At 68.8% G+C, this 114,594-nt stretch carries 110 protein-coding genes, 1 tRNA gene and 7 pseudogenes (1 of these 118 running past the window's edge); 39 read left to right on the top strand and 79 right to left on the bottom strand.

Annotated elements, in window-relative coordinates:
• The 9 genes from QP939_RS20795 to QP939_RS51830 all read right to left on the bottom strand — a co-directional run.
• Positions 1-15: the start of an N-acyl homoserine lactonase family protein gene (locus tag QP939_RS20795; RefSeq protein WP_285458461.1), read on the bottom strand. 768 nt of this gene lie to the left of the window's left edge; only the first 15 of its 783 coding nucleotides appear in the window; its start codon is at positions 13-15; its stop codon lies beyond the left edge, outside the window.
• A gap of 39 nt (positions 16-54) precedes the next feature.
• Complete coding sequence (locus tag QP939_RS20790) at positions 55-1,689, bottom strand: long-chain fatty acid--CoA ligase (protein WP_285458460.1); 1,635 nt, start codon at positions 1,687-1,689, stop codon at positions 55-57.
• 52 nt (positions 1,690-1,741) lie between these two features.
• Positions 1,742-2,260: a flavin reductase family protein gene (locus QP939_RS20785; RefSeq protein ID WP_285458459.1), complete on the bottom strand. Its 519-nt coding sequence runs from the start codon at positions 2,258-2,260 to the stop codon at positions 1,742-1,744.
• Positions 2,257-3,525, bottom strand: coding sequence for a bifunctional 3,4-dihydroxy-2-butanone-4-phosphate synthase/GTP cyclohydrolase II (locus QP939_RS20780; protein WP_434219679.1), 1,269 nt, complete (start codon positions 3,523-3,525; stop codon positions 2,257-2,259). Before QP939_RS20780 ends, QP939_RS20785 begins: the two co-directional genes overlap by 4 nt.
• Before the next feature lie 59 nt (positions 3,526-3,584).
• The gene (locus QP939_RS20775; protein ID WP_285458457.1) at positions 3,585-4,385 is read right to left on the bottom strand and encodes an enoyl-CoA hydratase/isomerase family protein; all 801 of its coding nucleotides are present in this window, start codon (positions 4,383-4,385) and stop codon (positions 3,585-3,587) included.
• On the bottom strand, positions 4,378-5,439 hold the full coding sequence (locus tag QP939_RS20770) for an acyl-CoA dehydrogenase family protein (RefSeq protein ID WP_285458456.1): 1,062 nt from the start codon (positions 5,437-5,439) through the stop codon (positions 4,378-4,380). The genes QP939_RS20775 and QP939_RS20770 overlap by 8 nt, the downstream gene beginning before the upstream one ends.
• Complete coding sequence (locus QP939_RS20765; protein WP_285458455.1) at positions 5,436-6,602, bottom strand: acyl-CoA dehydrogenase family protein; 1,167 nt, start codon at positions 6,600-6,602, stop codon at positions 5,436-5,438. Before QP939_RS20765 ends, QP939_RS20770 begins: the two co-directional genes overlap by 4 nt.
• 82 nt (positions 6,603-6,684) lie before the next feature.
• Positions 6,685-7,869, bottom strand: coding sequence for an LLM class flavin-dependent oxidoreductase (locus QP939_RS20760; protein WP_285458454.1), 1,185 nt, complete (start codon positions 7,867-7,869; stop codon positions 6,685-6,687).
• Between the two features lie 28 nt (positions 7,870-7,897).
• The gene (locus QP939_RS51830) at positions 7,898-8,254 is read right to left on the bottom strand and encodes a VOC family protein (RefSeq protein ID WP_352251970.1); all 357 of its coding nucleotides are present in this window, start codon (positions 8,252-8,254) and stop codon (positions 7,898-7,900) included.
• A 320-nt stretch (positions 8,255-8,574) separates the two neighbouring features.
• Between QP939_RS51830 and QP939_RS20755 the strand changes: the two genes are divergently transcribed.
• The 7 genes and pseudogenes from QP939_RS20755 to QP939_RS20725 all read left to right on the top strand — a co-directional run.
• Positions 8,575-10,422, top strand: a complete 1,848-nt coding sequence (locus tag QP939_RS20755) for a sigma-54-dependent Fis family transcriptional regulator (RefSeq protein WP_285458452.1) — start codon at positions 8,575-8,577, stop codon at positions 10,420-10,422.
• A 122-nt stretch (positions 10,423-10,544) separates the two neighbouring features.
• A pseudogene (locus QP939_RS20750) lies at positions 10,545-11,420 on the top strand (ISL3 family transposase); the annotation flags it as partial.
• Between the two features lie 49 nt (positions 11,421-11,469).
• Positions 11,470-11,787: a transposase gene (locus QP939_RS20745; protein WP_285458451.1), complete on the top strand. Its 318-nt coding sequence runs from the start codon at positions 11,470-11,472 to the stop codon at positions 11,785-11,787.
• Entirely contained in the window at positions 11,784-12,608 is an 825-nt protein-coding gene (locus tag QP939_RS20740) for an IS3 family transposase (protein WP_285458449.1), read from the top strand. Before QP939_RS20745 ends, QP939_RS20740 begins: the two co-directional genes overlap by 4 nt.
• A complete protein-coding gene (locus tag QP939_RS20735; RefSeq protein WP_434219661.1) occupies positions 12,521-13,882 on the top strand; it encodes an IS30 family transposase in 1,362 nt (453 codons plus the stop codon). The genes QP939_RS20740 and QP939_RS20735 overlap by 88 nt, the downstream gene beginning before the upstream one ends.
• A gap of 7 nt (positions 13,883-13,889) precedes the next feature.
• Positions 13,890-14,195, top strand: a pseudogene (locus QP939_RS20730) (integrase core domain-containing protein); the annotation flags it as partial.
• Between the two features lie 31 nt (positions 14,196-14,226).
• A pseudogene (locus QP939_RS20725) lies at positions 14,227-14,889 on the top strand (ISL3 family transposase); the annotation flags it as partial.
• A 259-nt stretch (positions 14,890-15,148) separates the two neighbouring features.
• Here the strand turns inward: QP939_RS20725 and QP939_RS20720 are convergent.
• Positions 15,149-16,396, bottom strand: a complete 1,248-nt coding sequence (locus QP939_RS20720) for an IS110 family RNA-guided transposase (protein ID WP_285458448.1) — start codon at positions 16,394-16,396, stop codon at positions 15,149-15,151.
• Positions 16,397-16,622: 226 nt separating this feature from the next.
• Here QP939_RS20720 and QP939_RS20715 point away from each other — a divergent pair, with 226 nt between their 5' ends.
• Entirely contained in the window at positions 16,623-17,918 is a 1,296-nt protein-coding gene (locus tag QP939_RS20715) for an IS256 family transposase (protein WP_434219660.1), read from the top strand.
• Positions 17,919-17,939: 21 nt separating this feature from the next.
• Here QP939_RS20715 and QP939_RS20710 read toward each other — a convergent pair whose 3' ends face one another.
• The gene (locus QP939_RS20710; RefSeq protein ID WP_285458446.1) at positions 17,940-18,203 is read right to left on the bottom strand and encodes a hypothetical protein; all 264 of its coding nucleotides are present in this window, start codon (positions 18,201-18,203) and stop codon (positions 17,940-17,942) included.
• Between the two features lie 50 nt (positions 18,204-18,253).
• On the opposite strand from QP939_RS20710, the gene QP939_RS20705 reads away from it, so the two are divergent.
• The gene (locus QP939_RS20705) at positions 18,254-18,841 is read left to right on the top strand and encodes an NUDIX domain-containing protein (protein WP_285458445.1); all 588 of its coding nucleotides are present in this window, start codon (positions 18,254-18,256) and stop codon (positions 18,839-18,841) included.
• Positions 18,842-18,848: 7 nt separating this feature from the next.
• Here QP939_RS20705 and QP939_RS20700 read toward each other — a convergent pair whose 3' ends face one another.
• The 9 genes from QP939_RS20700 to QP939_RS20660 all read right to left on the bottom strand — a co-directional run bounded on the left by QP939_RS20700 (position 18,849) and on the right by QP939_RS20660 (position 26,918).
• Positions 18,849-19,616: a TylF/MycF/NovP-related O-methyltransferase gene (locus QP939_RS20700; protein WP_285458444.1), complete on the bottom strand. Its 768-nt coding sequence runs from the start codon at positions 19,614-19,616 to the stop codon at positions 18,849-18,851.
• Complete coding sequence (locus tag QP939_RS20695) at positions 19,613-20,209, bottom strand: histidine phosphatase family protein (RefSeq protein WP_285458443.1); 597 nt, start codon at positions 20,207-20,209, stop codon at positions 19,613-19,615. Before QP939_RS20695 ends, QP939_RS20700 begins: the two co-directional genes overlap by 4 nt.
• Positions 20,206-20,952, bottom strand: a complete 747-nt coding sequence (locus QP939_RS20690; protein ID WP_285458442.1) for an SDR family NAD(P)-dependent oxidoreductase — start codon at positions 20,950-20,952, stop codon at positions 20,206-20,208. Before QP939_RS20690 ends, QP939_RS20695 begins: the two co-directional genes overlap by 4 nt.
• Before the next feature lie 2 nt (positions 20,953-20,954).
• Positions 20,955-22,091 carry a hypothetical protein gene (locus QP939_RS20685; RefSeq protein ID WP_285458441.1) on the bottom strand — a complete coding sequence of 379 codons (1,137 nt, stop codon included), beginning with the start codon at positions 22,089-22,091 and terminating at the stop codon, positions 20,955-20,957.
• 6 nt (positions 22,092-22,097) lie between these two features.
• The gene (locus tag QP939_RS20680; protein WP_285458440.1) at positions 22,098-23,024 is read right to left on the bottom strand and encodes a glycosyltransferase family 9 protein; all 927 of its coding nucleotides are present in this window, start codon (positions 23,022-23,024) and stop codon (positions 22,098-22,100) included.
• Positions 23,025-23,161: 137 nt separating this feature from the next.
• The gene (locus QP939_RS20675) at positions 23,162-23,752 is read right to left on the bottom strand and encodes a phosphoribosyltransferase (protein WP_285458439.1); all 591 of its coding nucleotides are present in this window, start codon (positions 23,750-23,752) and stop codon (positions 23,162-23,164) included.
• Positions 23,749-25,635 carry a hypothetical protein gene (locus QP939_RS20670; protein ID WP_285458438.1) on the bottom strand — a complete coding sequence of 629 codons (1,887 nt, stop codon included), beginning with the start codon at positions 25,633-25,635 and terminating at the stop codon, positions 23,749-23,751. Before QP939_RS20670 ends, QP939_RS20675 begins: the two co-directional genes overlap by 4 nt.
• Entirely contained in the window at positions 25,632-26,183 is a 552-nt protein-coding gene (locus QP939_RS20665; protein ID WP_285458437.1) for a DUF4254 domain-containing protein, read from the bottom strand. The genes QP939_RS20670 and QP939_RS20665 overlap by 4 nt, the downstream gene beginning before the upstream one ends.
• A gap of 87 nt (positions 26,184-26,270) precedes the next feature.
• Positions 26,271-26,918 carry a bifunctional DNA primase/polymerase gene (locus QP939_RS20660; protein ID WP_285458436.1) on the bottom strand — a complete coding sequence of 216 codons (648 nt, stop codon included), beginning with the start codon at positions 26,916-26,918 and terminating at the stop codon, positions 26,271-26,273.
• 159 nt (positions 26,919-27,077) lie between these two features.
• Here QP939_RS20660 and QP939_RS20655 point away from each other — a divergent pair, with 159 nt between their 5' ends.
• The gene (locus QP939_RS20655; RefSeq protein WP_285458435.1) at positions 27,078-28,550 is read left to right on the top strand and encodes a helix-turn-helix transcriptional regulator; all 1,473 of its coding nucleotides are present in this window, start codon (positions 27,078-27,080) and stop codon (positions 28,548-28,550) included.
• Between the two features lie 277 nt (positions 28,551-28,827).
• Here QP939_RS20655 and QP939_RS20650 read toward each other — a convergent pair whose 3' ends face one another.
• From QP939_RS20650 to QP939_RS20505, 31 genes and pseudogenes are all read right to left on the bottom strand, one after another.
• The gene (locus QP939_RS20650; RefSeq protein WP_183128054.1) at positions 28,828-29,196 is read right to left on the bottom strand and encodes a hypothetical protein; all 369 of its coding nucleotides are present in this window, start codon (positions 29,194-29,196) and stop codon (positions 28,828-28,830) included.
• Entirely contained in the window at positions 29,186-30,001 is an 816-nt protein-coding gene (gene istB / locus QP939_RS20645) for an IS21-like element helper ATPase IstB (protein WP_285458434.1), read from the bottom strand. The genes QP939_RS20650 and istB (QP939_RS20645) overlap by 11 nt, the downstream gene beginning before the upstream one ends.
• Before the next feature lie 5 nt (positions 30,002-30,006).
• Entirely contained in the window at positions 30,007-31,362 is a 1,356-nt protein-coding gene (gene istA, locus QP939_RS20640; protein WP_183127992.1) for an IS21 family transposase, read from the bottom strand.
• 139 nt (positions 31,363-31,501) lie between these two features.
• Positions 31,502-31,840, bottom strand: a complete 339-nt coding sequence (locus QP939_RS20635; RefSeq protein WP_434219659.1) for an NUDIX domain-containing protein — start codon at positions 31,838-31,840, stop codon at positions 31,502-31,504.
• Positions 31,806-32,126: pseudogene (locus tag QP939_RS20630) on the bottom strand (integrase core domain-containing protein); the annotation flags it as partial. The pseudogene QP939_RS20630 and the gene QP939_RS20635, both read right to left, overlap by 35 nt.
• Before the next feature lie 138 nt (positions 32,127-32,264).
• Positions 32,265-33,392, bottom strand: coding sequence for an IS110 family RNA-guided transposase (locus QP939_RS20625; protein WP_434219678.1), 1,128 nt, complete (start codon positions 33,390-33,392; stop codon positions 32,265-32,267).
• 197 nt (positions 33,393-33,589) lie between these two features.
• Positions 33,590-34,225 carry an IS3 family transposase gene (locus QP939_RS20620; protein ID WP_285458432.1) on the bottom strand — a complete coding sequence of 212 codons (636 nt, stop codon included), beginning with the start codon at positions 34,223-34,225 and terminating at the stop codon, positions 33,590-33,592.
• Between the two features lie 47 nt (positions 34,226-34,272).
• A complete protein-coding gene (locus QP939_RS20615) occupies positions 34,273-34,563 on the bottom strand; it encodes a transposase (RefSeq protein WP_285458431.1) in 291 nt (96 codons plus the stop codon).
• Positions 34,564-34,764: 201 nt separating this feature from the next.
• Positions 34,765-35,340, bottom strand: coding sequence for a suppressor of fused domain protein (locus tag QP939_RS20610; protein ID WP_183127936.1), 576 nt, complete (start codon positions 35,338-35,340; stop codon positions 34,765-34,767).
• 3 nt (positions 35,341-35,343) lie between these two features.
• On the bottom strand, positions 35,344-35,535 hold the full coding sequence (locus tag QP939_RS51825; RefSeq protein ID WP_352252678.1) for a GH-E family nuclease: 192 nt from the start codon (positions 35,533-35,535) through the stop codon (positions 35,344-35,346).
• A 116-nt stretch (positions 35,536-35,651) separates the two neighbouring features.
• Complete coding sequence (locus tag QP939_RS20605) at positions 35,652-36,182, bottom strand: DDE-type integrase/transposase/recombinase (protein WP_183127934.1); 531 nt, start codon at positions 36,180-36,182, stop codon at positions 35,652-35,654.
• A gap of 115 nt (positions 36,183-36,297) precedes the next feature.
• A complete protein-coding gene (locus QP939_RS52225) occupies positions 36,298-36,708 on the bottom strand; it encodes a transposase (protein ID WP_183127933.1) in 411 nt (136 codons plus the stop codon).
• Positions 36,709-36,782: 74 nt separating this feature from the next.
• A complete protein-coding gene (gene mftD, locus QP939_RS20595) occupies positions 36,783-38,027 on the bottom strand; it encodes a pre-mycofactocin synthase MftD (RefSeq protein WP_183127932.1) in 1,245 nt (414 codons plus the stop codon).
• Positions 38,024-39,445 carry a mycofactocin biosynthesis glycosyltransferase MftF gene (gene mftF / locus QP939_RS20590; RefSeq protein WP_183127931.1) on the bottom strand — a complete coding sequence of 474 codons (1,422 nt, stop codon included), beginning with the start codon at positions 39,443-39,445 and terminating at the stop codon, positions 38,024-38,026. The genes mftD and mftF overlap by 4 nt, the downstream gene beginning before the upstream one ends.
• Positions 39,442-40,227, bottom strand: a complete 786-nt coding sequence (locus tag QP939_RS20585; protein ID WP_285458430.1) for a mycofactocin-coupled SDR family oxidoreductase — start codon at positions 40,225-40,227, stop codon at positions 39,442-39,444. Before QP939_RS20585 ends, mftF begins: the two co-directional genes overlap by 4 nt.
• Positions 40,224-40,946 (bottom strand): mycofactocin biosynthesis peptidyl-dipeptidase MftE, encoded by a 723-nt coding sequence (gene mftE, locus QP939_RS20580; RefSeq protein ID WP_285458429.1) that lies wholly within the window; start codon positions 40,944-40,946, stop codon positions 40,224-40,226. Before mftE ends, QP939_RS20585 begins: the two co-directional genes overlap by 4 nt.
• Before the next feature lie 2 nt (positions 40,947-40,948).
• Positions 40,949-42,121 (bottom strand): mycofactocin radical SAM maturase, encoded by a 1,173-nt coding sequence (gene mftC / locus QP939_RS20575; protein WP_183127957.1) that lies wholly within the window; start codon positions 42,119-42,121, stop codon positions 40,949-40,951.
• Positions 42,121-42,408: a mycofactocin biosynthesis chaperone MftB gene (gene mftB, locus QP939_RS20570; RefSeq protein WP_183127959.1), complete on the bottom strand. Its 288-nt coding sequence runs from the start codon at positions 42,406-42,408 to the stop codon at positions 42,121-42,123. Before mftB ends, mftC begins: the two co-directional genes overlap by 1 nt.
• The gene (gene mftA / locus QP939_RS20565; protein ID WP_183127956.1) at positions 42,398-42,505 is read right to left on the bottom strand and encodes a mycofactocin precursor MftA; all 108 of its coding nucleotides are present in this window, start codon (positions 42,503-42,505) and stop codon (positions 42,398-42,400) included. The genes mftB and mftA overlap by 11 nt, the downstream gene beginning before the upstream one ends.
• 48 nt (positions 42,506-42,553) lie before the next feature.
• Positions 42,554-42,790 (bottom strand): hypothetical protein, encoded by a 237-nt coding sequence (locus QP939_RS20560; protein ID WP_183127955.1) that lies wholly within the window; start codon positions 42,788-42,790, stop codon positions 42,554-42,556.
• Positions 42,791-42,831: 41 nt separating this feature from the next.
• Positions 42,832-43,143, bottom strand: a complete 312-nt coding sequence (locus QP939_RS20555; protein WP_183127954.1) for a hypothetical protein — start codon at positions 43,141-43,143, stop codon at positions 42,832-42,834.
• Positions 43,144-43,145: 2 nt separating this feature from the next.
• Complete coding sequence (locus tag QP939_RS20550; protein ID WP_285458426.1) at positions 43,146-44,087, bottom strand: ATP-binding cassette domain-containing protein; 942 nt, start codon at positions 44,085-44,087, stop codon at positions 43,146-43,148.
• Positions 44,088-44,138: 51 nt separating this feature from the next.
• A complete protein-coding gene (locus QP939_RS20545) occupies positions 44,139-45,770 on the bottom strand; it encodes a long-chain fatty acid--CoA ligase (RefSeq protein WP_285458425.1) in 1,632 nt (543 codons plus the stop codon).
• 52 nt (positions 45,771-45,822) lie between these two features.
• Positions 45,823-46,230, bottom strand: coding sequence for an SCP2 sterol-binding domain-containing protein (locus tag QP939_RS20540; protein WP_183127630.1), 408 nt, complete (start codon positions 46,228-46,230; stop codon positions 45,823-45,825).
• A gap of 59 nt (positions 46,231-46,289) precedes the next feature.
• Positions 46,290-47,789: an aldehyde dehydrogenase family protein gene (locus QP939_RS20535; protein ID WP_285458424.1), complete on the bottom strand. Its 1,500-nt coding sequence runs from the start codon at positions 47,787-47,789 to the stop codon at positions 46,290-46,292.
• A gap of 59 nt (positions 47,790-47,848) precedes the next feature.
• Positions 47,849-48,379, bottom strand: coding sequence for an RNA polymerase sigma factor (locus QP939_RS20530; RefSeq protein WP_285458423.1), 531 nt, complete (start codon positions 48,377-48,379; stop codon positions 47,849-47,851).
• A 156-nt stretch (positions 48,380-48,535) separates the two neighbouring features.
• On the bottom strand, positions 48,536-48,850 hold the full coding sequence (fdxA, locus tag QP939_RS20525; RefSeq protein WP_101440880.1) for a ferredoxin: 315 nt from the start codon (positions 48,848-48,850) through the stop codon (positions 48,536-48,538).
• A gap of 43 nt (positions 48,851-48,893) precedes the next feature.
• The gene (locus tag QP939_RS20520; protein ID WP_101436362.1) at positions 48,894-49,916 is read right to left on the bottom strand and encodes an NAD(P)/FAD-dependent oxidoreductase; all 1,023 of its coding nucleotides are present in this window, start codon (positions 49,914-49,916) and stop codon (positions 48,894-48,896) included.
• A gap of 61 nt (positions 49,917-49,977) precedes the next feature.
• Positions 49,978-50,961, bottom strand: coding sequence for a R2-like ligand-binding oxidase (locus tag QP939_RS20515; protein ID WP_101436363.1), 984 nt, complete (start codon positions 50,959-50,961; stop codon positions 49,978-49,980).
• Between the two features lie 51 nt (positions 50,962-51,012).
• Positions 51,013-52,119: an NDMA-dependent alcohol dehydrogenase gene (locus tag QP939_RS20510; RefSeq protein ID WP_183127636.1), complete on the bottom strand. Its 1,107-nt coding sequence runs from the start codon at positions 52,117-52,119 to the stop codon at positions 51,013-51,015.
• 191 nt (positions 52,120-52,310) lie between these two features.
• Positions 52,311-53,645: a sensor histidine kinase gene (locus tag QP939_RS20505; RefSeq protein WP_285458419.1), complete on the bottom strand. Its 1,335-nt coding sequence runs from the start codon at positions 53,643-53,645 to the stop codon at positions 52,311-52,313.
• A gap of 81 nt (positions 53,646-53,726) precedes the next feature.
• On the opposite strand from QP939_RS20505, the gene QP939_RS20500 reads away from it, so the two are divergent.
• Positions 53,727-54,395 carry a response regulator transcription factor gene (locus QP939_RS20500; protein WP_183127640.1) on the top strand — a complete coding sequence of 223 codons (669 nt, stop codon included), beginning with the start codon at positions 53,727-53,729 and terminating at the stop codon, positions 54,393-54,395.
• Positions 54,396-54,618: 223 nt separating this feature from the next.
• Here the strand turns inward: QP939_RS20500 and QP939_RS20495 are convergent, their stop codons facing one another.
• The 12 genes from QP939_RS20495 to QP939_RS20440 all read right to left on the bottom strand — a co-directional run bounded on the left by QP939_RS20495 (position 54,619) and on the right by QP939_RS20440 (position 69,364).
• Positions 54,619-55,971: a peptidylprolyl isomerase gene (locus QP939_RS20495; RefSeq protein ID WP_183127642.1), complete on the bottom strand. Its 1,353-nt coding sequence runs from the start codon at positions 55,969-55,971 to the stop codon at positions 54,619-54,621.
• Positions 55,968-58,256, bottom strand: coding sequence for an MMPL family transporter (locus QP939_RS20490; RefSeq protein ID WP_285458418.1), 2,289 nt, complete (start codon positions 58,254-58,256; stop codon positions 55,968-55,970). The genes QP939_RS20495 and QP939_RS20490 overlap by 4 nt, the downstream gene beginning before the upstream one ends.
• 65 nt (positions 58,257-58,321) lie before the next feature.
• Complete coding sequence (locus tag QP939_RS20485; RefSeq protein WP_285460057.1) at positions 58,322-59,326, bottom strand: Mce/MlaD family protein; 1,005 nt, start codon at positions 59,324-59,326, stop codon at positions 58,322-58,324.
• Between the two features lie 304 nt (positions 59,327-59,630).
• Positions 59,631-60,896, bottom strand: coding sequence for an MlaD family protein (locus QP939_RS20480; protein WP_285458417.1), 1,266 nt, complete (start codon positions 60,894-60,896; stop codon positions 59,631-59,633).
• Positions 60,893-62,152, bottom strand: coding sequence for an MlaD family protein (locus tag QP939_RS20475; protein WP_285458415.1), 1,260 nt, complete (start codon positions 62,150-62,152; stop codon positions 60,893-60,895). The genes QP939_RS20480 and QP939_RS20475 overlap by 4 nt, the downstream gene beginning before the upstream one ends.
• Positions 62,046-63,509: an MlaD family protein gene (locus QP939_RS20470; RefSeq protein WP_285458414.1), complete on the bottom strand. Its 1,464-nt coding sequence runs from the start codon at positions 63,507-63,509 to the stop codon at positions 62,046-62,048. Before QP939_RS20470 ends, QP939_RS20475 begins: the two co-directional genes overlap by 107 nt.
• Positions 63,509-64,954 (bottom strand): MlaD family protein, encoded by a 1,446-nt coding sequence (locus QP939_RS20465; RefSeq protein WP_285458413.1) that lies wholly within the window; start codon positions 64,952-64,954, stop codon positions 63,509-63,511. Before QP939_RS20465 ends, QP939_RS20470 begins: the two co-directional genes overlap by 1 nt.
• Positions 64,951-66,186 carry an MlaD family protein gene (locus QP939_RS20460; protein ID WP_285458412.1) on the bottom strand — a complete coding sequence of 412 codons (1,236 nt, stop codon included), beginning with the start codon at positions 66,184-66,186 and terminating at the stop codon, positions 64,951-64,953. The genes QP939_RS20465 and QP939_RS20460 overlap by 4 nt, the downstream gene beginning before the upstream one ends.
• Before the next feature lie 3 nt (positions 66,187-66,189).
• Complete coding sequence (locus tag QP939_RS20455) at positions 66,190-67,023, bottom strand: ABC transporter ATP-binding protein (RefSeq protein ID WP_183127995.1); 834 nt, start codon at positions 67,021-67,023, stop codon at positions 66,190-66,192.
• Positions 67,024-67,060: 37 nt separating this feature from the next.
• On the bottom strand, positions 67,061-67,933 hold the full coding sequence (locus tag QP939_RS20450; RefSeq protein ID WP_285458410.1) for an ABC transporter permease: 873 nt from the start codon (positions 67,931-67,933) through the stop codon (positions 67,061-67,063).
• A 20-nt stretch (positions 67,934-67,953) separates the two neighbouring features.
• Positions 67,954-68,811: an MlaE family ABC transporter permease gene (locus QP939_RS20445; protein ID WP_285458409.1), complete on the bottom strand. Its 858-nt coding sequence runs from the start codon at positions 68,809-68,811 to the stop codon at positions 67,954-67,956.
• A 124-nt stretch (positions 68,812-68,935) separates the two neighbouring features.
• Positions 68,936-69,364: a hypothetical protein gene (locus QP939_RS20440; protein WP_183126911.1), complete on the bottom strand. Its 429-nt coding sequence runs from the start codon at positions 69,362-69,364 to the stop codon at positions 68,936-68,938.
• Between the two features lie 919 nt (positions 69,365-70,283).
• Between QP939_RS20440 and QP939_RS20435 the strand changes: the two genes are divergently transcribed.
• From QP939_RS20435 to QP939_RS20400, 8 genes are all read left to right on the top strand, one after another.
• A complete protein-coding gene (locus QP939_RS20435; RefSeq protein ID WP_285458407.1) occupies positions 70,284-70,496 on the top strand; it encodes a hypothetical protein in 213 nt (70 codons plus the stop codon).
• Positions 70,493-71,065, top strand: coding sequence for a TetR/AcrR family transcriptional regulator (locus QP939_RS20430; RefSeq protein WP_183126908.1), 573 nt, complete (start codon positions 70,493-70,495; stop codon positions 71,063-71,065). The genes QP939_RS20435 and QP939_RS20430 overlap by 4 nt, the downstream gene beginning before the upstream one ends.
• A 117-nt stretch (positions 71,066-71,182) precedes the next feature.
• A complete protein-coding gene (locus tag QP939_RS20425; protein ID WP_158242445.1) occupies positions 71,183-71,779 on the top strand; it encodes an MEDS domain-containing protein in 597 nt (198 codons plus the stop codon).
• A complete protein-coding gene (locus tag QP939_RS20420; protein ID WP_101434350.1) occupies positions 71,763-73,514 on the top strand; it encodes a helix-turn-helix domain-containing protein in 1,752 nt (583 codons plus the stop codon). The genes QP939_RS20425 and QP939_RS20420 overlap by 17 nt, the downstream gene beginning before the upstream one ends.
• Before the next feature lie 170 nt (positions 73,515-73,684).
• Positions 73,685-75,346 carry an FAD-dependent oxidoreductase gene (locus QP939_RS20415; protein ID WP_183126906.1) on the top strand — a complete coding sequence of 554 codons (1,662 nt, stop codon included), beginning with the start codon at positions 73,685-73,687 and terminating at the stop codon, positions 75,344-75,346.
• A gap of 34 nt (positions 75,347-75,380) precedes the next feature.
• Positions 75,381-76,109: an SDR family NAD(P)-dependent oxidoreductase gene (locus QP939_RS20410; RefSeq protein WP_101434349.1), complete on the top strand. Its 729-nt coding sequence runs from the start codon at positions 75,381-75,383 to the stop codon at positions 76,107-76,109.
• 31 nt (positions 76,110-76,140) lie between these two features.
• The gene (locus tag QP939_RS20405; RefSeq protein WP_101434348.1) at positions 76,141-76,914 is read left to right on the top strand and encodes an SDR family NAD(P)-dependent oxidoreductase; all 774 of its coding nucleotides are present in this window, start codon (positions 76,141-76,143) and stop codon (positions 76,912-76,914) included.
• 26 nt (positions 76,915-76,940) lie between these two features.
• Positions 76,941-77,858: a TIGR03564 family F420-dependent LLM class oxidoreductase gene (locus tag QP939_RS20400; protein WP_101434347.1), complete on the top strand. Its 918-nt coding sequence runs from the start codon at positions 76,941-76,943 to the stop codon at positions 77,856-77,858.
• Between the two features lie 748 nt (positions 77,859-78,606).
• On the opposite strand, the gene QP939_RS20395 is transcribed toward QP939_RS20400, so the two are convergent.
• Positions 78,607-80,019 (bottom strand): aldehyde dehydrogenase family protein, encoded by a 1,413-nt coding sequence (locus QP939_RS20395; RefSeq protein ID WP_101434346.1) that lies wholly within the window; start codon positions 80,017-80,019, stop codon positions 78,607-78,609.
• Positions 80,020-80,172: 153 nt separating this feature from the next.
• Between QP939_RS20395 and QP939_RS20390 the strand changes: the two genes are divergently transcribed.
• The 10 genes from QP939_RS20390 (at position 80,173) to QP939_RS20345 (ending at position 92,164) form a co-directional block, all read left to right on the top strand.
• Complete coding sequence (locus QP939_RS20390) at positions 80,173-81,504, top strand: FAD-dependent oxidoreductase (RefSeq protein WP_101434345.1); 1,332 nt, start codon at positions 80,173-80,175, stop codon at positions 81,502-81,504.
• A complete protein-coding gene (locus tag QP939_RS20385) occupies positions 81,501-82,409 on the top strand; it encodes a CoA transferase subunit A (RefSeq protein WP_101434344.1) in 909 nt (302 codons plus the stop codon). The genes QP939_RS20390 and QP939_RS20385 overlap by 4 nt, the downstream gene beginning before the upstream one ends.
• Positions 82,406-83,242, top strand: a complete 837-nt coding sequence (locus QP939_RS20380; RefSeq protein ID WP_101434343.1) for a CoA-transferase subunit beta — start codon at positions 82,406-82,408, stop codon at positions 83,240-83,242. The genes QP939_RS20385 and QP939_RS20380 overlap by 4 nt, the downstream gene beginning before the upstream one ends.
• Complete coding sequence (locus QP939_RS20375; RefSeq protein ID WP_208637256.1) at positions 83,236-85,326, top strand: acetate--CoA ligase family protein; 2,091 nt, start codon at positions 83,236-83,238, stop codon at positions 85,324-85,326. The genes QP939_RS20380 and QP939_RS20375 overlap by 7 nt, the downstream gene beginning before the upstream one ends.
• A gap of 57 nt (positions 85,327-85,383) precedes the next feature.
• Positions 85,384-86,487, top strand: a complete 1,104-nt coding sequence (locus tag QP939_RS20370; RefSeq protein WP_101434341.1) for a cobalamin-independent methionine synthase II family protein — start codon at positions 85,384-85,386, stop codon at positions 86,485-86,487.
• Between the two features lie 131 nt (positions 86,488-86,618).
• The gene (locus QP939_RS20365) at positions 86,619-87,449 is read left to right on the top strand and encodes a phosphosulfolactate synthase (RefSeq protein ID WP_352251927.1); all 831 of its coding nucleotides are present in this window, start codon (positions 86,619-86,621) and stop codon (positions 87,447-87,449) included.
• Entirely contained in the window at positions 87,446-88,336 is an 891-nt protein-coding gene (locus QP939_RS20360) for an XcbA family protein (protein ID WP_101434339.1), read from the top strand. Before QP939_RS20365 ends, QP939_RS20360 begins: the two co-directional genes overlap by 4 nt.
• A complete protein-coding gene (gene xcbD / locus QP939_RS20355) occupies positions 88,333-89,670 on the top strand; it encodes a 3-sulfopropionylcysteine synthase XcbD (protein ID WP_101434338.1) in 1,338 nt (445 codons plus the stop codon). The genes QP939_RS20360 and xcbD overlap by 4 nt, the downstream gene beginning before the upstream one ends.
• The gene (locus tag QP939_RS20350) at positions 89,667-90,665 is read left to right on the top strand and encodes a 1-aminocyclopropane-1-carboxylate deaminase/D-cysteine desulfhydrase (RefSeq protein ID WP_285458403.1); all 999 of its coding nucleotides are present in this window, start codon (positions 89,667-89,669) and stop codon (positions 90,663-90,665) included. The genes xcbD and QP939_RS20350 overlap by 4 nt, the downstream gene beginning before the upstream one ends.
• Entirely contained in the window at positions 90,662-92,164 is a 1,503-nt protein-coding gene (locus tag QP939_RS20345; RefSeq protein ID WP_244194492.1) for a lyase family protein, read from the top strand. The genes QP939_RS20350 and QP939_RS20345 overlap by 4 nt, the downstream gene beginning before the upstream one ends.
• A 246-nt stretch (positions 92,165-92,410) precedes the next feature.
• On the opposite strand, the pseudogene QP939_RS52220 reads toward QP939_RS20345, so the two are convergent.
• The 7 genes and pseudogenes from QP939_RS52220 to QP939_RS20315 form a co-directional block, all read right to left on the bottom strand.
• A pseudogene (locus tag QP939_RS52220) lies at positions 92,411-92,566 on the bottom strand (IS701 family transposase); the annotation flags it as partial.
• A gap of 557 nt (positions 92,567-93,123) precedes the next feature.
• Entirely contained in the window at positions 93,124-93,276 is a 153-nt protein-coding gene (locus QP939_RS20340; RefSeq protein ID WP_285458401.1) for an ATP-binding protein, read from the bottom strand.
• A 47-nt stretch (positions 93,277-93,323) separates the two neighbouring features.
• A complete protein-coding gene (locus tag QP939_RS20335; RefSeq protein WP_101434335.1) occupies positions 93,324-93,719 on the bottom strand; it encodes a DUF6262 family protein in 396 nt (131 codons plus the stop codon).
• Positions 93,709-95,964, bottom strand: a complete 2,256-nt coding sequence (locus QP939_RS20330) for a tyrosine-type recombinase/integrase (protein WP_220818373.1) — start codon at positions 95,962-95,964, stop codon at positions 93,709-93,711. The genes QP939_RS20335 and QP939_RS20330 overlap by 11 nt, the downstream gene beginning before the upstream one ends.
• Positions 95,961-97,058, bottom strand: a complete 1,098-nt coding sequence (locus QP939_RS20325) for a site-specific integrase (RefSeq protein WP_285458399.1) — start codon at positions 97,056-97,058, stop codon at positions 95,961-95,963. The genes QP939_RS20330 and QP939_RS20325 overlap by 4 nt, the downstream gene beginning before the upstream one ends.
• A gap of 108 nt (positions 97,059-97,166) precedes the next feature.
• The gene (istB, locus tag QP939_RS20320) at positions 97,167-97,838 is read right to left on the bottom strand and encodes an IS21-like element helper ATPase IstB (RefSeq protein WP_285458398.1); all 672 of its coding nucleotides are present in this window, start codon (positions 97,836-97,838) and stop codon (positions 97,167-97,169) included.
• A 40-nt stretch (positions 97,839-97,878) separates the two neighbouring features.
• Positions 97,879-99,249: a Mu transposase domain-containing protein gene (locus tag QP939_RS20315; protein WP_285458397.1), complete on the bottom strand. Its 1,371-nt coding sequence runs from the start codon at positions 99,247-99,249 to the stop codon at positions 97,879-97,881.
• 916 nt (positions 99,250-100,165) lie between these two features.
• Between QP939_RS20315 and QP939_RS20310 the strand changes: the two genes are divergently transcribed.
• Together QP939_RS20310 and QP939_RS20305 are read left to right on the top strand one after the other, a co-directional pair.
• The gene (locus tag QP939_RS20310; RefSeq protein ID WP_285458395.1) at positions 100,166-101,026 is read left to right on the top strand and encodes a helix-turn-helix domain-containing protein; all 861 of its coding nucleotides are present in this window, start codon (positions 100,166-100,168) and stop codon (positions 101,024-101,026) included.
• 23 nt (positions 101,027-101,049) lie between these two features.
• Positions 101,050-101,286: a DUF397 domain-containing protein gene (locus tag QP939_RS20305; RefSeq protein ID WP_285458394.1), complete on the top strand. Its 237-nt coding sequence runs from the start codon at positions 101,050-101,052 to the stop codon at positions 101,284-101,286.
• 218 nt (positions 101,287-101,504) lie between these two features.
• Here QP939_RS20305 and QP939_RS20300 read toward each other — a convergent pair whose 3' ends face one another.
• Positions 101,505-102,266 carry a DUF2637 domain-containing protein gene (locus QP939_RS20300; RefSeq protein WP_285458393.1) on the bottom strand — a complete coding sequence of 254 codons (762 nt, stop codon included), beginning with the start codon at positions 102,264-102,266 and terminating at the stop codon, positions 101,505-101,507.
• Entirely contained in the window at positions 102,263-102,469 is a 207-nt protein-coding gene (locus tag QP939_RS20295; RefSeq protein ID WP_285458392.1) for a hypothetical protein, read from the bottom strand. The genes QP939_RS20300 and QP939_RS20295 overlap by 4 nt, the downstream gene beginning before the upstream one ends.
• Positions 102,470-102,587: 118 nt before the next feature.
• On the opposite strand from QP939_RS20295, the gene QP939_RS20290 reads away from it, so the two are divergent.
• The 5 genes and pseudogenes from QP939_RS20290 to QP939_RS20270 all read left to right on the top strand — a co-directional run.
• Positions 102,588-103,268 (top strand): HAD family hydrolase, encoded by a 681-nt coding sequence (locus QP939_RS20290; protein ID WP_285458391.1) that lies wholly within the window; start codon positions 102,588-102,590, stop codon positions 103,266-103,268.
• Positions 103,265-104,248 carry a zinc-dependent alcohol dehydrogenase gene (locus QP939_RS20285; RefSeq protein WP_285458390.1) on the top strand — a complete coding sequence of 328 codons (984 nt, stop codon included), beginning with the start codon at positions 103,265-103,267 and terminating at the stop codon, positions 104,246-104,248. Before QP939_RS20290 ends, QP939_RS20285 begins: the two co-directional genes overlap by 4 nt.
• 865 nt (positions 104,249-105,113) lie before the next feature.
• A complete protein-coding gene (locus QP939_RS20280) occupies positions 105,114-106,199 on the top strand; it encodes a replication-relaxation family protein (RefSeq protein ID WP_285458389.1) in 1,086 nt (361 codons plus the stop codon).
• 636 nt (positions 106,200-106,835) lie between these two features.
• The gene (locus QP939_RS20275; RefSeq protein WP_285458388.1) at positions 106,836-107,084 is read left to right on the top strand and encodes a hypothetical protein; all 249 of its coding nucleotides are present in this window, start codon (positions 106,836-106,838) and stop codon (positions 107,082-107,084) included.
• Positions 107,085-107,268: 184 nt separating this feature from the next.
• Positions 107,269-108,276, top strand: a pseudogene (locus tag QP939_RS20270) (recombinase family protein); the annotation flags it as partial.
• A 270-nt stretch (positions 108,277-108,546) separates the two neighbouring features.
• On the opposite strand, the gene QP939_RS20265 reads toward QP939_RS20270, so the two are convergent.
• The 6 genes and pseudogenes from QP939_RS20265 to QP939_RS20240 form a co-directional block, all read right to left on the bottom strand.
• A complete protein-coding gene (locus QP939_RS20265; RefSeq protein ID WP_285458387.1) occupies positions 108,547-108,777 on the bottom strand; it encodes a hypothetical protein in 231 nt (76 codons plus the stop codon).
• Between the two features lie 82 nt (positions 108,778-108,859).
• Positions 108,860-108,932: transfer RNA gene (locus QP939_RS20260), tRNA-Ala, on the bottom strand.
• A 55-nt stretch (positions 108,933-108,987) separates the two neighbouring features.
• Entirely contained in the window at positions 108,988-109,809 is an 822-nt protein-coding gene (gene sepX, locus QP939_RS20255) for a divisome protein SepX/GlpR (protein WP_285458386.1), read from the bottom strand.
• Between the two features lie 162 nt (positions 109,810-109,971).
• The gene (locus QP939_RS20250) at positions 109,972-110,640 is read right to left on the bottom strand and encodes a GNAT family N-acetyltransferase (RefSeq protein WP_285458385.1); all 669 of its coding nucleotides are present in this window, start codon (positions 110,638-110,640) and stop codon (positions 109,972-109,974) included.
• Complete coding sequence (gene glp, locus QP939_RS20245) at positions 110,640-111,917, bottom strand: molybdotransferase-like divisome protein Glp (protein WP_285458384.1); 1,278 nt, start codon at positions 111,915-111,917, stop codon at positions 110,640-110,642. Before glp ends, QP939_RS20250 begins: the two co-directional genes overlap by 1 nt.
• Positions 111,914-112,820 (bottom strand): annotated as a pseudogene (locus QP939_RS20240) (UTP--glucose-1-phosphate uridylyltransferase). Before QP939_RS20240 ends, glp begins: the two are co-directional and overlap by 4 nt.
• Before the next feature lie 24 nt (positions 112,821-112,844).
• On the opposite strand from QP939_RS20240, the gene QP939_RS20235 reads away from it, so the two are divergent.
• From QP939_RS20235 to QP939_RS20225, 3 genes are all read left to right on the top strand, one after another.
• Complete coding sequence (locus QP939_RS20235) at positions 112,845-113,435, top strand: 5-formyltetrahydrofolate cyclo-ligase (protein ID WP_285458383.1); 591 nt, start codon at positions 112,845-112,847, stop codon at positions 113,433-113,435.
• 86 nt (positions 113,436-113,521) lie between these two features.
• Positions 113,522-113,821 carry an FmdB family zinc ribbon protein gene (locus QP939_RS20230; RefSeq protein WP_285458382.1) on the top strand — a complete coding sequence of 100 codons (300 nt, stop codon included), beginning with the start codon at positions 113,522-113,524 and terminating at the stop codon, positions 113,819-113,821.
• A gap of 131 nt (positions 113,822-113,952) precedes the next feature.
• Entirely contained in the window at positions 113,953-114,582 is a 630-nt protein-coding gene (locus QP939_RS20225) for an SAF domain-containing protein (RefSeq protein WP_285458381.1), read from the top strand.
• Positions 114,583-114,594 lie beyond the last annotated feature (12 nt).

Below are 114,594 nucleotides of genomic sequence, written 5' to 3'. Positions count from 1 at the left end.
TGTTCCCGTGTTCATGTCGTTTCTCCTTGGTGTCGTCTTTGACATGGTTCCGCGTCAGGCGGTCTTGTCCGTGCTTTGGCTGGCTCCGGCGGCAAGTCGTTGACGGAGCAGCTTCTTGTCGAATTTTCCAACTCCGGTCTTGGGTACCTCGTCGACGAACACGAAGCGGTCCGGCAACCAGAACTTGGGGAACTTCTCACGGAGGAATTCGGTGAGATCGTCGGACGCCACCGGCGAGTTGGTGGCGACGATGGCGATCGGTCGCTCCAGCCAGACCGGATCCGGTGCGGCTACCACCGCGGCCTCCCGGACTTCCGGATGCCCCATGAGTGCGTTCTCCAAATCGACTGACGAGATCCATTCGCCACCGCTTTTGATCAGGTCTTTGACGCGATCGACCAGCGACAGGTAGCCGTTCTGGTCGATGACACCGACGTCGCCGGTGTGGAACCAGCCACCAGCGAAACTGTCCGGCGAACGTGTGTCGTGGTAGTAGGCGCGGGCCACCCAGGGGGAACGCGCGAGGATCTCCCCGGCGTGTTTGCCGTCCCAGGGCAGTTCTTCGCCGTGGTCGTCGACCAGCTTGATCTCCACGAGCGGCATCGGCTGGCCTTGGGTGCCGAGCAGGTGGAACTTTCCCTCGTCGTCGAGGTCGGTGAACTGGCTGGTGAGGGTGGTGAAGGTGAGCAGCGGCGACGCCTCGGTCATGCCCCAGCCCTGGCACACGTGCACGCCGTGTGCTTGCCGCCACCACCGCATCTCGCCGATCGGGGGCGCCTGGCCACCCAGCCACAAGGTGTGCAGCGAGTCGAGAACGTAGGATTGCCGTCCGGATTCGAGTTCCTGGCGCATGAGCATGCCGACCGTCACCGCGGCGACGCAGACACTGACTCGGGCGTGCTCGATGATCTCCAGGTAATGGTGCGGTCGTGGCTGCGCTCCCGGCAACGCCAGCGATGCTCCTTGCAGGGCGCAGGCGTACGGCATGCCCCACGAGTTGACGTGGGACATCGGCGTCACCAGGAGATAGGTCTCCCGCTCGGCGACGCCGATTGCCCCCTGCAGGCACAGGATCAGGGCGTGCAGCACGGTGCTGCGGTGGCTGTACACCACCCCCTTGGGTTCCCCGGTGGTGCCCGACGTGTAGCACATTCCGGCCGGGCTGTCCTCGTCGACATCGGGGAACTCGATCTCCTCGTCGGCGTCGGCGAGCAACTCCTCGTACCCGTAGACCGGTCCCAGCGCGGTTGTCGGCGGCGGGCCATCCCCGAACACGACCACCGCTTTCACATTGGTGAGCCGGTCGCAGATCTGTTCCAGCATCGGCAGCTGTTCAGGACTGACCAGGAGCACGCTGTCCCCAGCGTGTTCGATGACGTACCCGATCTGGTCCGGCGATAGCCGGATGTTGATGGTGTGCAGCACCGCACCCATGCAGGGCACCGCGAAGTAGGCTTCGTAGTGCTGGTCGGTGTTCCAGCCCAACGTGCCCACCCGGTCACCGGTGCGTACGCCGAGCCTGCTCAGCGCGTCAGCCAGCCGACGAACTCGTTTCCCGAATTCGGCGTAGGTATAGCGGCGGTAGCCGTCGTCACGCCGCGTGATGATCTGTTTGTGCCCGAAGAGCCGTTCCGCGCGCCACAACAGCGTTTTCAGTTGCAGCGGCCGGTCCATCATGAGACTGTCCACGCAGCTCTCCCTTCGAATTCGGTGCCGGGTGTACCGGACTTCCGCCTCGCTGTCAGGCGGAAAGCCGGGCGAAGTCCCGGGCGTAGTAGACAAGGGGGGTGTGGTCGCGCAGCCGCACGTTGACCGCTTCGCCGATGAGGATCAGGTGATCGCCGGCGGGGTGGCGGGCCTCCGCCCGGCACACCAGGGAGGCCACCGCCTGTGGCAACACCGGCAGACCGTCGGCATCCGTGTCGAACTCGTCACCGGCGAACTTGTCCGCCCCCTTGGTGGCAAACCGTTTCGCCAGGGGAGCATGCTGTTCGCCGAGGATGTTGACGACCCACTTGCTTGAGGTGCGGAAGGCCCGGTAGCTGTCGGCGGAGACGGCCAGGCAGGCCAGCACGAGCGGCGGTTCCGCGGATACGGAGCAGAAGGCGCTCGCGGTGAATCCCCACCTTGCTCCGTGGTCGTCGGTTGTGGTCACGATGGTGACTCCGCTGGGGAACCGGGACATCGCTTCGCGAAACTGCGCTGCGAACGTCTCATGCGCCGGAGGGCCCTGTTGGCCGCGTGCGGTGGTCTCGGTCATGGCTGCGATTGCTCCCGGGCGGTTGTCCGCGTGCCGCAGGCCGGATCCAGCTGGTGTCCCAGCCGGTCTCGTTTGGTCATCAGGTAGTCGGCGTTGTGCTCGCCGGCCGTGACGATGAGCGGTACGCGCGACGCGATCGTGATGTCGTAGCCCGAAAGGCCCGAGTATTTGGCCGGATTGTTGGTCATCAGGCGAATCGAGTGGACGCCGAGGTCGGCCAGGATCTGAGCCCCCACACCGTACTCGCGGCTGTCCACTGGCAGGCCAAGGGCCAGGTTCGCGTCGACGGTGTCCAATCCCTGGTCCTGCAGGGTGTAGGCACGGAGCTTGTGCCCGAGCCCGATGCCGCGGCCTTCCTGACCTCGCAGGTACACCAGGACGCCGCTGCCTGCCTCGGCGATTTCGCGCAACGCCTGGCGTAGTTGTTCTCCGCAGTCGCAACGCGCCGAACCCAGGAGGTCGCCAGTGAGGCACTCGGAGTGCACGCGGACGAGGACCTCGTCGCGGTGCGCGACGTCCCCCGCCACGAGGGCGAGGTGCTCGGTGCCGTCGAGCAGGGAGGTGTAGCAGAACGCGTCGAAGGTGCCGTAGGGCGTGGGCAACGGTGCCTGCGATGTGCGTTCGACGAGGCGCTCGGTGCGCTGGCGGTAGCGGATCAGATCCGCGATGGTGAGCACGATGAGCCCGTGACGTCGGGCGAAGGCGGCCAGCTGTGGTCTGCGGGCCACCGTGCCGTCGTCGTTGACGATCTCAGCGAGCACGCCGGCGGGTCGCTTCCCGGCCAGCCGCGCCAGGTCTACTGCGGCCTCGGTGTGCCCAGCCCGTTTGAGCACGCCGCCGGGCCGGGCGCGAAGCGGGAAAACATGACCGGGCCGGGTGAAGTCGTCCGGACCGGCCGCCGGGTCGCTCAGTGCCCGAATGGTCGACGCTCGGTCTGACGCGGAGATGCCGGTGGTGGTGCCCTCGCGCAGATCCACCGAGACGGTGAACGCGGTGCCACGGGGGTCGTCGCCCATGGCCACCATCGGCTCCAGGCGGAGTTGGTCCAGCCGCTGCCCGTCCATGGCCACACAAGCGAGGCCGCTCGTGTGGCGCACCAGGAAGGCCATCTGTGCACTGGTGACGGTCTCCGCCGCGACGATCAGATCACCCTCGTTCTCGCGATCCTCATCGTCGATCACGACGACGAACTCGCCCCGGGCGAAGGCGGCCACCGCCGCGCGCACCGCCGTGTCACCCTCTTCGGTGTTCTGGGAGCCGGACATCTGGATCGGCCGCGCGGGCCGCTCGTGACATTGCATCTGTCGCATTTGTCGACACCGTTTCACTCTGGGAGCTTGGGCTCGGATCGTTTGACACCTGTTTTCCGCTTGGCGCGCAGCGCCGCCAACGTCGCGGCCGAGTCCTCCGTGGACTGCACGACGGCCATGTGTGAGGCGATCATGTTCAAGTGCGTTCGCACGTCCAGGTGCAACGACTCGTATGTCGCACGCTTGATGAAGCCGACCGCCACCGGGGGCAGCGCTGCGAGGCGGGCAGCCAGTTCGTAGGTGCGGGTGAGCAATTCGCCGTCGGGGTAGCAGTGGTTGGCGAGTCCGATTCGCTCCGCCCTCGGGCCGTCTACCACGTCGCCGGTGAGCAGGAGTTCGAGTGCGCGGCCGACGCCGACCAGCCGGGGAAGCCACAGGCAGCCACCATCGCCTGGGATGAGGCCCGCGTGAATGTAGCCTTCGCTCAACCGGGCTGATTCGCTGACCAGACGGATGTCGCACATCAGCGCCATGTCCAGACCGGCGCCCACCGCCGTTCCCTGTACCGCCGCGATCACCGGCTTGTCCAGGTCCTCCAGGGCACGTGCCACCCGGTGTACCTCGTCGGTGAGCATCCGCCGGCGCGACAGCGGCGCCGGATCCACGGAGGTCAACTCATCGAGGTCGATACCGGAGCAGAACGCGCCGCCCGCACCACGCACCACCACCACCCGCACCTGATCGTCCTTGGCCGCCTCGTGCAGCGCGTCCGCCCAGTGACGCACCATCTGAAGGGTGAAGGCGTTCTTCCGCTCGGGGCGGTTGAGCAGAATGGTGGCGACCGCGTCAGCCCGGGAGTACTCCAGGTCAGCCATTTGCGCGCACCTCCGTCGGGTCGGTCACAAGCGTCCACAGATCTGGTGCGGCGCAGGCAGCCGCGCCGAGTTCCCGCTCCCAGAACCGCTCGTTGCCGAACTCGTCGCGCCATGACCACAAGCGGGTGGTGATCAGCCGCAACGGGTGCTCGTCGGTGAAGCCAAGCGCGCCGTGTACCTGATGGGCCAGTCGCGCCATCACGCCCGCGGCACGACTGCCCTGCGCCTTGGCCGCTGCCGTGAGGATCCAGTCCGGTTGCTGACCAGCTGTGGCGGCCGACATCGCGACCGTGGTGCTGGCCGCCGCCTCCCCGGCCATCGCCGCGAGGTGATGGCCGACGGCCTGGAACCGGGAAATCGGGCGGCCGAACTGCTCCCGCTGCCCGGCGTAGGTGATCGTCGAATCGAGTGCGGCTTCCATGGCCCCGCTGAGCAGCAGTGCCCGGCCAAGCGCACCGCGAACCCGAAATGCCCTGCCGGAAATCGTGGCGTCCACTTCGGTGACGTCCTCGCCCGGCACGAAAGTGTCCTGCAGCAGCAAAGTATCCCGGGGCTCTCCGGCCAGGTTACGGCCACGTTCCCACGCTTCCCTCGGCGAGTTCAGGATCGCCACCAGCGGCTCGGCACGGTCAAGCAGCACCGCGACCCGCTCGGCCAGGTGGCCGTAGGGAACCCTGGACAGTTTCCCCGTCAACCGGTACCCCCCGGGGCATCGGTCGACTGCCATGTCCGTGGGCGCCGACGCGGTCAGCGGACCGGTCGGAACCGTCCGGCTGGCCGCAGCCAGTAGCCACCCTGCCAGTAGCGCCGTCTCCGCCAATGGCACCGGCACCGCGGCGCGTCCGATCTCGTGCAGCACGACCGCGGCCTCGGCCAGCCCCGCCCCGGCCCCGCCAGAGGACTCGGGCACCGGCAGCATGGTGAACTCCGCCTTTGTCAAGGAGTCCCATACCTCGTCTGCCCACCCGCCTGAGTACTGGGCTGCGGCCTCCGGCGTCCACTCCGAGCAGATCTGAGCCGCGGTCGCCGCGATCGCTTGCAACTCCTCGTTCATGCGCGCTCCAACGCCTTGGCGACGACCCCGCGCAGGACCTCGTTGGTGCCACCGCGCAGGGTGTATCCGGGGGAATGAAGCAGACCGCGAACCAGGTGGCCGGTGAACGTGCCCGGCGCCGCGTCCGGATCCGGCATCTCGTCGGCGAGCATCCGCGCCCGCTCGGCCACCTCCTGTTCGAACCGGGTGCCCAGATCCTTGACCAGCGCGGCGGCCACGTCGGCGGGTTTGCCCGCCGCGAGCATTCCGGCGACAGACAACGACAACTGCCGCAGGGTGAGCAGGCGGGACGTGAGCGCGCCGATCTCGGCGACCGCCGCCGGGTCTCGGTCCGCGCGTCGGCGTACCTCGGAGACGAGCGCGGCCAGCAGGGGGAAGGTGGTGAGCAGGCGTTCCGGTCCGCTGCGTTCATAACCCAGCTCAGAGGTGACCTGGCCCCAACCGCTGCCGATCTCACCCAGCACGTACCGATCCGGGACGAACACTCCGTCCAGCCGTACCTCGTTGAACTCGTGCTCACCGGTGAGCAGCCGGATCGGCCGTACGGTGACACCCTCGGCACGCAGGTTCACGATGAACTGGCTCAGCCCGGCGTGCCGATCTCCGGTATCCGGTGCGCTTCTGGCGAGCACGAAGAACCACTGCGCCCGATGTGCTCCGCTGGTCCACACCTTCGTCCCGGTCAGCCGCCAACCGCCAGCCACTCGGACCGCTCGTGTCCGCACGGAAGCCAGGTCGGAGCCGCTGTCAGGTTCGCTCATGCCGATGGCGAAGTAACAGCGTCCCGCCGCGATCTCAGGCAGGAACTCCGCCCGCTGCTGTTCGCTGCCGTAGCGCAGCAGCGAGGGCGCCGTCTGGCGGTCAGCAATCCAGTGCGCCGCCACCGGGGCCCCCACGGCGAGGAGCTCTTCAAGTACCACCTGCCGATCCAGCACCGTCCGTCCCTGCCCGCCGTACCGGCGCGGAATGGTCATGCCAATCCACCCGTGCTCGGCCAGCCGCCGGGAGAACGGCTCGTCCCAGCCGGTCAACCAGGAGTCACATTGTGGGGTGAACGCACCTCGCCGGATCTCGGAATCGAGAAACGTACGTATTTCGGCCCGGAGCGGTTCCAGACCGGGCGGAACCCGCACCACATCTATCGGTAGAACGCGGCTGCTCATCAGTGTCTCCTGTTGTGACAGAGGGATCCGCCGCCGCGGCCGGTCGGCGAGGGGAATGGTCCGGCCGCGGCGGTCACGTGCCTCACAGCCAGTTCGGAGCGATCTCGGAGGCCCACAGCTCGATGCTGCGCATCTGCACGTCGTGCGGCACCGGGCCGGGGTACTGCCACTGCAGCAGATACTCGGGGTCGTGCTGCGACACCAACTTCTCGATCTGGCGGTTGATGTCGTCAGGCGTACCGACGAACTCGAAACCACGCTCACACAGGGTGTCGTAGTCGGACCCGATCTGGCCGGTCTCGCCGGGATTCCGCATCACCTCGGCAAAGCCCATCGGCCCGAACCAGTTCGGGAAGATGAAACCATTACCGCGTCGGGCCCAGTAATGGGCCTCATCGGCGTCTCGTGACACCAGCACGTCGCGGAAGATGCCCACCCCCTCCCCGCGCTTGAGCGCTCCGCGACCCGCCGCCTCGGCCTCCTCCTGATACACGTCCAGCAGTCGAGAAATGACCTCGTTATTGGTGTTCATCACGATCGGGACGATGCCCTCGCGGGCGCAGAACCGGAAGGACTCTTCGCTGAAGCTGAACGGCTGGAACACCTGCGGCCACGGCTTCTGGTACGGCTTCGGGGCGATGCCGACCTCGGTGATCACGCCCTGATCGTCCTGGCCACCGCCAAAAGTATTCACCGCTTCGTGATTGAAATCGATTCCCGGCGGCGGAACCTGCCAGTTCTCAGTCTTCAGAGACGTTGTGCGCTCGCTCCACAGCGCCTTCATGATCTCCCAGTGCTCGTTGAACCGCTGGCGGTTGGCCACATCGCGTTCCGATTTGTCGGAGAACGTGGCGCCGACGTGGTAGGTCTGCCCGAGCACGTCCGCCCACCGCTTCTGATAGCCCCGGGCGATCCCGATGAAGGAGCGTCCGCCCGTCATCTGGTCGAGCATCGCGAGGTCCTCGGCCAGCCGAATCGGATTTTGGAACGGCAGCACGTTCGCCATCTGCCCGACCTTGATCCGCTTCGTCTGCATCGCGATGTACAGATCGAGCAGGATCGGGTTGTTCGACTCCTCGAAGCCTTCGATGTGGAAATGGTGCTCCGTAAACGCGACACCCCAGTACCCGAGATCGTCAGCCAGCTGCGCCTGCTTGGTGATCTGGAAGAGCATGTTCTGGTAGTTCTTGTCGTTGACCCCTGCGAAGCCCTTCTTCAGCTGGTCATAACTACCCACGGCCGGCAGGTAGAACAAAATCTCCTTCATAAACTACTCCTCACATCGGTTAAACTGGTCAAGCCCGGCTTCGGTAGACCACGAAGGGGTTCCCGCTGGGATCCCGCAATACCGCCCGAATCTCGTGCGCCCCCTCCACCGGCCCGGACAACACGGTCGCACCGGTCGCCAGCAGCCGGGATACCGCAACCGAGACGTCCTCGCTCCGGAACACAGGCAGCGCCGTCTCCGGCACGGGATGGTTTGCCGGGGTCGCCAAGGCGAGCTTTATCGACCCAGCGGAGAGTTCGGCATAGACGTCCCGATCCCGCATCCGGACAGCGAGCCCCAATCCATCTTGGTAAAAGGCCAACGACCTTTCCAGATTGGATGCGGGGAGCAGGATAGACCGCAATTCACACTTCGAATCAGACACAACACTCCATTCGTCCGAACTCCATTCGTCCGATCACGCGAGGTGGGTTGAGGTTTCACCTGTGGAAACAGATTGTTACCCGCCATGTGGACGAGGACGGCGTATCAATGTGAGACAACGGCCATGCTTCGTGTCTGGTCGAGCGGGGCGACCGCGTGTTTTCGCAGCGTGTCGGGCACATGATGGCCGAAGGCAGGTCAACGACCTCTGGACCCGGCACGCTCAAGGCGAGTCAAGCTAAGGTGACCTGTGTCTCAAAATGAGACACTCGGGCCAACGGGGTTCCGGCCTACTCTGGTTGGACGAACACGTCACACCCCGTGGACGATGGAGTGCAGGCAATGGAGCCCACCTCAGTCGCACCCGGTGGCCGTGCCTCAGGCGGCACGGCCACACCTGAGGCACGCCACGAGCCTCCGCAACTCTCCGTACGTGCCGAGATCGCGCTGTCATGGCGCCGGTCCGCAGCCTGCGGGATCGCCCCTGACAAGAAGGCTGAACTGCCCTACGACCCGGACTTCGACAGTGACAGCCGACTGCTGAGGGCGGCCACGCCGGTGGTGGATCGTCTCGCCAGTTCCCTGGCCGACACCCCCACCAGCATCCTGCTCGCCGACCGGCAGGCGCGGATTGTGCGGCGCTGGGTTGGCGAGAAGCCGCTGTACAGCGCACTGGACAACGCGGACGCAGCCCCTGGGTTCGCGTTCGCGGAGGAGTACGCCGGCACCAACGGGTTGGGCACAGTCCTGGAGGAAGCTCGAACGGTCGCGGTTCGCGGCGAAGAACACTACGCGGACTTCCTTCGCCACCTGTCGTGCGTTGGGGTCCCCATCCACAACCCCGTCACCCGAGCGGTCGAGGGAGTTCTCGACATCACCTGCCTCGCGGACGACTACAATCCGCTCATCCCCGCTCTACTCTCCGAATCGGTACAGCACATCGAAACCCGGTTGAGCCACCTGTCGTCCCCCGCCGACGTCGCCCTCGTCGAGGCGTTCACCCTGGCCCGCCGTCGGCATCGAGGCGCCATACTCGGCCTCAACACGAACATGATCCTCACCAACCCCATCGCCAGCGGCAATCTCACTCCTCACGACCAGGCGGTACTCTGGGACGCGTCCACGCGGTTGGCCCGTAACCAGCGCTCCGAAGTAAGTGTCGACCTCACGCACGGGCGGTACCGTGTCCGGTGCCAACCCGTCACGACCGCAGCCCACCACCCGGCCGGGGTCGTGTTGTACCTCGATCCGATCCGGTCTCGCCACGTCAGCGCGGGCTACCCCCCATCCGTGACGGCCACCAGCACCGGCAGCACACCTCCACCGGGACGCAGCCCACAGTGGCGCCGCGTCATCAAGCGTATCCAGGAAGTGGCTCAGCTTTCCGATCCGGTAGCGATCACCGGCGAGCCGGGCACCGGCAAGCTCTACCTGGCCGAGTATCTGCATGAACTGTCCAGCCCGGCGCGGGGACTGCGCGTCTTCAACGCCGCCGACCCCTCTGAGGCCGCGACCAAGGACCTGATCATCCGGGTCAACGAAACCCTCGAGCAGGGTGACAACGTCATCGTACGGCGAATCGAATACCTGCCGACGCAGGCGCAGGCGCAGTTGCGGGCCCTTGCGGCGACCAGCCCCCCGTCCGCGCCGACAACCGGACGACTCATCGTCACCGCCCAAACGACTTCTCACACCCATGAGCGGCTCGAACAAGCCCTCGCGTCCTACCCGCACCACCTGTGGGTACCGCCGCTGGCCCAGCACACCGAGGACATCGCCGACCTGACGCCGGTCCTGCTCACGCAACTCGCCGGTCAATCCACCGCACACTGCAGCCTGCCAACGCTCCAAGCGCTGATGCGTAGCCCATGGCCGGGCAACATCGCCGAGTTACGAGACGCCCTTGCCGCCGCACTCAACGCCAGCGATGGCCAGGAGATCCAACCGCACCACCTACCGACCTGGGTGCTCAAGCGTGCACACCAACGACGACTATCCGTAATGGAGCAGTCGGAACGCGAACTGATCATCGAAACACTTGCCAGCGTCGGCAACAACCGGACCCAAGCGGCGAGAATCTTGGGCATCGGCCGCGCCACCCTGTACCGCAAGATCCGTACCCTCGGCATCTCCACCGCCCAGGAACTCCACATAGGAACGCCAGTGTGAGCGTGAGGGGCCCCGGATCTTCCGGATAGGGGACTGTTCCAAGATCGGCTCTGTCGTACTTCCGGTGGTTGGTCGGGCGTGTCGTCGGCCTGTAGAGGATCTTGGCTTGATCAAGATCAACCATGATTGATGCTGAATACCTGATCGGGACGGTGTTTTCTGGGTTGGCGGCGTTGTCGATCGACGAGATCGAGGACGCCGATGAGATGATCGTGGTTCGCGCTTGCACTCGTGGTGGCGCGGTGCAATGCCCGACATGCGGGACTCCCACGCGGCAGGTGCATGCCTTCCACGAGCGGGTGCCAGCGGATGTCCCCATTGATGGGCGGCGTGTGCTGATCCGTGTCCGCGTGCGACGGATGCGCTGTCGCATGCAGAGCTGCGCTCGGCAGACGTTCCGCGAGCAAGTCCCTGGTGTGCTGGAACGTTATCAACGGCGCACGGTACGGCTCAGGGACCAGCTGCGTAGCGTCGTAAGGGAGCTCGCCGGTCGCGCTTCGGCTCGGTTGTTACCCGCGCTGGGAATTGCCGCGGGCAAGGATGCGGCCCTGCGTGCGTTGTTGGGCATCGCGCTGCCTGACCGTTCGGTGCCGCGGGTGTTGGGAATCGACGACTTCGCGTTACGGCGGAGCCGTCAGTACGCCACGGTGGTGATCGACGCTGAAACTGGTGCCCGGATCGATGTGTTGCCCGGGCGCGGCGCTGGTGTTCTCGCCGACTGGCTACGTGACCATCCCGGAGTCGACATCGTGTGCCGCGACGGGTCGAACACCTACGCACAAGCAGTATGTGAGGCCGGTCCCGCCATGGTGCAAGTCTGCGACCGGTGGCATCTGTGGCACGGCCTGGCCGAAGCAGCGGCTAAAGAGGTGGCTTCTCACTCAGCCTGCTGGGCTGGAGCGACCGGTGTCCAGGACGGGCCGCTCGCGCGCACTACGATCGAACGCTGGCATCAGGTGCATGGGCTGCTCAAGCAAGGCCTCGGACTGCTTGAGTGTCCCGCCCCGGGTTTGATGGAGACATCGAACACCCGGAGGATCGACTGTTATGGCGGCACCACGGAAGTATCCGGATGAGTTGCGGGAGCGGGCGACGCGTTTGGCGGTTGAGGCCAGGCGGGACCCTGGGTCGGCTGGTGGGGCGATCAAGCGGATCGCTGACCAACTTGGTGTGCATCCGGAGGCGTTGCGGACGTGGGTGAAACAGGCCGAGACCGACGACGGGGTGCGGCCGGGCACGACCACGACCGAGGCGGCCAGGGTCACCGAGCTGGAACGCGAGGTGCGTGAGCTGCGGCGGGCGAACCAGATTCTGAAGTCAGCGGCGTCTTTCTTCGCAGCGGAGTTGGACCGTCCGTCGCGATGAAGGTCGAGTTCGTCGACTCCCAGCGGGAGACCCACGGTGTCCAGCCGGTCCTGCGGGCGCTGGAGGACACGCCCGCCGAGATCGCACCGTCGACCTACTACGCCGCCAAGACCCGTCCCGAGTCCGTCCGCGCGGCGCGGGACCGGGAGCTGACCGAGAAGATCGAGCAGGTGCACGAGGACAACTACAGCGTCTACGGGGCCCGCAAGGTCTGGGCCGAGCTGAACCGCCATGGCGTCGAGGTGGCCCGGTGCACCGTCGAGCGACTCATGCGCGAGACCGGGCTTCGCGGGCTGCTGCGAGACAAGTCCCCGCGCACCACCAGACCGGCCGCCGAGACCAGGCGGCCGGGTGACCTGGTCAAACGCGACTTCACCGCCACCGGACCGAACCAGTTGTGGGTCGCGGACCTGACCTACGTCCGCACCTCCGACGGCTGGGTCTACGCCGCGTTCATCCTGGACGTGTTCTCCCGCCTGATCGTCGGCTGGCAGGTCGCCACCAGCCTCTACACCGACCTCGCCCTGGACGCGCTGCAGATGGCGATCTGGCGCCGTCAGACCAACGGCACCGACCTGGCGGGACTGGTCCACCACAGCGACCGCGGAGTGCAGGGCGGATTCAACCGGTCGTCGCAACACCGCGATCGCGGGAGTGTGCGATGGGACGGGGAAGAAAGCAGACACCTGAGGCTTCGGCACGGGCGCGACGGCAGTGGGCGGCGGATCGGGCGATGCGGCCGCCGATGCGTTCACCGGGGCGACCGGAGCCGTCTCGGGCGGTGCAGCGCGATTTCTGGCGGCGGATCGCTTCCGGCGTGACGACAGCCGAGGCTGCGGAGGCGGTTGGCGTGTCATGGCCGGTCGGGTCCCGCTGGTTCCGCCACGCTGGCGGCATGCCGCCGATCAGTTTGGACGAACCAACGGGTCGCTACCTGTCGTTCGCCGAGCGTGAGGAGATCGCGTTGTTGCGCGCCCAGGACGTCGGCGTGCGCGGGATCGCTCGCAGGATCGGACGCGACCCGGGAACGATTTCACGCGAACTGCGCCGCAACGCGGCGACCAGGAGCGGGAAGCAGGTTTATCGGGCTGTGGTGGCGCAATGGAAGGCACAGCAAGCTGCGAAGCGCCCGAAAATTGCGAAGCTGGCAGGCAACGACAGATTGCGTGAGTACGTCCAGAACCGCCTCGCCGGCGCCGTCCGTCGACCCGACGGGACGATCGTAACCGGCCCTGAGCCGCCGGCGTGGAAAGGATTGAACAAGCCGCATCGGCAAGACAGGCGATGGGCAACAGCGTGGAGCCCGGAACAGATTTCGCACCGGCTCCGAGCTGACTTCCCCGATGATGAGTCCATGCGCATCAGCCACGAGGCGATCTACCAGTCGCTCTTTATCGAGGGACGTGGTGCGCTCAAACGGGAACTGGTCGCTTGCCTGCGCACGGGCCGGGCATTGCGGACGCCCCGAGCGCGGTCGCAGAACAAGCCGCAAGGGCACGTCACCGCAGATGTCGTCCTGAGTGAGCGTCCCGCAGAGGCTGCCGATCGCGCGGTCCCGGGTCACTGGGAGGGTGATCTGATCATCGGGACCGGTCGGTCCGCGATCGGCACACTCGTCGAGCGCAGCAGCCGATCCACGCTCCTGGTGCATCTGCCACGGCTGGAGGGCTGGGGCGAGAAACCACCTGTGAAAAACGGGCCACCGCTCGGCGGCTACGGCGCCATCGCGATGGACGCCGCGCTGACGACATCGATCACGAAGCTACCCGAGCAGCTCCGCAAGACCCTCACTTGGGACCGCGGGAAAGAACTCTCCGGTCATGCCCAGTTCGCGCTCGATACCGGTACGAAAGTCTTCTTCGCCGACCCACACTCGCCCTGGCAGCGTCCGAGCAACGAAAACACCAACGGTCTGCTGCGCCAGTACTTCCCCAAGGGCACCGATCTGTCCCGCTGGTCCGCCGAGGACCTTGAAGCCGTCGCCCTGGCTATCAACAACAGGCCCCGCAAAATCCTCGGCTGGAAGACCCCAACCGAAGTCTTCGCCGAGCAGCTACGCTCGTTACAACAATCAGGCGTTGCAACGACTGATTGAACTCGCCCAGTACCGGGCGATCCGCTACACCCAGCGGCTCGCCGACACCGGCGCGGTCGCATCCGTTGGCAACAAAGGAGATTCTTACGACAACGCGATGGCAGAGGCGTTCAACTCGCTCTACAAAGCGGAACTCGTCCGCAACCGAGGCCCCTGGCGCGGCCTTGACGACCTGGAAATCGCAACCGTTGAGTACATCGACTGGTACAACAACCGACGCCTCCACGGCGAACTCGGACACCTCCCACCCACCGAATACGAGGCACTACACGCGATGACCCACCCGGTCACCGCAACCCTGGAAACCAGATAATCCAGTCTCCATCAAACCCGGGGCTTGACATGAGTGCTCCCGACGACTGAATTTGTCGTTGAACACCGTCAAACGCTACGCCCGCGCCAGCGAACCGACTCGCCTACAGCGCGTACCGAAATACCGCCCCACACTCGTGGACCCCTACCGTGATCACCTTCGATCGCGACGCGCGCAACAGCCCGATGTGTCTGTGACGCAACTGCTGCGCGAGATCCGCGAACTCGGCTACCCAGGCAGCGCGAACCTCCTGACCCGCTACCTCAACCAGGGCCGAGCTGAGGACAAACAGCAGCACCTCTCGCCTCGACGCGCTGCTCGACTGCTCCTGACCAAACCAGACAACCTCACCGACCACCAGCGCGAACGCCTCAACCAGATCACCAGTGCCTGTCCCGAGACCACCGCTCTACGCAGCCTTGTCGGCGCGTTCGCGGCCCTGCTCAAGCCTGACCACACCAACCCAGGCAAGCTGCAGCAGTGGATGCACTCGGCACGCAACGTCGACCTGCCGCACGTGCATTCCTTCGTTCGCGGACTCAATCAGGACTTTGATGCTGTCAGCGCCGCGTTGACTCTGCCGCACCACAACGGCAGAACCGAAGGCGTCAACACACGCACGAAAATGATCAAACGACAAATGTGCGGCCGCGCCAGCTTCTCCTTGCTACGCCACCGAATCCTGCTGGGCTGAGCAGAACCACCACCGAAAGTGCGACAGAGCCCCAAGATCGGTGTTTCTGGCCCGACACCAGCGTAAGACGAATTTGTCAAGTGGGGATCGGGGGCTCACCGGCTCCTCGGCTCTACGTAGCTGGCAATGGGGTTGCTGACCCGACAGCGTGCAATCGAGTTTGGGGAGGAGACGGCGGGCCTGCTCAGGGTGTCGGTCGAGGTCGGTCCTCAACGCCGGGTGGAGCTTGGCCCGTCCCTGGAATCCGCCGCGGCCTGGCTCAGGCGGCGGCGGAAAGATCGATGCGTCCGCTGGCGATCTGTTCGTTCCAGGGGACGCGTTGGGTGATGATGACATGCAGCCAGCGCAGCAGTGCGGCGGCGAGCGCGGCGTGGGCTTGCCCGGTGGTGAGCGGGTTTTCCGGCCGGGTGGTCAGATGATAAAAGCGAGCGGTAAGCACCGGGTTGTTCGCTTGGGCGCCCCAGACTGCGCGCCATGCGGCCAAGCGCAGCCTGGGACGGCCGCGACGAGCTATGCGGGTCCGGCCGTCCTTGGTGCCGCTGCTGTTCTCGCGGGGACATAGCCCGGCGTGTTTGACCACCGCGCGCGGGCTGTCAAACCGGGTCAGATCCCCGGTTTCGGCCAGGATCGCGGCCGCGCCCACGGTCGACAGTCCCGGGATGGAGCTGACCAGGTCGGTCAGTTCAAGCTGGTCGAGGACCTCGACCATACGAGCCTCCACTTCCGACAGTCGACGCTTCGTCGCATGCCAGTCGGCGAGCACGAAACAGGCCCGTTCCAACGCGCCGGCTCGTTGCGCGCTTACGCCCGCCTGGTCGGTCAGCGCCGTGAAGACGGCGCTGACGATGCGCCGCCAGATCTGGCGCCCGCCCCAGTGCGCGACTTCACGGTTGACTGCCTGCAGAAACCGTGCAAGCCCCATTCTGGCCAGCCGTTCCGGCCGGCCGTTGCCGCGGTGGAGCACTACCGTCAGCGCGGCGCACCAACTGTTCGACTCGAACGGTTTGGCCGCGCAGCCCAGCACCGCTGGCCAGGCGCATTCCAGCAGGTCGCGCAGCTGTTGCACGTTCGCGGTGGCCGCGGCGACCAGCCGTTCCCGCCGAGCGCCCAGGTGCCGCAGCCGCGCCCAGGTTTCCTCTGCCCGTTCCGGCACGTAGCAGCGCAGGTCACCGACCAGCCGCGCGATCAGCACGGCGTCCTTGTCGTCGGTCTTGTCCCGGGTGTAGTCCTCGCTTTCCCGGGCCCGCCCGACCAGCAGCGGCTGCACACACACCAGCGGCATGCCCAACCCCGCCGCGAGCTGATCAAGAACGCGCCACCGGTGCCCGGTCGGCTCACAGCCCACCGTGACATCGGCGAATCCGTGCCGGCGCGCCACCTCACGGGCCCATTCCAGCACCGAACCCAGCCGCCACGCCTTGGCCCGGACCCGTTTGCGCGCCAGCACCCGCGAATCGTGATCGGTCACCACGATCGCCTGCTTCTCATCGGCCAGATCGATCCCCACGATCGCGTTCTGGGGTGGTACCAGCGCCCGCAACCGAGCCAACCGCTCGTTTCGGCGCTTGTCACCACGCGACAGGCCACTACCGTGGGGCATGACGTCCTCCTCGATGTCCTGGGACTGCAAGCTCGCACACGACATCAGGAGGACGTCCCCGTGATCAACTCGCATCGGCATAGTTCCCTTACTACGCCGGGCCGAAGGTCCGGCGGGATGGGCACTGTGAGTGATGACATCTGGGGCTGTGACTCCACGTAAGAGTGATGCCGAGCCGGCGCGGCAGTTGTCGCCGGAGCAGGCCGCCGCGGCGGCGATGGTGGCCGAGGCCCGGCAGCGGGGGCTGGAGCTGACCGGCCCGAACGGGCTGTTGAAGCTGTTCACCAAGAACGTGTTGGAAACCGCGCTGAACGAGGAGATGACCGAGCACCTCGGCCACGAAAAACACCGCGCTGAGCGCGGTCGTGATTCTACGAATGTGCGTAACGGTGCACGGAAGAAGACGGTGCTCTCGGACGCGGCCGGCGAGGTGGAGATCGAGGTTCCGCGGGATCGGGAATCGACGTTCGAGCCGCAGATTGTGAAGAAGCGGCAACGCCGGCTCACCGATGTGGACGAGATCGTGCTGTCCCTGTATGCGAAGGGGATGACCACCGGGGAAATCTCGGCGCATTTCGCCGAGATCTACGGCGCCTCGGTGAGCAAGGAAACGATCTCCCGGATCACCGACAAAGTCGTGGCGGAGATGCAGGACTGGGCCAGCCGCCCGCTTGACGCCGTCTACGCCGCGGTGTTCATCGATGCGATCGTGGTCAAGGTCCGCGACGGCCAGGTGGCCAACCGGCCCTTCTACGCCGCCATCGGCGTCACCGTGGACGGCCGCAAGGACGTGCTCGGCCTGTGGGCCGGCAGCGGCGGCGAGGGCGCCAAATTCTGGATGAGCGTCCTGGTCGATCTGAAAAACCGCGGCGTGAAGGACGTGTTCTTCCTCGTCTGCGACGGGTTGAAAGGCCTTCCCGAGGTCGTGGAACAAGTGTGGCCCCAGGCGATCGTGCAAACCTGCATCATCCACCTCATCCGCAATTCGTTCCGACTCACCTCCCGGAAATACACCGACGCCCTCAAACGGGACCTCAAAGCCATGTACGAGGCCCCCAACGCGACCGCGGCGGAAGCCGCTTTACAGGAGCTGGACGATAAATGGTCGACCCAGTATCCGGCGCTGGTCCGGCTGTGGCGCAACGCCTGGACCGAGTTCGTGCCGTTCCTCGATTACGACGTCGAGATCAGGAAAATGATCTGCTCGACCAACGCGATCGATTCACTCAACGCCCGCTACCGGCGCGCGGTGCGGGCCCGCGGCCACTTCCCGACCGAGCAGGCCGCCCTGAAATGTCTGTATCTTGTGACCCGCAGCCTGGACCCCACCGGCACAGGCCGCGCCCGATGGACGATGCGCTGGAAACCCGTACTCAACGCCTTCGCCATCACCTTCGGTGACCGCTGGCCGGCCGCCGAAACCTACTAACCAAAACGCCAGAAACACCGATCACGGGATAGACCCGGTGTGGCCTGTCAGGTGTCGGCGCAGCTCACGGATGGCGCGGTGCTGGGCGTGAGCGTCGCCGTCGTTGCGTTCGATCTCGCCGAGCAGGCCGAGCAAGTCGTCCAGATCGGCGCGCTCGGCGATCGAGCTGTCGAACTCGACGCGCAGCGCGATGGTCATGTCGGGGTCTTGGTTGGGGGCGACCGCGATGACCGGTGTGTCGGCACCCGCGCCTGCGTGACGGGCCTGCTCGACGAACCGTTCCAAGTCGCTCAACGGCAGCGAGCTTCCCGCCGGGGGTAGATCGAGTTCGACACGTGAAGTCACCGGGCCAGCGTAGAGTGCCGGTCCTTGCCGTTGCGACGGACGGGTCTTCGATCACGTGGCTGCCGCAATCGGGCGACGCGGCGAGCCGTAAGCTGGGTCGCGTGACGGAGCAGTTGACGGTGACAGTGGGACGACGCGCAGCACGGGCAATCCTGATCGACGATCTCGGTAGGCTGGTGTTGATCAAGCGCACGAAGCCGGGGCAGGCGCCGTATTGGACCGCGCCCGGTGGGGGCGTCGAGGACACCGACCCCTCGGTGGAGGCGGCTCTGTACCGGGAGCTGGCGGAGGAACTGGGCGCGAAGGCCACGGACGCCTCGCAGGTGTTCCTGTTCAGCTCGCCGTCGGACGGTGGAGTCGCTGTGCAGCACTTCTTTGTGGCGCGGCTGGCCAGCCTGGACGAGTCGGCCCGGAGCGGCCCGGAGTTCAGCGACCCGTCGCGCGGCGGGTATGACCTGGACCGGGTTGACCTTCGGGGCGACGATCTCGCGTCGATCGACTTGAAGCCGACCGCGTTGAAGGAGTTCATCCTGGCCAACCGGGAGGCTCTGCTGGTCGAGGCGGGCGCGGTCGCCTGAACTGCGACTACGCGCCCCAGCGGATGTAGGCGGGGGTGGCGCGGCCCGGAAGCGTTCGCAGGGTGCCGTGGTCGGTGCCGAGGGTGTCGCGCAGGGCTGCGGTTTCGCCTGGCCACTTGGCGTGGGCGAGTTGGTCGAAGGCGAGCACGCTGCCCTTGGTGAGGTACGGCCGGATGGCGTCGATGGTGTCGCGGGTGGGTTCGTAGAGGTCGAGGTCGAAGTAGGCCAGGGCGATGACGGTGTGTGGGTTGTCCGTCAGGTAGCGCGGGAGGGTTTCGCGCACGTCGCCCTGGACGATGAGGGTGCGCCTGATGTGGCCGAGGTGTTCGCCCTGTTCGTGGGCGTGGAGTACGTCGCGCAGGTGGTGTGGGTAGCCGTCGGTGAGCGCGAACCGGTCGGCGACGGCGCTGGGGCTCGTGGTGTCGATGTCGGTCACGTCGGGGAAGCCGGTGAAGGTGTCGAAGCCGATGATCCGGCGGTGCGGGTTGTACGGCTCGTAGACGCCGCGCAGGGCGGTGAGGGCGGCGAGGTGGCGTCCGCGGTGCACGCCGAACTCCATGATCACACCGGGCACGTTGAGGATCATCCGGTAGAGCGCGTCCAGGGAGAGCAGGTCGGTCAGCGGCTGCCTGCGCAGGTACAGGGCCAGGTTGTCGACCAGTTCCTCGGGCGGGATGGGGGTGTCGGACAGCAGGTCGGCGAGGCGGTGGCGGACGGCTCGCTCGTGGTCCGATTCGTGGGGCAAGAGCCGGTCGTCGGTTTGATCGTTGATCACGTGGTCTCCCTGGGTGGTTCCCATAGCTGGGCGGGGGCGAGGCGGAAGTCGCTGGCGTAGCCGAAGATGTCGGCGGGGTGGCGGTAGCCGTGGTGCAGGGCGGCGACGGCGCCGATGAGCAGCCGGTGGGACACGATCAGGACGGGGCCGTGCTCGGTGGCGAGGTCACCGGCGATGGTTGCGGCTTCGAGGGCGCGTTCGGTGAACGCGCGGAGGCTTTCGCCTCCGGGCAGGGCGCTGTCCGGGTTGTCGGCGCGCTGTTGCCGCCAAGTGGTGTAGTCGGGTGGGTACTGGTTGGGGGCGAGGCCCAGGACGCAGTGCGGGGCTCGCCATTCGGCGAACGCGCTGATCGGTTCGGCGATTCGGGTGTCCAGCGCGCTGGCGGCGATGGCGGCGGTTTGTCGGGCGCGCCGCAGTGGGCTGGACACGATGAGCGTTGGTTGCCAGCGGTGCTGGTGCAGCTCGCGGGTGGTCAGCTCGGCTTCGACTATGCCTGCGATGGTGAGTGGGCTACCGGGGCGGGCGTGGGCGCCGGGGCGGCAGAGCCCGTCGTCGCAGGTGCCGTGGCGCATCCAGAGCGCGGCGGGGGTCATGTCATGCACCAGCCCCCGTCGATGGTGAGGCACTGGCCGGTGATGAACCCCGCGTCGGGGGAGGCGAGGAAGTCGACGGCGGCGGCGATGTCGTCGGGGTGCCCCCGGCGTTTGATGCATTGTCGGTCGAGTTGTCGTGCGATCATCGCGGCGTGGTCGGGGACGACGGCGTGTTCGGCGGGTACTTCGATGGAGCCTGCGCGGACGCAGTTGACGGTGATGCCGTGTGGTCCGAGTTCTCGGGCCAGGGCGCGGACGAGTCCTTCAAGGCCGCTCTTGGCCGCGATGTAGGCGGCGAGGTCGACTCGGCCGAGTTGGGTGAGCACCGAGGACACGGTGATGATGCGGCCGTGGCCGCGCGTCGTGAGGGCCGGGGTGACGAGCTGGGCACACGCCGCGTGAGTGATCAGGTTGATCTCGATCTGCTCGCGGAAGGTGTCCAGGTCGAGGCTGGTCCAGGGGATGCGCGGATAGGCGCCGGCGTTGGACACGAGGACTTCCAGCCGGTCGGCGGCGTGCTCGACTTCGTGTGCGAGCGTGTCGATCGTCATCGGGTCGGTGAGATCGCCCGTGATCGCCGCTGTGGCAGCGCCGCGTTGTTCGACGGTGGCGAGCACGTTGTGCAGATCCGGGTCGTCGTGGAGGTGGGTGAGGATGAGGTCGTAGCGGTCGGCGAGGCGCGCAGCGATGGCCGCGCCGATGCCGGAACCGGCTCCGGTGACGATGGCGACGGGACGGGCCACGGTCAGTTGACCTCCGCATCTGATGGTGTGAGGGCGAGGAAGTCCGGCAGGGTGGTGTCCGGGTCCAGTGCTTGGGCGAGTAGGGCCAGCGACAGCGCGGCGTCGTGGGGTTCGAGGTCGGCGAGGTGGTAGACGGCGAGCAGCCGCATGACCAGGTATGGGCGCATCCACGCCATCAGGTCGTCGATGCCGAGATGGCGGGCGATGGGCAGGATGATCTCGTCGAGGTAGCGGCGCAGGACATGTCGGCGGGCCAGGCTGGGCGTGTGCCGATAGTCGATCACCAGCGCCGAGCGAGTGTGCTCGACGTGGACGACGGGCTCGGCGAGGGTCGCCTGGGCGAGTGAGGAGGGGTGATCGCCGAACGCGGCGCGGTTGTAGTGCGGTGTGAGCCATGCGCCGTGGAGGCGTTGGTAGAGCAGGAAACATGCGAACTCGCCGGGTAGCGAGTTGAGTCCTCCGGTGTCGTAGTCGAACCACACCGGTCCACCTGTCGGCGACCAGCCGATGTTGATGTCGGTGGGATCGCCCTGGGTGATGGCGGCCCAGACCGGGCTGTGGCGGGCGAAGTGGACCCGCAGCCTGGTCATCAGGTCGGCGAAGTCAACGGCGTGCTCGCGGCCCTTGACGACCAGTCGCAGGTCTGCCAGATCCTGTGGGCGGATTCTCCGGGTTCCATTGGTGATCGGCCACGGTGCGTTGGGTCTGTAGTACTGGTCGAGACGGCCGTCGGGAGCGGCGCGGTCGCCGTAGAGCTTGCTGATCGTCTCCCCGTTGGTCGTGGGTCGAAGGGTGCCGCCGATGACGTGCTGGTAGTGGCGGAACACGGCGGTCAGGCAGGTATCGAGTCGCGCCATGTCGGCCGTGAGGTCGGCGTGGGTGATCTCGTCGAGCAGCAGGCCGCTGTCGTGGTCGAGGTGCGGCCACCGGTCGTAGGCGAGCACTGTCCAGCGGGCGACTCGTCGCGCGCCACGCAGCCGCGGTATCGGGTAGAACTCGCGAATGCTCGCGTGTCCTGCGCATTCGGCGCCGGCCTCGTCGGTGTTCGGGTTGGCCTTGACGAACAGCGCGTGTCCGGCCCAGTCGACGTGCCAGGTGTGGTTGGCCGTGACGCGTCGGTGGTTGGTGATCCTCAGCATGAGCAGTCACCACCATCCGGCGAGGTCGCTTGCGAACTCGGCGATGATCTCGGCCGGGATGTCGGCAAGGCTCGCCGATTGCGACCACAGCGCGTCGTCCAGGTGGTCGCGCACAGGGCAGCGGTCGGCGAAGGCCAGCATCTGGGAGAACGTGGTGGCAATGGCGTGGTGCCGTGCGGTCCCGGTGGTCCACTTGGTGTGGGCGTGGCGACCGTAGAGCCCGATCGCATGTGGGCCGGTTCCGTCCGGGCGTTCGGTGAGCGCGGCCAGATGGGTCAGGCCCGTGTCGTTGCCGATCACGACCTCGGCCGACGCGAACACGTCCAGGCAGTCCACCGCATCCAACCCGGCCAGAACCTCGATGCCGTCGAACGTCATAGGCTCGGCACCGCTACTGGTGATCAAGGTGAATGTCCACGGCGCGGGGAACCGCTGGGCGAGGACAGCCGAGATGCGGGCGAAACCGCTTGCGCCGTAGTCCTTGCGGCTTGGCCAACTGGTCGCCGAGACGAACACGACGTGGAACGGTCGTGCCTGCTCGCTCGATCTGAAGGTCGGAAGCGGCGCGCGGTCGGCGGGGAGCCGGACGCCGAGGGCTTGTTCGGCGGCGAGGTAGTACCGCATCGGCAGAGCGGCGTGGACCTCCACGAGTTCGTCGTCCAGGATGTCCAGCCACGCCTGGGGTCGTTCGGGGATCGCGTGGAAGGTGAATCCCTTACCGTGCCTGGTGTAGACGGTGTGCGGGCCTTCGGCGAGGCTTGTGCTCAACGGCAGCCGGCATTGTTGCATCAGGCGTGGACGTGGTCCCTCGTAGTGGAGTTCGGCGTCGCGTCCGGTCCCGTCGGCGAGGGCCTGAACGAGTCCGAGCGCGAGCAGAACATCACCGAAGCCGCGGTCACCGAGGACCACTGACCAGCCGCGTTCGCCGATCACGTCCGCCCCGCTGGTGTAGGACGGGAGTTCCCCGGCCGCGCGCCGAAACGGCAGCGCGCGAGCCAGGGGTGCGTGGTGGCGGGGGACGATGACTGGCCCGCCGCGTCGCCGTGTCACCGGCTCGATCGTCCACGGGCTCACAGTCGCGTGAGGGTGCACAGCGGTACTCCCAGCGATTCCAGCAGCGGACGGGCGTTGCCGGTGGTGTCCTCGATCAAGCACGCGATGCCGGTCACCTCCACGGCCGAGTCGCGGAGCACCGTGATCAGGTTGGCCAGCGTGTTCCCGGTGGTGATCTCGTCATCGACGATGAGCACGCGGGTACCCGTGAGGTCGCCGTAGGTGAACACCTCGGTACGGCGGGCATGGGGTTCGCTGAAGCGCCGCTTGTCGGGCAGGTCGAGATCGAGCTTCCAGGCCAGGCGGTACGGAAGGTCGCCGGCAAGTGCGACGGCGACGGTGGGCAGGATGCCGCCCGCGTCCAGTCCGAGCAGGAGGTCCGGGGCCGTGAATTCCGGGTGGCGCGACCACGCGTCCCACAGCGCGCCACCGGTCCGCAGCAACGTCGCCGGGTGGACCTGGTCGAGGATGCCGTCCAGCTCGTGAACGATCCGGACATCCCGAGTCTGCGGGGGCACGCCGAGACGGCGCACGCGCCGGGCCTGATAGGCGAGGTCTTCGGGAACGGTGCGCATGCTCGACCCTGCAAGCAGGTCTTCGGTGGTCATTCGCTGGTCCTCACGATGGTGTGGTCGAGTCGGTCGAGGTAGGCCAACAGTCGGTCCGTCGCGTCGACGAGTTGTCCGCGCAGGACCGGATCGCCGGGGTGACGGATGAGGTCGGACAGCTCAGGCGGTGAGCATTCGGCGGCGGGGTGAAACTCGCGGAACGCGGTGAGCACGTCATCGGCGTCGTGGAGGTCGTGTCCGTCAGCGCGCAGCACGATCTTGGCGAGCAGCACCAGGTGCTTGTGCACGGCGCGCACGTCCGGCTGATCTGCGGCAAGGAGTCGGCGGGTCGTCATCAGCACGAGTCCCAATTCACCCCGGCTGGTGCGATCGCCGTGTGCTGCGGCCGGCACCGGCAGCAGATGGTCCGCTCGCCGGTAGAGCACGCCGACCCCTTGGGTGGCGCGGCGCAGCGACTGCACGACGCGCGGTGGCACCCGCAGCGCGTCGATGTCGGCGGTGGTGAAGACGCTGAGGCCCACCTTGATCCCGTCGGGCGCGGGAAGGGTGCCCGCAACGTCGCGCAGCCACCTGGCGGGCGCGGTGTCACGAACCACGAGCAGATCAAGATCGCTCCACCCGTCCCGCCAGCTCGTGGTCCCCGTGCTGCCGGTGGCGAGCACGAGCGCGACCTGCTCGTCACACACGTGGTTGACGGCCTGCCCCAACCACCCGCTCTGGGTTACCGGCCCACTCGCGTGGAGCATCACCCTGGGCAGGTCCACGGTCGACGCGATTCGGCTCACGGCGAGCTTGAGCGCGCTCAGCGGCCCAGAGTTGTCGATGAGGTGATCAGCGATTTTGGCGATCCGGTCCGCGCCGCGTTCGCGCTTGGTCGCGTCGCGGCCACGCAACCGGGACTCGCTCTCCACCGCGCGACTCGCCCGGACGGTCGTGTCCGCATCGACGTACACGATCTGGCAGCGGTCACCCCAGACCCGTTTCAGGTGCGCGGTCGCCTCGAAGCGGTGGGCGCTCTCCAGGCTGATCGTGCGTGCCTTGGTCGTCTCGGCGAACCGCAGGATTTCCTCGGTGAGGTGCTCCGCCTGCTCACGCTCCGACCAGCGCTCGTACGGGTCGGTGACTCCAGCCCGCATGGCGGCGACTTCCACCAGATAGCCGATCTTCAACCTGGTCACGCCGTGCTCGTCGCGCAACAGTTCGCCGACCGTGCTCTTGCCGCTCTCTGACATGCCGCCCAGCACCCACAGCCGTTCCAACATGTCGTCGAGAAACGGTTCCACGTTGACACCCGTGTCAGTCAGGCGCCTCCGGAGCGTTCGCTGGACATCCAGGATCGGGGCGTCGCCGAGGTCGAGCACAGCGTGGTAGTCGCCGCGTTCGACCTGGACGGACAGGACGTCCGCGAGCGTGCGCTGATAGGCGGCGTACCGTTCGTTGACCGGTCTCGGCTCGCGCCGCAGCGCCTCCGCCGCTTCCCGCGCGGGGTCACCGGACCGGCGTAACAGCACGTGGACTTCGCGTCGGGGCGCGGCGGCCGGGAGATCGGCCGCGAGGCGGTCCACCAGCCGGAGCGCCTTGGTCGGGGACAGTCCGTCCTTGAGCGCGGCGGTGGCGGCGCAGGTCGCCCGGAGCATGGGTAAGCCGCGGTCTTCCAGTGCCAGCGGACCGCTCGCGGCGCGGCGGGCGACGTGGCTGCCCAGCATCAGTCCGACGTGCTCGGCCGTGGTGGAGCCGACGAACCACCAGTGGGCGAAGTCGCCGGCAGCGACCTCGCGCCATCGGGAATCCCAGGCATCCACAGTGCCCACGAGGTGGGCATCGGGCATCCCACGCTGCAGCCAGGCGAGTTGCGTGGTCTTCCCGACGTTGTCGACGCCGTTGAGCGACACCGACAGGTGTTGATGTGCCTCTGCGGTCACGATGCGCTCCGGTAGGTCTTCAGGGGCCGCCACGCTGGGAGCCGTCGGTGGCCGGTGGCGACGTCGCGGATCAGGTCGTCGTAGGCGTCGGCCAGCTCGGCGAGCTGCCGCAGAGCCAAGCGGGCTCGATCGCCTGCGTCATTGGTGTTGATCAGGCTGTTCGCACGGACCCACGCGATCGCCAGCCGGTCAACGACCGAGCCGAGGGTCTCGGTGTGCAGGGAGGCGTCCGCGCGGCTGTGGACCTGGGCCGTCACCCACTCGTCGATCCGTTCCACCAGAGCCACGCGTTTGGCGTTGAGGTCGTCGATGAGTCGCTTGCTTTCGGCGATGGCGTCAGCGGACGCACCGGAAGCGCGGCTGACATCCTCGGCCTGCCACTGCTGCCCGTGTTGGGCCGCCAGCTCGTTCGCCGTGTCGAGGACGAGTTGGCCGGGATGGTCTCTGCTGCTGGCGTCGCGGAACGCCTCGATGATCGAGGCAGATCGCGGCAGGATCTCCCGCACACGCGTCACGTGCTGTGTGACCTGTTCACCGCTGTCGGCCATGATCGGCACCTCCCCTTCGGTCGATTTGGGCGTGGGTGCGCCTGCGCCGAGGGCGGTCGGGGCATCCTCGGCGCAGGCGCGGCTTACTCAGGCGAGGCTGGGTCGTGTGCCGCTGGCTTGACGGCTCAGCGACGCGATCAGCACTCGCTGAACCTCGGCCGAGGCGGGCAGCGCCCAGCCGACGGTGTCCGGGGGCACCTGCCAGCGATACGGCAGGCCATCACGCGCCGTGGGCGGGATGGGCAACCACGCCCCGCTCGCGTGCAACTGCGCATGTGCGTTCGCGGCCAGCTCAGGACGCAGCCCTTCATCGTCGCTGCGCACGAAGAACAACCACGAACCGAAGGGCGTGACGGCGACCGGACCGCGCCAGGCTGGCGAGAGCTGCCCCAGCGCGCGTTGCCCGTGGACGGCGGGTACCTCCACCCCGTCGACCCCGGCTCCGCACGCCAGCAGCACCGAATACGGCCGCCGTGTCCACCACTCCATCGCCACGTCCGGGTTGGTCGTCGTGGCCAGTTGCCACAGCGCGGCGACCGGTTCCAGCCCTGCCGCGCCGGACCTGCCCAGCCAGGCCCCGTGCTCGGCAAGCTGGTAGGTTCCCGGCAGCACGGGCCAGCCGTGCCGCGCCAGGTCGACGGCGGCGGCACGCGTTTCGGCCCAGGCCAGTCCCGGAATCCCCGGCACCAGAGGTGCGCTCGTCGGTCGCCGAGCGGCGTCGATACGATCACTCACTGGTAGTCGCCTCCGGCTGACGTGGTGTAACTACGGCTACGAGTTCACCAGGCAGCAGGGACGAACACGACCACAGCGAGCGCCCACAGTTGGGCCAGATCGGGGACATTGGGGGGACATTCCTGATCTGCGGGTGTGGCACGCCCTACCGTTGATCCTGTGTCACCCGACGAGCCCCGCATACCGAACACCGTACTGATCGCCCTGCGCGAGCGGGGCGGGCTGTCCCAGCAGGACCTGGCCGACGAGTTGACCAACCTCGCCACCAGGTACGGCAAGCACCCGCAAATCACGCGCAAGACCATCGGTCGATGGGAGCGCGGTGAAGTCGTGTGGCCACAGCCCTTCTATCGCCGACTGCTCGCCGAGTTCTTCGGTTGTGCGGGCGACGAACTCGGTTTCCGCAGGCCGCGCTCTATCCGACCCGAGCAGGACCAGACCGAGCCCCTTCCCGCGCCGCTCACGTTTGCCTCCGTGCCCGCAACGACCGAACCGCATGTCGAGCGCGACCAGGACGAGTGGCGCCACGTCCGGTCGGCCCTGGGCAAGCATCGCCGCGACCTCGCTGTGCTCGCCGAGGCGCTGTACCGCGACCATCGCGTGCCAGGACTGAAGAACACAGGTGTCATCAGCGCGCCCACCTGGATTCCTGCCGAGCCCGTCCCGCTGGACGAGATCACGCTGACACTGGACTCCGTGGTCGCCGAGCCCACGATCACCGGAGAAGAACCTGAAAGCGGCCCGGTTCGCCCGCTGGCCACCATCGACGCCCGATACCGCAGCTACCACGACGCCATCCGCGACCTCGCCGCACCACGCCTGTTCGAGAACCGGCTGTGCTTCCGCCTGCTCGGACTCGACTGGACCCAGCCGAGCATGCACTTCGGGCAGATGTGTTTCTTCGACGCGGTCGACACCAACGAGGCGCTCGCCCACGAATTCGCCGCACACCACCTCGCCATCGACGGCGACCAGGAAACCGTCATGCCGCGCGCCTCCATGCGACGGCTGACATTCCGCAAGCTGATCGCAGACCCGTTCGACCTCGGCCGCCGACCGCTCATGGGAGCGATCGGCACCCTGACCATCAGGGGCGGCGACAGCCCGAGCGTCGTCCTTCACCAGCGTGACTCCGCCCGCGTCTCAGGCGGCGGCGGGATGGCACACCTGCTGCCCGCGGGCATCTTCCAGCCCTCCTCCGTCATCCCGGCCGCAGTCGCGGCCGACTTCTCGATCTGGCGCAACATCCAGCGCGAGTACGCCGAAGAACTGCTGGGCCATGACGAGTACGACGGCTCCGGTAAGCCGATCCGATACGACAAGCTGGAACCGTTCACCACGATGGACGAGGCGCTGCGTGACGGTCACATCCGCGTGTTCTGCCTCGGTGTCACTCTCGACGCACTCACGCTCGCCGGCGACATCCTCACCGTCGCGGTCATCGCCCCGGACACCTACGACGAACTGTTCGCCAACGCCGTTGAGACCAACTCCGAGGGCTCCATGCCCGCGCGGGCATTTCCGTTCGAGGAAAACACCCTGACGTGGCTCAGCGAGTCCAAGCGCCTCTCTCCCGGTGCGGCGGCGGCGTTGCACCTTGCCTGGATGAATCGCAAGGTCCTGTTCGGCTAAGTCCGCAAGCACTGGGCAGTCGGTGGGCCACTCAGCAGGCCACCGACCGGCCAGTGAGCGGGCCACCTATGGCTGGCCCGCTGATTGACTCGGTGTGGTTCGCTGTTTCCGCAGATCAATAGCTCTACGGACCAGTCAAGCGCCTCACCCGACATCTGTAGATCCGACCGTAGAGACCAGGAGCGCGATGGCCGCGCACGGCGGTGACGGCGCTCTGTGAGACGGGCCAGAGGCGCTTCCTGAAAATCCCCAGTCGAGGTGTGCAGCTTAACCGGTGTCAGCGGCGAAGTGGGATCACTCCGTCGGGTGCGGCGGCTGGCATCTGTGGGCGGGCGGCTTCTGGTGTGGTGAGCAGGGCGACGATGGTGACCGGGCCGCCGCAGTGTGGGCAGTCGCGCTGCGCGGCCAGCTGCGGCAGAGGTGTGGGCGGCGGTGCTGGGATGGTCATCGCGGGTGGCGGGCCGAACGGCCTGCCGGGGTGGCTGGTGCGTTCGACTTCGCGGCGAGCCGCCGCGGTGCGTTTGCACTCCCGCGAGCAGTAGAGGCGGGTCTTGGCCTGCCGACCGTTCGCGGTGAAGGCTTCCCAGCAGATCGGGCAGGTCTTGCGGGTCGCGTTGTAGTTCGGATCGCGCGGGTCAGGAGACATGTGCGTTCACCGCCTGGCGCAACTTGTCCGATGTGGACTGATGCGACCTCAATCGGTAAGATGGACCGTCGATACCGACCACCGTCGCCCGGTGCAACAGTCGATCCAACATCGCCGCCGCGACAGTGGCGTCACCGAAAGCTGTTGCCCAGTCAGCAATCCCGACGTTTGTCGTCAAAATCGTCGACGACTTCAGGTAACGCTGATTGATCACCTGGAACAACGCCGACGCCCCGTCGCCAGGCAGCGGTAGGTAGCCCAGCTCATCGATCACGAGCAGCTTCGGTCCGGCGAAGAACCGCATGCAGGTCGCCCACCGCCCCTCGACTGCGGCCTTGTGACAGCGAGCAGCAAGGTCTGCGGCGGTGGTGAAGTAGACCCGGTGCCCGGCCTCGGCCGCGCCGCGCGCCAGCGCGGTGGTCAACATCGTCTTCCCAACCCCCGGCGGCCCGACGAACAACACATTCGAGGCGTCGTCGAGAAAACGCAGCGTCGCGAGGTCCCGGATCAGCTTCTCGTCGACCCCGGGTTGCGCGGCGAAGTCAAAATCCGACAGAGTCCAGGGATCGGGCAGACAAGCGAACCGCAGCCGTCCGGCGAGGCGACGGGCTTCGGTGGCGTTGACCTCGATCTCCAGCAGCCGCTCGAGCGCGGCGGTCATGGACAGGTTCTCGTGCCGGACCTCATCGAGAACCCTCGGCAGGGCTTCGGCGGCGTTGTCGAGTTTGAGGTAGGAGAAGTGCGCGCGCAGTTGCTGGTAGCGGCGGGCTTCGCTCATCTGTGGCGCGGATTTGTTGGCAGACAACAGGTTCAACCTTTCCTGGATTCCTTGGTGGGCGCGCTGTCGAGCTTGGCGGCGGTGGCCGCGTAGGCGGACAGATCGATCACGACGTGGGCCGCGGGCCCCGTCGCAGGCAGGCCGCGCAGTCGTGCCGCTTCGGCCAACGCCGCCGCCGAGGGCGGACGGCGGGTCTTGTGGGTGCAGGGCCGATCCGTGGTGAACGCGCCCAGCGCGGCTTTTTCCAGCGCGGCGACGTGCCCGTCGTCGCGGATCAGCCGCCCGGCGCCATCGAGGGCACGGTGGTGCAGCGCGACTGTCGCGCCGCCGGCGGTGACGATGCGCAGCTCGTCCGCGCCGAGCCGGTGACGGACCTGAACCGCGGCACCGCCCAGTCCCGGAGGAACCGAATAATGGTTGCCACGAAAGGAAACCAGCGCCTGCGGTGTCACGATCCGGGTCACGTCGAACTCGGCGGGGAACGCCACCAGCGGCGGCGGCCGCAGCGCCTCCTCGGCGGCCAGCGCGGCGACAGTGGTGGGTTCGCCGTCGCGGACCCGGCGGCGATCGTCGAGCTTGACCGCGAGCCGGTCCAACCCGGCTTGCGCCTCGGCGATGGTCGCGTCGTCAGCGACGGTGCGCCACCATCGCTGCGCGGCCGAGTGATTCGCCTTCTCCACAACACCTTTGCGGTTCCCGCGTCGCGGCGGGCAAACCACGGAGCGGACTCCGTAGTGCTTGGCAGCCTGGGCGAACGCGGCGGTCAGCCGGCCCGTGGACGGGTAGCAGACGGTCGCCATGCGGTCGAAGCGCCAGTCGTGAGTGGTGCCGCCGAGTTTGCGCACGACGGCGTCGAGGGCCTCGATGAGATGCGGGAAGTCTTCGGCCTCAGTGAGAACACCACGCCACCGGCCCGAATACGCCAGCGCGCCGACCAACAGATGCGCGTGCCGACCGACACCCCAATCCGCTGGCGGGTTGGGCAACTCCACCCAGTCGAACTGGGTCTCGTCGCCCGGTGGATGGGCAATGATCGCGACGTCCCGGCCGCGAGCGACCTGACAGGGCTCGCAGTGCGGGCGCAGCTGGTGGCGGCGCAGCGCGCGGGTGAAGGTCGAATAGCCGCCGCGGTAGCCCAGCTCGGCGAGCTCGTCGAGCAGGGTGGACGCCCACAGATGCGGGTCGTCGGCAAGCCGGGTCCGGCAGTAAGCCACGAAGGGGTCGAACGGGTCCGGACCTGCGGGTTTGCGCTTGCCGGGCTCCTGTTCGCCGGACAGGTACCGGCGGATGGTCTTGCGGTCACGACCGAGATGTCGGGCGATGGCTGAGATCGACCAGCCTTGATCGCGCAGCGCCTGCGCTTCCACGTCTTCCTCCAGCGAGAGCATCCACCCTCCAGCGACGGTCCACGGTGATCAACACCGAAACCGTCACCCGAGGGTCGTTGACCAGCGCAAACGACGCGCCGACAGGACACCCAACTGGGGATTTTCAGAGAGCAGGACTGGCCCTATTCACAGAGCGCCATCATCGCTCGATGAGGCCGGCGCGCTCGTTCGCCGAGTGCCGGAGGGCGATTTGCGGGGCGGTGTCGTCGATGCGGGCGAGGAAGACGTGGTCGAGGCGGTGGTGTTCGCGACCGCGGTAGGTGAAACGGCTTTCGCGGGTCCAGAGCTTCCGGCCGAACTTGTCCACGACCAGTCCGGTCTCTTCGGCGATCTCGCGGCGGGCGGTGTCCTCGAGCTTCTCGCCGGCGTCCTGACCGCCGCCGGGCAGCTCCCACCAATGGTGGGGACTGCCCCGAGTTTGGTTGACTCGCAGGTGGGGTGGATCAGGCTGCGGTTGCGTGCCTGTTGATTGTCTCAAATTCGATCGGCGTGAGCTTGCCGAGGCGGGCCTGCCGACGCCGGCGATGGTAGGTGCGTTCGATCCAAGTCACGATCGCCAGACGCAGTTCCTCGCGGGTCTGCCAGCGTTGCCGGTCCAGGACGTTCTTCTGTAGCAGCGCGAAGAAGGACTCCATCGCGGCATTGTCGCCACAGGCCCCGACTCGGCCCATCGATCCACGTAAACCGTTGCGGTGCACTGTGTTCACGAACTTCCGTGACCGGAATTGGCTGCCCCTGATGCTCTCCTGTTTGTCAACCGTGGGGTGGCTGGCTCCTTCGCCTGTGATGGTGTGCCGGTGCTCGGCGCGGTCAAGGTCGTTCATCCGGTGGGGTGCTCCATCGTGACCGCGCCTGCGCTCCGGCGGTTGCGGCGGCGACGGAGGAGCCGGCAGAGTTTGGGGTCAGGTGGCCGTGTGGCGGCGGTAGGGGCGGCGGGCGATCCGTTGTTGGCCGGGGTTGAGGAGGTAGTAGACCTCGCGGGCGAGATAGCGCTTCAGACAACGGATGATCTCGAGCTTCGAGTGGCCTTCGGAGGTCTTGCGCGCGAGGTAGGCCTGGGTTCTCGGGTCCAGGCGGATGCGGCTGACGACAGCCAGGTGCAGGGCGCGGTTGGCTTGCCTGTCCCCGCCGCGGTTGAGCCGGTGGCGCTGGGTCGTCCCGGATGACGCGGGCAGCGGCGCGACGCCGCAGAGCATCGCGAACCCTGCCTCCGACGTCATCCTGTCGGGGTTGTCGCCAGCGGTGACGAGCAGCTGTCCGGCGATCTCGACGCCGATGCCAAGCCGCGCGAGCAGCTGCGGCGCGAGTGCCTCGACCAGCGGGTTGATCAGGTCGTCGAGGTCGGCGATCTCGTCGGTCAGTTCGAGGTAGCGACGTGCCATCGACTTGAGCGCGACCCGGTAGGCGCCGATCGGGTCGGCGGCGTTCGACACGTCCGGACGCCAGGCGGCGACCACCCGGATCAGCTGCATGCGGGTGAGGTTGCGGATCTGGTCACGCACCTCGTCCGGTGCTGAGACGATCGTCATTCGCAGCAGTTGCAAGGCGTTTCGCCGCTCGCGGACCGCTTGGGCTCGTGCCGTCCGCAGGACCCGCAGCGCCTCGACGGCCCCGTCCTTGGACTTCGGGATCGCGGTCCGCCGGTTGTGCAGCACCGCCCGGGCGGCGCTGATCGCGTCCAGGTCGTCGTCCTTGCCCCTGCGGCGGCGATCGGAGCGGTCCGGCCGGTCGACCTCGAGAACGGTCGCACCGGCCTTCGCCAGGTGCCGGGTCAGCCCGGCGCCGTAGGAGCCGGTCCCTTCGACGCCGATGCGGGCCAGCCGGCCGTGTTCGCCGATCCAGGCCGTCAGAGCCCGATAGCCAGCGCGGGTGGTGGAGAAACTGTGCGTGCCCAGTACTGTCCCGCCGTCGTCGACGACCGCCGCCACGTGCAGCTCCTTGTGCGTGTCCACGCCGGCGTACACGGTCTTCCCGGATGCTGCCGACTCCCGGGTCTGGCCCGTTCGCGCAGCATGCGCAATGCTGGTCATGTCGTCCTCTCCGATCCGCTCGATGGGCAGGGCGGCGCCGCGCATCGACCGAACCGGCGGACAAGACAGTGATGAGCGCCTGGTGGCGCAGGCTCTCCTTAGGTCACCCCGACGGCGAGGCGTAGCGCCTCGCCGGGCGCTCCCAGAGCAACCGACAGATCCGAGGAAAGACAACACTTCGTCGATCGGAGTGAGGGTCAGGAAGCTCTCGGAGCGCCCGGCACCAGCATCCTCCCGCGTCCGTCCCTCTCGCGGGCCGGGAAACCCGGGGCAACACCGGCAGAAACAGTCTCACTGTCGGAATGCAGGATGGTTTTGCCGCCGTCGGGTTGGCGGCGGAGAATGGCCATGCCGAGAGCGTCGGTGACCAGTTCGGTGCGCATATGATCGGCGATGGACCAGCCGATGATGAGCCGCGAGTAGGCGTCCATCACCGCGGCGCAGTAGATCCGGCCCTCCTCGGTGGGGTGTTCGGTGATGTCGGTGATCCACAACCGGTCCGGGGCGTCGGCGGCGAAACGGCGGTTGACCAGGTCAGTACTGGGTTGCCCGGCCGGGTCGCGGACCGTGGTGTGGTGGCGCCGGCGCCGGTAGAGGCCCTGGATGCCGGCCTCGCGCATGAGCCGCTCGACGCGTTTGAGGTTGACCGGCAAGCCCAGGCCAAGGGTGAGTTCGGCGTGCACCCGCGGCGAGTCGTAGGTGCCGCGGGAATCGGCATGGATCTGTTCGATGTATTTCAGCAAAACCGCGTTCTCCTCCTCACGGATCGAGAGCGGCCGGTCGCGCCATTCGTAATAGCCGGAGCGGGACACGTTCAATACCCGGCAGGCCACCGCGACGTCGATACCGTCCGCGGCCAGTTCATGGACCAGCGGGAAGGTTACTTTGGGAGGATGTTCTCCCGCGCGAAGTACGCCGCCGCGCGTTTCAGGATCTCGTTCTCCATCTCGAGCTGCCGGTTCTTCCGTCGCAGCTCGGCAAGCTCCTTCTTCTCCGCACTGGTCAGCTTCGTGGCCGAGCCGTTCTCGTCGGCGTCGGCCTGGGCCATCCAGTTGCGCAGGCAGGACTCGCCGATCCCCAAGTCCTTCGCCAGCGCGGCGACCGGTTTGTCGCCCAGACGGGCCAGCTCGACGGCACGCTGACGAAACTCAGGCGGGTGTGGTGCAGGCATCGGAACATCCTCCCTGGTGACCGGCGGTCACCTCAGGTCAGGTGTCCGGACAACCGGGGGAAGCTCATAGCTCGTCGATCGTCAGGTCATCGGTGACCTCCGTCGAGTGATACGACGTCCTCACCACCCGCGTCACGTCATGGAACGGGTGGTGATACGTCGTCGTCACAGTCGCCGCCGACGCAGGCTATGCCGCGCTGATCACCGACCACCCAGCGGGAGTTCGTCTCGATGAAGGTCCAAGAGGTCCGGGTCGTACTTGATCAACTCGTTCTCGAACTCTCGCCAGCCGTTCGCGCTCACGAACTGGGCTTCACTTCGAGAGATCGGTACTATCCAGACGATCGCGGCCCGGTGCCCGTCGTCGAGGTCCACTCCCGCGAAGCCGTCGTCGTAGTAGACCGGCGCCGCGGCGTACCAGGCTTCCATTATACTCCCAGGGACAAGCGGGCCTCGGGGGCCGATCACGTCCCCACGCAGAAGTGCCCGGCCCGAAGCCAGGAGTTCGTCGGCCACTTGGCCGACGAGGCCGGGGAGGTACTCCCCACCGGGGCCGCCCCGCTCACCGGCTACGAGTTCCAAGCGTAATTTCCGACCGGACTTCGGCGATACCAAGTCATGCCTGCTCAAGCCGATCGTCGAAAAGGATTCGACGCCTGGAATAACTCCCTTGGCGAAGGCGGCGACCCGGAACTCCCGCGGCCGTCCATCTGGATCCGTCGACCAGCCACCCGTGATAAGGCCCAGTCGTGCCTCCAAGTGCTCGATAAGTCCCATGCCTCATCCGCCGAATCTTGAGTCGTCGTTGCCGCCACTTCGGTTGCACGCCGGACACTCGAGGCTCGTCCCCTGCTGGTAGTCGTCCAGGACTTCCGCACGCGTCACGTCCGGCGCAAACCGGCGGTTGGTCCAGGAAGGATTGTGGCTGACATCCCAGTCCCGGGCCTGCCCGGGGGTCCGGGGCGGCACCATGACCTCGCCGACGCAGTTCGGCCCCTGAGTCGGACACATACGGCCGCCGCTGGGCCCTTCTGCAGCTTCTTCCCATGCAGCGCCCTCAGTTGCCGCGCGGAAGCCACCACGGCTGGTCACCAAGCCGGGAGCATTGGTACCGCGGAGCATCCCATCGCTGTGACGCCGATGAGGCAGCAACTACCGCGGTCGGCGTGGATGGTGTGCGGCTGACTGCCATTGCGGTTCATGGCGTCATTGAGGAAATCCTTCGCCGCGACCGCGTCCTCCGCGGCAGCGACCAGCCAGCCGGTGACATAGCGGGAGTAGATGTCGAGGATGACATAGCATTTGTACCAAATCCCTTTCGACAGTCCTTTCAGCGCGGCGATATCCCACGACCACACCTCACTCGGACCGCGGGCAACCAGCTCGGGCCGAACCCGGGCGGGGTGGGTGGCGAGGCGGCGACGTTCCCAGACCTGGCCGGCGGCGCAGGCGATCCGGTACATCGCGGAGACCGAACACCAGTACCGGCCCTCGTCCAACTCCCTGGCCCAGACCTGCGGGATCGCCAGATCCCGGCAGGCCGGGCTGGTCAGCAACCTCAGCACCAGGTCCCGCTCGGCGGCGTCCAGCGCCTGCGGCGGCGGCGCACGGGCAGCCACGGACCGGCCCCTTTTGGATTGGCGTGCCGGTAATGCGTCGCCCGTGATATCCCGGTCAGCGTGCATGATTTCTTCACCGGCACCCCTGCCGCGCGCAGTTCGGCGAACGCGGCCGTCAGGATGTCCTCGGCGGCTCGTCGCGCTCCGCGCTCTCGGAGAGTTCTTCCAAGAGCGCGTGTGCTTTTCCCATGATGTCGAGAGCCATCCGGGTTTTCGTCAAGTCGGAGGTCAGTTTCCGGTTCTGCCGGCGGAGTTTCTCCAACTCGATCTGCTCGGCCGATTTCTTGACCCGTTTCGCCGGTGTCCCCGACTCGGCTGGTTCACCACCCAGGCGTCCTGCGTCGCGAGCTCGTGTCCATTCGATGATGTGAGACGAATACAAGCCTTCCCGGCGCAGGATCGCGCCTTTCTCCCCATTCGGGGCGTTCTCGTACTCGGCGACCGTGGCGAGCTTGTACTCCGCGGTGAACACCCGACGCGACGGACGCGGCGCGGGGTCGGCCTGCTCCTCGCCGGACGAACCCACCCTCGGTCAGGAACCCCCGCTCACACGGGATGTCTCACACCAGTCTGACCAAGAGGGCTCAGGCTCGCACCCCACTAACAGGTGCTGTGAATGACCTCCAACTCGTCGTCCTCGAGGGGCACACTTACCTCGGCGCGAGCCGCCGTGCTCCCGCCGAGTTCGGCTTCGAAGCCGTCCGGCACGACGACGTCCTCGGGGCCGAGATCGTGAACGCTGCGCTTGCCCAACGCCAGCAGTGTCGAGTCGATCCCGTTGCGCAGCACGTCGAGGACGTTTTCCACACCGGTCTGCCCGCCTGCCGCCAGGCCCCACAGGTACGCGCGGCCGATCAGCACCGCACGAGCACCCAGTGCCAGCGCCTTCACGACGTCGCTGCCGCGGCGGATCCCGCCGTCCAGCAGGACTTCCACCTGCCCGCCGACCGCGTCGGCGATCGCCGGGAGGGCGCGGATCGTCGCCGGGGTGCCGTCGAGGTTGTTGCCGCCGTGGTTGGACACCGAGATCGCACTGACCCCCGCGTCCACCGCGCGGCGGGCCTCGTCGACCCGGATCACACCCTTGAGCAGGAACGGGCCGTCCCACTGCGACCGCAGCCAGGCCACGTCGTCCCACGTCGGCGGCGGGGTCTGCATCCACTGCCCGTACGCCCCGAAGAACGTGGGCACCTTTTCTCCGGGCTCCACCATGTTCGGCACGCCCAAGTCCGGCAGCCGACGAGTGCGCACGTAGTCCAGCAGCCAGCGCGGGTGCGTGATGCCTTCCGGCGCGAACCGCAGCAGCTCGCGGAAGTTCAGCTTCTCCGGGATGTGCGGGCTGCCCCAGTCGCGGCTGTGCGAGAACGACCAGTCCAACGTGAGGATGATGCCGACGGCCCCGGCGGCGCGGGCGCGGTCGAGGCGGCGCCGGATGTCGTCGCGGGTGCCCGTCCAGTAGACCTGGAAGTACGTGTTCGGGTTGGCGGCGACGACCTCTTCAATCGGCTTGCTGCCGAATGAAGACAACCCGATCGACGTCCCGCGCGCCGCAGCCGCGCGGGCTACGGCTACCTCACCGTCCGGGTGCACGGCCTGCACGCCCGTCGGGGAGATCAGCACCGGCAGCGCGACGTCCCGGCCGAGCACGTGCGTACCCAGCTCGCGAGCGCCGGAAAGGCCCGCGGTCCGGGGTGCGAAACGCAGCTCGTCGAACGCGCTCAGGTTGTCGGCCAGCGTCAGGCCCTTCTCCGAGCCGGCGATCAGCGCGGAGTACACGGAGCCGGGAAGCCGCTTCTTGGCGCGCCGCTGTGCCTCGGCGATGGACTCGAACCAGGTGGTGCTCATCGTTTTCCCTTCGGATCGAAGCGCAGGGTGCGCCGGACGAGGACCGGGCGAACCGGCTCGAGAGTGCGGTGGGTCAGGCAACCGGCCCAAACCCCGGCGCCGTAGGCGATGTCGTCGACGATCGCCGCCGCCGTGTACCGGACGGGGTCGAGGTCGCGCCTGTTCTTCGCCCACGCGGTCAGCGGCGGGCCGAGCAGCAGGTACGCCACGGCGGCTCGGCGCCCTCGTCCCCGCGGTACCAGCAGTCCCGCGAGCAGGGGCGCCGCGAATTGGGTGCCATAGCGGCCGCAGCCGAGCCACGTCTGGTGGACGGCGGTGGCCATCGCCCGCACGACGCCGTCCGTCGGCACGTCGTGGGCGCGCACGGTGCGGGCCGTACTGGCCACTGAGCCACCGAACGCCAGCGCGGCGAGCCCTGGACGGCGGGCCAGCAACGCCCCGACGGCCAGCGCCGGCCAAGGCTGCAGCGCCAGCGGCGCCAGCAGGTCCGGGTGCCGCTTGGCGAGCGGCGCGGCAGAGGTGCCGTAGCGGGCCCGGCGGCCGAGCAGGCCGCGCCAGGTTTCCGGTTCGTGGTGGCCGACCGAGACGTCCGGCGCATAGCGAACCCTGAACCCGGCGGTGTGGAGCCGCCAGACGAGGTCGACGTCCTCACCGACGCGCAGGTCCGGATCGAAGACCTCGCCGTCGACGGCCACGTCGGTCAGCGCGGCCCGGCGAACGACGAGCGCGGCCGTGGGCACGTACGACATCCGCGTGCCGGGCGCGACCCGCGCGGGGCGGTCGCCCAGGTCGAGGCTGCTCGCCACCCGGGTGTAGCGGCCGGCCCAGGTGTCCGGCGCCAAGGCGCGCACACGGGGCGCGACCGCGGCGACCAGCGGGTCGGCGAAGTGCGCCGCGAGCCGGTCGGTCCAGCCCGTGGTCGGCACGCAGTCGCTGTCCAGGAAGGCTGCCAACTCGGTGGCAACGTGCTCCAACGCGGTGTTCCGCGCGGCGCCGGGGCCACCGTTGACGTCACGGCGGACGAGCTTCGCCCCGCGCGCGGCCGCTACTGCGGCGACGGCCGCGGGGTCGCGGGAGCCGTCGTCGACGACCAGTACCGGGTGCCGGCCGTCGAGCCCGGCCAGGCAGCGGTCCAGCAGCTCTGCGCGGTCGCGAACGGGCACCACGACCGTGAGGTCGGCGGGCGCGTCCGGTTCGGGCGGGAGAGGGTGGGCGAGCCCCGTGTCGGTGAGCCGTCGGGCGAGCGTCCCGGCTGCGGCCGTCGAGACCGGTCCTTCGGCGAGTTCTCGCCAGGCGGCCTGCCCGGCCGCGGTCAGCCGGAGCACGCGCGCGGGGGAACCGCCGAAGATCAGGTCGCCGGTCAGGCGGCGGGTGTCCTGATCGAGTTCGAGCCGGAAGCCGGTCGGGAGGGGCGTCACAGGGCCAGTCCTCCGTCCACCGGTACGACCGCGCCGGTCATCGCGCTGCTGTCCGGCCCGGAGAGGAACGCCAGCACCGCGGCGACCTCCGCAGGGTCGAGGAGCCGGTGGACCGGTTGCTGGGCAGCGAAGGCGGCGGCGTCGGGCAGGGCGTAGAGCCGGGCGCTTTCGGCGAGGATCGGGGTGTCGGTGGACCCGGGGCTGACGGCGTTGGCGGTCACCCCGGTCGCCCCCAGCTCGGCCCCGAGCGCGCGGACCAGCCCGGCGACCCCGGCCTTCGCGGCGCAGTAGGCGGCGAGCATCGGCAGGCCGCGGGTGGCCGCGGCCGACGCGACGGCCAGGAACCGGCCGGACCGAGGCTGCGGCCGCCGCAGCAGTGCGGGCACCGCAACGCGAGCCAAGTTGACGACACCGTTCAGGTTGACGTCGAGCACCGCCTGTTCCTGTTCGAGCGGAACTTCCCACGCCGGCGCTCCCCCGGCGACGACGCCCGCGGCCGCGATCGCCACGTCGAGCCCGCCCCACCGGCGTTCTGCCTCGGCGACGGCGGCAGCCATCGCCGAGGGATCCCGGACGTCGGCCACGAACGGTTCGACGTTCCCGCCTGCCTGCTCGACGACGGCGGACAGATCGGCCTTGCTCCCCATCGAGTACGGAAGCGCCGGGTCGTCGGTTGCGACGTCGACCGCGAGAACGGTGTAGCCCCGCCGGGCCAGCTCCAGTACGGTCGCGGCGCCGATCCCCCGGGCCGCACCGGTGACGAGGGCGGTTCGCGCGGTCATCGCGGCACCACCTCGCCCGGAGTGCTCAGTTCGCTTCCGGTGGCGGAGCACCAACGGTCCACCCGGGACACGAGATCCACGACCAAGCGGTCCAGCAGCGCCACGCCTTCGCTCGCCGTGGCGGGCGTCGGGTCGCCGAGCACGCCGGTCGCCGTCACCGCCCGCACCCCGCCGTTCAGCAGCAGCGGCAGCACCTCTCCCAGCGGCCTGCGGTCCCCTGCGACGGCCCGGTCCATCCGCACCGCGTTCGGCCGCAAGGCCAGCTGCAGCGCCGTTTCCGGTCGTCCGGCGTGCGGGTCCCCGGTCCAGTGCGGCTGGAACACCTCGACGTCCCGGGACTCCGCCCGCAGCCGGGCGACAGCCCGGGCGACCGGCGCCGCGTTGCCGCCGTGCGCCGAGACGAACAGCACGCGCGTGAACGTCTCCGCCGCGGACCGGCCCAGCTCGACCAGCAGGAGCTCGGTCGCCTCCTGGCCGATCGAGAGCGTCCCGGCGAACCCGGCGTGCTCGCCGCTGGACCCGAAGGCCACGGCCGGCGCCACCAGGACGTCCGGCCGCTTCTCGGCCAGCCGGTCGCACAGCGCGAGCGCGATGTCCGTGTCGGTCGAGAGCGGCAGGTGCGGGCCGTGTTGCTCGGTCGCGCCGACCGGCACGGCCAGGATCGCTCCGGCCGCCGCATGGGCCGCGACGTCCGGCCAGGACAGGTCCGCGAGCCGCACGGTCAGCGCCTGAATCCCGCGAGGGGATTCTCGTCGCAGGCGCGCTCCGGCGGGCGGCGCATCCCGATGGTGACCGGGACCGGCTTACGCTTCCGGTGGGAGTGGTCCAGCGACGGCTTCGGGACGCTCCCCGCCGCAACCCCGGCCAACGCGAGCTCGCCATGGCCGCGGACGCACTCCGGGTCCGGGCCGTCCAGCGGCAGGCCGGTGAAGAACTTCGCGGCCATGCAGCCGCCGCGGCAGGCGTCGAACGCCGAACACGACGTGCAGGCGCCGCCGCTCTGCGGGCTCCGCAACGACGTGAACAGCTCGGATTGCCGCCACACGGGGGTGAAGCCGGCGTCCCGGACGTTGCCGGCGAGGAAGGTCTCGTGGATGGCGAACGGGCACGCGTAGACGTCGCCGACCGGGTCGACCAGGCACACCACCCGCCCGGCGCCGCACAGGTTCAGGCCGGGCAAATCGCCTTCACCGTAGCCGGCGAGGTGGAAGAACGAGTCCCCGGTGAGCACGTTTTCGCCGTGCGCCACCAGCCAGTCGTACAACGAACGCTGCTGGGCGGCGGTCGGGTGCAGCTCGTCCCAGGTGTCGGCGCCGCGGCCGGACGGGCGCAGCCGCGTGATCCGCAGCTGGGCGCCGTAGCGGTCGGCGATCGCCTTGAACGCGTCGAGCTGGCCGACGTTGTGCCGGGTCATCACCACGGAGATCTTGAAGTTCTCGAAGCCCGCGTCGGCCAGGTGCTCCATCGCGCGGATCGCGGTGGCGTAGGAGCCGGGGCCGCGGACGTGGTCGTTGACCTCGGCGGTGGCGCCGTCGAGGGAGATCTGGACGTCGACGTAGTCGCTCGCGGCCAGGCGCCGCGCCACCTCCGGGGTGATCTTGACGCCGTTGGTGGAGAACTTGACCCCGACGTGGTGCTCGGTCGCGTAGTCGACGAGCTCCCAGAAGTCCGGGCGGACGGTGGGTTCGCCGCCGCCGACGTTGACGTAGAAGACCTGCATGCGCTCGAACTCGTCGATCAGCGCCTTGCACTCCGCGGTGGACAGCTCGCGCGGGTCCCGCCGTCCCGAGGAGGACAGGCAGTGCACGCAGGAAAGGTTGCAGGCGTAGGTCAGTTCCCACGTGAGGCAGATGGGCGCGTCGAGCCCGTACTGGAACTCGTCCACAAGGGACATCAGAGACTCCTCGGCTGGATCATGCTCGACGCGGCCAGTGCGGCCAGCGCGGCGCGGTAACGCGGCAGCTCGGGCCGGCCCACCCCGGCGCCCGCGCAGGCGGCGCGGGCGCTCGGGTGGTCGGCCAGGGACCGGACGACGGTCAGCAGCGCCGGGTTCTTCAGGAACGACAGGCGGCGGGTGCCGAAGTGGTACAGCAGCGCCCCGAACCGCTCGGGCCGGATCGACACCCGGTCGTCCAACCGCCACGCCGTGTCCAGATCGAAGGTGCCGGTGTCAGTAGACACCGCACATCCCGTCGATCGAGACCTCCTCGACCAGCAGGTCTTCGGCCACCACGACATCCTCGGCGAGGGTGGCCTGCCCCACGGTGTTCTCGTCCATCATGACTCCTTCGATACTGGGGATTCGGACATCGGCTACGGGCCGGCGCTACGCGGCGCCGGACCGGATTCCCAGCCGCGCAACCATCCGGCCCCGGGCGGGGACCGGAACGAAGCCGACCGCGGCGGTCATCGTCGCCCGGTGGCACGGGCCACAGGCGGGAACGCGGGCCGACGGCTGCGCGCCGGCCAACGGCACGAACTTGCCCGGGCGCGCCAGACCCGCGCAGTTGCTCGCGTGGTGCCCCGCGGGAGCGCACAGGCACCGGCATTCGGTATTCGTCATTTCCACTCCTCGACACTCCGGCCGATCCCGGCCCTTCGCCACTACGCGCCGGAATCGGCGGTCCGGATGAGCCCGTCCGCCTGGGCAAGGCCCGCGTCCAGCACGTCTCGTTCGGTTCTCGTCAGCTGGGCTCGCATTTCGGTTCCCGCCGCCTTGGCCAGGACGACCAGCCGTTTGGCCAGGCCCCGTGCCTGGGTCAACCGGATCCGGTTGCTGTCCAGCACGACCTGCGAGTCGTCGATCAGTGCCTCGTAGCGGTGGTTGAGATCGCCGTGGTCGTCGACGATCCTGATCGCACGGGCCAAGGCCGTCAGCTCGGCCGTGCGGACGCTCCGCAGGTACGGATCACCCATCGTCACGACCCGCCGAAGACGGTGCCCGCGCTGGACCAGAACACGAAGACGATCACCAGCAGCAGGAGCGCGACCACGCACCACACCGGCAGGTCGGGATCGATCGCGAAGAACCGCCTCGCCGGCTGGCCGCCTCGCAAGCCGCCTTCGACGACGTCCCTGCGCAGCGGCCCGGCGAGGTCCGTCCGGAAGAACCGCCTGCCGAACTCTTCGCCGGTCCGCACGCCGCGCAGGAGGACGTCCGGCGGCCCGTGGGAGACGATCTTGCCGTTCCACAGGACGGCGACCTCGTGAGCCACTTCCCGCGCGAAGTCCAGGTCGTGCGTCGTGATCAATACCGTGGCCCGCGCCTTCTCGTTGACCGACTTGATCGCCCTGACGATGGCGCCCGTGTAGCGGGAATCGAACGCGGTGTCGACGTCGTCGAGGACGATCAGCGACATGCCGGACACCAACGCCTGCGCAAGGAGCACCCTGCGCCTCGCGTGCGCGGGGATCTCCTCGGGGAAGGAACGCGCGAAGGCCTCCAGGCCGAACTCCCGCATCAACGGCGCGGTGGTCGCGTGCACCTCATCGTCCGTCGCACCGGCACGACGCAGGACACAAGCGACGTTCTCGTAGACGTTCATCGAGGAGAACAGCCAGCTGCCGAACGGGTGTGACCCGCCGACCACGGCCGCGATCCCGCCACGAGCACTGACGAGCTCGGCCGAGGTCAGCGACCAGACGTCACGGCCGTCCAGCCGGACGCTGCCGCCCGTCGGCGGCAGCAGGCCCACGAGGTGCCGCAGGAGAGTCGTCTTGCCGCACCCCGACTGTCCGAGGATCACCGTGACCTGCCCGTCCGGCACCGACAGCCGAAGCCGGTGCAGCACCGGTTCGTCGCCGAGAACCGTAGTCACGCCGTCGAATTCGATCTTCGAGGCGCTGGGGGCACTCTTCATGCGCTCACCTCCTCACCGCCGGCTACACCGCGAACTTCATGGCGCGGAAGGTCATTCGAGGGTCTCCACCTTCAACCGGCCGTCCGCGTAGTCCCCGCGCAGCACCTTCTTGTCGAACTTCCCCACGCTGGTGCGGGGGATCTCCTCGACGAAGGTCCACCGCTCGGGCAGCCACCACCGCGGCAGCTTGTCCGACAACCAGGATCGGAGTTCCCCCGGCGAGACGATCGCGCCCTCGCGAAGGACGACAGCCGCCAGCGGACGTTCCTGCCAGCGCTCGTCCGGTGCGGCGATGACCGCCGCCTCGAACACGTCGGGGTGCCCCGCCAGGGCCGACTCGAGCTCGACCGACGAGATCCACTCGCCGCCGGACTTGATGACGTCCTTCATCCGGTCGGTCAGCGTCAGGAAGCCCTCGGCGCTGATGTGCCCGACGTCGCCCGTGCGCAGCCATCCGTCGTGGAAGCGCGCGTCGTCGTCGACCTGGTAGTACGAACCGGTCACCCACGGCCCCCGCACCTCCAGCTCGCCGACGGCCTGCCCGTCCCGCGGCTGAGGCGTGCCGTCGTCGCCGACGATCCGCATCTCGACGCCGCAGACCGGGCGTCCCTGCGTCGCCCGCATCCGCCACGCGTCGGCTGGGCCGGCGGTGACCGCCGGGCGGGCCACCGATGCCATCGGGGAGGTCTCGGTCATGCCCCACGCCTGCAGGATGGTCACGCCGAGCCGGTTCTCGAACGCCTCCATGAGAGAGCGCGGCACGGCGGACCCGCCGCAGACGACCAGCCTCAACGACGAGAAGTCCAGGCCGGAGTCCTTGTCCGTGTGCAGGAGCACGTCGTTCCAGATCGTCGGAACCGCGCCGGCCACGGTGGGCCGTTCCGTGTGGACCATCCTGGCCAGCGGGGCCGCCTGCATGAACCGGTCCGGCATCAGCAGTTCCGCCCCGGCCATCAAGGCCGCGTACGGCAGGCCCCACGCGTTGGCGTGGAACATCGGCACGATCGGCAGGATCCGGTCTTGCTCGGCGATGCCCAGTCCGTTGCCCGTGCAGGCGGCCATCGAGTGCAGGTACAGCGAACGGTGGCTGTACACCACACCCTTCGGGTCGCCCGTCGTGCCGCTGGTGTAGCACATCGCGGCCCCGGCGTCCTCGTCCGCGTCGGTCCACGCGAACTCCGGTGACTCCGCGCCGAGGACGTCTTCGTAGCGGAGCACCGCCTTGCCGCTGCCCTCCAGCGGTGCCAGGTCACCGTCGTCGCCGGTGACCAGCACGACCTTGACCGTATCGAGCCCGGGCAGGACGCGGGCCAGCAGCGGCACGAGCGACGAGTCGACGATGACGGCCTTGTCCTCGGCGTGCCCGGCGATGAAGCGGATCTGCTCGGCGGACAACCGGATGTTGAGCGTGTGCAGCACCGCGCCCATGGCAGGCACCGCGGCGTACGCCTCCAGGTGCTCCTGGTTGTTCCACTGGAACGTGGCCACCCGGTCGTCGCCGGCGATCCCGAGGCGGCGCAACGCGTTGGCGAGCTGACCGCACCGCCGGCCCACCTGCTCGTAGGTCGACCGGCGGAACCCGTCACCCGTCGCGGTGATCACCCGCCGGTCGCCGTGGACCTCCACGCCGTGCCGCAGGATCGACGCGACCGTGAGCGGTGTGCCCTGCATGGTGCTGCGCATTACTCGACCTCCGTCACGCCGACGACGTCGTCATCGGAACTCTGTCTGCCGCTCACGCCTTCAGCAGGTCGTCACGGCCGTCACGCTCGAGCAACGACTCGTAGGCGGGAAACAGCGACTTCGCCGCCGGCACGAGCTTCAGGATCTTCGAGACCGGACCCTTCGCTCGGACCTGCCCCTTGGCCATCGCGACGGACAAGTTCACCTTGCCCAGCCAGAACCGGTTGCCGGTGTCGGCCGTCATGAACAGCTCGACGTGCGGCGTCAGGTCGCTCGCGCCCGTGTGCACCTCACCGGAGGGGAAGTCGACCGTCAGGACCGAGTCGGGGTCGGTGTAGGTGATCTGGAGGACGACGCCGGAGCCCTTCAGCTTCGGGCCCACCTCCGGGTCGGCCAGACCGTTCTCGAAGACACCGCCGATGTACTTGTAGACCTCGGAGTCATCCTTGAACGCACCCATTTTGCACTCCTCACTGAGTTTTTTTCGGAAAACTGTGGAATGTGGACGGACGGCGGGGTTCAGTCCATCCCGATCCAGACCGACTTCATCTGCGTGTACCCCAGCAGCGACTCCTCGCCGAGGTCACGGCCGTAGCCCGAGGACTTGTAGCCGCCGAAGGGAGCCGCCGGGTCGATCATGTTGTACATGTTGACCCAGACCGTGCCCGCTTCCAGTTCACGCGCGACGCGGTGGGCTCGCTTCAGGTCGTTGGTCCACACGCCCGCGGCGAGTCCGTAGACGCTGGAGTTGGCGCGGCGCACCGCCTCGTCCTCGTCGTCGAACTTCAGGACCGAGAGCACCGGGCCGAAGATCTCGTCGGTGGCGATGGACATCTCGTCCCGCACGTCGGTGAAGATCGCCGGCTCGAGGAAGTGTCCACCGGACAGTGCGCCTCCGGGCCGTTCGCCGCCGCACACCAGTGTCGCGCCGTCGCGAACACCCGCGCCGACAAAGCCTTCCACCCGGTCCAGCTGCCGCGCCGAGATCAACGGACCCATCTGGGTGTCGTCGTCCAGGCCGTGGCCCAGCTGGATTCCCCGGGCCTCCGCGGCGAGGGCGGCCACGACCTCGTCGTGGATGTCGCGGTGCACGAACAACCTCGAGCCCGCACAGCACACCTGACCCTGGTTCAGGAAGATGGCGTTGAAGGCACCCTGCGCCGCCGCCTCGACGTCGGCGTCCGGGAAGACGATGTTCGCGGACTTTCCGCCCAGCTCGAGCGTGAGCTTCTTCAAGCTCCCGGCGCTGGCGGTCACGATCCGCCGCCCGGTCTCGGTCGACCCGGTGAACGAGATCTTCGCGACGCCCGGGTGGTCGATGAGGGCCTGGCCGGCTTCCGGTCCCAGACCCGTCACCAAGTTCAGCACGCCCGGGGGCAGCCCCGCTTCGAGTGCGACCTCGGTCAGCCGCAGTGCGCTCAACGACGTGAACTCGGAAGGCTTGAGCACCGCGGTGTTCCCCGCGGCGAGCGCCGGTGCCACCTTCCACGACGCGATCATCAACGGGAAGTTCCACGGCACGATCGCGCCGACCACGCCGAGCGGCTCGCGCTGGGTGTAGACCAGGGCTTCGCCCACCGCGGGCGACACCGGCAGTGTCTGGCCGCCGAGCTTCGTGGTCCACCCGCCGAAGTACCGCCAGATCTGCGCGGAGAGGCTGACGTCGAGGTAGGTCGACTCGGTGAGCGGCTTCCCGTTGTCCAGCGTCTCGAGGGTGGCCAGCTCCTCGGCGTACTCGTCGATCGCGTCGGCGACATCGAGCAGCACGCGGCCGCGCGCAGCCGGGCTGAGGCGCCGCCAACCGGCGAAGGCCTTGTGCGCGGCCTCGACGGCACGGTCCACGTCCGTCTTGCCGCCGGCCGCGATGTTCGCCAGCAGCGCACCCGTGGCGGGGTCCGTGGTCGGGATCTCGCCCCCTCCGGCCGCCGTCGTCTTCTCGGCACCGATGACGATGCTCGCGGCCGCGTTCTCCAGGAAGGGACGCACCGCCGGCGGAATCTCGACTGACACCATCGTCATCAGCGAACGCCTTTCTGACTGGGTTCTGCACGAAGCAACTTCTGTCTCCACTTCAGGTCTCAATCCACCGCGACCGGGTCGACCAGCTCTGCCAGCCGCCGGACGGCGCGGTGCTGCAGTGCGCGCACGGCGCTGCTCTTCCGCTGCATGACCTGCGCCGTTTCCGACACGGACAGACCGTCGAAGAACCGCAGCCGCAGGCAGATCCGCTGGTCCTCACTCAACTCGAACATCTGCCGGGCGATTTCGTCCCGGCAGGGCTGCGAGAAGACGCTGAACTCCGGAATCACGACGGCCTGCTCCTGCTCGGAAAACTCCGAGACCATCACCTCGTGCCGGAAGCGTCCCGACTTCACGTGGTCGAGGATGAGGTTCCTGGCGATCGTCAGCAGCCAAGCCCGGACGCTGGACCCGAAGTACCGCACCGTGCCGATGCTGCGAAGCGCACGGAGGAACGTTTCGCTGGTGACGTCTTCGGCAGCGTGTTCGTCGCGCAGCCGTCCTCGCGCGAAGCGGTACACGTCCACCGAGTAGCGGCTGTACAGCAGGCCGAACGCCCGGTGATCACCCTCTTGCGAGGCACGGACCAAAGACCATGGATCCGTCTCGGAACGCGCGAAGGAGGCCTGGCCGTGCCCTCTGGGCTCGTCCACACGTTCGCAGTCAATCGTCGCCATTGACGTCATCCGGAACTCCTTTGTGACCCGCTCGCCGCCGATACCGGTCCGAAGCGCGCAGTGTCGCGGCTAGTTCTTTTCGAAGTTCTTCACGTACTCCGTGTCCTCGATCGGGGGGTCGACCTTGGTGGACCCGCCCGGGCTGCCGAGTACGTCGAACGCCGACTTCGCCGATTCCTGGAACGGCCGCCAGCGGTCGTCGACGTGCTGGGCCGGCTTGATGGCCTCGACCGGGCAGACCGGTTCGCACGCCGCGCAGTCGATGCACTCGGAGGGGTGAATGTAGAGCATGCGCTCGCCCTCGTAGATGCAGTCGACCGGGCATTCCTCGATGCAGGTCATGTCTTTCACGTCCACGCACGGTTCTCCGATGACGAAAGCCATCAGTTCCACCTCCTCGGGGTCGTTCGATGAATGTCGGTGTGCTTCAGGCGCCGACTTGGGCGGGAAGTGTCAAGTCACTCGAGTGCCCCGGCGCGAGCCCGGCCTGCGGGTCGAGCGCCACGGCCGCGTTGTTGACCGCGGTCGCCACTTCGCCGAAGCCGACGGCGATGAGCTTGACCTTGCCGTCGAAGGTCGCGGCGTCTCCGGCCGCGAAGACCTCGGGCAGGTTGGTCCGCATCCTGCTGTCGACCCGGATCGCGCGGCCCTCGAGTTCGAGCCCCCAATCCTTGATCGGACCGAGGTCCATCAGGAACCCGAGCGCGGCGACGACGACCTGCGCCTTGGTCTCGCGGACCTCGGCTTCACCGGCCACCTTGATGGCGACGCTCTCCACCCGGTCCTGCCCACGCAGTTCGGTCACGTTCGCGTCGACCAGCACGGTGCAGGCGGACTGGTGGAGCAACTGGACCGAGTGCTCGTGCGCGCGGAACTGCCGTCGGCGGTGCACGAGCGTGGTCGACCGCGCACGCGGCAACGCCGCCAGCGCCCAGTCGACCGCGGAGTCCCCGCCGCCGACCACCACGACGTCCTTGCCGTCGAGCACGTCCAGCCGCGGGACGAAGTAGCACAGGCCGCGGCCGAGGAAGTCCTCGCCGGCCGGGATGGGCCGCGGGGTGACCGCCCCGACGCCGGAGGTGATCACGACCGCGCGTGCGTCGACCACCACGCCGGCCGACGTCGTGGCCCGCCACCCGCCGTCACGGCGCTCGAGCCGCAGTACCTGCTGCGAAAGCAGGTACTGCGGGGTGAACGGCGCGGCCTGCCGGACGAGGTTGCCGATCAGCTCCTGCCCCGGCACGCCCGGCAGGCCGGCGATGTCGTAGATCTTCTTCTCGGGGTAGATCGCCTGGACCTGGCCGCCGACCTCGGGAAGGGCGTCGACCACCGCCATGCTCAGGCCGCGGAATCCTGCGTAGTACGCGCCGAAGAGACCCACCGGCCCGGCGCCGATGAAGAGCAGGTCGACGTTCGTGTTCGCTTCTTGCGCAGAGGTGTCCTGCAGCATGTCGGTGCTTCCTTGGGTTCGAGGTCGGCGTCGACCTGGTTACCGGTGAGAACTCGACGGGTCAGGAGCCGACGGCCGTCAGCGCCTGCTCGACCGCCGCTTCGTCTTCCGCGGCAAACTTGTCCTCGAGCTGCATCGGGGAGTAGTCCTCGTCGATTTCCTCGACCCGGCAGCCCCGCGCGCTCTCGATCGACTCGAGCCTGCGGTTGACCTTGTCCAGCGCGTAGTCGGTCATCTCGTCGATGCTGATGCCGAACGGCGTGTTGTCCCCGAAAGCGTCGAACAGCCCGACGATCAGCTGCAGCGCCGGCTGGAGCAGCTCCTGCATCCGCTCGTCGACGACGTCCCAGTTGCGGTCGTCGGCGGCGACGTGGCGTCGGCAGGTGAAGGTGCCCCACGCCATGTGACGCCGCTCGTCGTCGCCGATGTACTTCACGACCTGCTGCATGCCCGGCAGGATGTTGCGGCTCTTGCACACCTTGGCCCACGCGAAGTAGCCGGTGAGGGCGAGACAACCTTCGACCACGTGGTTGTAGGTCACGGACGCGCGGATCTGGGCGGCCGGAGACGGGTCCGTCGTCAGCGCGTACAGCGATTTCGGCAGCTCTTCGGTGAAGATCTTCGTGTACGCCTCGCTGTACTCGACGAATTCGTGGAGGTCGGTGCCGAGACCGACCGCGTCGAACCACAGGCGGAACGCCTGCATGTGCTTGGCCTCTTCGAAGGTGAACTGCGTCAAGTAGGCCTCGTCGGCCAGCCGGCCTTCGACGGCCATCGCCGTCGTGAAGGGCTGCAGGTCCTGGGTCACGGACTCCTCGCCGGCCATGAACTGGGCGGCCAGGATCGACGTGAGCCGCTTCTCGTCGGGGCTCATCGCCGCGAAGTCCTTGGCGTCCTGGGAGAAGTCGATGTCTTCGGGGTTCCAGAACTTCTTGTTCCCCTTGCGGAACAAGCGCATCGGGAACGACTCCATGCGGAGACCGCCCTCGCTCAGACTGCCGAAGCCCGTGCGCTTGCCGTGCTCGATGTTGCGTTCGATAGCCATGAAACTGTCCTCACATCACGAATTTGAGCCGTTGCGGGCGACCGAAGTGGGTTAGTACCGGATGAGGCCGCGGATGTTCTTGCCGTTGCGCATGTCCTCGTAGCCCTGGTTGACGTCCTCCAGGGAATACTCGGTGGTGATGAGCTCATCGAGCTTCAGCAGCCCGGCGTTGTAGAGCTCGAGCAGCCGCGGCACGTCGTGCTGGCCGTTGGACGAACCGAACAACGAACCACGGAGCTGCTTTTCGTACAGCGTCAACTCGATGAGACTGGTCGTGATCGACGTTTCCTCGGGGTGGCCGATGGCCGTGACGACGACCCGGCCGCGCTTCCCCACGAGCGAGAGGGCGGGCGTGATGTGCGCGCCCTCGGCGACGTCCGTGGTGATCACGCACACGTCGGCCAGCTGGCCGCGGGTCAGCTCGCTGACGGTGTTCCACGCCTCGTCCATCGACGCGGCCGTGTGGGTGGCCCCGAACTCGAGAGCCTTCGTGCGCTTGAACTCGACGGGGTCGATCGCGACGATGAGCCGGGCGCCGGCGATCCGGGCGCCCTGGATCGCGTTGACGCCGATCCCGCCGACGCCGACGACGACCACCGCGTCACCGGCCCGCACTTCGCCGGATCGGACCGCGCTGCCGAAACCGGTCGTCACGCCGCAACCGACGAGCGCGGCCTTGTCCAGCGGAATGCCGTCGTCGATCTTCACGACCGACGCCGCCGGCACGACGGTGTATTCGGAGAACGTGCCGAGCAGGCACATCTGGCCGACGTCTTCGCCGCGGGCGTGGAAGCGGTAGGTGTTGTCCAGCTGCGGGCCGAGCATCACGGCGGCGCCGGCGTCACAGAGGTTGCCCAGACCCCGCGCGCAGTACGAGCACCGGCCGCAGGCGGGCAGGAAGGTCATCACCACGTGGTCGCCCTCGGCGATGTCCGTGACGCCGGGGCCGACGGTCTCGACCACACCGGCGCCTTCGTGGCCGCCGACCAGGGGGTAGGGGAACGGCAGGTCTCCGGTGACGAGGTGCTCGTCGGAGTGGCACAGCCCGCTGGCGGTCAGCTTGACCAAGACCTCGCCGGCCTTCGGTGGATCCAGGTCTATTTCCTCGACCTGCCACTTTTCGTGCTGTCCCCAAAGGACCGCAGCCTTCGTCTTCATTGACGTCAACTCCTCATAGGTGAAGGACTCGGATCATCATCACAAGATCCGGCGCGACGCACACCGATCGCGCGAGCCATCGGTGGCCCGCGCGTGCCAACCCCGCCGACCCGCGCGGGCCACGCACACGGAAAGGGACGCGAAAAGACGTCAGAAAATGAGAAGTACCCGGCCGGAACGGCGAGACGTGCTCAGTCGACCGGCACTTCGAGGCAGGCGACCAAGCCGCCACCCGAACGCGGCCGGAACCGGATCCGGCCGTCGAGCGACTGGACGATCTGGTCGGCGATCCACAGTCCGAGCCCCGCGGTGCCACGGCGTTCGCCGACGGAAACGAACCGCTCGGTGACGATGGGCGCGAGTTCGGCCGGGAAACCCGGCCCCCGGTCGAGGATCATGACCCGGAGCCGTCCTCGTCCCAGCCGCGCGACGACCTCGACGGGTGTGCCCCGGCTGTGCCGTCCGGCGTTTTCCACGAGGTTGGTGATGACGCGTCGCAGCAGTTGTGCGTCCAGGCGGGACTGTGCACCCGGCGGCGTGACGGTGATCTGCAGCTCGGAGTCCGCCAGGCCGGCGGCGTCTCCGGCCGCGTACAAGAACTCCTCGATGTCGACGACCCTGCGACGCCCGGTGCTGAAGGTGGGCCGCCGGCTCGCGGCGACGTCGCCGAGCGCGTCCATCATCGACGAAAGGTGGCCCGCGTGGGCCGCCAGCAGCCGCAGGCTGGTCCAGCTGTCGTCGTCTTCGGCCGCCGCCGTACCGGTTCGCTCGACCAGGTTGTCGGTCAGCGCCTTGAGAGAGGCGATGGGAGTGCGGAACTCGTGCAGGATGACGTGCAAGCCGGTTTCCTGGGTCTCGTAAGACTTCAGGAGGCGGGCACGCAGGTCCCGTTCCTCTTCCGCCGCCGCCCGTTCCGCGATCGCCTGTGCCCGGGCGTCGCTGTGCGCACGTGTCGCCCGTTCGGTCAACAGCGCGAAGCCGCCCGTCAGGGCTGCGGTGAACACCAGGTAGACCGGCCACCACAACCCGGACTGCATGCGGATCGCCGACGACGTCTGACCGGCGTCCATCAGCACCGCGACCAGGAAATAGGCGCCCCCGAGGGCCATCGACACGGCCACAGTGGCCACGAAGGACAGTCGCATCGCCGCGGCCGCGATGACCAGGAACAGCAGCGACACCGCGACGCTGCTCGCACCTCCGGTGCACGCGATGATGGCCAGCGACAGGACCGAGTCCAGACCGGTCACCACCGAAGCGGACCGGATGCTGCGTAACTCGATCGTGGGATCCCAAAAAACGATGAACGCGTAGATGCTGCCGACAGCCAGCCACACCAACCCGATCGCGAGGTGGTGCCGCACGGAGTCCGGCCCGAGCGCGAGGAGCAGCCCGACGGACACCACGACGCCGACCCGGACACTGGCGGGCACCCGTTCCACGATCCGGATGTCGGTCTCCCGGAACGTATCCGTCTGGAGGATCGTGCTTGACCGCACGGAACGCCACCACGGTACGGTCGACATCGATGCCTCCACGACGCTGCCGCCAGCGCCTCTGCTGGTGGGCTCGTGTAGTGATTTTGTCATCTTCCGACGAGGAGAGCCATGCAAGACCGCAAACTCGTCCTGGTGCTCGTCGATGACCACGACCTGTTCACCCAGGGCCTAGCTCTGCTGCTCAAGGCGAAAGCCGGCGACCGGTTCGAGATCGGTGGTACGACGAACCGCGCGGAGGAAGCGGCCTCGCTCGTCGGCTCGTGCGGCGCCGACATCGCGATGGTCGATCTCGCCATGCCGCCCGTCAACGGGATTCCGGCGATCCGCCATATCAAGTCCCGCCATCCCGATACGAAAGTCGTCGCGCTGTCAGGCACGTCGGACCTGAAGCTCGCCGAAGAAGCTCTACGGGCCGGCGCCGACGGATTCCTGCCGAAGTCGGCTGATCCGGATGTGCTGGTCGCTCCCCTGCTGTCCGTGGCCGCCGGCTTCCGAGTGGTCGAGGACACCTTGTTCACCGCGTTGCTCGACGCGGTGCGGCACCCGCCGGAGGAGATCTTCGGTCAGCTGGCGGTGGACGAGATTCGCCTGTGGGTACTGCTGTCCCGCGGCTTGGAGACCACAGAAATCGCCGAACGCATGCTGGTTTCCGAGCGGACCGCGAAGCGCCTGGTCGCCTCGCTCCTGAACAAGCTGGGGGCTCCGAACCGGATCGTCGCCGCCGGCATGGCCGGTCACTACGGCTTGCTTGGTAAGCAGGCGCCGAGCCCGGGCTGACAAGGCTCGGCGCCCGCCGGCCAGAAGAGCGCGGCAGCCGACACCACGACGAAGACGGCCGCGACTACGTAGGCGCTGACGGCGCCTCGGCGGACGACTTTCGCGCGCCGCTCGCGCTCGGCCATCGGCAAGTTCGCCGGAACGAGATCCAGTGAGCGCCTGCTGCCCCACCGTCCCAAAAGGACAAGCAGAACCGCCAAGACGACGAACGGGACGGCCGTGCTCATCGCGAAGGAACCGGCTTCCCTTGGGAAGGCCGGCCCGGGTTCGCCGCGCCCTGCTGACCGGTCACCGGGCTCTCGCCCGGCTTTACGTCCGGTGCGGCGTCGGGATTGTCCGGCCGGTACTCGTCCGCGTACTCCACGCCGGCGCCCTTGATCTGGTCTCCCAGCCAGGAACGCCACACTGCGAGCAGCTTTTCCATCTGCAGCTGCTGTTTGAGGCTGTCGTGCACCTTTTCGAAGGTCGCCGGCACCGGAGCCGTCACTTCATCGACCCGCCCGACGTTCCAGCCGAACTGGTTCTGCACCGGACCGAAGACCGTCCCCGCCGCTGCGCCGAAAGCCGCTTTCCCGTAGTCGTCCTGCAGCTGGCTACGGGAAAGCGCGCCGAGGTCGCCGCCCTTGTCGCGCGTCGCGGTGTCGATGCTGCGCTGCTGGGCCACGGTTTCGAACTTGGCTCCGTGCGACAGGTCGGCGATGACCTGGTCGGCCTCTTCCCTCGTCCGGACCACGATGTTGCCGATCTTGCGCTGCTCCGGGGTGCCCAGCTGGTCCTTTCGCGTCGCGAAGGCGTCCTTCACCTCCTGCTCGCCGACGTCGCCGGATCCCTTGGTGACCGCGTCGAACAGCTGAGAGAGAGCCAGCTGCTGCTTGATTTCCCCGATCACGGCCGGTTCGGACGTGCCGACGTTGCCCAGCTGCTGGACGAACTTGTCGTGGGCTTCCGTCCCCTCGCCGAGCTGCTGCGAGATCAACCTGGCCAGGGCGTCCTGCGCCACCTTGTCACCGATCACGATCCCGCGGTCCTGCGCGGCTTTCTGCAGGATCAAGCTCACCGCGTACGCCTTGGCGGAGTCCTTGCGGAACTTGCCGAGGGTCGCTTCGTCCTGCGGTGGCTGGACCCCGTACATGGCCCGCCAGGTCTCGAGGACACCGCTGAGCTGGTCGGCGGTGACGGTTCGGCCCGCGACGCGGAAGGCCGCGTCGTCCGGCAGCCGCTGGGAGTCGTACCAGACGTAGCCGCCTACCCCGCCACCGACCAGGAGCAGCAGGACCACGAGCAGGATGACGCGCACCTTGCGGGTTTTCGGCAGTTTGGCCCGGATGACGTCCTTCAGACCGGTCTTCGGTTTCTCCGGCCCGGCTTCGGCGTCCTCCTTCGGCTCGTCGTCGCCGTCGTCCGATTCGGACGAGTCGTCTGCGGTGTTGCTTTCAGCCGGTTCTTCCGCCTCGTCGCGGCCGTCCGGGAGGTCGGCGACGTCGGCTTCCTCGTCTTCGATCGTGCTGGGGCTCGAGGTCTTCACGGTCGCCTCCTCGTCGTCAGTCTTCTTCTCGCGTTCAACTCGCAGGCTCATCGACCCACCTCCACCACGACTCGTCCGACAGGTTCGGGAACGGGTGTCGCCACCCGGGTAACGCGGTCACGCGGTGGCCAGAGCCACACCACACAGCCCGCGGACAGCAAGGCCAGCACGACCGAGCCGGCCAGCAGGACGCCGAACTCGCGTACGGCGGCCAGCTTGGACAGCACCAGGACCGCGTACCCCACGGTGGAGGTGGACGCGGCGAGCAGGATCGACAGCCGAAGTCCCCGGCTGCGTCGGCGGGCGGCTTCCGAAAGCAGGACCGTGAACTCGCACCCGACCGCCGCGGTCAGCGATCCCAAGCCGGCGGTGACGGGGCTCAGCGGCACCCCGGCCAGCCACAGGAAGCACAGCCCCGCACCGGTGGCGATGGCCGCCGCCGCGACCGCGCGCGCCGCGTCGGCCCGGCGCCGCAGCGCGATCAGCAGGACCGCGCCCGCGGCCAGGATCCCGGCCAGGTTGGTGAGCAGGCGGTCGGCGGACACGAGCTCGTTCCCGCGGACCGCGACCATCGGCAAGCCGGTCAGGTCCACGTGATACCCCTGCGGTGGCGGCGGCAGGTGCCGCAGCACGTCGTCGCGGAGGGCCTGCAGCTCGCTCAGGTCTTCCATCCGCACGCCGAAGCTCAGCAGCGCGGACGTCCGGTCGTTGCGGAGGACCGCGCCCGTGAGGTACGGCGGCAGCAACCGGACCCCGGCTGCGATCTGGCTCGCCGTGGGCGAGGCGCCCAGGAACTGCAGCAAGGTCGGCGGCGACACCACCGGGCGCATCTGGTCACCGTGTCGCGAGACGATGCTTTCTTGCGCCTCGCTGGTCCATTTCATGGCCTCGGGCGACAGCACGTCAGGACCGTTGAGGACGACGGCGACCTCGCCCGACGACCCGATGACGGATTCGACGTGCTGGGCGTCGGTGAGCGCGTCCAGTCCGGTGGCGAAGCTCTGGAAGTTGCTTTCCAGCTCGATCCGGGGGAGCGCCATCCAGCCGGCCAGCGCCACCGCGCCCGCGACGACGCCGGCGGCGACCCGAGCCCATCGAGGCGACGTCACAGCGCGCGACGAGGAGACCATCTCATCGAGTGGCCGGTCCGGTTCGGCGGTGAACGAGAGGCCGCGGATGAGGAGCATGCCGACCAGCGCAGCGATGAGCACCCCCATCGAAAGCGCGAGACCGACTTCACGGACGAAGGGCAACGGCGAAAGCAGCAGCATCGCGAACGCCGCGGCGGTGGCGGTGGCGACCACCAGCACCACCCGGCGTCTGGCCTGCTGGGCGAAGTAGGTCGGGTAGTAGCTCCCGACGCCGAGCAGGACGGGGAGGAAGGCGACGACGCCGAGCGACAACGGCCGCCCGAGCCACCCGAAAACGGCGAGCGTCAGCCCGATCGCGACGACGGTCGTCATGACCGGCACCAGCCTGCGGCGCACCTTCCGGGTCCAGGGAATCAACAGGAAGCACGCGCCCACCGCGAGCAGGGCGGTCCCCCCGATCCACGGGATCTCGCGTTGCACCTGGTCGCCCAGGGACACGGCGATGACCGGGATACCGGACACCGTGATCCGCTGCGCGTCCGGCTTGGCCGTCGCGACGGCGTCACGAACCGCCTGCACCAGCCGTTCCGTGCCCTGCTGGTCCAGGCCTTCCCGCGGGCGGACGAGGATTGCCGCCGACCGGTCGGAGGGCACGACGAACCGCCACTGCGGGCGGGGCTGGCCGGCACCGGTGTACACGACCGTGTTCACGAAGGACGGATTGTGCAGGGTCGGGAGGCCGGCCGGCATGCCTTGGACCAGCAGCGGCCCGTACCGGGCGTCGAACGCGGCGACCGCGGCGTCGCCGGCCTTCTCCGCGTCCTTGCCGGTCTTGCCCTGCTGGGCTTGGGACCGGACGGCGTCGCGGCGTCCGGACAGCTCCGCGAGAAGGTCCTGTGTCCGCCCGGCGATCTGGTTCAGGGTCGTCCCGGGGCCGTAGGCGGCCGCGACGTCCGGGAGCCGTGACAGCCGGCCTTCGAGGTTGAGCAGCGTCGGCAGGTGCTGCTGGTCGAGCTGGGCCCGCGGCTGCCCGGACTCCAGCAGGACGACGATCGGGTCCCCACCGAAGGAGCCCGACTCCGCCTCGAACTGGCGCACCACCGGGTCGTCGGTGGGCAGGAACGAGTCCACGCTCGTCTCGACCCGCACCTTCGCGAGCCCGCCGAGCACGAAGCCCGCCGTCGCGAGCACGCCCAGTGCTACGAAGAGGCCGCGCTTGGTCGGCCGTCGCCAGAGGGCGCGCACCCCTCGCGCCCCTCCGCGGAGGAGGGAACTCGGGGACACCTTGCGCAACGACGGCCGACGCACCATCACTTCGTTCCCTTCTCCACTCGCGGGTACGGGCCGCCCTGGTACGGCCCCGGGTTCGAGGACTGGCCGGGTGCCGGGTACGGGTTGCTCTTGTCGAGGGGCGGGATGTTGTTGAGGTTGAGCGGGTTCCCGCGCAGGCTCTGCTCGTTGAGGATGATGAAGACGCGCAAGGCCGTGCCGTTGTCGTCGCCCCTCGACAGGGCCTGGCCCATGTTGGTGAACATCGCCGCGACGTCGTGCCCGTACGGCTGCAGGTAGGACAGCATCGGGTTGACGTCGCCGAGCGCGACGTTCAGCGTCGGCAGCAGCTGGTGGGCGTCGGCGGCCACCACCGGCACCCGCGCCAGTGTGTCCGGCGCGTGGTCGAGCACGCCGTTGAGCGAGGGCAGCAGGCCGCGCAGGTCGCCGGCGGTCTGCGGCAGCTGTTCCAGCGCCTTGCTCAGGTCCGGGGCGGCGGTGTTGAGGTTCTTCGCAACCGGCGCGAGCGAACCCGACAGCTCGTTCAGGCCGTCGCTCGCGCTCTTGGCCTTGTCCATGACGCCCGGCAGCTCCCGCATGACGGCCTGAAGGTCTTGCCCGCCGTCCGCGGTGGTCTTCGTCAAGGTGTCGGCGTCACGCACCAGCTGCGCGATCTGACCCTGGCGGGTGTCCAGTGCGGCGAGGAGGCTGGCTGCGTTCCCGCTGAGCTTCTTCAGGTCCTCACTCTGCGCGGACAGCGCGGCCAGCGCGCCCTGCCCTTCACGGCCGAGGTCACCGAGACCGCTCAAGGCGCGGGAGATGCTGTCCTGGCTGTCCTTCGTGGACGCCCCGAGCGAGCGGACGGTGCTCGCCAGCGCCTGCCTGGTCGAAGGATCGATGCTGGCCAGCACGTCGTTCAGGCCGACAGCGGGCTTGCCCGCGTTCTCCGGCAGGACCGCTCCGCTGTCCAGGGCCGGACCGTCGCCGTCGGTCAGCTGGAGGAAGGTCTCCTCCACGAGCGTCTTGTTCCGGACCTGGACCGTCACCCCACCGTGCAGCGGGTACTGCTGATCGAGCCTCCATGGTGACGTGCGCGCGGTCACCGTCGTTCTTGATCTCGGCCACCTTGCCGACGGCGACGCCGCTGATCATCACGTCGGAGTCGGGCACGAGGTTCGCCACGCGCGGGAAGGTCGCCGTGAGCGTGTAGCGGGAGCTGCTGAAGGGGAGCTTGCCGCCGGAGTTCACCCAGAGGTAGCCGAAGAACACGGCGCAGGCGGTGGCGAACACGACGAGCACGATCAGCCGGATCACCGGCATCGCGGAATGGGAGATCCTCATGGCAGCCACCTAGCGGGGAGTCTGGCCGGACGTGGCGCCCACACCGGGGATCCCCAGGCTGCTCGGCGTGAATTCGAGCAGGCCGCGCAGGATCCCTCCGTTGGCGTCGTGCAGGCTGGTCAGGGAATTCGTCTGGTAGACGAAGGCCGAGAGGTCGTTCAGGTACGGCAGGACGGCCGCCGTGATCGGGTTGAGCCGGCCGGTGATCTCGTGCAGGTCCGGCAGCGTCCCGTTGAGGTCGCCGACGAGCGGGCGCAGGTCGTCGACGACGGGCTTGGCCTTCGCCACGACCGGGGCCGCCTGGTCCACCGTGTTGCCGGCCTGGTCCACGGCCTTCGTCAGCTTCGACAGGGAATCGGGCAGCTCACCCGAGGCCTTGCGCAGGTTTTCCAGCGTCGGATCGAGCTGGTCGCTCAGCCCGACCACGCTGCTCGTCGCCTCGTCGAGCTGACGGGTGAGGTCGGGCAGCTGCGCAAGCGACGCGTTGAGCGGGCCACTCTGCGCGCCGGCGGCTCCGAGCGTCTCCTGCAGGCTCTTGGCCAGTGACGACAGCCGCGCGTCGTTCCCGCCGACGGACTTGGAGATCTGGGCGAGTGCGGTCACCAGCTTCGCCAGTGTGTCCTTGCGGGTCTGCAGCGCCGTCACGACCGGCTTGAGGTCGGTCGCGACCTGGTCGGTCGCCGAGAGGCCGCTCGCGAGCGACTGCGGTGCGTGGGCCAGGGCCGCGTCGGACTCGTTGACCAAGGACGTCAGTGCGTTCAGCGTGTTGTCGTCCAGGTGCCCGAGCACCTCGTCGACCTGGATCGGCCGCTGCGAGTGGCTCGCCGGGAGCGTCCCGTCCTGCGGGATTTCCTTCCCCGGCGGCCCGCCGGGGTCGATTTCGACGTACATCTCGTTGAGCGGGCTCTTCGGGCGCAGCACCGTGCGTGCGTTGTCGTACACCTTGTACTGCGGGTCGATCGAGAGGGTGAGCAGCGCCTTGCCGCCGTCCGAGACGGACGCCGAGTCGATCTGGCCGACCTTCACCCCGGCGATCCGGACCTCCTGGCCGTTGCCCGGGCTGACGGCGGGAGCGTTGTCGAACTCCGCCTTCATGATGAACCTGTCCTGCCACGGCCAGGTCGTGGTCCCCGCGCCCTGCCGGCTGACGATGTAGCCCCCGACCGCCAGCCCGAGCACCACCAGCACCACCAGCGTGAGCACGTTCCGGCCGAGCTTCGGCTCGCTGCGGACGCGTTCCCAGGTCTTCTTGATCCGGCCTTGCTCGCGGGTCATCGCCCCTCCTGCTGCTGTCCGAGCCTCATGAGGTTGCCGAAGAGCTGTTCGAGGCTGATCGGCAGACCGCCGATGGTGCCGGGGCCGACTCCGGGTTCGAACGCGATCGACGCGCCGTTGCCGTCGGTCATCGACGATGCCCTGTCCGCGTTGGACAGCATGTATCCGAGTTCCTGGTAAAGCGGCCGGTCACCGGAGGTGCCGGCGTACGGTCCCGTTCCGCGGTACGGCGAGAGGATCGTCGACTTGATCGGACCGTTCACCCGGTCGAGTACCGGTCCGCGCACGTCGTCGAGCACCGTGGTCAGGCCCTGCGCGGTCGGCACGAGATCACGGACGACGGGCCTGGCGTCGGTCAGCAGGTTCTTCAGGTCGTTCACCAGCGGACGTGCCTTCGCCAGCACCGGGTCGGCGTGCTGCAGAGCCGTGTCGAGCTCGCGGGCCACCGGGCGGGCCGGGTCGGCGACGTCCTTGATCTTGGCCAGCGTGCCGTCCAGCCGGGAGAGCCCGGCGTTCGTCGAGTCCAGCGCCTCGGGCAGGCCGGAGACCGTGTGGGACAGGTCCGACGCGCGGTCCCCCAGCACGGTGCTGACCTTGCCGAGGTTCCGGACGATGGAGTCGAGCTGCCCCGGCTCCTTCGTCAGCGCGGAGGAAGCCGATTCGAGCCCGCTCACCACGTCGGTGAGGTCCTGGTGCGGCCGGGTGCCCTGCGCGGCGCGCAGGACGTCACCGGCCGGGTCCAGCGTGCCCGGCGCGTCGGCCAGGAGCTGGTCGATGGCCGCTCGGCCTTCGTCGTCCAGTGTGGCGTCCAGGCTCCCGGCCGTCTTCTGCAACGAGTTCAGGGTGTTCGGCGGCAGCGCGTCGACGACCTTGTCGAGCTCGACCGGCACCCGCGTGCGGTCCTTGGGGATTTCGCCGGCCGGCGTGCCCTTCTCCCCGCCGGGAACGAGGTCCACGTAGTACCTGCCGCCCAGCACGGTGGCCGCCCGGATCACCGCCGAGGGGGCGGTGCGCAGCTTGGCGGGCACGTCGTCGTCGACCTTCACCGTGACGTCGGCGGAGCCGTCCTGCGCCTCCCGGACATCCACGACCTTGCCGATCGGGATGCCGGCGACCTTGACTTCCGTGGCGTAGGGCTGGAGCCGGTAGTCACGCGCGAAGTTGATGGTCAACTCCGTGCCCGGTCGCAGCGTGGTGAGGACCCGGTCCTTGTTGAAGAGAGCGAGACCGGCGACGAGCGCCACGACGACGAACATCGCGCCCAGCTTGAACAGCGATCCCTTGCTCTTCGGACGCCGACGCCGGTTCTTGCCAAGCAAAGCCATCTTCCTCACCTCGGCCCCAGCAGAAGCTCTTCTTGTCCTGCGGTGCCTGTCCCGGTGCGGGATAGGCGTTGCGCGCGGTGACCGGGTCCTTCAGCGCGCTCAAGGCGCCGGACAGGGACTCGGTGTTGAACAACGGGTAGATGCGCAGCCAGTGGCCCGCCGCGTCACCCCGGCTGAGCGCGTTGGCCGTGTAGGAGAACCACGACGCGATCTCCGGCGAGTACGGCGCGAGGATCTCGAGCGGCACGTGCGCCGAGCCCACGGCCGAGCGCACCGCCGGCGCCAGCGGCCTCGCGTCGGAGAAGGTCTGCGTGAGCGCCCCGACCGCCGGCTCGGCCTGCCCGGCGACGCCCGGCACCTTGTCGAGCGGCGGAACGCCCTCGCGCAGCACCCCCCGGACGTCCGGGGTCGCCTGGCCCAGCGCGTCCGCGCCCGGCTTCAGCGACGACATCGCCGCCTGGGCATCGGCCAGCGGCGCCTGCAGCGACTGCAGTGCCCCGCGTGCCTTCCCCAGCGTGTCCGGCGCCTTGTCCACGACGTCCGCCAGCGGCTTGCCGCCATCGACGCCGACCGCGTCCAACGTGGTCTTCAGTTGCCCGACCAGCGCGGAGATCTCCTGCTGGCGGTTGGTGAAGCGGCCGCTGAGGCTGTCCAGCGCACGCAGCGTCCCGGTCAGGTCCTTCCCGCCGTCGGTGGCCAGCGCGCCGGCCACGGTTCCGAGGTCAGGCAGCTCCTCGGGCAAGGCCCCCAGCGCGTCGCGGAGGTCCTGCTGGTGTCCGACGACGCCGCCGCCGGTCTCGCGCAGCGTGTCCTGCAGGGCCTTCCGCGTCGGCTCGTCGAAGACGGCCAGCACGTCGGAAAGCTCCTGCGCGCCCTCGGTCTTCGCCGACGGGATGACGTCGTTTTCGCCGACTTCGCCCGCGTCGGGCGTTCCTGGCGTGAAGTCGACGTACTTCTGGCCCAGCGCCGATCGCGCGCCGACCGATGCGGTCACGGCCTTGGAATTGCGGTAGACCGGCTTGTCGCCGTCGAACTTCAGCTCGACGACGGCCTGGTTGTCGACCAGGTTGATGTCGCCGACCTGGCCGACCCGCACACCGCCGATGCGGATGTCGTCGCCGCTGCGCAGGGCACCGACGTCGCCGAAGGCGGCCTTCACGACCGTCGTCGGCTTGCCCGGCAGGCCGTCGCTCGCGGTGATCGCGATACCGACCGAGGCCACGAAGAGGGCGAGGACGACGAACCCGATGAACAGGGACCGCCTCTTGCGGCCGACCGTGCTCGCCATCACTGACCTCCACCGATGAGGAACTGCAGAACGCCGCTTTCCTGCTGCTGGCTGAGCCCGGTCACGCCGCCGTCGGATTGCTGACCCGTGGCCAGCAGCCCGCCGAGGACTCCGCCTGAGCCGGTGAGTCCCGGGAGGCTCGGCAGCGGCAGCGGCGGCGCCCCTTGAGCCGGCGTGCCGGTGTCACCCTGGGGAGAGCCCTGCTGCGGGGGCGTAGGAGCCCCGTTGGGCGCGTTGAGGCCGGGCACGAGACCCGTCAGCAGGTCGGGGTTGACGACGAGCATGGCCCGGAGGTAGTGGGATACACCGTCGCCGCCGTTGGTGGCCAGAGCCCAGTTGCGGATGAAGTTCAGCACGTTCCCGAAGTTGTTCGTCAGGTCGGTGACGACCGGGCGGGCGGAGCCGACAGTGGTCCGCAGGTCCGGGCCGGCGGTCTTGAGCTGGTCGACCACCGGGCGAGCCTCGTCGAGCAGGCCTTGCGCCTTGTCCAGGACCGGCTTCGCGCTCGCCAGCGCCGGGTCGAGCGACTCGGAGAACTTCTTGAGCTCGTCGCTGATGGCGCTCAGGTTGTCCGTCGTCGGCCTGATCGACCGCAGGACGGGCGTCGTGGCCTGCGCGGTACCGGTCAGCTGCCCGAGCGTCTTCCGGGCCGCGGAGAGGGTGTCCGGCAGCCGGCTGAGGGTCGACTCGAGCGCGGCACGGTTCTTCGCGGTGGCTTCGGTGGCGGTCTGCGCGGACGAGAGGAGACCGTCGAGGGTCGCCCCGTTGTCCACGGCCAGGGCCTGGGCCACCGGTTCGATCTTGCCGACCACGCTGGTGAGCAGGCCGTTCTGTTCCTTGAGGACCTTCGCCAGCCCGTCGGTGTCCTTCATGGACGAAGCGAGCGCCTGGATGGTCGCGTCGGCGTTCTGGCCGTTCTCCCGCATGCCTTCGCCGAGCACGGTCACCAAGGCCGCCAGCGACTGCCCGGTGGGGTCGTCGATGGTGTTGAGAACCTGGTCGAGGTCGGTGTAGACGCCGGTCTGCTGCACCGGCAGGACGTCGCCGTCCTGGAGCGCGGGTGCCGAGGGCGTCCCGCGGTCCAGGTCGAGGTACCGCTCGCCGAGGATGCTGACCGGCTTGAGCGTGACCTTGGCGTCGGTGTGCACCGGCAGCGCTGCGGGATCCAGGCTCAGCGCCACCGCGGCGTGCTTGTCGCTGTCCACCGTCATGGCCGCGACCTGGCCGACGTTGACGCCGTCGACCTTCACCTCGTTGCCCGGGATCAGCGGGCTGGCGTCGGTGAACTTGGCGACGATCGTGATCTCGCCGGGTTGTCCTTTGTCGTTCGCGCCCACGGCGCCGGCGGTCACGCCGACGCACGCGACGACGACCACGGCGAGGCCACGGAGCCGGTAGGACACCGGACGTGACGGCCGGGACGGCCGGGACGTGTGCTTGCTCATCGGATCCCACTTCCGAACGCGTCGGTCCAGGGCTGGCCGACCGGCGATCCTGGCAACGGTGTCGGGTCGCTGGTGAAGCCCGGCGGCACGATGCCCGGATTGACGTTCACGTTCGACGCCCCGGCCTGTATGTAGATGCGGCCGTAGTGGCCGTTGGCGTCGTAGTTGCTGGTCGCCGAACCCCAGTTGGACAGCAGGCCCACCGCTTCCGGTGTGAACGGACGCAGGAAGCTCAACGCGGGCATCAGGCTGCTCACGGCCGAGTTCAGGCCGGGTGCCGTCGCGTGCGCGGTGTCCAGCAGTCCCGGCGTGTAGTTCAGCAGGGTCTGCGCGTCGGCCAGGGTCGGCCGCAACTCGGCGACCAGCGGCCGCAGGTCGGTCAGCACCGGCCGGAGGTTCCGGCTCACGTCCGGCAGCTTCGCCGTCGCCGGTTCGAGGTCCTTCAGCAGCGGCACCGCCTGCCCGACCGCGTCGGGCACGTCGCCCAAGGTCTTGCCCGCGGTTTGCAAGGTGCCGGGCAGCTTCTTGAGCGCCGAGGCGAGTGCCTCGTGCTGCTGCGCGGTGAGCGACGTCGTCTTCGACAGCTGGTCGATCACCGTGCGCAGGTCGGCCTCACGACCGGCGAGGGTGCCGACCATGGTGTCGAGCTGGGTGACCATCTGCTTGATGGCCGGCCCGTCGCTGCCGAGTCCCCGCAGCACTTCACCGAGCGCTTGCACGGCGGGGCCGGCCGAGCGCACCGTGTGGTTCACGTCGGCCTCGTTGCCCTTGACCGTGCTGTCGAGCCGGTTGATCAACGAGCTGAGCTTGGCCCGGGTCGGCGGATCCAGAGCGTTCAGCACCTGGTCGAACTCCATCGGCACCGGCATGTCGCCCTTGATCATCCCGTGGTCGGGGATCTCCGCGTTCCCGCTCGGTCCGTCGGTGATGTTCACCATCCGCTCGCCGAGCGCCGCCTTCCACTCGATCCGCACCTGCGCGCCGTCGTGGAGGGGAACGTGGTCCCCTTCGAGCGCGAGCACCAGCTTCGCCTTGCCGCCCTCGACCGAGATGTCGGACACCTTGCCGACTTCGAAACCGTTGACCTGCACGGTTCCCCCGGACACCACGTTCGTCGCGGAGTCGAGGATCACGCCGACTTCGTAGTCGTCGCTTCTCATCGCGGCGACGGCAGTGGCCCCGACGCCCAGGGCCGCCACCACGATGACGCCGACCGTCAACACACGTTTCATGAGTCAGTCCATCCCCAGCGGGCCCGCGGATTCGCCGGCCAGGAACTGCCGCACGAACGGGTCGTCGGACGCGAACGCCTCCTCGGCTTCGCCGTAGTGCACGACCTGCCCTTGCCAGATGAGGCCGACGTAGTCGCTGACCTTGCGCGCGGTGCGGATGTCGTGCGTGACGAGCAGGTAGGTGCCCTTGTGCTCGCGGTGCATGTCCAGGATGAGGTCGTTCAGCAGGCTGGTGCGGACGGGGTCCAGACCGGAGTCCGGCTCGTCGAACAACACGATGTCCGGGTTGAGCACGAGCGCCCGCGCGAACCCGGCGCGCTTCCGCATACCACCCGAGACCTCGTTCGGGAGTTTCGTGATCGACCGCTCCAAGCCGACTTCCGTCAGCCGGGTCATCACGATGTGCTCGATCTCCGCCTCGCTCATGTCCGTGTGCTTGCGCAGCGGGAAGGCGGTGTTGTCGTAGATGTTCATGGAGCCGAACAAGGCGCCGTCCTGGAACAGGACGCCGAAGCGCTTGCGGAGGTCGTAGCGCTCCTGCTCGGTGATCTTCCACAGGTCCTGGCCGAAGATGACGATCTCGCCCTCGTCGGGCTCCAGGAGCCCGACGAGGTGCTTCAGGAGCACGCTCTTACCGGTACCCGACGGCCCGAGCACCGTCGTGATGGCGTCGTCGACGAAGTTGATGTTCATGCCGCGCATGACGTGGAAGTTCCCGAAGGCCTTCGAGACGTTCCGCACTTCCATCGAGTGCGTCCGGTCGGCCGGGCCGGCCAAGAGGTGGCCGCTGCGGGTATGGATCCGCGTGGGTGCGTCGGCGGTGTTCGATGTGGACACAGAATTCTCCTCGCGGGACGAAGGGGCGGCGGACCGGTCAGTTGGCGATCGGTGCATTCGGCGCCAGACCCCAGAAGAGCTGGGTCCCCAATACACCGATGATATGTATCAGCACCATGTTCAGCATCATCGACTTCGCCGTACTTCGTCCCACGCCGACGGATCCGCCACTGGCGTTGTAACCGTAATAGCATCCGACGAAGATGATCGCCGTTCCCATGGCCATCACCTTGCACAGGGAGAAGAACAGGTCCTGCGGGTTCTGGTAGAGCCAGAAGATGAAATTGTAACCACCGGGGGAAACCCCGCCGAGCATCTTCACGGTGGTGAGGAACTCCCCGATGTACATGATTCCGAGGCCCACCACGTAGAGGAACGGCATCGCGATCCAGGCCGCGACGATGCGGCTGCCGACCAGGTAGCTCCTTGACTTGACGCCCATGACCTCCATCGCGTCGATCTCGTCGGAGATGCGCATCGAGCCGATCTCGGCGACCAGACCGCAGCCGACTTTCGCCGCGAAGATGTAGCCCCACATGTACGGCGCCATCTCGCGGATCGCGCACCAGGCGTTGAAGATCCCCGAATAGAGGGGAACGCCGATCTGCTTGAGCGTGTAGTTGCCTTCGAGGCCGCACTCGTACCCGATCACGAACTGCATGAGCCAGATGACGAGCCCGCTGGACAGGATGAGCACGCCGCACTGGTGGAAGACTTCGGTGGCGTAGTGCCGGAGATCGGGCAACGCCCGGATCGTCCGGCCGGAAAACCTTGCGATGTCGCCGCCGGTTTCGACCGCGGACTTGACCGAAGTCGCCATGCCCTTGAACGAAATCTCGACGTCGGCGGGCTTCGGCGCACCGGGCAGCTTCTTTTCGCCGACTCCGCCGTTCTGCGCAGCTCGGGTCACGGTGTCTTCTCCCCGCCTCGTCACTTGTAGATCTGCATCTCGGGGTTGAGACCGAGCATGATCGCGGTGAAGACCGCGTTGAATATCCAGATCGCGGCGAACGCGATCACCACGGCCTGGTTGACCGCCCGCCCCACCCCGATCGGCCCGCCGCCGGTGTGCAAGCCCTTGTAGCAGCAGACGACGCCGATGATCAGCCCGAAGATCGACGTCTTGATCACGCTCGCCCAGATGTCGGTCGTTGTCGCGTTGTCGAAGAAGCTGCCGAAGAACGCGCTGCTGTTCGCCTTGAGGATCGGCACGGCGGCGATGTACCCGCCCACGACACCGAAAGCCAGCGCCACCAGGTCCATCAGCCCCGTGATCAACGTCATCGCGACCACCCGCGGCACGATGAGCGTCCGGATCGGATCGACGCCCAGGACCTCCATCGCGTCGATCTCTTCACGGATGCGGCGGGCACCGAGGTCCGCGGTGATCGCCGTGCCCATCACGCCGGCCACGACCATCGCGTTGATCCAGGGCGCGAACTCGCGGACGCTCGCCATGATGAAGAACGAGCCAAGCCGTTCGGGGATACCGAAGAGGGAGAAGATGTTCCCGCCCTGCAGCCCCGGAGCCCCGAGGCCGAAGGCCGTGGTCGAGATGATCATCGGGATCCAGCACAGCTTCAGCGTCTGGAACATCTGCTCACGAACTTCGCCCCAGTAGCCAACAGGGTGCCGGAGGGCGGAGTACAGCACGTCGCCCATCAGCCGCACCATTTCGCCGGCCTGCTCCAGCGGACGCGCGACCGCGGAGCCCAGGCCGGATCGCCGGCTCGCCTTCCGCCGCTCCCGGTCTTTCGACCTCGGCGGTGCCGCTGCGTGCGTCGTCATCGGTGCACTCCTTGGTGGGCTTCGAGTCAGTTCTGTGTGGCGGGACTCATCTGAGGAACGAGGCTCACACGATTCCGCCACGCTGCGATCGCCGGATCTCGTGCGCGAGGCACGGAAACCGTTGCTATCGCTGCGAAGTCCGGTCTTTCTCCGTGCCGCTCATGCGTCCGCGGAAGAAGCCGACCGCGGCGCCGACCACCACGGCCGTAGCCGCCGTCAGCCCGATTTGGAGAGGATCGCGGCCTGCCGGCACGAGCAAGGACATCGGAAGTGCGAGCAGGTAACTGCACAGCGCGGCGACCGCACCGTGAGCCGCGGGCAGGCTGGCCTTGCCGATTCGCCTCGAGGCAACAAAAAACGCCACCACAGCGATGAGCGGAAGCCACGCGTAACCCAGGAGCGGCACCCAAGTCACGGCCAGTGGCTGGGCGAGCCCGCCGATGAGGAGAACGCTGAACCCGGTCGAAGCACCCCGGACCGCTACGGGCGCGTCGATTCGGTCCACCCAGGACAGCCGGGCCGGACCGGTGGCGTTGTCACCAGCACGCGTCATGGAGATCCCACCTTTCACTGGTTGCCCCGAGCTGGACGAGGTCCCGTCCGACGTGCTCGGTCGCGAAGGGGATTCGAGTTGCGAACCCGCGGGAGGCATTCCGCTTGCGGCCGCGAGGTTGTGGCGCTGGACGCGGAGGATCCGACGGCGATTCGCGGTGGGCGTCCGCGACGGGCGAAAGCCGGTCGGCGTCCCATGGCTGAGCCCAGCACCAAAAGCTCGCCGGCGGTACGCCGGTCACGGGTTCCCGGCGTCGCTGGCTTCCGGGGTTCGACAATGAACACTGCGGAAGTATGTCCGGCCGACACTGGGCCATATGGGCCAATGCTGGCACCCGAGGGCCAACGTAGTGCGGAGCGGAGCGGCCGCAGGGCCGGCAGGTGCGGAGAACCACTTTGCGTGACTATTCCGCCTAGAAGGCTACTACAACCGAGGTGATCGCCGCCGTGTCTGTCACTTGGTGTCCGTACCCCGCGGTCTTGCCGGACAGAAACAGCTCCGCGGCGCGCTCCTCGTTCGACATCCCTTGGGCCACGAGCCGCGTGACCGCGTCGTCCTGCTCGCCCAGCTCGTGTGCCCGCGGGCGCGCCGGTCGGCGCGGCGGAATGAGGACAAGACCGACTCGCCGCAGAAAGCAGCCGGCAGCTCGGTGACCGCCGCGCTGCGGAAGGGGCCAGAGGCTGAGCTGGGACCCAGCGGATCCAGAACTGCCGACCCCGTGCGCGGCGGCATCCGGCGCGGGTCAGGCGAACCGGCCGCCGCCATCGACGTGGACGACCGCGCCGGTCATGGAGCCGTTGCCGATGAGCAGAAGGGTCAGGGGTTCGAGTCCCCTTAGCTCCGGGTCAAGCAGCCGAAGCTGCCCGCGCAGGTCTGGCGGGTCAGCGAGCTGACCGAGGGCCGCAGCTTCACCTGGGAAGTGCGCTCGCCCGGCCTGGTCACGGTCGGCGGCCACGTGGTCACCTCGGGCCCGGACGGCGCATCGCTCGAACTGACCTTGACGCACAAGGGTTTGCTCGCCGGTCTCGTCGGCCTGCTGACGTCGGGACTGACCCGCCGCAACGTGGCATTGGAGGCCGCCGGGCTCAAGGCCAGGGGCGAGAAGCTGAGTGGCGGCGACGCGGCGCGATGACCGCGGCCGGACCGCACGGGTCGGGCCGGGAACGGGTGCTGCGCGGCGCGATCGAGTACTTCGCGGCGCACGGCATCGGCGATGTGAGCATGCGCGGGCTGGCCGCGGCGCTGGGTACCAGCCACCGCATGCTCAACCACTACTTCGGCTCCCGCGAAGGCCTGCTCACCGCGGTCGTCGACGCCGTCGAAGCGGACCAGCGGGAGCTGCTGTCCACCCTGCTCCGTGACCGCGAGACCGATTCTCGCGCCGCGCTGCGCCATTACTGGCGGCAGGTCAGCGACGCGGCGGTGACCTACGGGCCGCTGTTCTTCGAGTTGTCCGGGCACGCGATGCAGGGCCGCGCGCACGCGGTCAGCCTGCGCGAGTCACTGATCCAGCCGTGGCTCGAACCGCTCGAACTGATCTTCCAGCGGCGCGGGTCCGACGGCGCGCAGGCCGCGGTGCAGGCCAGGATCAGCCTCGCCGTCGCTCGCGGCCTGCTGCTGGACCTGCTGCTCAGCGGTGACCGGGCCGGCGTCGACGCGGCCATGGGCCACCTCATCGACACCGAACTCGGCGCCCGCTGAGCACTGGTCCCGCGAGGGGGAACGGGGCCGGTCGATTCGTCCTCGCGGGCGGGCTCGCCGAGGCGCTGACCACGGTACGATTGGTCAATCGTCCAGCCACAGGGTGGTGGTGTCCCGGTGACGACAGCAGTGTCATTCGGAGTCGAAGAGATCCGGCTGGGGCCGGGCAGTCACGTCTGCGCCTTCTACCGCGGCGCGGCCGATCGGGACCGGTTGCTGACCGGGTACCTGTCGGCCGGGCTGGAGGCCGGCGACAAATGCATCTGTGTGGTGGATTCGGCGCGCACGGCCCAGCGGTTGACCATGCTGGCGGCCCCGCCCGCGCACGACACGCAGCTCGACATCCACCTGCCCGAAGCCACGTATCTGGCCGGGGGCCGGTTCGGCACGGCCGAGATGCTCACGTTCTGGTCGGAGTGCCTGGACAAGGCGCAGACCGAGGGCTACGGGTTCTCCCGGATCGTCGGCGAGATGACGTGGGCGCTGCGCGACGCGCCCGGCGTGGAGCATCTGGTGGACTACGAGTGGGAGCTGAACCGGCTGATGGGCCGCAACCCGACCGTGGTGCTGTGCCTCTACGACCTCGACCTGTTCAACGGGGAAGTGGTGGTGAACATCGTGAAGACGCATCCGCTGGTGTTCATCCAGGGCATGCTCGTCGAGAACCCCTACTACGTCGGTCCCGACGAGGTTCTGCATGCGACCGGAACATGACGGGCTGACCCGCCTCCCCGAACGACCGTGGCGCGACGACGACGGCATCGCGCCGGTCACGCTGGTGGATCCCGCGGACGCCGATCCCGCGCAGCTTCGCAAGCGGCTCGGTGACATGCGGGCGCTGCTGGTGATCTCGCTGCTGATGACCGAGTCCGTCAACGAGGACCAGATTTTCTCGCTGGCCACGTCGTCCGCGCTCGGACTCGGCGGCTGCCGGATCGACGGCTACCACTTCACGGACGGGACGTGGCGGCCGGGCACCGGATGTCTCGCCGCGACCCGTGAGCTGACCGGGCAGGTCGCGCTGCTCGACGGCGGCGGTCCGATCGAGCTGGCCGGGCGCACCTGGGCGTGGGCGTACCCGCTGCGCAGCGCGTCGGAACTGCTCGGGCACGTCATCGCGTCCAGCGACGCCGAGCCCAGCGGCGACGAGCGCTTCCTGCTCCAGGTGCTCGCCCAGCAGACCGCGGTCGCGGTGTCCAACGCGCGGCTGCACGCGAAGGAGTGCGCGTCCGCGGCGCAGCTCGCCGAGACGAACGAGGCGCTCGCCGACACGGTGGCGTCGCTGCGCCGGAGCATGCAGATCCACGAGCGGCTGACCCGGGTCGCGGTGTCGGGTGACGGGCAGCAGGGCATCGCGGACGCTTTGCACGAACTCACCGGGATGCCGGTCGCGATGGAGGACCGCTACGGGAACCTCACCGCGTGGTCCGGTCCCGGCCGGCCGGACCCGTATCCGAAGGAGTCGTTCGCGACCCGGGAACAGTTGCTGCGCCGGTTGATGCGGGCGGGAAAGCCGTTACGCGACGGGCATCGGCTGACCATGCTCGCCTCCCCGCGACCCGACGTGCTGGGCGTGCTCGCGCTCGTCGATCCGGAGCGCCGGGCCGACAGCGCCGATCTCGTGGCGCTGGAGCACGGCACGACCGTGTTGTCGATGGAACTGGCGAGGCTGCGCGGTATCGCCGACACCGAACTGCGGCTGCGCCGGGATCTGGTGCACGACCTGCTGACCGGAACCGACACCGACAGCGCACACGCCCGCGCGGACGCGCTCGACTACGACCTGCGGCGGCCACACCGGGTCGTGCTGATCGAGGGCAAGGGCCGCTCGCGGCGCCCGGACGCGTTGCTCGAAGCAGTCCGGCGTGCACTGCGGTCGGCCGAACTCGACGCGCTGGACGAGACGCGGTCGGGAAGTGTCGTCGTGGTCACCGCGGGACAGACCAATTGGGACCGGTTACGGCGCGACGTGCTGTCCAATCTCGGCGGCGGCCAATGCCAGATCGGCGTCGGCGGAATCCGGGTCGATCCCACGGAGCTGCCCGGCTCACTGCGCGAAGCCCGGCTCGCCCTGCGGTTGCAGAAGACGTTGCTGTCGAGCGACAGCGTGTGTGAGTACTCGAAACTGGGTGTGTTCCGGATTCTCGCCACCGTGCCGGATCTCGACGAGCTGGAAGTCTTCGTCCGGGAATGGCTCGGCTGCCTGCTGGACTACGACGCCCTGCGCGGGTCGGAACTGGTACACACACTGACGCAGTACCTGGAGCACGGCGGCAATTACGACGCCACTGCCGCCGAACTGTCCGTGCACCGCAGCACATTGAAGTACCGGCTGCAACGGATCCGCGAACTGACCGGGCTCGAACTGAACGACCCGGACGTGCATTTCAACCTCCAGCTCGCCACGCGGACGTGGGGCACGCTGCAGGCGCTGCGCTCGCAGACGTAAGGGCGCTGTCCGCCGCGCGGGGTTTCACTGTGGGCTCGTCGCTCCACCGCGATCGCACCTGGTTCCCGCAGGGTCAGGTTCCGGCGGTTCTTCGTCCCGTGATGACCTGTGGGGGAAGCCACTTCCGGGCGGATGCTGAGGTTCACGACCCCAGCGAGAGGAGCCCGATCATGATTGATGTCCGTAATCCCCAGGACGGTTTCGCGGCCTTACGCGCCCGGATCAGCGCACTGGGCGACCCGGTGGGCGACGACCGCGGCGCGGACGGTGAGCCGCTGACCGTCGGCGAGTGGGCGCTGCTGATCGACGACATCGTGGAGCATCCAGACCAGAACACCGAGGCGCTGTGGAACGTGGCGAGCCCGGAGGAGGACGACCGCGAGTACGACGCGATCTTCATCGGCGGCGGCGCGGCCGGGCGGTTCGGCTCCGCGTTCCTCAAGGCGCGCGGCGGACGCCAGCTCACCATCGACGCCTGGCCGTTCCTCGGCGGCTCGTGCCCGCACCAGGCCTGCGTGCCGCACCACCTGTTCTCCGAGTGCGCGCGGGAACTGGACCTCGCGAAGCACATGCAGGGCAAGCTCTGGTACCCGGAGTTCGACGCGAGCAAGGCGAGCATTCTGGAGATCGTCAAGCTGTTCCGCGCCGGCCGGGGCATGCCGCACGCGATCATGAACTGGCAGTCCAAGGAACAGTTGGGCATGGAGTACATCCTCAACGCGGCGGCCACCGTGATCGACGAGCACACCGTCGAGGTGGACGGCAGGCGGTTCCAGGCGAAGAACCTCGTGCTGTGCACCGGCGCCCGCACCGACTTCCCGGCCGAGATCAGTGGTCTGGACCGCAAGGGCGTGTACGACTTCGCGAGCCTCATCGAGGAACTGGACGAAGAACCGACCCGGTGCGTCATCATCGGCGGCTCGAAGGTCGCGCTGGAGTACGGCTCGTTCTTCCAGGCGACCGGTTGCCAGACCACGATCCTGACCCGCAGCCCGCTGCTGCGCACCGCGAGTCTGCACCACGTCGACGAAGGCCTGCGCGACTACGTGATCGACATGATGGTGGACCGGGGCATCGAGATCGTCGAAGGCGCGCAGACCCTCGACGTGCTGGGCGACGACCGGGTGACCGGGGTCCGCTACCGGGACGCGAACGGCGAGATCGTGGAGGTGGAGACGGACTTCGTGTTCGTCGGCACCGGCGAGCGGCCGGATCTGCGGATGTACGAACCGCTCGGGCTGAAGATCGACGACCGGGGCTTCGTGGTGGCGGACGCGACGATGCGCACCTCGGTGCCGAACGTGTACGCCGTCGGCGATCTGCTCGGCCCGCCGATGGAGATGTTCAAGGCGCGCAAGTGCGGGGTCACCGCGGCCCGCAACATCATGGGCGAGCACCACGAGTTCGACTTCAGCGAGTACCCCGACTTCTTCCATACCACCTACGAAGTCACCTGGTGCGGGCTGTCCGAGGCCGAGGCGCGCACCGAGTACCCGAACGTCATCAAGATCCAGATGCCGCCGGACGACGCCGACCCGGAATCGTTCGCGCTGCCCGCCGCCGAGGGTTCGATGCTGTACGCGTTCACAAGGCCGATCCTGTCCGGCTGGCTGAAACTGTTGGTGGACGCGGATTCCCGCAAGATCGTCGGCGCGCATCACGTCGGCTACGGCGCGAAGGACGCGTTCCAGTACATCGACTACCTGATCCGCAGGCCCGAGGGCTTCACCATCGACCAGATGGCCGACCTGAACGAGCTGTTCCTGAACCCGGAGCACTTCATCCAGTTGTCCCGGCTGCGGGCGGGCCAGATGTCGCTGGTGAGCCTGTGACCGGCGACGTGCGTTTCCCAGCGGAGGCGGCGAAATGACTGCCGAGCGGGTCGCGCTGGTCACCGGCGGGGCGTCCGGGATCGGGCGGGCGATCTGCGCGCGCTTGCGCGAGGACGGCCTGCAGGTGGCCGCGGTCGACCTGAAGCCGGACGCCGCCGCCGAGGTGGCCATGTTCGCCCGAGGCTGCGACGTGACCGATGAGTCCGATGTGGACAGTGCGGTGGCCGCGGTGCTCGACCGATTCGGCGCGATCGACGTACTGGTCAACAATGCCGGGATCACCGGGTCGCAGGCGGCCACGACATGCCACGAAACGCCGGTGGAGGAATGGGACCGGGTGCACACGGTGAACGTGCGCGGCCCGTTCCTGGCCAGCCGTGCGGTGCTGCCTTCGATGGTGGCGCGCGGCAGCGGGCACGTCATCAACATCGCGTCGATCGCCGGGCTGGTCGCGTTTCCCGGGCGCTGTGCCTACACGGCGTCGAAGGGTGCGGCACTGATGCTCGCCAAGTCCATCGCGGTGGACTACGCGGCGGCCGGGATCAGGGCGAACGCGGTGTGTCCCGGAATGGTCTATACCCCTATGACAAGCTGGCGGCTGGACCAGCCCGCGCTGCGAACCCAGGTGGAGGACCGGATTCCGGTGGGCCGGGTGGCCACACCGGACGAGATCGCGGACGCGGTCTCGGTGTTGGCGTCCGGGCGAATGTCCTATGTGACCGGTCACGCGCTCGTGATCGACGGCGGAATGACCGCTCTGTGAAAGACGCGCGGTGAGAGACAAGGAGAGTCGAATGGCAGGCAGGCTGGCCGGACGGGTCGCGGTGGTGACCGGCGGCGGCGGTGGCATCGGTGGCGCGGCGGCGAAGTTGTTCGCCGAAGAGGGCGCCGCGGTCGCGGTGCTCGACGTGGCCGCCGCGGCGGCGAAGGAAACCGTGGACGCGATCCAGCAGGCGGGCGGCACGGCCATCGCGGTGACCGCGGACATCACGGACGCGCGCGCGGTGGACGCCGTGTTCGACCGGATCGAGCGGGAGCTGGGCAGCGTCGGCGTGCTGTACAACAACGCGGGCGTGAACAGTGCGGGCTCGGTGGTCGACGCCGAAGAGGACGACTGGGACCGTTGCATGGCGGTCAACGTGAAGGGCACGTTCCTGTGCGCCAGGGCCGCGGCACGCCAGATGGTGCGCAGCGGCAAGGGTTCCATCGTGAACCAGGGGTCGGTCGCGGCGCTCGTCGGCGTGGCCAACTTCGCCGCGTACTGCGCGTCGAAGGGCGCCGTGGTGGCGTTGACCCGGTCGATGTCGGTGGATCTCGCGCCGAAGGGCGTGCGGGTCAACGCGATCTGCCCGGGCACGGTGTACACGCCGCTGATGGAGCCGATGCTGACCGCGCGCGGCGGCGGTGACCTGGAGAAGGGGCTCGCCATGACGACGGCGAAGTACCCGATCGGCAGGCTCGGCACGCCGGCGGAGATCGCGAACGTCGCGCTGTTCCTGTCCAGCGACGAAGCCGCGTTCCTCACCGGCTCGGTGGTGGCCGCGGACGGCGGGATGACGTCCCAGTAGGACAGTCCTCGAAGGAGAGTGGTGACATGCGGATCGCAATCGGGGTCGGGCCGGAGGTCGTCGGCGCGCCGGCGCAGCCGGGCGAGATCGTCGAACAGGTGCGCAAGGCAGAGGCGGACGGGTTCGCCTCGGCGTGGAGCGTGCACTTCTCCCGCGGGGTGGACGCGCTCAGCGTCCTCGCCGTGGCCGGCGCCGGAACGAGCCGCATCGCACTGGGTGCGGGCGTGGTGCCGACCTATCCACGGCACCCGCTCGCGCTCGCGCAGCAGGCGGCGACGGTGCAACAGTTTTGCGGCGGCCGGTTCACGCTCGGCGTCGGGGTGTCGCACCGCCCGGTGATCGAGGGCCTGCACGGCTTGGCGTTCACCAGCCCGGCCGAGCACATGCGCGAATACCTGAGCGTGCTGCGCCCGCTGCTGCGCACCGGAGAGGTGTCCTATCGCGGCCGGTTCTACCGGGTGGAGGGTGGGTTCACGGTGCCGGGCACGACCCCGATGCCGGTGCTCGTGGGTGCACTGGGCCCACGCATGGTCCGGGTCGCGGGGGAGTACGCGGACGGTGTGGTGACCTGGCTCGCCGGCCCCCGCACGCTGGGCGACGAGATCGTGCCGGCCCTGCTGAAGGCGTCGTCGGCGGCGCCGAGAATCGTCGCGGGCCTGCCAGTGGCGGTATGCGACGACGCCGAGACCGGCCGTGCGGCGGCCGAACAGGTCTTCGCACGCTACGGCGGGCTGGAGAACTACCAGCGCCTGTTCGCACGGGAGGGCGTGTCGTCGCCGGGCGAGCTGGCGGTCACGGGAACGGAAACCCAAGTGGCGCAACAGATTAAGCGCTACGCGGAGCTGGGCGTCACCGAACTGTGGGCGACGGTGTACCCAGTGGGCGATGCCCCGGCCGCGAGCATCGCCCGGACCAGGGCGCTGTTGGCGGAGTTGAGTGGTTGAGTGTCGGGGTATCCGTGGCCTGCTGAAGGCCCGATCAGGCGTCGTCGACCGGCTCCAATTCGACGGCAAAGCCGTGAAACAGCCTCTCGCTGAGATGTTGACGGTGGGCGCCGAAGTACTGTGCAGCCGAGGTCGACTACAGGTGGCCTTCAAGAATCCCGATATACCACCGGTCGGGTCGCGGGCTGCTGCTTCCCGGAAATCGTGAATATGTGGTCCTGCATCCGGCGACCACGATTTTTGCCGGTTCGAGATGGAATTCTCTGCTGAATTCCATCTCGCCGAGACCGCCAACCGCGAACGTCAACGGATGGACGCCGGGGGCAAGGTCGACCCATTTACGTCCCTGTCGCAGCCCAGGCCCGGCCCTGAAGAGTATTCTCGTTCCTTGGCGAATGAACACGAGTCGCCATGTCTACGGCGGAGGCGTGCTTCCTCCTGGAATTAACGCGTAGGCCAACAGGCCGGTACGCCCTTCTCGACGTGCGCGCTTCAACATGTGACGCGCGAAACGGGGAATTCGGCGCTCCTCGACCTGAATCTCGACATACTCGTCCCGCTTCACGACCTACCCTCGGCAAGAGGCAATCAGACTGTCCAATATTCCATCGACCGACCGAAGGGCTTGCTCCGAAGATATCTCTTTGCTGCCAGCGAAATCGCTACATGCCGAGAATCGAGCTGACGATCGGCCGAACAGGCCAACGTCCGGCAGCCCCGGCCGCGAATCCGCGGCCGGGGCGTTCTGCTACCTCCCGTAGCGCTGCCAGTGTGCGGCGAACAGGTCCTCCTCGCTCACGACACGTGGCGGGATCGGGCGCGACACCCACGTCAGGTTCACGAAATGGCGGGCGTTGACGTTCTCCGTCGTGATATTCCCGCCCCAGGTGCCGCAGCTCAGGCTCAGGGTGAACGGCAGGCCGTTACGCGGGCTGCCCGCGCCTTCGTTCAGGTTCTGGTTCACCAGCACCCGCGCGGTTTTCGTGGTCGACGCGAGGCGGGCCACATTCTCGTCCGAGCTGGTGTGGATGCCGCATGTGTGGCCGAGTCCTTGATACCCGGTGATGTCGTTGACGAGTTTCGCCGCATTGTCGATGCCGCCCTCGTAGCGATAGACCGCCAGCACGACGGACAGTTTCTCGCCGGAGAAGGGGTGTCCGGGGCCGGTGCCGGATTCCTCGACCAGCAGCAGGCGGCAGGTGTCCGGCACCTCGAAACCGGCGAGGTGAGCGATGTGCGGCGCCGGTTTCGCGACCACGTCGATTGTCGGGATCGGACCGTTGTCGGGCCACATCGCCTTGCGCAGCAACGCTTTCTGCTCGCCAGAGCACAGGTGCCCGCCGCCGTCGACGAGTCGCCGGACCAGCTCGTCGTACACCGAGGCGTGCGCGACGACGGCGTTGTCGGCCAGGCAGCTCGTGGCCTCGTCGAACGTCTTGGCCGTGATGATCGCCTCGGCGGCGTCGGCCAGGTCGGCGGTCTCGTCCACCACGTGCACCGAGTTGCCGACCCCGACGCCGTAGGCCGGGGTGCCGGAACTGTAGGCCGCCTTGACCATCCCGGCGCCACCGGTCGCGACGACGAGATCGGCGCCGCGCATCAGCAGACGCGTCTTCGCCAGCGACGGCTCCGGCACCACCTGCACCAGGTCCTCGGGCGCGCCGACCTGACGGCACGCCTCGCGCATGTAGTCGACGACCATTTCCGTGCTCTGCCGCGTCCTCGGGTGCGGCGCGCACACGATCGCGTTGCGGCCCTTCAGCGCGAACAGCGCCTTGACCGGCGGCGTCGCGTCGGGTCCGGTCGTCGGGATGAGCGCGGCGACGACCCCGACTGGCTTCGCGATCTGCACGATCCCGGCCTCCGGCCGTTCCGCCACCACGCCGACGGTACGCACCGGCCCCATGTCGGCCAGCACGCCCGTGACCCGCTTGCCGATCTTGGCGACCTTGTCCGCGTAGTTGCCGAACCCGCCCTCGTCGACGGCGAGCTTCGCCAGCTTCTCGGCGTGGTCCTTGCGCACCACCGCCCACGCGACGGCGGTGACCAGCTCGTCGACCTGGTCCTGGTCGTAGTGCTCGATGGCGTCGGCCGCGGCGCGCGCCCGGCGCAGCACGGCGTCGATTTCGGTACGGACGGCGTCCTCGGATGGCTCAGTCATGAGACCACGGTCGCCCCCGGACGGCCCTATTCCATCGATCCGGCAGGGCGAGCCGGCGCCGATTCTTCGTCCTGCCAAGGGGTGACCGCGAGGTGGCGTCGGGCCGCATGCTGACCATGTTGGTTCGCGACGAGAGGCGGCACCGTGGCGGGAATGGTGGTGATCGGGGGTGGCGCGGCAGGCATGTCGGCGGCTTCGGCCGCGCGGCGGGTCGCGCCCGAGAGGCCCGTGATCGTGTGCGAGGCGGGCGAGTACGCCGCGTACGGGATGTGCGGGATCCCTTACTACCTCGGCGGAATCGTCGACCGGGCGGAGACGTTGCTCGCCTACCCGCCGGAGGTTTTCCGTGACCGGCGGGGAATCGACCTCCGCCTGGGCACGACCGTGCGCGAGCTGGACACCGCCGCGCGGCGGGTGACGGTGGCGAACGACGGCGGCGCCGAGACCCTGGACTACGACACGCTGGTGCTCGCGGCCGGCGCCGATCCCGTGGTGCCGCCCATTGCTGGTATAGACCACCCGAGGGTGTTCACGGTGCGCTCGCTGGCGTCCGCCGCGAAGCTGCGCACGTTGCTCGACTCCGGCTCGGTGCGCAAAGCGATCGTCGTCGGCGCGGGCTACATCGGACTGGAGACCGCCGAAGCGCTCGTCGCGGCGGGCGCGGCCGTGCGGATCGTGGAGGCGCTGCCCCGCGTGCTGTCCACAGTGGACGAGCCAATCGCGGAGGTGGTCGACGCGGAGGTCCGGCGGCACGCCGACCTGCAGCTTGGCAGCAGGCTGGACGCGATCCTCGACGGCGCTACGGGCCCGGTCGCGGTCGTCGACGGGGCCGAGTTCGCGGTGGACCTGATCGTGCTGGCCGTCGGCGTGCGCCCGGCGACCGGTCTGCTCGCGGGCGCGGAGAAACTGCCGAACGGGGCCGTCGTCGTCGACGAGGGGATGCGGACCTCGTTACCCGGTGTGTTCGCCGCGGGCGACTGCGTGGCGTTGCCGCACCTCGTGCTCGGCGCGCCCGCGTGGGTGCCGCTCGGCCCCGCCGCGAACAAGACCGGGCGGGTCGCGGGGACCGTCGCGGCAGGCGGGCGTGCGTCGTTCCGCGGCGTGGTCGGCACCGCCGTGGTGAAGGTGTTCGACCTGGAGGTGGCGCGGACCGGGCTCAGTCTCGCCGAGGCGACGGCGGCCGGAATCCCCGCTGTGGCAACGGATGTCGAGTCACGTTCGCGCGCCAAGTACTACCCGGGCGCGGCCCCGCTGCACGTGCGCCTGGTGCACACGCCGGACGGCAGGCTGCTCGGCGCGCAGCTCGCCGGCCGCGAGGGCGCGGCCAAACGCATCGACGTGGTAGCCACCGCGTTGCACGCCGAGCTGTCCGTGGACGACCTCGGCGCGCTCGATCTTGCTTACGCACCACCGTTCGCGCCCGTCTACGACCCGGTGCTGGTCGCGGCGGGCCGGGCGAACCGATCGGAAGGAGCACGGACATGAGCCTGCGACCGCCGCGGGACAAGCGGACCACACTCGCCGAGGCCGCGTCGGCCGTCGCGGACGGCGCGATCGTCGCGCTCGGCGGCGGGCTGTGCGCGCGGCTGCCGATGGCGCTGGTGCGCGAGCTGATCCGGCAGGGTCGCACGGGTTTGCACCTCGTCGGGTCGGCGCACAGCATCGACGTCGACCTGCTCGTCGCCGCGGGCGCGGTGCGGCGGTGCGAGGAGAGCTACGTCGGGTTCGAGCAGGACCTCGGTCTCGCCCCCGCCTACCGCGAAGCCGCCAGGAACGGGTTGATCGAGATCGCGGAAAGCTGCTGCGCGACGATCCTCGCCCAGTTGCGCGCCGCCGAGATGGGCGTGCCGTTCCTGCCGGTCGTCGGGGTGCGCGGGTCCGACATCGGCTCGCTGCACCCGGAGTACCGCGAGATCGAATGCCCGTTCACCGGGCAGAAGCTCGTCGCGGTGCCCGCGCTGCGGCCGGACGTGGCGCTGCTGCACGCGCCGTCCGGCGACCGCTACGGCAACCTGCATCTCGAACAGCCGTACGTGCTCGACGAGCGCTTCGCGTCCGCGTCGAAGGCGGTGATCGCGACGGTCGACGAGCTGGTGTCCACAGAGGACGTCACCGCGGCCGGGATCACCGTGCCAGGACACCTGGTGTCGGCGCTCGTCGAGGTCCCGTTCGGCGCGCATCCGGCGTCCTGCTACCCCCGTTATGCCTACGACCGCCCGCATCTGAACGAGTACGTGACCGCCGCCCGCTCGGGCGACGCCGCCGGGTATCTCCAGAAATACGTGCACGACACGGGTTCCGAGGACGGATACCAGAAGGCGATCGGGCGCCTCGACGAGCTGACCGGCTGGTCCGCCTCGACCGACGCATGGAAGGAGCTGTTCGCGTGAGCCCGCGACCGTTCACTTTGGACGAATGGTTCGTCGTCCTGCTCGCCCGCACCATCCGGCCGGACGAGACCGTTTTCCACGGCTTCGGCAGCCCGTGCGCGCAGGTCGCGATGCACGTGGCCCGCCGGACGCACGCGCCGGACATGGTGCTGGTCGAAGGCGCGATGTACGCGATCAACCCCGAGCCGCCGTTCATCCCGCCGACCGGCAACGACGCCGCGCTGAAACAGGGCGCCGCGTACAGCATGCGGTTCGAGGAGTTCTTCGACGCCGCGCTGCGCGGCGACGTGGACCGGATGTTCCTGTCCGGCGGGCAGATCGACCGGTTCGGCAACACCAACGTGACCATGATCGGTCCGCGCGACCGGCCGAAGGTCAAGCTCGGCGGCGGTGGTGGCGGCTGCAACCTCTCCGCCACGATCGGCAACCTGACACTGTGGACGACCCGGCATCGCGGCGGCCGGACGCTGGTGCCCGAGTGCGACTTCATCACCGACATGGGCCACCGCACCCCGGCCGGCAGCAGGACCGAGCTCGGCTTCCCCGGCGGCGGTCCACAGTGGATGGTCACCGAACTGGGCGTGTTCGACTTCCCGGGCGAGACGGTGCGGCTGTGCCGGACCTTCCCGGACGTGAGTGTCGACGAGGTCCGCGCCGCGACGGGGTTTCCCCTTGACGTGGCGGGCGACCTGCGCCCGCTCGACCCACCGTCCACAACGGAACTGGCGGCGGTCCGCACGATCGACCCGCTCGGCGTTCGCAAAGGCGAGTTCGACGAACGCGAGTTGTCGCGGGTGTTCGCGCACGACCCCGGAGGTGGTTGCGCGTGCTGAATCGTGCGCTGGACGCGGTGTTCGCGCCACGGCGGGTGGCGCTCGTCGGCGCGTCCGATCGCGCTGGCTCAGTCGGAAAGCTCTTGTGGGACAACCTTTCCGGCTTTCCCGGCGAGGTGGTTCCGGTCTGTCCGAACAGGACTGTCGGCGGCCGGGCCGCATACCAGGACCTGCGGTCCGTGCCCGGCGAGATCGACCTCGTCGTGGTGGCGACCCCGGCGGACAGCGTGCCCGGTGTGATCGAGGCGGCCGCCGACAAGGGCGTGCCCGCGGCCGTGGTGCTGAGCGCGGGCTTCGCCGAGATCGGCGGCGATGGCGTGCGGCTACAGGAAAAGGTGCGCGCCGCGGCGAGAGCGGGCGGCGTGCGGGTGGTGGGTCCGAACTGCTTCGGCGTGCAGAACGCGGACCTGCCGCTCAACGCGTCGATCGCGGCCGGGACGCCACCGGGCGGTGGCGGCGTCAGCCTGGTCACCCAGTCCGGCTCGTACGGGATGGCCGTGCACATGCTCGCCACCGACGAGGCCATGCGGTTCGCCAAGGTGTACGCGGCGGGCAACAAGGCCGATCTGACCGACGCCGAAGTGCTTGCGTACCTGCGCGAAGACCCGGCCACCACGGTGATCGCGCTGCTGCTGGAGTCGATCACCGACCCGCGCGCGTTTTTCGCCGAGGCTCGCCGGGCGACGGCCGAGAAGCCCGTGATCGCGGTCGTCGGCGGGCGGACCGGGGCCGGACGGCGCGCCGCCGTCTCGCACACCGCGGCGCTGGCCGCCGATGACGACATCCTCGACGCCGCACTGCGCGACTCGGGCGTGGTCCGGGTCCGGACCGGGCTGGAGATGCTGGACGTGGCCCGTGCGCTCGCCGAGCAGCCGACGCCGCGTGGCCGTCGCGTCGGCATCATCACGAATTCCGGCGGGACCGGGGTGGAACTCGCGGACCTGCTCGCGGACGAAGGGCTCGACGTTCCGGAATTGAGTCCCGCGCTGCGGTCTCGGTTGAGTGAATTGCTGCCGCCGTACGGCAGTCCGCGCAATCCTGTCGACATCACTCCGGCGTGGCGGCTGTTCGCCACGGGTTATCCGGGCGCGATCGACCTGCTCGCCCGTTCCGGTGAGGTCGATGTCGTCGTTCCGGTGTTGCTGCAGCGGTCGGCGTCGCTCGAGGTAGCGTCGGCGGTCCGGGACGCCGTAAAGCGCCTGCGGGCTGACAACGTGCCTGTTCCCGTCTACGCCTGTTTCGTGGCGCCCCGCTCCGCCGATGACGTCGCGGATGTCTTGCACCAGTCCGGAGTGCCGTGCCTGCCATGGCCGGACAGGACGGCCCGCGCGATCGGCGCCGCCGTCCGGTACGGCATGTTCGAGCCGAAGCCGTCCTCGCCGCACGAGCCCAGTGACCTGCTCGGCCCGGTGGACGATCCGGGCGACCCGATCGTCGCGCGAGACCTGCTCGAATACGCCGGAATCCCGGTGGTGCCAACGGTTCGCTGCGAGTCGGCCGACGAAGTCGTGGCCGCCGCCGCGCGCTTGCCCGGCCCCGTCGTGCTGAAGGTCGCGCACCCGGACCTGACGCACAAGAGCGACGTCGGCGGTGTGCGGGTCGGCCTCGTCGGCGAACAACGAATACGCGCGGCGGCCGGGGAACTGCTCGCACTCGCCGAAGGCGCGTCGGTACTCGTGCAGTCCAAGATGGACGGCGTCGAGACGGTCGTCGGCGGCTTTCGCGATCCCTCGTTCGGGCCCGTCGTGATGGTCGGCATGGGCGGCGTTCTCGTCGAGGTGCTGCGGGACGTCCGGTTCGCGCTCGCACCGCTCGACCACGCACAGGCTCGCGCGATGCTCGAGGAGTTGCGCGGCGCGGCCGTGCTTTCCGGCGTTCGCGGCGCTCTCCCGGTCGACCGGGACGCGCTGGCCGACGTCGTGGTGTCGGTCGGCGACCTGCTGGCGGGCAGCGACCGGATCGCCGAACTCGATCTCAACCCGGTGCTGGCCGGACCGGACGGCTGCGTGTGCGTGGACTGGCGAATTCTGACCCGCGGTGCGGACACCACCGAAAAGTACGGTCCCGCCATGCCGAAGAACTGAGGTGTTCTCCCGTCCTACCGTCGTTTCGCACGACCGGCGACTGGAAGGACGAAGAACATGCTCATTGGTTCGCAAGACGTTCTGCTGCCGACCGCGATGGTCGGGAACTATCCGAATCCGCGGTGGTACGACGGTGCGGCGTTCGCCACGCTGCCCAAGGGTGAATTCATTTACGACTCGATCAGCAAGGAGGCGTTCGAGGACACGATCGGCGCGATCGTGCACGACCAGGAGGCCGGCGGGCTCGACATCATCAGCGACGGCAAGGTCTACGGCGGCGACTCGCCGTACGGCACGATTCTGTACTACTACCTGGAGCGCATGTCCGGGTACAAGCTCACCGGCCCGCCGATCGGCCTGCCCATCTACTCGACGCTGTTCTCGCCGACGTGCACCGGTGAAATCCAGCGCGAGTACCCGTTCCACCTGAACCAGTTGCGCGCCACCCGTAAGGCGACGAACAAGCCGGTCAAGGTGTCCTACACCGGTCTGGGCGTGCTGGCCGCCGCCACCACGAACCTGCACTACAAGGACACCAAGGAACTCGCGCTCGCGATCGCGAGAGCGTTCAACGAGGACTTCCGCGAGCTCGCCGACAACGGCTGCGACATCATCCAGCTCGACGAGTTCGTGTGGCCCTACGGCATGGGCGACTGGGAGATCGAAGCGCTCAACGTGGCCGTCCGCGACGTCGACTGCCAGTTCTGGGTGCACACCTGCTGGGGCAACTACTCGGGCACGCCCGCGTACTACCCGGACGAGACGGAGACCGAGTTCGGCGCGTTCGTGCTCGACCGCCGCGCCTCCGACGCCCCGGCGCCGGACCGGGCCAAGGCGCTGTTCCCGCACGTGCTCGACGCGAACATCCACGCGCTCAACTACGAGGTCGGCCGTACCGGCCCGGACGACCTGAAACCGTTGGTGGACAACGAATGGACGAAACCGTTCGTGGCCGGCGTGATCGACGTGAAGTCCACCGTGACCGAGACCGCGGACGAGGTGGCGGACCGGATCCGCCGGGTGCTGGAGTACGTGCCGGCGGACCGGCTCGGCCTGTCCACCGACTGCGGCCTCATCAACCTGCCCCGGATGATCGCGGCGAGCAAGCTGCGCGCGCTGTCCGACGGCGCGGCGCTGGTGCGGGCGGAGCTGAAGAAGTAGGCCACCCGCTCGCGGACAGGAGCCCGGCGCCGCCCGACCCGGCGCCGGGTTCCGGCAGTTCGAGCCGGCCGTTCGGCCTGACGGGGCGAGTGGCCGCGCGATCCTGACCTCTCCGGGACCAGGCACTCGGCGTGCGCGCTTCCTATCGTCGATGGTGTTCGACGATCTGCGGGAGGTGCCAGGTGAGCGGATGTCCCAGCTTCCTCGATCTGCCGGCGCGGACGGTGAAACCCAGGATGTGCGGCGTGACGCACGTCCTGGACAAGGGGCTCACCGTCGCCGGCACCGAGGCGTTCCTCGACCAGGCGGGACAGCTCGCGGACATCGTCAAGATCGGCTGGGGGATCGGCTACGTGGATCCCACGCTGGCGCAGCGGGTGCGTCGCTACACCGAGCACGGTTGCGGTGTCTCGCTCGGCGGCACCCTGTTGGAGATCTGCGCACTGCAGAACCGGGTGCGCGAACTGCGGGAGTGGGCGCTGCGCAGCGGGATCTCGCACGTCGAGGTGTCCAACGGGCTGCGCGCGCTGACCGTGGACCGGAAGCGGGCGCTGATCCGGGAACTGTCCGCCGACTTCGTGGTGCTGGCCGAGACAGGCGCGAAGGACGACACCTATCCGTCCACTCCGGACGAATGGGCCGAGGAGATGGCCGGTGATCTCGACGCCGGGGCGCGCTGGCTGGTCGCCGAGGGCCGGGAGAGCGGCACGGTCGGCATCTACGACCGCGATCACGGCATCCGGTCCGAGGTCATCACGGCGATCTTGCGGCGGGTGCCGGTCGAGCGGGTCATCTTCGAGGCGCCGGAGAAGAACCAGCAGGCGTGGTTCATCCGGAAGCTCGGGGTCGGGGCGAACTTGGGCAACATCGCGCCCGCCGACGCGCTGAGCCTGGAAACGCTGCGACTCGGCCTGCGCGCCGACACCGTGCCGTTCGACACGACGGTCGAGGCGTCGGCGTGATTCCCGACCCGGCGCCGAACACCATCACCCGCCCCTACCGCGGACTCTCCGTGCAGGAGGTGGACATCCCGCTGACACCGCGCGCCATCGACGACCTGTTGCGGCCACGGGAGATCTACCGGCGCACCGCGTTCCTCGTGCTGCGCTCGGGCGACGACACGGCGCTCGTCGGCGTCCGGCCGGTCTCGCTCGGGCCGCTGTTCTCACCGGTCGCCGAACTGCGGGTACTGTCGGGACCGGACACGACGGTGTGGCTCGACGACCCGGCGACCGACGTCGGCAACGCGAGCGCGCTGGCCGCCGCCGCGCGTTCAGGGCACCAGGACGGCGCGCTGGCCTATGTGGTGCGCGGCCGGTTCGAGCACGTCAACTTCATCTGGCGGCCGGAGCCGCTGCGGGTGCGGGTGACCGAGGTGGTGCCGCCGTACCCGCCGAAGCTCCTTTCGATGGCCGAACAGGCCGTCGCGTTCGACGAGGATCTGCCGCCGGTGGAACTGGTGCTCGACGCGGTCGACATCCGCGCGCTCGCCGCGGACCATCCGGCGCCCGCGTTTCTGTTGCCCTGCCGGGGTTCCGGCGCCGAACTCGACGGCGAGGTGCGGTTTCTGGACACCCATCCGTCCTATCGGGACGATTGGCTGCTGATCGGCTGCGAGCGCTCGCGCGCGTTCCACGAGCAATTCTACGGCAGCGAACCGGACCGGGTGGATCTGTGCCCGAAGGCGCGCGCGGGCGCCGGGCCGGTGCTCACCAAGTGCTGCCTGCTGGAACGGGGCGTGGAGTACGCGGGCCGGTCCGCGACCGTGCCGTGGGGCGCGAACCTCGACGAAGTCCGCGCCGCGCTGCGTGCGATCTGCGGCCTGCCCGCGATGGCGGCGGCGTCATGATCTCCTCGCGCATCTTCGGTCATCTCTGGACGACGCCGGAAGCGACGGCCCTGTTCACCGACGAGGGCCGCACCCAGGGCTGGCTGGACGTGCTCGCCGCACTCGCCGAGGCGCAGGCGGACGTCGGCCTCGTGCCACGCGACGCGGCGGACGCCATCCATGCGGGCGCGAAAGTGTCCACAGTGGACATCGACAGCGTTGCGGAACAGACGCGGGCATGCGGTCATTCCACACTCGGCCTCATCCGGACACTGCGGGAAACCCTGCCGCCCGACGCCGCCCAGTGGGTCTACTACGGCGCCACCGTCCAGGACCTGACCGACACCTGGACCGCGCTTGTCTTCCGCACCGTCGGCGACATCGCCGAACGTGACGTGCGGCGGCTGCGTGACCGCGCGCTGGCGCTCGCGGTGGCGCATCGCGACACCCCGATGTGCGGCCGCACGCACGGCCAGCCGGGTCTGCCGATCACGTTCGGGTTCAAGGCCGCGGTGTGGGCGGCCGAACTGGATCGCCATCTGCGGCGGCTCGCCGAAGGCCGCGTGCGCTGGGAGAACGTCCAGTTGGGCGGCGCACTGGGCACCATGGAGTTCTGGGGCGACCGCGCGCTCGACCTGCTCGACGCGTTCGCCGCCCGTCTCGGGCTCGGCGTCGCGCCGGTGCCGTGGCTGACCGCGCGCGACGGGATCGCGGAGTTCACCGGGCTGCTCGCGGCGATGTCGGCCACCATCGCGAAGATCGGGAACGAGGTCTACCAGTTGCAGCGGCCGGAAATCGGGGAACTGGCCGAGGGCGGGTCGGCGGCGGCGGTCGGCTCCATCACCATGCCGCACAAGCGAAACCCGGAGATCTCCGAACAACTCGGCACGCTCTCGCGGGTGGTGCGCGCACAGGCGGCGCTCGCGCTGGAGGGCATCGGCTGTGAGCACGAGCGGGACGGGCGCGCGTGGAAGACCGAATGGCGGCTCGTGCCGGACGCGTGCTGCTCGTTCGCCGCCTGTGCCGCGCTCGGCGCCGAAATGCTCGACGGGTTGGCTGTGGACGCCGACCGGATGCGGCGCAACATCGACGCGCAGCGCGGATACCTGTTGTCGGAACCGGTGATGCGGGCGCTCGCGGACCGCGTCGGCAAGCACATCGCGCAGGAACTCGTGCGCTCGGCCGCGCTCGCTGGACTGCAGTCCGATGTGGACTTCCGCACCGCGCTGCGGAACTGTGCAGGCACCGCGCTGCTTTCCGACGCCGAACTGGACCGGTTGCTCACTGTGGACAGTGCGCTGGGCGCGTGCGGCGCGTTCGTCGACCGGGTACGCGCCGAATGCGGTGCGGCATGACCACGCACGCGCCCGTCGCAGATCGGTTGCTGGGACCGCACGAGCCGCCCCGGATCGAACTGGTGCGGTCGCCGACTCCACTGCACCCGGCGCCCCGCCTGTCGGCCGAACTCGGCGTGCCCGTCCTGTTCAAACGGGACGACCTGACCGGGCTCGGTCTGGGCGGCAACAAGGTGCGCGGCCTGGAGTACCTGATCGCGGACGCGCTGCGGCAGGGTTGTGACTGCCTGGTCACCGGCGCGGGCCCGCAGTCGAACTGGACGCTGCTGGCGGCGCTCACCGCGCTGCGGTACGGCATCGAGCCGCACGTCGTGTGCTACGGAAATCCTCCGCCGGACGAAGGAAACCTCCGGCTGCACCGCTGGCTCGGTGTGGACGTGCGGTTCACCGGCGCCGCCGACCGGTCCACCGTGGACGACGGGATCGCCGCGCTCGCGGCCGAACTGCGCGCGACCGGGCGCCGCCCGTACGTCCTGCCGAGAGGCGGCGCGACCGCGCTCGGTTCGCTCGGCTACGTCCGCGCGACGATCGAACTGGCTGCGCAACTCGACGAGTCCGGCACCGAACCGGCGGCGGTATGGCTGCCCACCGGCTCGTGCGGCACCCACGCCGGACTGCTCGCCGGTGTCGCGTTCGCGGCGGCCGCGTTCGACCTGATCGGGGTGACCGTCAGCAGGCCGGTGGCCGAATGTCGAACCCGGATCACCACACTCGCCGCCGCGGCCGCCGCACTCGTGCACGGCCCGGAACCGGCGGAACCGCGAGTGCTGGGCGGCTGTCTGGGGCCGGGATACGGGATCCCGTCGCCGGAAGGGGCCGCGGCCGCGCTCCTGGTGGCGCGCGCCGAAGGCGTGTTCCTCGACCCGGTGTTCGGCGCGAAGGCCATGGCGGGCCTGGTCGCGGAATGCGCCGCGGGCCGGGTCACCGGCCCCCAGGTGTTCCTGGTGACCGGCGGCGCGCCGACGTTGTTCACCGACCGCAAGGGGGCCTCGTGACCGGAACTACCACACCGAACGGCTATCTCGGCGCCGAGGCCATGATCACCAGTGGCCCCGCGCCCGAGCTCGTCGACGCCGGTTACGCGCTGGAGATCGCCGATGCCCCGCTGCTGCACCGTGGCCTCACCCTCGCCGACCTCGCGCACCTGCTCGCGCTCATCGACTGCCGGGTGCTGAGCGAAGCGGAGGTCCGGCCGCTGCTGCGGCGGCTGCTCGACCTGCTCGACACCCCGGCGGCCGAGTTCGAGTACGACCCGGCCTACGGCGACGCCTACAACAGCCGGGAACGGGTGCTGGAACGCGAACTCGGTCCCGACGCCGGGCGACTGCATCTTGGCCGCACCCGTCGCGAGGCGGGCCGGATCGCGTTCCGGCTCGCCCTGCGCGAGCACCTGCTCGACCTGCACGACGCGGTGACCGGGTTCGCCGAAGCGCTCGCGGTCGCGGAGACCGACGCGGCGGACACGCTGTGGGCGGACACCACATATCTCCAGCCTGCCCAGCCGTCCACCTTCGGGCACTACCTCGGCGGCTTCGCCGAGCAGGCGGTGCGGCACCTGGACCGGATCGCCGACGCCCATCGCCAGGCCGACGTGTCGCCGGGCGGGTCCGGCGGCGTCGGCGGCACACGCCTGCCATTGGACCGGAACCACCTCGCGGCACTGCTCGGTTTCGCCGCCGCCGGGCGGCACACCAGGGACGTGATGTGGTCCACCGACGGTCTCGTGGATGCCGTCGGCGCGGCGACCCAGGCCGTGCTGACCGTGGACCAGCTCGCCGAGGACCTGGAGATCTTCGCCAGCCCGGCGTTCGGCTACGTGACACTCGACGCGTCGCTGTGCCGGGCCAGCGTGCTCATGCCGCAGAAGCGGAATCCCTATGCGCTGGCGGTGATCCGGGGCGGCGCGAGCACGGTCGTCGGCAGGCTGACCGGGTTGCTGGTGACCCGGCGCTCGCCGTCCGCCCGCACCGACAGTTGGCTCTACGCCTACGGCGAAGTGGCCGGTGCGCTCGCGCTGTCGACCCGTCTCGTCCGGCTCGGCACCGCCGTCGTCCGCGGGCTGACGCCCAACACCGAGAACCTGGCGGCGCAGGCGGGTGCGCACCACACGGGTGCGGCCGACCTCGCCGAGGACTTCGCCCGGCATCTCGGGCTCGACTACCGCACGGCCTACCGGGTGGTGGGCCGTGCGGTCTCCATGGCGGGCGAGCACGCGCTCACCCCCGCCCTGCTCGCGGAGGCGGCCGAACAGGTGACCGGTGCAGCACTCGTGGTGCCGGACCGGCTCGTCGCGCTGGCCGCCGAGCCGCGCTGCCTGGTCGCCGAACGCGTCGCGGAGGGCGGCGCGGCGCCGCACCGGGTCCGCGAGCACGCGGCCGCCGTCGCCGGTTCGGTCGCCGCCGCGCGCGAGTGGCACCAGGCGCGGTTCGAGCACGCGCGCGACGCCGAACAGGCACTCGTCGCGTCGGCGCACGCCATGGCCTCCGGCCGGTGATCGGGCGCTCGCCGTACCTACTCGCGAGTCGCCGTTGAAGTGCGGTAATCGGGCGGATTTCCGCTGCCGTCCGGCTCAACGCCTGTTGGCGCTCGTACCAATTGGGCTACCGTACCTAATACTCCAGCCGCACTTCGTGATGTTGGTTGTGTCTTCGCTGGTAGTGGCTGGTCTTGGCGCGGTGTTGGTGGCGTCGGCACCAGCGTGACCAGGCCTGGATCCGGAGCCATGGGCGCCCGGTGTGGATCAGATGTGCCAGGAGACGACGGACTTCGCCGAGGGTGAGCGGGATGAGGCCGTGGCCAGGGCTTTTGGGGACACTGCGGCGGTGACGGCGAGGTAGGCGTGGGCGAGCATGGCGAGGGTGATGTGGCGATACCAGGCGTCATAGCGTCGGACCTGGTTGGACCGCCCCGGCTTTCGTGGAGACGTGGTCCTTTGTCTCATGCCACTGCCAGGGGCTGCTCGGGTGTGTCGTGCCAGTAGCCCTGTTCGAACTCCAGTGGCGGGCGATGCCCGCACCACGAATGCAGCCTCTCATTATTGTACCAGTAAACCCATTCCGCGGTAGCCGTCATGACCTCCGCGACATCGTTCCATGAATCATCTTCCCCAGGCGGTTGAGGGACTGTAGCAGTTAGGGACGGTGCAACGGAATCACCGTGTCGGGCACGGCTGCTGGTGGTGTCGGCCGTGCGGCCTCGGGTGTGGTGAGCAGCGCGACGATGGTCACCGGTCCACCGCAGTGGGGACAGTCCCGGACGGCCGCCGGTTGCGGGCGTGCCGACGAGCTCACGGTGTGCTGCCGGCCGGCGCCCTCGGCGTCCGCCTTCTGGGGGCGGCGTTTCCGGTCGAAGGCGGTGTTCTTGCAACGCTTGGAGCAGTAGATGTTGTTGGCGCGACTGGGAATGAACTCGCGCCAACAGATCCCGCAGATGCGGCCGGCCGGCTGGGGTTGGTCAGGAGACACGGGCGTTCACCGCCGCGCGTAGGGTGTCGGAGGTGGCCTGGTGGTGCCGCAACCGGTAGGACGGCCCGTCGATACCGACCACGGTGGCCCGGTGCAACAGCCGGTCGAGCATGGCCGCGGTTATCTCGACTTCGATCTTCAAATACCGCCTTTGACCTGGCGTTTCGCGTCGTGGACAGGTGTCTTTGACTATCGATCACCGGTGCTGAGGCGGGCTGCGCGGAGTTGGCCGTGGGCGTGGGCAAGGGCGTCACGGAGTTGCTGGTTCTCGGTGCGGAGCTGGTTGATTCGCTCGTGCGCCAGGGCCAGACGTTGACGCAGTGAGTCGTCGGTGGCCCGGGTGGCGGTGTCGCGGACGAAGCCAGCGCTGGCGCGATGCTGCTGTAGCTGCCGGATCCGGTCGCGCAATGCGGGTTGGGTGTAGATCCATGACCGCGAGACGCCGGCCCGGTTGGCAAGTTGCGCAACGGTCACCTGTTCTCCGGCGTCGGCCAGCTCGGCGAGCGCCTGTTGGGCGCGGTGCAGGGTCTGATCGTGGCGCTGACGGGCGTGTTCGGCGAGGTGTCTGGGGTTGTCAGCAAGCATTCGAGCCGCTTTTTCCGTTGCAGGCGCAGGACTTTCCGCCGCCGCAGCAGCCATCCGATGTGGTCAGGCCGTCGATAATGGCCAGGAGGTTCTTCTCGACGGTGCGATTCATCTCGGCAAGGCGCTGGTGTCCGTTGCGGTCGGCCTGGGCGATCAAGTCTTGGGTCTGCTCGAGCTGGTGACGATGCTGGGGCAGGAACTCCGGCGTCGTGACGAAAACTGGGCAGGTCAAACAGGCATTGGCGAACTCGCACTTCTGCTGCAGCGGCAAGGCGCAGTAGCCGTTGGGCAGCGCCATCTTCGCCCTGGAGAGGTTGTTCTTCATCCAGACAGCGTCGGCCAGCGGACCGGTGTCGGTGGCCAAGGCCTCACCGGCGATGTTGACTTTGCGAGCGCGTTCCCACTGCTCCCGGATGGTCGTGTCCGACAGCCGCGCATAGTGCGAAGTCATGGCGTGCGAGTCGTGGTCGAGCAAACGACGGACGGTCTCCTGCGGGACCTCGTTGTTGATCAGGCGAGTGCCAAACGTGTGGCGCCATTGATGCGGCGCGACATGGACGGCGCGGCCGAGTTCGTCCCGGACATCGCTGACGCGCAACCACTCTCGCAGTTCTCCCCGGAAGGTTGCAGTGCTGAACGCCACCTTGCCGTCAGGGTTGCGGGTGGGCCGCGGCAGCAGGACCGCCGGGTCATCGAACTCGTCGAGCACCGCCTGCTGCTGGACGGCGATCGCCTCGGCCAGGTCGGTGTCGATCGGGACGAACGCGTCCCGGCGCATCTTGTGGTTGGTGTAGCGCAGGTAAGGCGCGCCCTGGCCGTCGCGGACGACGCAGTCCAGCCGCAGCCGGGCGCCGTCACCGACGCGCAGCCCAGTGCTCATCAGGATCCGCGCCAACAACCGGCCGCGGGAGTCGGCGAAGCGGGCGAGGACGCAGGGGTGTTCAAGCTGGGCCATCACCGCTTCCGACAACGCCCGTGGTGGCCCCTTGACCAGGCGCGGGTAGTCCTCGGGAAACAGGTCAACCTGAGCAGACAGCCGGGATTCCCAGCCGTGTTGGCGGGCCGCGCGCAGCAGACCGGCGAGGCTGCTGAGCTGACCGGTCCGGCTCTTCGGATTCGGAAACCGTTCGATCAGGTGCGCCAGATGGACCTCGACCAGCTCCCGGGTCAGTGCTTCGGGTCCGCGCTGCAGGGCCGGGAACGACTGCGCGAACAGGGTGATCGCGCGGATGTCGGCGCCGACGGTCGCGACGGCGATCCCGGTGGATAATCGCCAGCGGGCCCACCGTTTCGTCAACTGCCGCAACCAGATCGGTTCGATCCCGGTGAACCGGAACCGGGTGTCGCGGCCGGGGAACCCGAGCCGGCGCAGCAGCCACACATCGCGCGGGAACTCCGCGTCCCAGCCAACGCCGTCGACGAGATCACGCAGATAGCCGATCGCGTCCAGCAGGAACCGTCGCTCGATGTAGCCGCGCTCGCTGGAGAACCCGAGATAGGCCATCCAGGAATCGGGGCTGCGGTCCAGCAGCGAGGGGACGCCGCCGCCGGGCAGGGCTCGCAGCAGCCGCCGGATCGAGTGCGGCCGGGTGATCGTGCGGCGTTCGTCGACCCGGCATTGGATCGCGTAGGCGATCTCCAGCCGCATCTTCAGCGGCAGGGCGCGCAGGTCGAACCGGTCCTGCCCGAACGTCGCGCAACCGAGGAGCCAGGACTCGATCGGCGGCCGGTCGGCGCGGATCCACCGATTCCGGTGATGGTCACATAATCCAGCCTCGCCCTCGGCCTCCAGGCAGCAGTCGGGGAACCGGCAGCCGTCCCCGGCCGGCAGCGGCGGACCGCCACCGCCGTCGGCGATCCACTGTGTCAGCCCGGCGCGGCCCTGTTTCTGCCACCGACTGGCGTGGGAGTGGCAGAGACCGTGCTCGCGGCGGCTGCGGTGGCAGGTCGTGATCGCGCATTTCCGGGGCTGGTGCAGCCAGCGCCGGTTCGCGGGCGCCGACTTCGCCCAGGTCTCGACGTCGTCGGGGCGGCCGGCCTCGATCCAGCGCTGATGGTGGGCCGAGCACTTGCCGAAGATCACCGCGAGCCGGTCGCAGACCGGGACCAGGCACTGCGGCCCTCCGATCACCGGGTCGTCGGGGTCGACCAGGATCACCGGTTGCGCGAACTGCGGCCGCAGCCGGGCCGCCAGATCGGTGCCGGAGTCGTTGTCGCCGTGCGGGATCGGGTGCAGCTGCCTCATGCGGTCGGCTCCGTTGTCGCTGGCGCGTCGAGGAACCCGGCCGCGGCCAGGGCGCGACGAGCGTCCTCGACACCCAGATGGGAGTAGGTGTCGACGGTGGTGCTGATGCTGGCGTGCCCGAGCAAGTGCTGGACGATCTCGGCGGCGACCCCGCGGCGCAGCAACCCGGTGGCGTAGCTGTGGCGGAACAGATGCGGCGAGAACGCGATCCCGGTGCGGGCTCGCAGGCGGCGCACCAGTCGGTCGACGGTGGCGTAGCTCATCGGCGCGCCGACCGGCGAGCCCCAGAGATTGACGAACACGTAGTCACAGTCCAGCGTCCCGTATTCCTCGTGCAGGTAATCGCTGTAGAGGCGGAACAGGTCAGCATCGGCGGGAACTTCCCGTGACCACGTCTTTGCCCGCGCTCGGTTCACGTTCCTCCGGGGCCGAACCGCGACCAGCCGACGGCGGGCGTCGAGATCTTCGTGCCGCAACCCCAGCGCCTCACCGATCCGCAATCCCGTGCCCTTCAACAGGTTCAGCAGGAACTTGTCCCGCAACCGGTCGCAAGAACCGATCAGCGCCGTCATCTCCGCCTGGCTCAGCTCCCGTGGCGGCCGCCGCTCTGCTCGCAGCGAGATCGCGCGGTGCCGCTCCGGCCGTGCGCCCAGGTGCGCCAGGAACGGCTGCCACGACCCGCCGCGGCGGCCCGGCCGCCACCGCGTCAGCAACTCACCGAGCTCGACACCGTGCCGCTGATGAAACTCATAGAACGACGCCAAAGCCGACAGCTTGCGATTCACCGTCGCGGCAGCGAGATTCGCCTCCACCCAGGGCAGCATCGCCACCCGTCCATCGCGGGCCCCGACCGGCAACCTCAGCCACGTCACGAACCGGCCCAGATCCTCCAGCGCGACCCGATCCCAGTGCAGGCCACGGCAGTGCAGGAACTCGAAATAGTCCCGCAGATCATGGGCATAGGCGCGCACGGTGTTCGGGGAGCGGTCGATCGCGGTCAGATGCGCCAGGAACCGATCCACCGGATCCAGCACCAGGCCGTCGGCCACAACAGTCGCCGACTCCGTGCCCGAAGGCATCACGACCCGCTGCACCCTCAACGCTGATCCCGTCATAGACGGAGCAAGGTAATCCGTCCACAACGGACGCAAGGGAGGCACGCCAACCCAATCGTGTACATCGTGGACACTCAACCCGAGCAGTCAGATAACCGCGGCGACCGTGGCATCACCGAAAGCCGTTGCCCAGTCAGCGATCCCGACGTTCGTCGTCAGAATCGTACTCGACTTCAGATACCTCTGGTTGATCACCTGGAACAGGGCGGAGGCGCCGTCGCCGGGCAACGGCAGGTAGCCCAGTTCGTCGATGACCAGGAGCCGGGGTCCGGCGAAGAACCGCATGCAGGTGTGCCACCGTCCTTCCAGGGCTGCTTTGTGGCAGCGGGCGGCCAGATCGGCGGCGGTGGTGAAGTAGACCCGGTGCCCGGCCTCGACCGCGCCGCGCGCCAGGGCCACCGACAGCATGGTCTTGCCGACCCCGGGTGGCCCGACCAGCAGCACGTTGGCCGCGTCGTCCAGGAACCGCAGGGTGGCCAGGTCCCGGATGAGTTTCTCGTCGACGCCGGGTTGGGCGGCGAAGTCGAAATGGCTCAAGGCCCAGGGCTCGGGCAGGCAGGCGAACCGCAGCCGCGCGGCCAGCCGGCGTTCTTCGGTGGCGTTGACCTCGATCTCCAGCAGCCGTTCCAGCGCGGCGGTCAGCGAGAGGTTCTCGGCGCGGGCCGCGTCCAGCACCCGCGGCAGGTGCTCGGCGGCGTCGCCGAGTTTGAGGTAGGACAGGTGCGCGCGTAGCTGTTGGTAGCGGCGCGCCTCGCTCATCTGTGGTGCTGTCTTGGGTTCCACGATGGAATTCGTCCTTTCAGGACTCTAGGGCGGTGTCTTCGGTGGGATCTGGTTGTGGGGCAACGGATAGCCGTGCGGCGGTAGCTGCATAGGCGGCGAAATCGATCACTACCTTGTGGGCGGGATCGGTGGTGGGTTGGCCACGCAGTCGTGCCGCTTCGGCCAGCGCCGCCGCCGACGGCGGGCGGCGGGTCTTGTGGGTGCAGGGCTTGGCCGTGGTGAACGCGGCCAGCACCGCCTTCTCCAGGGCCGCGACGTGCCCGGCGTCACGGACGGTGGCGCCCGCCCCGTCCAGGGCGCGGGGGTGCACGGCGATCACGGCCCCGGAAGCGGTGACGATCCGGATCACCTCGCAGCCCAGCCGGTGGGTCACCGCCACGATCGCACCGGACAGGCCGGGCGGGACCGAGTAGTGGTTGCCGCGCCAGGACACCAGCGCGGCCGGGCTGACCGTGCGGGACTCGGCCAGCTCGGCGGGAAACGCCGCGGTGGGCGCCGGGCGCAGCGGCTCGGCGGCGGCCAGCCCTCCGACCGTGGTGGCCACCCCGTCCCGGCGGCGCTTGCGGCCATCCAGCTTGACGCACAACCGATCCAGCGACGCCTGCGCCTCGGTGATCGTGGCGTCATCGCCCAGGGTGCGCCACCAGCGTTGCGCCGCGGAATGGTTAGCTTTTTCCACCACGCCCTTGCGGTTGCCCCGCCGCGCGGGACAGATGTCCACCGCGACCCCGTAATGCTTGGCCACCGCCGAAAACGCAGGCAGCAGACGGCCGGTGGCCGGGTAGCAGACGGTGGACATCCGGTCGAACCGCCACCGCAGGCTCACCCCGCCCAGCCGGGACACGACCGCATCCAGGGCCTCGACCAGGTGCGCGAAATCCTCGCTGGGCGCCAGAACACCCCGCCACCGGCCGGAATGCGCCAACGCCCCAACCAGCAGATGCGCGTGTTTGCCGGCGTTCCAGGACGCGGGTGGGTCGGGCAACTCGATCCAGTCCCACTGGGTCTCCTCGCCCGCCGGATGCGCGATCGTGGCCACGTCCCGGCCCTTGACGGTGTGGCAAGGTTCGCAGTGCGGCCGTAACCCCAGCACCCGGATCGCGGCGGTCAGGCTCGGATAGGAGCCGGTGAACCCGAGTTCGGCGATCTCATCGAACAACGTCGAGGCCCACAGGTGCGGGTCCTCAGCCAGCCTGATCCGGCAGTACTCCACGAACGGCTCGATCAGCAGCGGTGCCGAGCGAGCCCGCTGCCCCGGGACCCGATCCCCGTTGAGATAGGCGCGGACGGTTTTGCGGTCAATACCCAGATGCCGGGCGATCGCGGAGATCGACCAGCCTCGTTGGCGAAGCGCGTGCGCTTCCACCTCTTCCTCCAGCGAGAGCATCCAGGCCCTCCACCATCCGCAGCGAATCTGACACAGCAGACGGTGGTTCAGGCGGGTCTACCAGCGTGTTTGCCACGCCGGACGGGATACCAACCTGGGGAAGATGATCTAGCAACACTGAGGATTTTCGACCAGCGGCGTCAACGGCGACCTCGCCGGGCGGGAAGACCAGCGCTACCCGGTCATCGTCGGTGGGCAACACGAGGATCTCCCGGCGTCGGCCGGCGACATCCCGGCACGCCGCTACCCATTGACTGGGCTTGCGTCGCGTTCGCCACATGACCGCTCTCCGCTCGCCGCACCGATCCGCGGTGCGGGTCGGCTGGTGGTACCGGCGAAGCCGGGCCAGGTCGGGGGTCCGGCCCGGCCCCGCCGGGGCTGGGGGCCTGACGATCGGTGATCGCCAGGAGGGGCTACCGTGCGCCTGCGCCAACAAGCTCCACGGCCTGGTCGGCTGGCCCGCACGACCTCGGCGGCACTGGGTTAAGTCGCCTCGGTCGTGCGGGCCAGCGGTGGTGCGCACCGGGTAGCCGCCGTCGTGCGGTCATCCCACGACTGAATCGGCTACCAGAAGGCATGTACGCACCTCGCGGTTGCGCGGTGTGAGAAACACGCCGCGCAGCGGGCTGTTGACCCCCAAAGCAACGATGGCCCGACGGGGTCGGGGGCAGGGTCGGGTCACCGAGCGTGAGGTGCTCACCCGCGCGCCGACCTGGATATCCCACGGCGTTTGCCTGGGCGGCTGCGCTAGTCTCAACACTCATGATGGCGACTCCTACGTCAGATCCACCGCGATCGTAGGAGTACGATAACTTAGGAGTTCCTATTTTTAGGTGGTACAAATGGGTGATTTTGACAACGACCGTGTGTGATCGATCCTGATCAGCAGACAACGAGCCACCGGAGGCGGCATCGCATGGCCATCACGCAGACCGTTCCGCTGTTGATGCTGGTCAACGAACTCAACCGGCTGAAGACGGCGTCGGGCATCAAGGACGCCGAAGCCGCCCGGCACCTCGGCTGCCAACCCTCGAAGATCAACCGGATCTTGCTCGGCCAGTCGAAGATCTCGCCAGGCGACGCCAAGCTCCTCGGCGAGCTGTACGGTGCCGCACCCGAACTGGTCGAGGTCCTGCTCGATCTGGCCCGCAACCTCGGGCAGAAAGGCGACTGGACCAGCTACCGCGCCGTCTACGCCGAGTCGTTCCGGATGCTGTTGGACCTGGAGCAGTACAGCAACCGCATCCGGCAGGTCCAGTCCGAGATCGTGCCCGGCCTGCTCCAGACCGAGGGCTACGTGCGCGCACTGAATGAGGCACCCCGGCTCGGCACCAGGTTCAACACCGAGGACGTGGTCGCCGCGCGCCGCCACCGACAGGCCATCCTCACCCGCCAAAACGCCCCGTCGCTCAGCTTCGTGCTGTCGGAATCGTGCCTGCGCCGCACCTACGGCGACCAGACGGTCATGCGCGGGCAACTGGAACGGTTGATCGAGCTGACCGACCTGTCCAACGTCCAAGTCCAGATCCTGCCATTCCGCAACAGGAGCCCGGTCACCTACACCTCGCTGAACTTCGAGCTGATCAACATCCCTGGGCCGGGGATCGCCTCGCCACTGAACTTCGTCTACGTCGAGCAGTACGACGACGCCCGCTACCTGGACGACGAGGATCGGGTAGACGCCTACGAGCAGTTGTGGGGCTACATCCAAGCCGCCGCACTGGGCCCGGTGGACTCGGCAGAGTTCATCGGGAAAGTGGCGGACGAGTACAGGTAACCAGAGCCGGAAGGACAACGTCGTTGCGCGAACCCAAACAGTACTTGCCAGCCACCGCGTTTGAAGGCGCGCGATGGCAGAAGGCAAGCCACAGCGAACCCAACCAGGGCTGCGTGGAGTTCACCAAGGTCGGCGACATCATCGCCATGCGAGACTCCAAGCTCGCCGCCGACAGCCCTATCCTCCAGTTCGACGCCGTGGAGATCGCGGCCATGCTGTCCGGCGCCAAAGACGGCGAGTTCGACCACCTGATCAACTGACCTCCATTGGCCACGGGCCGACGCCCAAGCGTCGTCCCAGTTGCGGATGCGGGATAGCCGTCGCATCGCGGCTGCCCGCCGTCAACAACTCGCGTTGTGTTCGGCCCCGGCGAGAACCCCTGCCGGGGCCGAACACCCGTGTCCCGGATTGGTCGAGCGCCAATCGGGCGGGGGCCAAGCACCGCGCACTCAAGCTCGCGCAACAACGCGGGCCGCACTCACACCACAACCCCCTCCGACGAGGCGTAAGCCGGTTCCAACCGCGCCGGTCGGTTACCACGGTCGCGCGGGCCGACCGTGGCGGGCGGCAGGTGCCCGGTCTGCCGCCACCGACGCAGCACCTTTCGGCCGTAGTTGTTCGTGCCCGCGATCCGGTCCAGCTCCGCGCCGGTCGGCGTACGGCCCTTGGCCCGCTCGGTCACGTAGTACGCCCACATCCGCTGCTCAGCGGTCGGCTCGCCCGGCGGCCGAGCCTCGTCCGGGACCACTGCGAGACGCACCACCGCCCCGGTCTCATCGCTGGTCTCGCTCGTCTCAGCGGTCTCGGTGCTGGTCTCGTTCGCGGTCTCGGCGCGGTGCCGCTTGAGCGCGCGGTTCAGCAACTCGACCGCCAACAGCAGCGCCAGCGGCGGGCAGGCCGCCACCGCCACGGCGAACACACTCAGCTCCGGAGCCGCCGCCACGTTCGCGCACAGCGAAAGGCAGATCCCGAACACGAAAGACACCCAAGCCGCCCACCGGCCACCAGCACGGCGGCCGTGGCCGGTCGTCTTCCACAACTCGACCGTGGCCGTGGTCAAGATCCCATCGACAATCAACGGCCAAATCGCCGCCGTCGCCTCGTCGGCACCGAACCGCAAAGCGAACTCGCGACCATGCCGGTAGGAGGCGTACGCCGCGCCGAGCGCGACCAACGCGGTGCAGGCGCACTGCACCCACAACGCCCGGTCCCGCCGAGCCGGGGTTGCCGTGGCGCTCACCGCAGCACACCTCCCGCCGCACGCTGGGCGTCGTCCGGACGGCAGCCGACGCAGGCGAACACCTGGGAGCCGGTCACCGACCGGCCCACCGGAACATGCGGAACGCGGACGCGGACGCGGAGGTAATCAGTGCCGCACACCGTGCAGGCCAGCCCGTCGACCTGCGCGGCGGTCAGGCCGGTGATCATCGTGTCCTGGCTCATCGGGAACCACCCGCCACCAGACGACGAGTGCCCACCGGCCGGATCGCGATCTCAGGCCCTTCGACCAGCACCGAGCGGTTCGTATGCTGAAGCGTTAGGCCCACCGCCTGATCTGGTTGTGCAGGCTGTCGTCCTGGACCTGTTCGGCACCCTGGTCGCCGCGCCCACTCCCGAGGAACGCGCCAGCGCGGCATCACGGGTAGCGGCCGTGGCTGGTTGCGACACCACGACGGTCGAGAGCTACTTCCGCGACACCTGGCACGTCCGCCACGACGGCACCCTGCCCACGCTGACCGACCTCGCCGCACACCTGGTCCGTGTCGTCCACGGACCGGGCGCAGCGGCGGGGCCGGTCGCAGACGAGCTGCGAACGCTCGGGCGAGCTCGCCTCGTGCCCGCACCGTCGGTCGTCTACGCGCTGAAATCGTTGCGCGCCAAGCGACTGCGACTCGGCATCCTCAGCGACGCCAGCGCCGAGATCGTCGCAGCCTGGCCGAGCGGCCCGCTCGCCGCGCTGGTGGACGCGGCCGTGTTCAGTTGCACCGCCGGAGCCGTCAAACCCGACCAACGGCTCTACGGCCGCATCTGCGCCGAACTGGACGCGCCATCGGACCAGGTGCTCTACGTGGGTGATGGGGGCGGTGACGAGCTACGCGGCGCACTCGCCGCGGGCATGGCAGCCGTCGCGGTCCGTCGTCGTGGCCCCACGAATGCGCTCGCCTTCGGCGACACCGACTGGTCCGGCCCCGTCCTGGACACAGCCGAGCACCTGCCCGCCTACCTCGCGGAACGCGCATGAAAGCGTGGGAGATCCGCAACGGTGACCTGGGCCTGCACGATGTGGGATCAGCTCAGCCGCGCGAGGGTGAGACCGTGGTGCGCGTCAGCCACGTCGGCATCTGTGGCAGTGACCTACCGAAACTGAGGCTTCCCAACGGCTTCGCGCTTCCAGAACCGTGGCGACCAGGCCACGAAATCGTCGGCACCGATCCCACCGGCCGCTCTGTCGCCGTCGACCCGCTCGTGCCGTGTGGCACCTGTCCGCGCTGCGCGACGGGCGACATCCACCTGTGCGCCGGCTTGCGTCGGATCGGCTGGGACGTGCCGGGCGGATTCGCCGAGCAAGTCGTTGTCCCAGCGGAGAACGCGCACCCGCTACCGAACGGCGCAGATCCACTCCACGCGGCTCTCGCTGACCCGGCTGCGGTCGCCATCCATGGCCTGCGGTGCAACCCGATCGCCTCACCAGGACACCTGGCCGTCTTCGGCGCGGGCACAGTCGGCCTTCTCACCGCGCTCTACGCCCATCAGCAGGGCTGGAGAGTCACCATCGTGCACCGCGACGGACGCCCTCCCTTCGACGCCGTAGCCAAGGCAGTGCCGGCCGCGTTCCGATCACCCGCCGCGCTGTACCCGCAGCAGACCTTCGACGTCGTGGTGGACGCGGCCACCGGAGCCGATCCAGCGCCGCTCGACCTTGCCCTTCGGCTCGTGGGTGACGGCGGCACCATCATCGTCCAGAACGCCTACCACCCCGGCGTCCACCTTCCAACGCCGCTGCGTGACCTCTTCCGCCGGTCGATCCGCCTGATCGGCTCGTTCTCGTACTGCCGCCGCCGATCGGACGACTTCGCCCTGGCCCTGGACATGCTGCGCAGCCACGCTGCACAGGTCGCGCACCTTGTGGCCTCAGTGGGCGAACTCGCGGATCTGCCTACCGTGCTCGGCGGACAGTGGACGCGCTCGATCCGCCATGTTCTCACCGTCCACGCCTCGTAGCGCTCCCTCGCTCAGTCAGCGGGCCAGTCAGCGGGTCACCGACCGGCCAGTGAGCAGGCCACCTATGACTGGCCCGTCGGCTGACCGGCATGGACGCGCCCCATCCGCAGCTCAGCGTCTCTGCGGGCAGATCTGGCGCATCGCCCGACATCTGGAGATCCAACTGTCGACACCCGAGAGGGGGCGGCGCTGAACGCGCGATGTCCGCGCACGGCAGGCTGGAGATGCTCACCTACTCCGCGTGCCGCAGCAGATGGGCTGGGATAACGGCCTGGTCACAGCTGGCTGGGTTGGTGTCCAAAATCGGGCGGAAAATCGGCCTTCGGTAGTGGAGGGGTTTCCTGGCACACTGGAAGGGACGGTCGATCATGGTCACCACCCGCCGAAAGCGGCCACACCACCGACCACAACGCGCCGGTCACGGCGAGATCACTCCACGGTCACAATCCACCGGTTTTTGGTCACGTTTGGGTAATGGGCCAGGATTTTGGGCCCGAAATCCGGAGTTCAGGGGTGCCGGGGATCTCTCGGCTGCTCCGACCGGAAGGTGGTGGTGATCATGGTGGGCGATGATAAGCACGCTGGTGACCGTGGCATCGTGGGTGCGGATGGGTTGGCGTCTCGTTCCGCGTCTGGGTCAGCGCGGCCTCGGCGTTCTGAATCCGCTGACCAAAACGCCGAGGGCGCTGCTACTAAACCCGCTGGTCAGCGGTGGTTTCGACGGGAACGGGCGGAAGGCCGACTGAGGAGTAATCCTCACCCATCCACACACCGGGGGCGCGCGGGGCGCGGCGGCCGGCGGGCCGGGGAACCGGACGCGGGCCTGTGGTTTCGCCTGGTCGACCGGGATCGGCGCCTGCTGGCGTTGCTGGCCGAGCACAAGGTGCTGACCACGAACCAGATCGCCGCGATCGAGTTCCTGTCGGTGCGTCGCGCGCAGGATCGGCTGCGGCAGTTGCGGGAGCTGGGTGTGGTGTTCGCGTTCCGTGAGTCCTACGTGCGTGGCGGGACGAGCCAGACGCGCTACGCGCTGGGCTACCTCGGCGCGCGGCTGATCGCGGCGCAGCGCGCGGAGCGTCCGCCCGCGCCGAAGGCGTACACCGAGAGCCTGGAACGGCTCGCGCTGTGGCCGAAGCTGGATCACCAGCTCGGCGTCAACGACTTCTTCTGCGCCCTGGCCGCGCACCGCAACCCGGCGCGGCTGCGGGAGGAGGGCCGCGAGGGCGAGGTGAGCGGGCTGACCCAGTGGTGGTCGGAGAAGCGGTGCACCGAGTTCTTCTGGCGGTACCTGGGTGCAGGTCGGGAGACCCGGCTGCGCCCGGACGGCTATGGCTGCTGGGAGGAGGCGGGCTGCGCGGTGCGGTTCTTCCTCGAACACGACACCGGCACCGAGTCGCTGGCGAAGGTCACGGGCAAGCTCGACGACTACGCCGCCTTCCCGACTGACGCCTTCGGCGTCCTGCTGTTCTCGGTGCACTCGCCCCGGCGGGAGATCGCCCTGCGGGCGGCGCTGCATCGCGCTCTTGCCGGGCACGATCCCGGTTTCGTGATCGCCACCGCGGCCCGCGACCCGCACGGTGCCTATGGTGACCCCGACGGCCCGGCAGGGCCGATCTGGGGCCTGTGGACGCCGCGTAGCGGCGAGAGCGTGTCGCGCCGGTACCGATTGGCGGAGCTGCCCCAACGTGGCCCCTCCGTCGAGCACAGCGCGTCGAACGCCGACCAGCCGTTGAACGAGGCGGCGTTCGACCCGGACGACCGGGAGATGTCGCGCCGCATCCACACAGCTCAGCCCGAACCGGCTGACCCGGCGGGCTATGCGGATGACGATGACGACCTCGACGACGTGACGCTCTACGACGAACCGGATGATGACGACGTGTACCGCGCGCCGGTAACCCCGGCTCGGCCGGACACCCAACGGTCACGGCGATCACGCTGGGCCGCCTGAATCCCTCTCCCCGCAAGGGTTCCCGCACGCTTTCGCCTACCTCGGAGGAGGTGACCGACGATGACGTGACGCCGTGAGAACGACAGCGAAGACGGCCGCGCCGGGTCCGCTGGCCTTGGCCCGTCGTCTTTGCGCAGCAGGGAAATCTGGACCCGTTGTACGTCGAGCTGCCCGCCGTGGTCCCGCCAGTGGCGAGACCACACCGAGACGTCGAGACAGGTCGAGACGAGACACCGAGACCGCAGGCGAGACCGGCGAGACCCGCGAGACCGGCGAGACCGGCGAGACACGCAGTCTCGCACCGTGTCTCGCGGTCTCGACATTGGTCTCGGCGATCGTCTCGGGTGGACAGTGGGAAGGGTTCAGTCGACCGGTGATCGCTGGCCCCGACGGGTGCTACGGCAGTCGGGGAGTCGAAGCGGCACAATGGTTGGAGCAGTTCAGACCCAGCCGGTTCTTGAATCGCGCGTAACGGCGCGGCCATCACCCCCACCACAAACCCTCCTGTGTAGAGGCTTCCGGGTACTGGTGACCAGAGGGCCGGCGGGTCCTGCTGATCGACGGTTGCCCAGTGACCGCCCGACAGCCGCCCGCGACCTCCCGCCGAAGCGGGGCTCGCGGGCACCGAGGTGCACCATGCCCCAGCACACACCCGACCACACCGAACACGACCACCAGCAGGACAGCGGCGGCGATGACGCCACCGTGCTCCCGTTCCGCGCCACGCGATCAGCCACACAGGACACCTGGCGCGTGGAGCGGATCGACACCGAACCGATGACCGCCCAGCAATATGACCTCGCCGTCACCACCCTGGCCGCCCTTATCGGCCAATGGCGAAACGATCAGGAAAACACCGAGGAGGGCCACGAAAAAGCCGCATAGACCACCGTATTCCGCTTCCCTTTCCACGCTCGGCGAGGGATAATGGAACCACCGTGAGACCGCCCGCGAGCTGCGGTTTTAAGTCTGCACTAGTAGTGAACTAGTAGCCGCGTAGTCGCCCTGTAGTAGTCGGAAACGGCTACTACAGGGCACGCGGAAATACCGAACCAAGGGGGTCGGAATAATGGCGCGATCCACGACCGCGCAACGTGTCAAGAAAGCCGCGATGACCACACTCGGCGACGACGTCCGGGTGGGGATCTACGTGCGGCGCTCCACCGACGACGAACACCAGCCCTACTCGATCGAAGCCCAGGACACCCGCCTAGACGCCTACATCGGCTCACAGCCCGGCTGGCGGCTCGTGGCCCGGTTCCCCGACGACGCCTCCGGCGCCACCACCGAACGCGACGGGCTGCAACGCGCGCTCGCCGCCGCCCGCGCCGGGCTGATCGACGTGCTGCTCGTCTACCGAGTCGACCGCTTCTCCCGCAACCTGCGCGACATGGTCATGCTGCTCGACGAACTCGACTCCGCCGGGGTCGTATTCCGCAGCGCCACCGAGCCCTTCGACACCTCCACCCCGATGGGCCGGATGCTGGTGCAGATGCTCGGCATGTTCGCCCAGTTCGAACGCGACACCATCATCGACCGCGTCATCGCCGGGATGGAACGCAAGCACGCCAAGGGAAAGTGGAAGGGCGGCAAACGCCCCTTCGGCTACCAGGTCGACAAGACCACCCACACCCTCATCGTCGACGAGCACGAAGCCGTGATCGTGCGGCTGATCTTCGACCTGTACACCAAGGACCGGCTCGGGTCCCGCGCCATCGCCAAAGTCCTCAACGACCGAGGCCACCGCACCAGCTCCGGCGGCAAGTGGTCCGGATACCAAGTCATCCGCGCCCTGAACAACCGCGTCTACCTCGGCGAACTCACGTTCCGGGAGACCACCGTGACCGACACCCACGCACCCATCATCGACCTCACCGCCTGGGAGCAGGCCCAAGCCATCCTCGACGCCCGCGGCGAATCCCACGCCCACCGCGCCGCCTCCGGCTCCGACTACGTACTCACCGGCCGCCTGCGCTGCCCCAAGTGCGGCAAAGCCATGATCGGCACCCGCGCCACCGGCCGCAACCGCACCTACCGCTACTACACCTGCTGGAACCTCGCCCGCTACGACGCCAGCAAATGCGACTTCAAACGCCTCAAAGCCGACGCCGTGGACGCGGCCGTCCTCGACGCGCTGGCCAGCTTCTACCGCACCCAACATGGCCTCATCGCCGACGCCATCGCCCACGAACAGAAACAGCACCAGGCAGCCAACGCCGACCGGCACGCCGAACTCGCCACGGTCGAGAACGAGATCACCAAGACCTGCCAAGCCATCGACCGCTACCTGACCGCGTTCGAGCGCGGCACCATGGACGAAGAACTCGTCGCCGACCGACTCACCGAACTACGCGCCAAGAGCAAACAACTCCGCGTCCGCCGCGACGAACTCACCCTCGCCCTCGACGACGCACCCACCATGCCCGAGCCCGCTACCCTGGCAGCGGTGGCCGACCACATCGCCGAGATCATCACCAGCGGCACCCACAACCAGACCAAAGCCCTCGTCGAAGCCCTGGTCGCCAAAGTCACCATCACCGGCCCCGACCGGCTCATCCCGGTCTTCCGCATCCCCCAACCCCGCAACAACGACGGGGCCGCCCCCGCCCTACCAACGGAAACGGCCCCGAACGGAGTGGTTCGCACAATGACTAAATCGGTGGAGCTGAGGGGAATCGAACCCCTGACCTTCTCGATGCGAACGAGACGCGCTACCAACTGCGCTACAGCCCCTTGGTTGTGCTCGTAGAGCTTAGCAGTGCCCTACGAGCACCCCGCGCAGGGGGGGTCACTCTCCGACCGCCCGCCGATAAGGCCCGGTCCCGGGCTCGTCGAGCTCCTCGAAAGCCGGGTCCTCGTCATCGAGGTCGACAACGACCGCGCTCCGGCGGACGCGAGAAGTCGGCGACGGCCGACGCTCCACGACCTCCCGACGAACAGGCTCGACAACCTCGACGTCCTCGACCTCAGGAGCCTCGATCTCCTCGTCCTCAACCGGCCGCGAAACCGGACGGCGAGGCGCGCGAGTGCTGTTGAACCGGGCGAGCCGACGCTGCCGGATCTCCTCCTCGATGCGCACCTGGCGGCGCAGGTACACGAGGTACCCCACGAGCACGACGTCGGCGACGGCGTGGCCCCACCAGACCAGCGGGACGAGGAAGCCGGCGACGGCCGCCGTGATCACCGCGACCGCGAGCAGGATGACGACGACCCGCTGCCGGAAGCTGTACTTCGCGCGGGCGGCGATCTCCGCGGCTTCGGGGTCGAAGCCGCCGCGGCCGGGGCGGTAGCCGGCCCGGTCGCGTTCGGCCCGCGGCGCGCGGGACGGCTGCGGGAGCGGGTCGGGTTCGGGCTCCTCGAGCTCGTCGTCGTCGAGTTCGAGATCGGCCTCCAGCTCGGCGAGGTCGTCCTCGACCGTGGGCCGGGCCGTCTCGGCATCGTCGGACATGGCGAATTCCTCCCGGTCTTCGTTGCGTCCACTCCGCACCACCCTGGCCGCGAGCGCGGAGTCGGCCGTCCGGGCGACCTGCTGCCGCTTCCGCGCGACCATGGGCACGAGTACGACGAGCCATGCCGCGGCGAGCGCGACGATGATCACGGAGCTGGGCATCTCCCGTCACCTCCCCCGATCCTTCACCTGAAATCACGCTAGTCACAGGAGTAACAGATCGGGCGGAGGCTCGCCGGGTTCGATCACGGAAATGCCTCACCGGATTAGGTGAATCTCACTGCATGTGGTAACGCGCTCACGGACCCGGGTGGGTAATCACCCTCACGCGTAGTCGGCACGTCCCGCCGCGACCAGCCGGGACACCAGCCCGGCCCCGGTTTCCTCGCGTGTGACGGCGAAGCAGTAGTGGTCCCGCCAGGCGCCGGCGACGTCGAGATAGCGCTCGAACAGGCCCTCCTGCCGGTAGCCCGCTTTGGTGAGAACCCGCAGGCTGGCGACGTTTTCCGGGCGCACGGTGGCCTCCAGCCGGTGCAGCCCGGCCGGGCCGAAAGCATGGTCGGTGACGAGGGCCACGGCGGCCGTCGCGACCCCGCCGCGGACCACCTCGGACGACACCCAATAGCCGATCCAGGCTGACCGCAGCGACGCCCGGATGACATTACCCACAGTGATCTGACCCGCGAGCCGACCGTCCAGGGTGATCGTGAACGGCAGGCACTGACCACGCCGCGCGAGCGAACGCAACGCCGCCCACTGCGACGGCCACGACCAGAAAGCATTGCGTTCGGGCCACGGACCGACGCCGGTCGGTTCCCACATCTCGAGGTGCGCCCGGTCCCGGAGCCGGACTCGGCTCCACTCGCCGGCGTCGCGCAGCCGGACGGGCCGGAGCGCGACCTCGCCGGCGGCCACCCGCAGCGGGCCGAGCCGGGCCGGCCAGCCCGGGTGCCGGCTCTCGACCGGGTACGACACGCCCGACACGGCGTTCATCAGGCCCGTTGCGCCAGGAACGTGACCTGGACCTGCTCGCCGGCGGGCACGTCCGTCATCTCTTCCGGCACGTTGATCAGGCAGTTCGCCTCGGCCAGCGACGCCAGCAGGTGCGCCCCGGACTGGCCGAGCGGCTGGACCAGGTACTCGCCGTTGGCCTCGTCGCGCAGGAGCTGGCCGCGCAGGAAGCCGCGCCTGCCCTCGGTCGACGTGATCGGCGAAAGCAGCCGCGCGCCGACGATCCGCCGGTGCGGGTTGCGGGTCCCGCGCGCCGCCCGGATCAGCGGCCGCACCAGCACCTCGAACACGACCAGCGCGCTCATCGGGTTGCCGGGGATGAGGAACGTCGGCACCGAATCCGGGCCGAGCCTGCCGAACCCCTGCACCGAGCCCGGGTGCATCGCGACCCGCGTCATGTCGATCCGGCCGAGGTCGGACAGCGCCGCGTGGACCTCGTCACCGGTGGCGCCGCCCGCGCCGCCCGCGACCACGACGATCTCCGACATCAGCAGCCGGCCCTCGACGATCTCGCGCAGCCGCTTCGGCTCGCTCGGCACGATCCCGACCCGGCTGACCTCGGCGCCCGCGTCCCGCGCGGCCGCGGCCAGCGCGTAGGAGTTGACGTCGTAGACCTGCCCGACCGACGGCGTCCGGTCGATGTCGACCAGCTCGTCGCCGACCGACACGATCGACACCCGCGGCCGCGGGTAGACCAGTACCTTGGCCCGCCCGACCGCGGCGAGCAGGCCGACCTGCGCCGAGCCGATCGTGTCGCCGCGGCGCACCGCGACGTCGCCGATCTGGACGTCTTCGCCCGCTCGCCGCACATATCCCGCCGAAGGCACCGAGCGGTGCACCGTGACCTTGGCCTGGTGCCCGTCGGTGTAGGCGAGCGGCACGACCGCGTCGGCGAGCGTCGGCAGCGGCGCGCCGGTGTCGACGCGCACCGCCTGGCCGGGCTGGAGCCGCCGCGGCTGGCGCGAGCCCGCCGCGATCTCCCCGACGACCGGCAGCTGCACCGGTTCCTGGCCGGCCGTGCGCACGTCGACGCTGCGCACCGCGTACCCGTCGATCGCGGCCTGGTCGAAGCCGGGCAGCGCGTGCTCGGCCACGACCTCCTCGGCGCAGAGCAGGCCCTGGGCCTCGGAGATCGCCACCCGCACCGGCTGGGGCCGGACGGCGGCGTCCAGCGTCATCGCGATCTGCGCGTCGACCGAGCGGAACTCGGCCTCCTCCTCGGCCACCTCGGGCCGCGCCGCGTCGAGGGATTCCGTCATGGGCGATCTGTCCCGATCCGTTCCGTCAACCACGCCCGTAAAGATGGACCGTACTCGGGCGTTTCAAGCGCGAAATCGACCGCGGCGCGCAGGAAACCACCCGGATTCCCCAGGTCGTGGCGGCCACCGCGGTGCACGACGATGTGCACGGGGTGCCCTTCGGTGATCAGCAGCGCGACCGCGTCGGTCAGCTGGAAGCTCGCCGCCGCTGCCCGGCGTGATCCGCTTCAGCGCGTCGAAGATCGCCCGGTCGAGCAGGTAGCGGCCGGCCGCGGCGTAGGTCGAGGGCGCGTCCTCCGGCTTCGGCTTCTCGACCATGCCGTGCACGCGCTTCACGTCTTCGTCGTCGGTGTCGGTGACGTCGAAGACGCCGTACGGCGAGATCTCGGCCTTCGGGATGTCGAACGCGCAGAGCACGCTGCCGCCGTACTGGGCGCGGACCGCGCTCATCCGCTCGAGCACGCCGGTGGGCAGCACGAGGTCGTCGGGCAGGAGCACGGCGACGGCCTCGTCGTCGGGGGTCAGGTTCGGTTCGGCCTGCGCGACGGCGTGCCCGAGGCCCAGCGCCTGCTCCTGGATGGCCGTCTCGACGGCGAGCAGCGAGTGCGCGCGGCGGACCTTGCCGAGCAGCTCGGTCTTGCCCTTGGCCTCAAGGTTCTCCTCCAGCTCGGGCTGGGTCTCGAAGTACTTGACGACGGCTTCCTTGCCGGGCGAGGTGACGATGACCAGGCGTTCGGCACCCGCGGCGGCGGCTTCGGCCGCGACCAGCTCGATCCCCGGCGTGTCCACCACCGGCAGCAGTTCCTTGGGCACGGCCTTCGTCGCCGGCAGGAAGCGCGTCCCGAGGCCGGCGGCCGGCACGATGGCGGTTCTGAACGTCTGGGTGGTTGCGGCGCCCGTCATGGGCGCAAAGCCTAACGTGAGGTCATGCATGCGCTGGGCAATGAGCACCTGAGCAAGGCGGAGTGGCGCGAACGGCTCACCCGCGCGCGGGCGGACCAGACGGCCGAATGCCACGCCGAGGAGGCATCGGCGCTGGTCGGCGCCGTGTCGAAGGTCACAGCGAGCACGGTGTGCGCGTACCTGCCCTTCGGCACCGAACCGGGCACGACGGCGTTCGTCGACGCGCTGGCGGCGGGCGGCGCGCGGGTGCTGCTGCCCGTCATCCTCCCCGAGCCCGGCCCGCTGGACTGGGCCGAGTACACCGGCGAGGCCGACCTCGTGCCCAGCCGGTTCCGCGGCATCCGCGAGCCGGGCGGGAAACGCCTGGGCAGGGACGCCGTGGGCGCGGCAGAGTTGGTCCTGGTGCCCGCGCTGGCCGTGGACCACCGGGGCATCCGGCTCGGCCGGGGCGCCGGTCACTACGATCGCTCGCTGGTATTCGCCGCGGCCGGCGCGGTGCTCCTGGCGGTCGTCCGGGACGAAGAGCTGGTCGAACGGCTCCCGGGGGAACCTCACGACGTGCGTATGAGCGGGGCGTTGACGCCGGGTCGAGGCGTGCTCGAGCTGCCGATGTGAGCAACGAGGAATTGCCTTCGGGGAATGCTTTCAAGCACAATTGGGTTAGCACTCTGGTCGGATGAGTGCCAGCAAAGGAGCCGTCAGTGCCTACGTACCAGTACGCCTGCAAAGAATGCGACCACCGGTTCGAAGCCGTGCAGTCGTTCTCGGACCCCAGCCTGACCGTGTGCCCGCAGTGCTCCGGCACGCTGCGCAAGGTCTTCAGCTCGGTCGGCGTGGTCTTCAAGGGCAGCGGGTTCTACCGGACCGACTCGCGCGACTCGAGCAAGTCGAGCACCGCCGCGACCCCGGCGAAGACCGAGACCAAGTCCGAGACGAAGTCGGACTCGAGCTCGACATCCTCCTCCTCGGGCACGACGAAGACCGCCGCCGCGGCCTCCTGACGACCCGAGTTATCCACAACACCCCGGTTGTCCACAGATGCCGGACGCGGCCCTTCCGGCGGCTCGTCCGGCATCCCTAACGTCGATCCGGTGCGGCGCGGTGCCGCACCCGATCCGACCGAGGGGGATCCGTGGACGTCCTGGCGAGGCTCCATCCACCTGATCTGACCCGGCTGCGAGGCCGGCGGACGCGGCTCATCCGCCGCTGGCTCGCCGCCGCCCTCGTCCTGGCCGGTGCCGTGCTGCTCGCGCACCCCGGTTCCGCGCGGGGCGCGCCGACGACTCCGACGGTCGTCGCGGCGCACGACCTCCCTTCCGGCGCGACTCTGCGCGCCGACGACGTCCGGCTCGCCGACCTCCCCGACGAATCCCGTCCGGCGGGCGCGCTGCGCACCCTCGACGCGGTCGACGGGCGCCTGCTGGCGGGCGCGGTCCGGGCCGGTGAACCCCTGACCGACGTCCGGCTGGCGACGACCATCCCCGGGGCGGGTGATCCCGCGACGGCGACGGTCCCGGTGCGCCTGGCCGACGCCGGCGTCGCCGACCTGCTGGCGCCCGGCGGGCACGTCGACGTCGTGGCCGCGGCCGAGCCGGGAGCACCGGCGTCTGTGCTGGCCGGAGGGGCGACGGTGGTGACCGTGGGGCAGCGGCAGCTGTCCGCGGCGAAGGGGCCACTGGTGCTGCTGCGGCTCCCGGAGGCGGTGGCGACGAGGGTGGCGGCGATTTCACTGGAGCGACCGGTAACGGTTACTCTCCGCTAGCTCACACCGTCC

This window comes from Amycolatopsis nalaikhensis, assembly GCF_030264295.1.
Taxonomy (GTDB): Bacteria; Actinomycetota; Actinomycetes; order Mycobacteriales; family Pseudonocardiaceae; genus Amycolatopsis; species Amycolatopsis nalaikhensis.
Note: the sequence above shows the minus strand (reverse complement) of the source record. Positions and strands in the feature narration are given on the sequence as shown.

Excerpts from the sequence above, each read along its gene's own strand:
- QP939_RS20785 (WP_285458459.1), bottom strand. The coding sequence starts at position 2,260 with ATGACCGAGACCACCGCACGCGGCCAACAGGGCCCTCCGGCGCATGAG.
- QP939_RS20780 (WP_434219679.1), bottom strand. The coding sequence starts at position 3,525 with ATGTCCGGCTCCCAGAACACCGAAGAGGGTGACACGGCGGTGCGCGCG.
- QP939_RS20775 (WP_285458457.1), bottom strand. The coding sequence starts at position 4,385 with ATGGCTGACCTGGAGTACTCCCGGGCTGACGCGGTCGCCACCATTCTG.
- QP939_RS20770 (WP_285458456.1), bottom strand. The coding sequence starts at position 5,439 with ATGAACGAGGAGTTGCAAGCGATCGCGGCGACCGCGGCTCAGATCTGC.
- QP939_RS20765 (WP_285458455.1), bottom strand. The coding sequence starts at position 6,602 with ATGAGCAGCCGCGTTCTACCGATAGATGTGGTGCGGGTTCCGCCCGGT.
- QP939_RS20760 (WP_285458454.1), bottom strand. The coding sequence starts at position 7,869 with ATGAAGGAGATTTTGTTCTACCTGCCGGCCGTGGGTAGTTATGACCAG.
- QP939_RS20745 (WP_285458451.1), top strand. The coding sequence starts at position 11,470 with ATGGCGGCACCACGGAAGTATCCGGATGAGTTGCGGGAGCGGGCGACG.
- QP939_RS20740 (WP_285458449.1), top strand. The coding sequence starts at position 11,784 with ATGAAGGTCGAGTTCGTCGACTCCCAGCGGGAGACCCACGGTGTCCAG.
- QP939_RS20735 (WP_434219661.1), top strand. The coding sequence starts at position 12,521 with ATGCGGCCGCCGATGCGTTCACCGGGGCGACCGGAGCCGTCTCGGGCG.
- QP939_RS20715 (WP_434219660.1), top strand. The coding sequence starts at position 16,623 with ATGACATCTGGGGCTGTGACTCCACGTAAGAGTGATGCCGAGCCGGCG.
- QP939_RS20695 (WP_285458443.1), bottom strand. The coding sequence starts at position 20,209 with ATGACCCCCGCCGCGCTCTGGATGCGCCACGGCACCTGCGACGACGGG.
- QP939_RS20685 (WP_285458441.1), bottom strand. The coding sequence starts at position 22,091 with ATGCTGAGGATCACCAACCACCGACGCGTCACGGCCAACCACACCTGG.
- QP939_RS20675 (WP_285458439.1), bottom strand. The coding sequence starts at position 23,752 with ATGACCACCGAAGACCTGCTTGCAGGGTCGAGCATGCGCACCGTTCCC.
- QP939_RS20665 (WP_285458437.1), bottom strand. The coding sequence starts at position 26,183 with ATGGCCGACAGCGGTGAACAGGTCACACAGCACGTGACGCGTGTGCGG.
- QP939_RS20650 (WP_183128054.1), bottom strand. The coding sequence starts at position 29,196 with ATGTCTCCTGACCCGCGCGATCCGAACTACAACGCGACCCGCAAGACC.
- istA (WP_183127992.1), bottom strand. The coding sequence starts at position 31,362 with ATGCTCTCGCTGGAGGAAGACGTGGAAGCGCAGGCGCTGCGCGATCAA.
- QP939_RS20625 (WP_434219678.1), bottom strand. The coding sequence starts at position 33,392 with ATGACCAGCATTGCGCATGCTGCGCGAACGGGCCAGACCCGGGAGTCG.
- QP939_RS20615 (WP_285458431.1), bottom strand. The coding sequence starts at position 34,563 with ATGCCTGCACCACACCCGCCTGAGTTTCGTCAGCGTGCCGTCGAGCTG.
- QP939_RS20610 (WP_183127936.1), bottom strand. The coding sequence starts at position 35,340 with ATGGGACTTATCGAGCACTTGGAGGCACGACTGGGCCTTATCACGGGT.
- QP939_RS51825 (WP_352252678.1), bottom strand. The coding sequence starts at position 35,535 with ATGGTGCCGCCCCGGACCCCCGGGCAGGCCCGGGACTGGGATGTCAGC.
- mftD (WP_183127932.1), bottom strand. The coding sequence starts at position 38,027 with ATGAGCACCACCTGGTTCGAGTCCATCGCCGAGGCACAGCGGCGCGCC.
- QP939_RS20585 (WP_285458430.1), bottom strand. The coding sequence starts at position 40,227 with ATGACCGCGCGAACCGCCCTCGTCACCGGTGCGGCCCGGGGGATCGGC.
- mftC (WP_183127957.1), bottom strand. The coding sequence starts at position 42,121 with ATGTCCCTTGTGGACGAGTTCCAGTACGGGCTCGACGCGCCCATCTGC.
- mftA (WP_183127956.1), bottom strand. The coding sequence starts at position 42,505 with ATGGACGAGAACACCGTGGGGCAGGCCACCCTCGCCGAGGATGTCGTG.
- QP939_RS20560 (WP_183127955.1), bottom strand. The coding sequence starts at position 42,790 with ATGACGAATACCGAATGCCGGTGCCTGTGCGCTCCCGCGGGGCACCAC.
- QP939_RS20555 (WP_183127954.1), bottom strand. The coding sequence starts at position 43,143 with ATGGGTGATCCGTACCTGCGGAGCGTCCGCACGGCCGAGCTGACGGCC.
- QP939_RS20550 (WP_285458426.1), bottom strand. The coding sequence starts at position 44,087 with ATGAAGAGTGCCCCCAGCGCCTCGAAGATCGAATTCGACGGCGTGACT.
- QP939_RS20545 (WP_285458425.1), bottom strand. The coding sequence starts at position 45,770 with ATGCGCAGCACCATGCAGGGCACACCGCTCACGGTCGCGTCGATCCTG.
- QP939_RS20540 (WP_183127630.1), bottom strand. The coding sequence starts at position 46,230 with ATGGGTGCGTTCAAGGATGACTCCGAGGTCTACAAGTACATCGGCGGT.
- QP939_RS20535 (WP_285458424.1), bottom strand. The coding sequence starts at position 47,789 with ATGACGATGGTGTCAGTCGAGATTCCGCCGGCGGTGCGTCCCTTCCTG.
- fdxA (WP_101440880.1), bottom strand. The coding sequence starts at position 48,850 with ATGGCTTTCGTCATCGGAGAACCGTGCGTGGACGTGAAAGACATGACC.
- QP939_RS20520 (WP_101436362.1), bottom strand. The coding sequence starts at position 49,916 with ATGCTGCAGGACACCTCTGCGCAAGAAGCGAACACGAACGTCGACCTG.
- QP939_RS20515 (WP_101436363.1), bottom strand. The coding sequence starts at position 50,961 with ATGGCTATCGAACGCAACATCGAGCACGGCAAGCGCACGGGCTTCGGC.
- QP939_RS20510 (WP_183127636.1), bottom strand. The coding sequence starts at position 52,119 with ATGAAGACGAAGGCTGCGGTCCTTTGGGGACAGCACGAAAAGTGGCAG.
- QP939_RS20505 (WP_285458419.1), bottom strand. The coding sequence starts at position 53,645 with ATGTCGACCGTACCGTGGTGGCGTTCCGTGCGGTCAAGCACGATCCTC.
- QP939_RS20500 (WP_183127640.1), top strand. The coding sequence starts at position 53,727 with ATGCAAGACCGCAAACTCGTCCTGGTGCTCGTCGATGACCACGACCTG.
- QP939_RS20495 (WP_183127642.1), bottom strand. The coding sequence starts at position 55,971 with ATGAGCCTGCGAGTTGAACGCGAGAAGAAGACTGACGACGAGGAGGCG.
- QP939_RS20480 (WP_285458417.1), bottom strand. The coding sequence starts at position 60,896 with ATGACCCGCGAGCAAGGCCGGATCAAGAAGACCTGGGAACGCGTCCGC.
- QP939_RS20475 (WP_285458415.1), bottom strand. The coding sequence starts at position 62,152 with ATGTTCGTCGTCGTGGCGCTCGTCGCCGGTCTCGCTCTCTTCAACAAG.
- QP939_RS20470 (WP_285458414.1), bottom strand. The coding sequence starts at position 63,509 with ATGGCGAGCACGGTCGGCCGCAAGAGGCGGTCCCTGTTCATCGGGTTC.
- QP939_RS20465 (WP_285458413.1), bottom strand. The coding sequence starts at position 64,954 with ATGAGCAAGCACACGTCCCGGCCGTCCCGGCCGTCACGTCCGGTGTCC.
- QP939_RS20460 (WP_285458412.1), bottom strand. The coding sequence starts at position 66,186 with ATGAAACGTGTGTTGACGGTCGGCGTCATCGTGGTGGCGGCCCTGGGC.
- QP939_RS20445 (WP_285458409.1), bottom strand. The coding sequence starts at position 68,811 with ATGACGACGCACGCAGCGGCACCGCCGAGGTCGAAAGACCGGGAGCGG.
- QP939_RS20440 (WP_183126911.1), bottom strand. The coding sequence starts at position 69,364 with ATGACGCGTGCTGGTGACAACGCCACCGGTCCGGCCCGGCTGTCCTGG.
- QP939_RS20430 (WP_183126908.1), top strand. The coding sequence starts at position 70,493 with ATGACCGCGGCCGGACCGCACGGGTCGGGCCGGGAACGGGTGCTGCGC.
- QP939_RS20420 (WP_101434350.1), top strand. The coding sequence starts at position 71,763 with ATGCGACCGGAACATGACGGGCTGACCCGCCTCCCCGAACGACCGTGG.
- QP939_RS20415 (WP_183126906.1), top strand. The coding sequence starts at position 73,685 with ATGATTGATGTCCGTAATCCCCAGGACGGTTTCGCGGCCTTACGCGCC.
- QP939_RS20410 (WP_101434349.1), top strand. The coding sequence starts at position 75,381 with ATGACTGCCGAGCGGGTCGCGCTGGTCACCGGCGGGGCGTCCGGGATC.
- QP939_RS20405 (WP_101434348.1), top strand. The coding sequence starts at position 76,141 with ATGGCAGGCAGGCTGGCCGGACGGGTCGCGGTGGTGACCGGCGGCGGC.
- QP939_RS20400 (WP_101434347.1), top strand. The coding sequence starts at position 76,941 with ATGCGGATCGCAATCGGGGTCGGGCCGGAGGTCGTCGGCGCGCCGGCG.
- QP939_RS20395 (WP_101434346.1), bottom strand. The coding sequence starts at position 80,019 with ATGACTGAGCCATCCGAGGACGCCGTCCGTACCGAAATCGACGCCGTG.
- QP939_RS20390 (WP_101434345.1), top strand. The coding sequence starts at position 80,173 with ATGGTGGTGATCGGGGGTGGCGCGGCAGGCATGTCGGCGGCTTCGGCC.
- QP939_RS20385 (WP_101434344.1), top strand. The coding sequence starts at position 81,501 with ATGAGCCTGCGACCGCCGCGGGACAAGCGGACCACACTCGCCGAGGCC.
- QP939_RS20370 (WP_101434341.1), top strand. The coding sequence starts at position 85,384 with ATGCTCATTGGTTCGCAAGACGTTCTGCTGCCGACCGCGATGGTCGGG.
- xcbD (WP_101434338.1), top strand. The coding sequence starts at position 88,333 with ATGATCTCCTCGCGCATCTTCGGTCATCTCTGGACGACGCCGGAAGCG.
- QP939_RS20350 (WP_285458403.1), top strand. The coding sequence starts at position 89,667 with ATGACCACGCACGCGCCCGTCGCAGATCGGTTGCTGGGACCGCACGAG.
- QP939_RS20335 (WP_101434335.1), bottom strand. The coding sequence starts at position 93,719 with ATGCTTGCTGACAACCCCAGACACCTCGCCGAACACGCCCGTCAGCGC.
- QP939_RS20330 (WP_220818373.1), bottom strand. The coding sequence starts at position 95,964 with ATGAGGCAGCTGCACCCGATCCCGCACGGCGACAACGACTCCGGCACC.
- istB (WP_285458398.1), bottom strand. The coding sequence starts at position 97,838 with ATGAGCGAGGCGCGCCGCTACCAACAGCTACGCGCGCACCTGTCCTAC.
- QP939_RS20315 (WP_285458397.1), bottom strand. The coding sequence starts at position 99,249 with ATGCTCTCGCTGGAGGAAGAGGTGGAAGCGCACGCGCTTCGCCAACGA.
- QP939_RS20310 (WP_285458395.1), top strand. The coding sequence starts at position 100,166 with ATGGCCATCACGCAGACCGTTCCGCTGTTGATGCTGGTCAACGAACTC.
- QP939_RS20295 (WP_285458392.1), bottom strand. The coding sequence starts at position 102,469 with ATGAGCCAGGACACGATGATCACCGGCCTGACCGCCGCGCAGGTCGAC.
- QP939_RS20285 (WP_285458390.1), top strand. The coding sequence starts at position 103,265 with ATGAAAGCGTGGGAGATCCGCAACGGTGACCTGGGCCTGCACGATGTG.
- QP939_RS20275 (WP_285458388.1), top strand. The coding sequence starts at position 106,836 with ATGCCCCAGCACACACCCGACCACACCGAACACGACCACCAGCAGGAC.
- sepX (WP_285458386.1), bottom strand. The coding sequence starts at position 109,809 with ATGCCCAGCTCCGTGATCATCGTCGCGCTCGCCGCGGCATGGCTCGTC.
- QP939_RS20250 (WP_285458385.1), bottom strand. The coding sequence starts at position 110,640 with ATGAACGCCGTGTCGGGCGTGTCGTACCCGGTCGAGAGCCGGCACCCG.
- glp (WP_285458384.1), bottom strand. The coding sequence starts at position 111,917 with ATGACGGAATCCCTCGACGCGGCGCGGCCCGAGGTGGCCGAGGAGGAG.
- QP939_RS20235 (WP_285458383.1), top strand. The coding sequence starts at position 112,845 with ATGCATGCGCTGGGCAATGAGCACCTGAGCAAGGCGGAGTGGCGCGAA.